This window comes from Thioclava kandeliae, assembly GCF_040297545.1.
Lineage (GTDB): Bacteria > Pseudomonadota > Alphaproteobacteria > Rhodobacterales > Rhodobacteraceae > Thioclava > Thioclava kandeliae.
The window spans coordinates 57672-172015 of sequence record NZ_JAYWLC010000004.1; the positions used below are offsets into that span (position 1 = coordinate 57672).

Consider the following 114344-nt stretch of genomic DNA (forward strand, 5'->3'; position numbering starts at 1 on the left):
TACCGCCTCCATCGAGGTCACCATGGCCTGTTCCAGATCATGGCTGCCGGTCTTGGCCTGAGCAAGCCTGCGGCAGGTCGCCTCGATCATGTCATCCTTCAACCGCGTCAGCTCGTCGATCGGCACCCGTTGCTCGTCAAGCGCATGGCCCGTGCGCAGCAGGAGCGACCCCATATCGAGGAAATGCGATTCGATCTGTCGCTGGATCTGCTGGACCACCGGCCATGAGACATCGGAACCAGGCAGCGTGGCGGCGCGGGCAATAGACATCACACACCTGCCCTTTCCTGCGCCGCGGCCCATCTGATGATCTGTTCGGCCACCTGCGACAGAGGAACCGCCTTTTCGGCCGCCCCCGTCTCCATCGCGGCACGGGGCATACCATAAACCGCACAGCTCGCCTCGTCCTGCGCCAAGGTCCGCGCGCCGCCCGCCCGCATCTCGGCCATTCCGGCGGCACCATCGTCCCCCATCCCCGTCAGGATAATCCCCAGCGCCGATCCACCTACCACCTGCGAGACCGAGCGGAACAGAACGTCCACCGACGGCCGGTGGCGCGCCACCGCAGGCCCGTTATTCAACTGCACCCTGTAGCCGGTCCCGTGGCGACCCAGCAGCAGATGCCGGTCGCCCTGCGCAAGCACCGCCTGCCCCCGACCGAGCGTGCGACCTTCTGAGGCCTCGAACACCTCGAGCGCGCTATAGCGGTCCAGCCGTTCGGCGAAGGCCGCGGTAAAGGCGCGCGGCATATGCTGGACAATGGCAATCGGCGGCAATGTGGGCGGCAATGTCTCCAGCACCGCTTTCAAGGCCTCTGTCCCGCCCGTGCTGGCCCCGATGGCGATCAGCGGCGGCCCTGCCACCCGCGGCGGATGGGAGAGTTTGGGCAGGATGATATCTGCGGTATGCCGTTCGCCCACGGGCTTGATCGGCGTCGCGGGACGGCGCTTTGTACGGCGCGATTGCGCGGCAGCACGGATCACATCGGAGATGCGGATCACCATTTCCTGTCGTTCATCCGGTGTGCGCGGGCGGGGCTTCTCGAGCACCTCGACCGCTCCATATTCCAGCGCTTTCATCATCGTCTCCGATCCTTCCTGCGCGAGCGATGAGATGACCACCACAGGGATCGGGCGCTGCGACATGATCTTGCGCAGGAACGTCAAACCGTCCATCCGTGGCATATGCAGATCGAGCAGGATCACATCCGGAAGAACACTGCGCATCTGCTCGACCGCGACAAACGGATCCTCGGCCTGCGCGAACAGCTCCATATCGGCCTCATCGGCGATCAGCGATGCAAACATCCGCCGCACGGAGGGGCTGTCATCGACAATCATGACTTTGATCGGATCGGATTGCATCGTGAATTATCCAATTTTCCGGAAGATTGCGGGGGCGGTCTGTTCGAGCTGCGGGTCGCGCATCATCATGGATTCCGAATGCCCAAGATATAGATAACCGCCCAGAGAAATATGGCGCGTTACAGAGCGTATCACCCGTGTCTGATCCGCAGGCGAGAAGTAGATCAACACATTGCGCAAAAAGGCCACATCGACGTCGCGATCGAGCGGCAGGCTGTCATCGAGCAGGTTCATCTGGTGGAAGCGCACATGTCGGCGCAATGAGGGAATAACGCGTGACTGCCCCTCCAGCCGCCCCGTCCCGCGCATCAGGAACGCCTCGCGCATATTCTGCGGCACAGGCTCCAGTAGAGCATCGCGATAGATCGCCATGCGCGCGAGATCAAGCACCTCCCGATTGATATCGGTCCCCACGATCGACCAGCGGAACTCCCGATGGGTCGCAGCCCAGGTCGCGGCACAAAAGGCGATGGTCCAGGCTTCGGCACCGCTCGAGGCGGCGGCCGACCAGAGCTTCACGCTCTGTCCCTCCAACCGTTTGCGCTCCACGGCCTCGGGAAGTGCCACATTCATCAGATGGTTGAAATGCGCGGGTTCGCGGAAGAAATCCGTCTTGTTGGTCGTCACCGCATCGAAAATCGCAGCGCGTTCTTCGGCCAGAGCATTTTCCTCGAAAAGATAATGCAGATAGCTGTCCAGAGTTGCATGCCCCAACTGGGCCATCCTGTGACGCAGGCGACTTTCGACCATGGTGCGTTTGCTCTCGCCCAACTGCACGCCGATCTCGTCCTGCACGAAGCTGGTGAACTGATGATAGAGGTGTTTGGCGCTTTGCACGGAATTGAGATTCATGAGGGATAAACTGGTTTGGGGGTAAGCAAATGCTGTCTGTCAGGCCGCACTGATACGGGGCGCCTGTGGAACCGATCCGCCAAAGACCTGTTGCAAACGGTCGATATCGAGCACCGACACAAACTCGCCTGCGCGCCGACCGAGGCCCGCTATCGTGCGATGGTCCCAGTGAAGAAGCTCTGCCTCCGGCACAGGATCGAGCCGGTCATTATCCAGCTCGCGGACCTCGATCACCCGATCCGCCCGCATGGCGATCCGTGCCTTGCGTCCGCCCTCCTCGATCCAGAGGACGAGGATGCGCGTGCTGTCATCCTCGGCTTTTGGCGCGAGTCCGAGAATGGAGCGCAGATCGATCACCGAGACCCCTGCACCACGCACATCGATCACGCCCAATACATGCGGCGGTGCATCGGGCAACCGTGCAATCTGACGGCGGTCGAGGATTTCCTGAATGCGGCTCACAGGAATGGCGAAGAGATCCTCCGCCACACCTAGTATCACGACCTGCCCCAGCCCGGCTCCCTCACCGCTCATGCGACGCGGTCCTTGCGGGAATGTTGTGTGAATTCCGCGTCAAGCGCATCCTCGGCAGACCCCAGATCGAAATCGAACCCGACATTCTGCCGTTTCGCCTTGGTCGGAGCTTTGCGCATCTTGGGTTTGACTTGGTTGCCCGAAGAGGCCGCGACGCGGAAGAACTCGATGGCGGATTGTAGCTGCTCTGCCTGACTGGTCAGCTCCTCTGCGGTGGCCGACAGTTCCTCGGAGGCCGAGGTGTTTTCCTGCGTGACCTTGTCGAGCTGCTGGATCGCGAGATTGACCTGCGACGCGCCCGTGGCCTGTTCCTGCGTCGAGCGCGAGATCATCGCGACCAGTTCGGAGGTCTTTTCGATATCGGGCACGAGACCCGCGAGCATCTGGCCCGCCTCCTGCGCAGCCTTTACCGTGTTGCCAGACAGGCTCGAGATCTCGCCCGCAGCGGTCTGGCTGCGTTCGGCCAGTTTGCGGACCTCGGAGGCCACCACGGCAAAGCCGCGTCCATGTTCGCCTGCACGGGCCGCCTCGACGGCAGCATTGAGCGCCAGCAGATCGGTCTGGCGGGCGATCTCCTGCACCACCAGAATCCGCTCGGCAATGGTCTGCATCGCTTCGACAGCCCGCGCGACCGCTTCACCGCTCTCGCGCGCATCAAGGGCCGATTTCTTGGCCATCGCTTCGGTCTCGCTCGCATTATCTGCATTTTGCTGGATATTGGCCGCCATCTGCTCCATCGACGCCGATGCCTGTTCGGTCGAGCTGGCCTGTTCGGTTGCGCCCTGGCTCATCTCTTCGGAGGTCGAAGCCATCTGGTCGGCACCCGCGGCCACGTTACGCACCGCACCGGTCACTTCGGACACGGTCTCGCGTAGCTGTTCGACCATCGAATTAAGCGCCCGCATCAGATCGGTCACTTCGTCATTGCCACGCAGATAGGCCGTCTCGGTAAGATTGCCCTTGGACACTTCTCGCGCCAGATCGATTGCGCGTTGCAGCCCGCGGGAGATCGAGGTGACAAGCCAGATGGCAGAGATAAGTCCGACGATTACCGCGACAGAGAGCATCGTGAACAGCAATATGCGCGCATCGGCATAGATCTCGTCGGTGCGGGCCGACGCCTCGCTCATCCGGCTCATGTTTTCCTGCAGGATGACGGCGAGGGAGGACTGCATCTCGGACCAGAGCCTCTCCGCATCGACGGTGAGGATGCGTGTGGCAGCTGCCAGATTGCCGCTATCGCTCAGAGCGATCGCGCGGTCATTCGTCGCTTTGATCTCCTGCGCGACGCGCTCGTATTCGGCCAGTTGGGTCTTGCCTTCCTCGGTCGCGATCGCCTCGAGCCGTTCCCGATAGCTGAGCGCTATTGCACGGCCTTGCGTCATCCGCTCCATGATCCGCTCCTTGCCTGATTGATCGCTGGTCAGCAGATAGTCACGCACATCGCGCTGCACCTTGAGCTGTTCGGAAATCAGCTCCTCGGTCAGACGGACGCGCAGGGCATCCTCGTCGACGACGGTATTGAGGCTCTGGTTCAGATTCCCGAGATCACGGATCGCGATCATCTGGGCCACGCCCACCATCACGATGATGGCAGCGAAGGCAAGCGCAAGCTTCACTTTAATGGTCAAACGCATTTGGCCGGTTCCTGTTCGTTTTGGGAATGAGCCGCACTCCCCGGCACGGCAATGGCAAAGATCCGTTCGAGATCGGGTATGATAACGAATTTTTCGTCCATAAGGGCGATGCCCTTCACAAAATCTGGCGGCCATCGCATACCGACCTCGGGGATCGGGTCGATGGCGCCATCGTCGATATCGGTGACATCCAGCACACGGTCGGCAAGCACGGCCACCGTCGTCACCTCGCCCGCAAGCGGTATATCGAGCACCAACATGCGGGTGTTTTCGTCCGGCTCGCGCGTTTTCATATTCAGCGCGATCCGCAAATCGGCCAAGGGTACGACCCCGCCGCGCACATTGATCAGACCGGTTGCAAAGCGCCCCGCCTGCGGCACCCGCGTAACGGGGACCGGCTCGAGGATCTCGCGCAACGCCGAGGTCGGGATCGCCAATGTTTCGGTGCCAAGGATGAGTGTGACGACCTTCATCATGCGACCCTCTCGCGCGTACGGAGCGCCTCTTCCATTGACCGGCCCGCCGCGACGAGATTTGCGACATCAAGGATCAGGGCAACGGTGCCATCGCCAAGGATGGTCGCACCCGAAAAGCTCTTGAGCCCCGCATGTAGCCGCGAGAGCTGCTTGATCACCGTCTGGTTATTGGTCACCAGCCGGTCCACCACGACGCCCACGCGCCCACCGAGCGCCGTCACGATCACCACTTTTTGGAAATCGGAGCGCGGGCCCGGAACATCGAAGAGATCAGCGAGCCGGATAAAGGGCACCATGCCCCCACGGACATTGAGGAAATTCGAGCTGGTATCGCTCTGCGCCAATTCGGGCGGCAGCTCGACACATTCCTCGACCGCCGCAACAGGGATCGTATAGCGCTCCTGTCCGACCTCGATCAGCAGGCCGTCGATAATAGCGAGTGTCAGCGGCAGACGCAGGGTGATCTCCGTCCCATAGCCGGGCTCGGAGGACACCTCGATCTGCCCCCGCAGGCCTTCGATGACAGAGCGCACCACATCCATACCCACGCCACGCCCCGAAAGATCGGTGACGGTTTCCGCGGTCGAGAAACCCGGCGCGAAGATCATCATCCGCAGGTCCTGCTGCGTGACGATCTGGTCCTCGGTAATCAGGCCGCGCTCGAGGCCACGGGCACGGATACGCGCCAGATCGAGGCCCCGCCCGTCATCGCGGATACGCACCAGCACCTCGGCACCGGCATGGGTGGCCGACAGCTCGATCCGGCCATTGCCGGATTTCCCCTGCGCCGCGCGCGTGGCGCTATCCTCGAGACCATGGTCGATGGAGTTGCGCAGCAGGTGGACCAGCGGATCGGCCAGCGTCTCGATCACCGTCTTGTCCAATTCGGTCTCGCCCCCGAGCGTCACGAAGTCGATGGGCTTGCCAAGGCGGTCGGAGAGATCATGGATCAGGCGACGGAACCGCCCGAACAGCGTGCCGATCGGCACCATGCGGATCGACATGGTGGTGTCGCGCATACCCGATGTCAGCCGTCGGATATCCTCGGCCACCGACATCAGCGATGGCAGGCGCATCTCCTGGCTCAGGTCATGCAGGCGGGCCTCGGCAATGACCAGCTCGCCCACACGGTCCATCAGCTCATCCAGTCTCTCGGTCGCGACCCGCATGGTCGATAGCGCCGCTTCCCGCCCCGTTGGCGGGGCATCGCCCCCACCCGTCTCGCCGGCCTCCGGCTGGGGGGAACCCGTCGCCACGGTCAGCTCGGGAGAACCATCTTCCTGCCGGATGTCGAGAACGAGATCATCCGCGGAAAACACGAAAACCCCATCGATCTGGTCGCGCGTCACCCCCGATGGCAGCCTGATCGACCAGCGGATCGGTGGCACCAGCGGGTTCAGCGCCTCGAGCGGGGGAACCTCGGAGAGATCTGCGCGCAGTGTGACCTCCGGATCCAGTTCGCGCAGTTCCTGCAGGAGCGCGGGGATCGAAATCCCCAGCCCCAATGCCGCGGGACCCGCTGCAAGTGTCACCCGCCAACCGGGCCCTCCTGAAGCTGCCGGCACAGCCAGCGGCGCCTTCTGGGACAGCGCATCCGCCAGCGCCTGCAGGAGAGCGGGACTGGCCGGTGCTGCCAGTTCGGGCGTATCGAGCAGCGCGAGGAACTGATCGCAGGCTGCAAGCGCCACCTTGATCAGCGCATCGGTCGCGCAGGCACCGGGCTGGCGCAGGGTCTCGAAAGCAGTCTCGAATTCATGCACGAAGGCCGACAGCGCTGAATGCCCGAACATCGCGCTCGACCCTTTGAGCGTATGCAATTCCCGAAAAAGGGAATCGATCAGCTCCCGATCCGCAGGACGCGATTTCAGATCCAGCAGGTTTGCCTCGATCGAGGCCTGCAACTCCAGCGCCTCGGCAAGAAAGATCTGGGCAGCGTCGTCATCCATCGACATCAGCCCGCGACCTTCTTGACCACATTCAGAAGCTGCTGCTGGTCGAAGGGTTTTACCATCCAGCCCATCGCCCCTGCCGCCTTCGCCTGCTGTTTCAGATCGTCGCGCGTTTCGGTCGAGATGAAGACGATCGGCACGCCAAGCGCCTCGGGGCGCGCACGATAGGTGCGGATGAAGGTCAGACCGTCCATCTTGGGCATGTTCTGGTCGGTCAGGATCGCATTGGGTCGCTCGCCCTGCAGCTTGGCCAGTGCATCCTCACCATCAGCGGCCTCGATCACCCGATAGCCCGCGCGGGTCAGCGTTGCACTGACCATCTGGCGGACGGAGGGAGAATCATCGATGGTGACAATCGTTTTGGTCATGAAGTGCGGCCTTGGATTGGGGCCCTGCGACAGATGCGCCGTCACGGATCAGGTGCGGTGCCGCGGGACGGGAAACTAACAGGGAATGATATCGACCCAGACACCATCCGGATCGCGTTTGAGCTGGTCATCGGTGAGCGCGGACTGCGCAAGTATCGCGGGCACAGGAGAGGTATCCTCCAGCGTGACCTGAAGCCGCGCCTTGCGGAGCTGCGCCGTGCGGAAGGCCGCGATCAGCACCGACATTCCGGCCATGTCGCAGGCCGTCCATCGGGCGGTCTCCAGGCGGATGGACGCACCAGCGACAAGTGCCTTGTCGAGCTGGCTGGCGACGGCCTTGGCATTGGCAATCGTGATCTCGCTGACCATCATGTGAGAAATTACTCTTCTGGGTTGCATCATCTAGCAAGAGATCGCCCCAAAGAATTAACGGAGAGCTAAATACGCCACAAAACCTGACGGCTTAATTAAAAAGCTATGAAAATTTAGGGCTGGTGTCGCGGCCGGAAGGGCCGGTGGACAGGTCCCGGAATGCATCAATCACAGTGGCTGCGGATCGCTGCGCCAAGCCCAGATACGGCATAATGAAATCTTCATGCCAGAAAGCTGCTCGTCATCAATCTATTTCTTAGATGTATCTGATATCCTTATCAGAAATCCCATCGCATGTCTATTGCCCGTTGTGCATATCTACCGCGCGCAAACGTGAGTTGTGCGCCAGCACCAAGCCCGTATAACCGACGCAACCTTCGACGTTGTAGAAGGCGTAACGAGTGACCTTTTCTTGCTGTTCGCGCACCACTCCCTGGCCGCGCGCGCCCCGATGTATTATCGGGATTTTCTCAACAGATAGATATCCATGATCCAGCCATGGCGGCTACGGGCCTCGGCCCGCGTGGTCAGGATTCGCTCCGAGACCTCGGCAAGCGGGCCCGACAACCGCAACTCTTCCGCCATACCGGCATAGGCGGACCACCAGATCTCCACCTCCTCCGGATCGATCGCGGTGAAGGCCCCACCCTCGTCGAGCATGACCACGACACTCTCGGCGCCCTCGGGCCAGCCGTTATGGCGCAGATTGCGCCCCGTAGTGATGGTCACCGGCCCGCCGACCGTATTGAGCGGGATGGCATGGCCCGCCGTCATCGCCTGAATGGCTGTAATTCCGGGAATGACGCGAAGCTCGAGCGGCATACGCGCGGCCACCCGTTCGGCCAGCCGGAGCGTGCTGTCATAGAGCGATGGATCCCCCCAGACGAGAAAGCCCGCGCGCCCGCCCTGCGGGAGAGCGGCGCGCAACTCCTCTTCCCAGATCCGCGCGATGGCGTCATGCCAATCCGCCACGCGGCGCTGGTAATCGGGTTCGGACGCATCGCGCACCGGAAGGGTGAACTCGCGCAGCGCAGGCCCGCTATCGGGCAATACACGCGCGCAAATCGCGCGTCGTGCCTGTGCCAGATCATCCTTTGCTGCGCCCTTGAGCGGGATCAGGATCACCTCGCAGGCTTTCATCTCTTCGATGGCCTGAAGCGTCAGATGGTCGGGGTTACCGGCCCCGATCCCGATCAGAGAGATTGCCCACATTACCGCCCCCAGACGTTTCGCAGAAAAAGAACCGCAAAAGAAAACCGCAGCCCGTGACAGGCTGCGGTCGGATCCTTAGCAGGTGCGCCAGGGCTGTGCCAGCACTCAGGCGGAATAGACGCGTGCGAGGACGAAGCGGTTGCGCCCCAGCGCCTTGGCACCGGCCAGCACGGCCAGATCGACGAGCGGCTCGACCAGCACGACCGACATATAGGCGATGCCGAAGGTGCCGACATTGGCCAGCGTTGCAACCGACACACCCTCACCGTAAAGCACCCAGAACGCGACCCATGCGATTACCCCGCCCTGATAGGCCGTCGAAAGCGCAAGCGCCTGTTTATAGGTGATATCGGCATAGGCGGTATCGGGGGCGATCAGGCGTTGGGCCAGCGCCTGAAGCGCGAAGAGCGGCACCAGAAGCGTGGTGACATTCATCGCATATTGCGGCAGATCCTGCGGCTCGAAGAACAGCCCCTGCGTCAGAAGCCCCAGCGCCAGGCCAATGGCCGCCGGCACGAAGCCCAGCATCAGAAACAGCGTGGAACCGAGGATCAGATGGACCTCAGACACGCCCGCCGGATGATGCGGCAGGATCTGGAACGAGACGAAAACCGCAGCGGTTGCGGCCGCGGCACGGGCCGCCATCATCGGCAGCTCTCGGGTTTTGAGCGTCCTGACCCCCTCATGGGCGACATAAGTGGCGGCACCTGCGGCGGTGGCGTAGCTCAGAAGAAGTTTGGCACCATGCACGATGCCCGGTTCGATATGCATATACGTTCTCCCTGCCGTCGACCCCGACGGCATTTATGGTGACTGACGACGGGCCAGCGGCCCATATCCACGGCAGGTCTCCTGACTCGCGACTCGTCACCTGCATGCCGCCTTCCCCCTTGCGGAGTGGCATTCCGGAGCAGGCTCACCGCTTACAGTTGCGGGGGCAGTTCCGGATTTGGCGCCTGATGGCTACACCGCACCGGATTCCCTTTTCATCCGGCAGCACCTCTCGGCCACCGGAAACCGTGGGATCACTCTTGGCGAACGCGGTCGTTAGGTCAAGCCGCGCGAAGCGGAAGCGCAGAAATTGGCACAGCCGGACAAGAATTGGCCCGTTCAGGCCAGCGCGCCATAGAAGATCAGCGCGGGCTTGACTGGAATCGCGCCACTCGCGGCCTGTTCGGTGATCTGGGCCGCCAGCTCGCGCATTGTCCCACGCCAGATCACCTCGTCGGGATGAGAAATCGATTCCGCCATCATGGCCGACGTTTCGAGGCTCAGCCCCGCAGCCTCCAGCCGCTGCGCCAGCGCCACAAAGGTGCGCCGCGCCATATAGACGGCCGTGACCGCCTGCGCATCGGCCAGTGCCGCCATGTTTAACTCCTCGGGCAGCGCACCCGTGACGTCATGGCCGGTCACGAATTGCAGTCTGCGCGCGGTCAGCCGTCGCGTGAGCGGGATCTGTGCCGCCGCCGCTGCCGCCGAGGCCGCCGTCACCCCCGGGATGATCTCGAACCCGATCCCCGCCGCACGACAGGCGCTCAGCTCTTCTTCGAGCCGCCCGAAAATGCCGCCATCGCCCGATTTCAGCCGCACGACCCTGCCGCCCGCGCGGGCATGATCGACCAGAAGCTGGCTGACATGGTCCTGTTTTGGCGACGGACGTCCGGCCCGTTTGCCCACGCCGATCAGATCGCATTCGGGCCGCGCCAGATCGAGGATCGGACCGGCAGAGAGATCGTCGAAGAGGATCGCATCGGCCTGCCGGATACGCTCGGCCCCGCGCAGGGTCAGAAGTTCGGGATCCCCCGGACCGGAAGAGACGAAACTGACGAACCCGCTCATATATCCTCCGCAATCAGATGGAAGAAGGTGCCCGTGACATAGCCCCTGCGCGATCCGGTTTCCACCACCGAAAGACCGGCCGCATCGGTCACGCGGGCCAGAGGCGCGTCGGGCTGCGACAGGATGGTCGAGAAATGGAACTCGTGCCCGCGCAGCGCAGCCCCTTCGGCCTGCCCCGGAATGGGCGCCAGAAGCCGCGCGTGACGATAGCCCAGATGCATCTTACGTTTGGCATAGGAGGTCTCTAGCCCCAGAAGCCCCGCCATCGCGTGGCGTGCTCCGTCCTTGTCGACCAACCCCTGCCCCAGCACCATATAGCCGCCGCATTCGCCATGCACGGGACGGGTCTGCGCGAAGTCGCGAAGCCCCTTCAGGAAGCTCGCCTTTCCGGCAAGCCGCCCCGCATGGAGTTCGGGATAGCCGCCCGGCAGCCAGACACAATCGGCCGTCGGGTCGGGTGACTGGTCCTCGAGCGGCGAGAAGAAACCGATCTCCGCACCGGCCTGCCGCCAGCCGTCCAGAAGATGAGGATAGAGGAAGGAAAAGGCCTGATCGCGGGCGATGGCAATGCGCTGGCCGGGGGGCGTGAGCGGAGCCGCAGCACCCGCAAGCGCGCGTGTGGGCGCGGCTTGCGCGCGTAGCGCCGCAAGGTCGAGATGCCCTGCCACCAGATCGGCCATCGCCTCGATCTGCGCGTCAAGCTCGGGCCGCTCGGAGGCCTGCACGAGCCCCAGATGGCGCGAGGGCATTTCGAGATCCTTCAGGCGCGGCAGGCATCCGAGGCAGGCAATGCCAGCCTCGGCAAGCCCCTCGCGGACCATCATCTCGTGGCGCGGGCTGGCCACGCGATTGACCACGGCCCCTGCGATCTTGACCTCGGGACGCAGCCGCGCGAACCCCAAGGCGACCGCGCCCACCGATTGCGCCTGCCCGCCCGCATCGATCACCAGCACCACCGGCCAGCCTGTCAGCACCGATAGATCCGCGGCACTGCCACGCGCGGTGGCCCCGTTTTGCGCGACCCCGTCAAAGAGCCCCATCGCCCCTTCGGCAATCACCAGATCCGCCCCTTCGGCGCCCGCAATGATCCGCGCCATCACCCCCTCGGGCATCGCCCAGCTGTCGAGATTGGCCGAAGGCAGGCCGGACGCCACCAGATGGAAGCCCGGATCGATATAATCCGGCCCCGCCTTGAAGGAACGGACCCCGACACCCGCACGGTGATAGGCGCGCAGCAGGCCCAGAGTGAGCGTGGTCTTACCGGTGCCTGACCCAGTGGCCGAGATGATGAGCCCGTTCATTCAGTTCCCTCCGGAAAACGCGGATCGGTCCCTACGGGGCGGTAGCGGCGGTCGTAATCGCCGGCATAGAGACGGCTCTCGTCAAACCCCTCTTGCGCCAGCGCCCGTCCCACCAGAATAAGCGCGGTGCGCCCCCGCATGCCCTCCGATGCCGCAAGCACTGTGCCGAGCGTGGCGCGCACAATCTTCTGGTCGGGCCAGCTCGCGCGCCAGACGACGGCCAGCGGACAGTCCGCGCCATAAAGCGGCAAGAGCCGCGCGACGACTTCCTCGAGCACATGCACCGAGAGATGGATCGCGAGCGTCGCGCCGGTTGCCGCGAAATTCTCGAGCGTCTCGGTGTCGGGCATGGGGGAGGCCCGCCCCGAGGTCCGCGTGAGCACCAGCGATTGCGCGACGCCGGGCAGGGTCAGCTCGGTGCCGAGCGCGGCAGAAGCCGCCGCAAAACTGGGGACACCGGGGCAAATCTCGTAGGGAATGCCCTCGGCCCGCAGACGACGCAGTTGCTCGCCCATTGCCGAATAGACCGACAGATCCCCCGAATGGAGCCGCGCCACATCCTGCCCCGCCTGATGGGCGTGGCGGATCTCGGTCATGATCTCGTCAAGCGACAGAGGGGCGGTGTTTATGATGCGCGCCCCTGACGGGCAATGCACCAACAGCGCCTCGGGCACCAGCGATCCGGCATAGAGACAGACAGGCGCCCGCGCGATCAGATCGCGCCCGCGCAGGGTGATCAGATCGGCCGCACCGGGGCCTGCGCCGATGAAATGGACGGTCATGGGTGATCCTCTTCGAGTGGTCCGGTGTCGTATTGTCCGGCAAGCGCCGTCGTGATCGTGCCGCAGGGCGAGACCTTGCGGGGGGACAGGATCCGCGCGCCCTCGCCCGCAGCCACGAGCGCCAGCGCCTCGGCCACCGAGCCCGTGCCGAAAATATCCATGATACGAGGCGAGATGGTGGGGGTCTGCACCCCGCACAGGGCCGCGCGCGGCAGCAGCTGCAGCGCGATGCCCTGCGCGGTGAGCGCCGGGTGCGCGCCTTTATCCTCCAACACCGCCAGCAGATCGACCCGCCCCGCATCGGAAATCGCCTGCGCTAGCGCATCGGCGGTTGCATCCGCGCGTAGCCCCATGCCCAGCACGCGTCTCATCGCGCAACACTCCACTGCAGGATCGGTCGGGCACGCTCCCAGCCGCGCATGCGCCCCAAGGGCGCGTCCTCCGCCAGCTCGATCCGCAAGAGGGTCCCGCCGAGTGTAGCCTGAAGCTCCAGATAAAGCGCCTCGCTTTCCAGCGTCACCGCGTTACCGGTGACCCGTGTGCCTTGCGGGAGCCGCTCCCAGAGCGCGGCAAACCCCTCGCGCGTAAGCCCGCCGCCGATGAACACCGCATCGGGACGCACTTCAGGCAGCGTTTCGGGCCAGTGGCCCTGAAGCACATCGATCCGGTGATCGATCCCGAATTTCATCGCGTTCTCGGTAATCTGGCCGAGCCTGTCGGCGCGCGGCTCGAGAGCTGCGGCCCGCCCGCCCGCCAGCGCCCATTCGACAGATATCGAGCCAGAACCCGCGCCGAGATCCCACAGATATTCGCCCTGACGAGGCGAAAGCGCCGATAGCGTCAATGCCCTGACGGGGCGTTTGGTGATCTGGCCATGATGGGTGAAGAGGCTATCGTCGAGCCCGAAGCCACGCGGCAGACCGGGCCCGCCCTGCGCCGAAATCGCCACCAGAACAGATTGCCCGAACTCTCCGGTGACCGCATCCGCTGGCAGATCGCGGCGGATCTCGCGCGGACCGCCGATGGCCTCGAAGACATGGAGTATCGAGGCACCAAAGCCCAGAGTGTCGAGATAGGCCCCGAGTTCGGCCACCTGTGCCCCGCCCCGCAACGTCACGATCAGGCGGCTGCCCTGTGCGAGAGAGGGACGCAGGCGCGAAAGAGGTGCGGCATGCAGGCCCAGCGTCTCGACCTCCTCGAGCCGCCACCCCAGCCGCGCGGCCGCCCATGCGATCGAGGACACCGCTGGATGACAGATCCACTCCTCGGGGGCCAGCGCGGCCGCAAGCGACCCGCCCGCCCCATGCCAGAACGGATCGCCCGATGCCAGCACCACAACCCGTTGCCCGCGCAGCGCCAGAACCGGGGCCAGATCGAAGGGCACAGGCCATGCCCGCCCTCGCGCGCCCGCGCCCACCAGATCCAGATGGCGCGGCCCGCCAAAGATGACCGAAGCCTGAGAGAGGATTTCGCGGCTTGCATCCGACAGCCCCGCCGGTCCATCTTCGCCAAGACCGATAATATGGAGCCAGGGCCTATCCATGCCGCGTATCCTTTTGCTCGGAGGCACATCCGAAGCCGCCGAAATGGCCCGCATTCTGGCGCGCGCAGGGCTCTGGGCGGTCTATTCCTATGCGGGGCGCACGCAATCGCCAGTGGCCCAGCCGCTTCCCCTGCGGGTCGGGGGCTTTGGCGGGGTTGACGGGCTGCGGGCCTATATGGCGCGCGAGGCAATCACCCATGTGATCGATGCGACCCATCCCTTTGCCGCGCAGATGAGCCGCAACGCGATTGCGGCCTGTCGCGCGCAAGGCGTGGCGCTGTGCGGGTTCGAGCGGCTGCCATGGGTTGCGCAAACCGGTGACCGCTGGACCTCTGTGCCCGATATGGAGGCCGCCGCCAGTGCCCTGCCCATCGAGGCAAAACGCGTGTTTCTTGCCATCGGTCGCCAGCATATCGGGCTTTTCGGCGCCGTCCCGCAGCACCATTACCTGCTCCGGCTGGTCGATCCCCCAACCCTGCCGCTGCCTGTGCCCGATTGCCGCGTGGTGCTGGCGCGGGGACCGTTTCTCGAGGATGAGGATCTGGCGCTGCTGCAGGAGCACCGGATCGATCTGGTGGTGGCCAAGAATGCCGGAGGCACGGGCGCGCGCGCCAAGATCGATGCCGCGCGGCGCCTCGGCCTGCCCGTCCTCATGATCGAGCGCCCCGAAACGGGGGCACGGCTGGTCTTCCACGCGGCAGAGGATGTGATGGGCTGGCTCGGACACGGGCTCTAACGCTCCTGTGCCAGCGAGCGCGGGGTATAGTAGAACCGCCCGACCTGACGGGTCTCGGCGGTGCCCACGATTACCACGGTGCGCATATCCGCCATCTCGGCTTGCGCCTGCCCCAATGGCACCGTCACGATCCGTTCGTCGGGACGCGAGACATTGCGTGCGAATGAAACCGGCACGGAGGCCGGCAGTTCCTCGCGCAAGATCGCCAAAGCCTGCCCGAACTGGTGCGGGCGCGAGGCCGAGCGCGGATTATAGAACCCCATCGAGAACCCCGCCCGCGCGGCCAGCCTCAGCCGCGTCTCGATGACCGTCCAGGGTTTGAGATTGTCCGACAGATTGATGGCGCAGAAATCATGGCCCATCGGCGCACCGATCCGGGCGGAGGCTGCCAGCATCGCGGTGATCCCCGGCAGGATGCGGATATCGAGATCACGCCAGCCAACCGGCCCTGCCTCCAGCGCCTCGAAGAGCGCCGAGGCCATCGCAAACACCCCCGGATCCCCCGAGGAGACGACCACCACCCGCGCACCCCGTGCCGCAAGCGAGAGCGCATGGGTCGCGCGCTCCAGCTCGACGCGGTTATCGCTTTCATGCTTGGTCAGGCCCGCGCGGTCCGGCACGCGGCGGACATAAGGGATATAACCGATGATATCGGTGGCCTCGGCCAAGGCGGCCTGCACCTGCGGCGTCACCAGAGCCTCGTCACCGGGGCCGAGCCCTGCTACCTGCACCCAGCCAGAGGGACGCCCGCTCATGGCCTGCGCCCCTGACCATGCACGACCACGATCGAGAAATAAGGCACCTCGCCGCTGATCTCGGAGAGTTTCTGCACGGTCTGGTTTGCCATCGTGCCATGGGTCACAAGCCACGCATCGTCATATTTTCCGGCGGCCTGCAAGGCGCGGGCCAGCTTGGGCAGGTTGCGCCCGATCTTCATGACGACCAGCGCATCGGTCTGACCGATCCGCGCGGTCAGGTCCTCTTCGGGGAGTGTCGCCATAGCAACCGTCAGCACATCATCGCCCCATGTCACAGGCAGTCCCGTGGCCGTCCAGCAGCCCGACATGCCGGTAATCCCCGGCACCACCTCGACCGCAATCCGGTCCTTGAGGCGGGTATAAAGATGCATGAAGGAGCCGTAGAAGAAGGGGTCACCCTCGCAGAGCACGATCACATCTTGCATGACACAAAGCGCAGCAAGCCGCTCCGCCCAACCGTCATAGAAGGCCGAAAGAAGACGGTTATATTCGGGATCGGTGAAGGGAATCTCGGTGGTGACAGGATAATCCATCGGATATTCGACGGCCTCCGGCAAGAGCATCCCATCGACGATACGGCGTGCCTGCCCCATCCGGCCCTTCTTGCGGAAGAAGGCCACATGACGCGCGCCCGACACCAGCCGATGCGCCTTTACCGACATCAGATCGGGATCACCGGGGCCGAGCCCCACACAGATGAGCCGTCCCATCTTATTCCTTCCGGCTGGCAAGCGCGTTTACGGCGGCCACCGTGATCGCCGAGCCGCCCAGACGACCGCGCACGATGAGAGAGGGCACAGGCTGGTCCTCCATCAGCGCGGCTTTCGACTCGGCCGCGCCCACAAAACCCACCGGACAGCCGATAATTGCCGCAGGACGCGGGCAATCGGGGTCTTCAAGCATGTTCAGCAGATGGAAGAGCGCGGTCGGCGCATTACCGATGGCCACAACAGCCCCCTCCAGATACGGACGCCACAGCTCGAGGGCTGCCGCCGAGCGGGTATTGCCCATCGCTTTCGCGCGCTCGACGATATCGGGCGCATGCAGCGTGCAGATCACCTCGTTCTGTGCCGGAAGCCGCGCGCGGGTGATCCCTTCGGAGACCATCCGCGCATCACACAGGACAGGCGCGCCCGCCTGCAGCGCAGCACGCGCCGCCTTCGCCATTCCGGTGGAAAATTCCACATCGCGTTCGAGCCCCACCAGACCGGCGGCATGGATCATCCGCACCACGACCGGTTCTTCCTCCGCATCGAACCGCGCCAGATCTGCCTCGGCACGGATCGTGGCGAAACTCTCGGCATAGATCTTCGCGCCGTCGGTTTCATAGCTATGTGGCATGTCGTCCCCCGTGCCCGTCCTCGTGCCAGTTCACTTCTGGCCCGTCTTGATTTTTTCTCTCAGCGCGCGCTCGTCGAGCGTGCCTTGCGTAAGGTCGCGGGCACGCTGGTCGCGCCCAAATGCCCAGCCTTCCTTTGACGCCACCGCTACCAGATCGCAAGCCCCGGCATGCGCACATCCCTTGGCACAGCCCGAGATATGAAGCGCCTGCCCCTCCGGCAGTCCCTGACGGGCGATCCGGCGCGCCAGCGCACGGGTCGGCTGCGCCCCTTGCGGACAACCGGGCGCGCCCGTGCAGACCGAAATCCGCAGCCGCGGATCATCGGGGACGGTGACCGCCCCTGCAACTTCGGGAAAGACCCGCGCGCCCTCGATCAGGATCATCCGCCATGGGGTCAGGCGAAGCTTGCCCATACTGGCGATCTCGGCCAGTTCCTCGGCATGGATCTGCCCGAAGCCCACACCAAACAGCGCTCCCTCGTCATAGATCCCGGGCGCCGGCGGAGGCAGGCCTCTGTGCATGGCATGGGTGCGCCATGCCGCAGGCAGCGTGGCCCCCGCCTCCAGATGGCGCGCCATACGTCCACGCCCATCTGTAATGCCGCCAGTGTCCTGAAACCATTGTGCCATCTCGAGTGCCGCCGCAACCGCATCTTCGGGCCTGACTGCGCGCCCACGCTCGGCGCCATCAGCGCGGATGATCAGCGCATCCTGCGTCCGTTCGATGCGGATATCGGCAGAGCTTCCCTGCAGAAGCGGCACGGGGCCACAATCCACCGCAAAGCCGAATTTGGCAGGCAGCTCCGGCCCGTCCTCTCGCGAGAGGACCGCGCTCAGATCATCGCCCAGCCGTTGGGTCAGATCGCCCATCTGCCAGAACGGCTGCGTAATCACATTACGCCGCGTCTCTCCGGCGACGGAGGCATCGAGCAGACCGAGCGTGGCCAGCGCCATCAGCAGCGCGTCATGATCTTCGCGTCGAATGCCGCGAAGCTGCAGATTGCCGCGTGAGGAGAGGTCGATCAACCCGTTGCCGAACTGCGCGGAAATCCCCGCCAGCGCGCCTGCCTGTCCCTTGGTCAGACGCCCATACCACGGGCGCACCCGCACAACCAGACCATCGCCCGACATCATCGGACGGCGCGCGCCCGGGCACCAGCCACGGATCTGCGGATCGGCCTGTGAGATCTTTGCCTTGCTGCGATACCAGGCGGTGCTTACTGCCATTCCTGCATTCCCGAAAAAACCTCTCCGGAATTCGAACCGGCCAGAGCATTCTGTATGGAATTGCGCCGGCTCGTCCAGAGCCCCGCCGCGGCAAGGGCCTTGAAACGGTCCCAGAGCGCCCTTAAAGCCTGCGGATTCTCGCGGCCGAGAAATTCGACCAGATCCGCGCGGCCAAGCGTGGCTTCGAAATAGAGGTCGAACAGATGGTCGGGTACCGCGCGCGACAGATGGGCAAAAGCCGCGAGATGGTCAAGCGTCGCCGCGATCTCCGCCCCGCCACGAAAGCCGTGACGCATCATGCTGTCGGCCCAGTCGGGATTGGCTGCGCGGGCGCGCACAACACGCGCGATCTCCTCGGTCAGTGCCCGTGCACGCGGCTGGTCGGGGCGCGTTGCATCCAGATGATAGGATTTAGGCGCAGGCCGCCCCAGACGCGCCAGCGCCGCAGCAAATCCGGCCTCATGGGCGGCATAATCGGAGGCCACCAGAAGATCGGTTTCTGGCAGGTCCTGCAGATGAACGAAGCTGTCTGCCCCCGCCAGACGTTGCTCCAGCGCCGCGCGTGCGGGCGTGACATTGCCCTGCGCATCGATCGCATGCGATGAGGCATCGAGCCATGCCTCACCCGCCAAAGCGCGGCCTTCTTCGGTGTAATCCTCGAGCGCACCGCCCATATTCAGCCCGTAAAGACCGGGCTTCGGACCAAAGACGCGGGGAGACCTTGCCAGATAGGGATTGTCCTCGGGCGTTTCGTCGCGCTGGGCTAAAGCCTCGCAGGCCAGTTCGAACATCTGCGCAAGCCCCGGGAAGACGTCGCGGAAAAGCCCCGAAACCCGCAGTGTCAGATCGATCCGGGGACGGTTCAACAACGCCAGCGGCAGGATCTCGACCCCCGAAACCCGCTCGGAACCCGCATCCCAAACCGGTTTGACACCTGCCAGATGCAGCGCCATGGCGAATTCCTCGCCCGCTGTGCGCATCGTGGCCGATCCCCAGAGATCGACCACCAGACCTTTCGGCCAATCGCCATGATCCTGAAGATGGCGCCGCACCAGCTCCTCGGCCAGTTTCACGCCCTGGGCATAGGCCGCGCGCGAGGGCACAGAGCGCGGATCGGTGGTAAAGAGGTTGCGCCCTGTTGGCAGCACATCCGAGCGCCCCCGATGCGGGCTGCCCGACGGGCCGGGAGCCACGAACTGCCCCGCAAGCGCGCGGATCACACCTTGCGTTTCATCCGCGCCGTATCTGCCGGTGCCAAAGACATGAAGCCCTTCGGCATATTGGCTCTCCTTGATATCGCAGACAAAAGCATCCAGCCGCGTGATCGCCTCGGCGGGCGAGGCCGCAGCCTCGATCCCCAGGTCCTCCTCGACGCCCCGTCCCTGCGCCTCGGCGCGGATATCGGCGATCAGCCGGTCACGCCGCGCGGGATCGAGCCCGTCAGCGGTGGAATACTCATCCATCAATGCCTCGAGGCGGATAAGAGTGTCGGGCATCCGCCCTTGGGCCAAGGGCGGGGGCACATGGCCGATGGTCTGCGCTGCAATCCTGCGCTTGGCCTGCGCGGCCTCGCCCGGATCATTGACGATAAACGGATAGATCACCGGCAGGGAACCGGTCAGCACTTCGGGCCAGCAGGTTTCCGACAAAGCGACCGATTTCCCCGGTAGCCATTCCATTGTGCCATGCGCCCCCATATGGATCAGCGCATCCGCCTGACGCTGGAGCCAGAGGTAGAAGGCCACATAGCCATGGCGCGGCACGCGCGAGAGGTCATGGTAATCGGCATCGCGGCGTGCACGATCCGCCCGCTCCGGCTGTAGCGCAACAAGACCCGAACCGCTTTGGATGGCGGGAAACCGGAAGACCCCATCGCGATAGAGCGGATCCTCCTCGGGCGCACCCCAAGCCTCGTGAAGGTCATCACGCAACCTATCGGGCAGATCGGCCAGAGCCAAGCGGTAGTCGTCAATGGGCCAGTCAAGCGTTGCATGCTGCAGCACCGCGCCAAGGTCGCTGACCTTGGTCAGGGGATACCCTTCGGCCTGCAGCGCCGCGACAAGCCCCTCCACCGAGGCCAGCGCATCAAGCCCCACTGCATGGGCGATCTGGTAACTCTTGCCCGGATAGGTCGAGAGCACGAAGGCCAATCGTTTCTCTGCCGCAGGGCGCGCCAAGCGGCACAGCGCCATGACCCGATCGGCCACCTGCGCCACGCGGCCCGGATCGGGCCGATGAATGAAGCGCGAATATTGCAAATCGGGGTCGCGTTGCGAGGGAGATTTGAACGAGATCACACCACCAAAGATCCGGCCATCGACTTCCGGTAATACGACATGCATCGCCAGATCGGAGGGCGCAAGCCCGCGCTCGGAACCTGCCCAATCGCGCCTGCGCGCAGTCGTGAGTGCAACCTGCACCACCGGCACACCTGCCGCATCCAAGGGCGAGCCACCCTCGGCGCCTTGCGCCGAGAACGCGGTGGCATTGACCACTGTAACCGGTTTGAGCCGCGCAATCTCGCGCCGCAGCCAATCCGGCACGCCCTGTGCCTTCAGAGAGGGAGCAAACACGCCATAGGCGTTCAGACCACGCGCCCGCAACGCCTCGATCATCGCATCCACGGGCGCGGTATCGGCCGCGGTCAGATAGGAGCGGTAGAAGGTGACCAGAGCGATATCCTCTCCCGCCTCCGGCGCCGCCACGATCCCTGTCTGTGGCAGGTAGAACCCGCAATCGGGCACCGATTTCACCCCAGAAACCGGCCCCGCATAGAGCCCCGCTGCAAGCGAGAGCTGTGCAAGTGCGGCTTGGGCTGCCACCGCGCCCCCCGCATCACATAGCGCCTGAAGGCGCCGCAACGTGGAGACCGGCAGCGTGGAGAGCGCATCGAGGCGGGCATCCTCGCGCCCGTCGGCGGGCAGCACGGCCAGAGCGATACCCTGTCGCCGCGCCAGATCCTGTAGCGAGGCCAGCCCATAGGGCCAGTAGCTCTCGCCACCGATGATCCGCACCAGAATTCCCTTGGCATGGCGCAGGGTCTGGTCGAGATAGGTATCGACCGAGAGCGGATGTTTCAGCGCCACCAGATTGGCAAGGCGCAGGCTCGGCAGCGTCCCTGCCCGTTTCCAGCCCGCCGCGAACGCACCGAGGTCGCTGTCACTGAAGGACAGCACAACAAGATCGGCAGGGCTCTGTCCCAGATCCTGCGGCTGGTCCGACTGGTCCAGCCCATGCGTTTCGCGAAAGACCACATGCATCGGTCAGGCCACCGCCAGACCCAGCGCCGCCTCGATGGAGGCGCGGTCGATATGGTCATGCTCGGCAATCACCACCAGCTGTGAGGCGCGCGGGCGTGCCCCCCAAGGCTGGTCGAACTGGCCGCGCAGGCGCGTGCCCACGGCCTGCACCAGATAGCGCATCGGCTTGCCCTTGACCGCCAGATAGCCCTTCATCCGCAGGATATTGAAATCGCCCGCCATGGCGACCATCCGCGCCTCGAGCGCGGCAACATCCTCGATCTCGCCCAAGTCCACGACGATCGTATCGAAATCGTCATGCTCGTGGTCGAAATGGCCATCATGATGGGAGGGGCGCGCCTCGAGATCATCCTCGGCGGCCGCATTGAGCCCCAGGATCACCTGCGGATCGATGACGCCTTCGGACATCGGCAGGATCGGCAGCTTGCGCGGCGCCTCGGCCTCGATCACGGCGCGGGCGCGGGCCAGACCCTCCTCGCCCGCAAGATCGGCCTTCGACAGAAGCACGATATCGGCGCAGGCGATCTGGTCCTCGAAGACCTCGGAGAGCGGCGTCTCGTGCTCAAGCGAGGGGTCGGCGGTGCGTTGTGCATCGACCGCCGCGAGATCGGGGGCAAACTGACCCGAAGCCACAGCCTCGGCATCGGCCAGCGCCACCACACCATCGACGGTGATCCGCGAGCGGATCGCGGGCCATTCGAATGCCTTCAGAAGCGGTTTGGGCAGCGCCAGACCCGAGGTCTCGATCAGGATGTGATCGGGCATCTCGGGCAGCGCCAGAAGACGCTCGATGGTCGGGATGAACTCATCGGCCACAGTGCAGCAGATGCAGCCATTGGCCAGTTCCAGAATATTGTCCTCGGGGCAGTTCTCGTCGGCGCAGGATTTGAGGATATCGCCATCCACACCCGCGGTCCCGAACTCATTGACCAGAACGGCCAGACGCTTGCCCTGCGGGTTTTGCATCAGGTGACGGATCAGCGTGGTCTTGCCCGCCCCCAGAAACCCTGTGACGATGGTCACCGGCACTTTTGCGAGATTGCTCATGGATCACTCCTGCGGATCGTTTTGCGGCGGTATACGCGCGATGGATTGTTTACGGAAGACAACGGGACGCGCGCGCCACGGCACCAGACCATCGGCGGTCTCGCCATAGGCGCGGATGCCCGCCAGAATGTCATCGAGATGGGTGGCGGGGTCGAGATCGCCATAGATATAGCTCCAGCGGTCCGGCCCGCCCGACAGCACCATCGAGCAGGAGCGCGAACAGGCGGAGAGGCATTCGACCCCCCTGACCTTCACACCGTCAATGCAGGCTTGCGCCACCGCATCGCGCAGCCGCGCACCCGGACGCGGGCTCGTGTCATCGCCCGTGCGGCGGCAGGTGGTGCAGATCGTGACCGTTACATTGCTCATATGCTCTCCCTCTTCGGGCTGCGCATAGCAAAGGTCGAACGCCGGAACCACAAGGTTCTGACCCTCTTCCCGCTGCGACACACCCCGATCGCCCGTCCTTGTCTTTCGCCACAGGCAGGTCTCCCGGCTTGCGAAGTCAGGCGGGCTGTAGGGCCTTGCCTGCCGATGACGCCTTCCCGGAGGGATCCGGTGGTCCGGATCTGTCCAGTGGCCTGCCACCTCTTCGGTCACGGTCGCGGGGGCGGCTGCGCTTGAGGATCCCGTCCCCTATCGCATTCCCTTTTCACCTGTCATAAACAGGAACCTGTGTGCGCGCTTAAAAGACGCGCAAGCCCGCGCTTTGTCAAGGAAGGAGATCCCCCATGAGCGAGACCGCCCCCGAAGGAATGCCGGATCAGGACGCCGCCACCGAGGACCGCCACGCGATGAAGATGGCCAAGAAAAAGGCCGCGCGCGACAAGATCATGGCGACGAAAGAGGGCGAGAAGGGCCTGATCATCGTCAATACCGGCGCTGGCAAGGGGAAATCCTCGGCAGGGTTCGGGATGATCCTGCGTTGTATCGCCCATGAGATGCCCTGTGCGGTGGTTCAGTTCATCAAGGGCGCGTGGGATACCGGCGAGCGGCGTCTGATCGAGGAGCACTTCTCCGGTCTGTGCCAGTTCCATGCGATGGGCGAAGGCTTTACCTGGGAGACACAGGACCGCGCGCGGGATGTGGCGATGGCCAAGCGTGGCTGGGAAAAGGCCAAGGAGCTGATCCGCGACCCCGAGATCCGCTTCGTGCTGCTTGACGAGATCAATATCGCTCTGCGCTATGACTATCTCGATATCGACGAGGTGGTGGCGTTCCTGCGCGACGAGAAGCCCGCCATGACCCATGTGGCGCTGACGGGGCGCAATGCCAAGGAGCCGCTGATCGAGCTGGCCGATCTGGTGACCGAGATGACGCTGGTGAAACACCCGTTCCGCGCAGGCATCAAGGGCCAGAGGGGCGTCGAGTTCTGAAAAGGGGGCTCTGCCCCCTCTTGCGCCTTCGGGCGCAATTCACCCCCGGGATATTTTCGGACAATGGAAAACAAGGCAAAATTAACGATGTTGCGCGATAAAGGTGCTGCCTCACTCGGCAGGGTCCCGATGGTGGCAGAAGGTGGGCGCACCGCATCTCCCGCAGCCAGCTGCCAATGGCACGGTCGAGATGCGGTGCCTCGGCCCTTCCCCATGGACTGTATGGCATCATGAAGGCGCTGATGATCCAGGGCGCGGGCTCGAATGTGGGAAAATCCATGCTGGTTGCGGGCTTGTGTCGGGCGGCGCGGCTGCGCGGGCTGAGCGTTGCGCCCTTCAAGCCGCAGAACATGTCCAACAATGCCGCCGTTACCGTGGATGGTGGCGAGATCGGGCGGGCGCAGGCCTTGCAGGCGATGGCCTGCGGAGTGGAGCCTGTGGTCGATATGAACCCGATCCTGCTCAAGCCCGAGAGCGAGACCGGATCGCAGGTGATCGTGCAGGGCAAGCGGCGGGCGACCGTGAAGGCGCGCGATTATGCCGCGTTAAAACCGTCCCTGATGGCGCCGGTTCTAGAGAGTTTCGCGCGCCTTAAGGCCGCGCATGATCTGGTCATCGTCGAGGGGGCGGGTAGTCCTGCCGAGGTAAACCTGCGCAAGAATGACATTGCCAATATGGGCTTTGCCTGCGCGGCCGATGTGCCGGTGGTGCTGGCCGGAGATATCGATCGTGGCGGGGTGATCGCACAGATCGTGGGGACGCAGGCCGTGCTCGGCGCGGGCGACCGCGCGCGGATCGCAGGATTTCTCATCAACAAGTTCCGTGGCGATCCGCGGCTGTTTGACGAGGGTTACCGAATGATCGAGACGCGCACGGGCTGGCGCGGTTTTGGCGTTTTGCCGTGGTTTGCGGAGGCTGGCCGTCTGCCGGCCGAGGATGCGCTGGATTTGCCGAATGCCTCGGGTGGCTCGGGGCTCAGGGTGGCCTGTCTGGGGCTTTCGCGGATTGCCAATTTCGACGATCTCGATCCGCTGATGCAGGAGCCGCATGTGTCGCTGAGCATTTTGCGGGCGGGCCAGCCCCTGCCCGGTGATACCGATCTAGTGATCATTCCCGGTTCCAAATCCACCCGTGGCGATCTGGCCTTTTTGCGCGCGCAGGGCTGGGAAGTGGACTTGCAGGCGCATGTGCGGCGTGGCGGGCGGATCCTCGGGATCTGCGGTGGCTACCAGATGCTGGGGCGTGTCGTGCATGATCCGCACGGGCTTGAAGGGCCTGCGGGCAGCGATCCCGGTCTGGGGTTTCTCGATATCGAAACGGTGATGGTAGAGGACAAGCGCCTGACACGGGTGGAGGCCCTCCATGCACCGACGGGATGCGGATTCTCGGGCTACGAGATCCATATCGGGCGTAGTGACGGGCCTGATCGTGCAAGGCCCTTTGCGATGATCGCGGGCGTGCCCGAAGGGGCAATCTCGCCCGATGGCCGGATCATGGGCAGCTATCTGCACGGGATGTTCGGTGAGGACGGGTTCCGTGCGGCATGGCTGGGCACGCTCGGAGCGCGGTCGGGCAATATTGCGCATGGAGCCCTGGTGGAAGCCACGCTCGACGCCTTGGCCGCCCATCTGGAGGCGCATCTGGATGTGGACGGCTTACTCGGCCTTGCCCGTTAGTGCATGCGCAAGGCGCGCCCATTCTGTCTCGTTGCCGGGAAGGCCGAGGCGGATCCAGCGCGGATGCCAAGGGAAGATGCGGCTCCAGATATGGGCGCGGGCCAGTCGAGACTGCGCCCGAACCGCATCGGGGGTCGCGTAAAGCCGGAAAAGCTCTGTCCCGCCCATAAGGTCCCAGCCTGCCTGCGCGGCCAGCGCGTCCATACGGCCCATGTCCTGAACCAGCCGCGCGATTGTGGTGCTCTGCCAGTCGCGATCTGCCAGCGCTCTGGTGCCGATGGCAAGCCCCGCACCGCAGACAGGCCAAGGGCCTGCCATCTCGCGCAGCCGCGCGATCCGGGCTTCGGCCCCCAGTGCAAAGCCAAGCCGTAGCCCCGCCAGCCCGTAGAACTTGCCGAACGAGCGCAGCACGAAGAGATCCTCCTCTCCAACCTGCCCCGCAAGCGACAGATCGGGACGCGGATCGGCGAAGCTTTCATCGACCACCAGCGTGCCGACCCTACCGCGCAAGGCCATCAGTACCTCGGGGCTGTGGCATTGCCCGTCGGGATTGTTGGGATTGACCACCACGGCCAGCCGCGCGCCCTCCAGATCGTGAAGGTGACGGACCTCCTCGACCTGCCAGCCCGCCTGACGCAGGCACGCGGCATGCTCGTTATAGGTGGGTGAGAGGACGCGGGCCTTGCGCGGGCCGTCCAGCAGCATCGGCAGCATCTGGATGGCCGCCTGTGCACCGGCCAGCGCGGCAATCCCCCCACCGGTCATGCCGTAGCTCTGGCGCGCCACGGCCAGCAGCGCCGCCATGGACGCGCCGGTGGGCAGGTCGGTATAGGCCGCGGGCGGGAGCGTACCCACGGGATAGGGCACGCGGTTGATCCCTGTGGAGAGGTCGACCCACTCGCCCTGCCCGCCCGTCCGGCCATATTCGGCCATGGCCCAATCGAGATTTCCGCCGTGATCACGCATATCGGGGCCTTTTCAGAGACAGGACAGAAGGGCAAGACACAGGGCCGCAAGCCCCATCGCCCTGAGATAGAGGGAGAGCCCGCGCGCCAGATCCTGCGGGCGCGGATCGGGGGCGCCTTCGTTGACATAGGGTTCATGCGCCACATGGTCACCATAGACCCGCGGCCCCGACAGGCGCACGCTCAAACCCGCCGCCAAGGCCGCCTCGGGCCAGCCGGCATTGGGCGAGCGGTGTTTGCCCGCATCCTGCGCCATCACCTTGAGCGCCCGCACAGGCGCGGAGACCAGCGCAAAGATCAGCCCAGTCAGGCGCGCGGGGATCAGGTTCACCCCATCATCCAGACGGGCCGCGAATTTGCCGAACCATTCATAGCGGTCATTGCGATGGCCGATCATGGAATCGAGCGTGTTGATGGCCTTGTAAGCCGCAATCCCCGGCAGCCCCAGAAGCGCCCCCCAGAAGAGCGGCGCGATGATCCCGTCCGAACTGTTCTCGGCAAGGCTTTCGAGCGCCGCACGCGCCACCCCGGCCTCATCCAGCCGGGCCGGATCGCGCCCGACGATCATCGACACCGCCACGCGGGCCTGCGGCACATCGCCCGCAGCAAGCGGGCGGGCAACGGCGGCCACGTGGCTATACATCGAGCGCGCGGCAATCAGCGGCCAAGCACAAAGCGACAGGATCAGCGTCCCGAGCCAGTTCGCGGGCGCAAGCCATGTGATGGTGATGGCGAGCATCACGGGCAAGAAAATCGCGCAGAGCGTGGTCGCAACCCCGCCCCATAACCGCCCGTTATTGGACCAATGCGCGCGATTGAGGCGCCCCTCCAGCGCATGGATCAAGGCCCCCAGCCATGTCACCGGATGGCCGATGCGCCGGAATACGGCTGCGGGCCATCCAAGGACCGCATCGATCCCGAAACCGATCAGCATGATGAGTGCTCCGGTCATGATCCCCTCCGCTGGCCGAGCGTGAATTCCACCACCCGCCCATAGCCTGCCGCGCGCAGCCTGTCACGGATTGCATCGCACTGTTGGCGCGACGCCGAAAGTGGCAGGACCAGCGCCCGTGCCGATCCCGTATGGGCGCGCAGATAGCCCAAGGCCCCCACCTCGCATGCGAGCCCTGATGTGGGATCGGCCGCGGGCCCCCGCAGAGCGGTCGTGCGCGCGGCGCTCTGGGCCGCCAGTGCAGCCACCTGTGCCAGATCGCCGCGCAGGCAGGCCGCCCGCCAGGCTGGCAGAAGATCCGAAATATCGGCAAAGTGCTGATCTTGCGGACGGGTGGGTTCGGGCGCACCCCAGAGCCCGCCGATCAGGCGCATTGGCGGCGGCGCGGGCAGGACGCCGAGGCTTTCTCCCTGACGCGAGGCCCAGAGATGGCAGTCCGGATAGGCATGGGCCAGCGGATCGCTTGCGCCCTCGATCTTCCAGCAGAGCCGCATGATCTGCGACGCGGGCAGCGCGGGCGCCATATGGCGGATCAGCGCCGTCAGCGCGGCGGTCGAGGCGCCACAACCCGCCCCCGCCACCATTGAGGCGCCGAGCCGGACCGCTCCGCGCAAGGGGCGCCGCAGCATCCGCTGGATCTGCGCCAGTGCTCCCGCAGGCAGAAGGCGTTGCGGGTCATGCACATAGCCTGTGGGTGCGGCTTTGACATCGAGCGTGACGCCCAGCACCGGACAGGGCACCGAGACCAGCGCAACCGGCCCCGTGCTGCCGATCCGTCCCTGCAGGAACTCGCCGAAATGTCCGGCCACCCGCAGGCGCGTGCTACGGGTCAGACGCATCGGTTGACCTCGTGGATCACCGCGCCCCCGGACAGGAAACTCACCCGCGTGAGCGATAGCGGCGCGATCTCGAAGCGCAGCCCCGCAGCGGGCACCTCCAGGGCCAGCCCCAGCACGGCGCGGATGGTTCCGGCATGGGCGAGCACCGTCACCCGCCCCGACAGCGGCGCAAGACCACGCGGCACCCGTGCGCAGAGATCGAGAAAACTCTCGCCCCCGGGTGGTCGGTGCGCGGCCAGCACCTCGAGCGGTAGCGGCCCCAGATCGGGCAGTTCGGCATAGGGACGGCCCTCCCATTCCCCGAGATCCTGTTCCCAGAAATCCGGCTCGGTCCCGATCGGCAGATCGGGCCAGAGCGCGCGCGCGGTCTGGACACAGCGCAGCGCGGGACTTGCCACGATGCGCGCAGGCTCTGGCACCGCCTCCGCCACCCGCGCCAAGGCCGTCCGGTCCGCGAGATCTGCGCCGAGATCGCGGCGTCCATAGACACACCCATCGCCTATAACGGGGGCATGGCGGATCAGCACCAGCTCGCATTGCGGACCGTCCTCGGGCGGCGGGAGCGCTGACGGCTGCGTGATCGACATAAACTACCTCTTTGCTTTCCAGCCCGTTTCTGCTTTCTCATCGCCCGATGAGCAAGATCATTCTAATGACCGGCGGCGCGCGTTCAGGCAAGTCTCGCCTCGCGGAGAACCAGGCCCTGAGCCTCGGCTCTCCCGCGATCTATATTGCCACGGCACGGATTTGGGATGCCGAGACACAGGCGCGGGTCGAGGAACACCGCGCCCGTCGTCTTACGGGCTGGCGCGATATCGAGGCGCCGCTCGATCTCGTCGGCGCTCTTAGGGATACCGACGGGGGCGCGCCGCGTCTTGTCGACTGCCTGACGATGTGGCTGACCAACCTGATGATGGAGAACCGCGATATCGAGGCGGAGGCAGAGGCCCTTATCGGCTGTTTGCCACAGCTCGACGCGCCGGTTATTTTCGTCACCAACGAGGTCGGAATGGGAATCGTTCCTGAAAACGCTCTTGCGCGCCGCTTCCGCGACGCGCAAGGACAGCTTAACCAGAAAATAGCCGCCGTGGCGGATGAGGTCCATCTCGTCACCTGCGGCTATGCACTAAAGGTCAAACCACAATGAGCCTCTTTCCGCTTTCCACCCTGTCCCAGCTCGACGGTCTCGCCGACAGACTGCCCGCGTTCGACAACGAGGCCGCCGAGGCGGCGCGCACGCGGCAGGGCCAGCTCACCAAGCCGCCGGGATCCTTGGGGCGGCTGGAGGATCTGGCGGTCTTCATGGCAGGCTGGCGGGTCACCGACAGGCCCCGCATCGGCAAGGCACAGGCGATTGTGTTTGCAGGAAACCACGGGATCTGCGCGCAAGGGGTAAACCCGTTCCCGCAATCGGTCACCGCGCAGATGGTGGCCAATTACGAACATGGCGGCGCTGCGATCAACCAGCTCTGCCGCGCGAACGGGGCCGAGTTGTCGGCCGTCGCCATCGATCTCGACCGCCCCACGCGTGATTTCACGCAAGGCCCCGCGATGGACGAGGCCGAGACGCTCGAGGCGCTCAATCGCGGTGCGGCATCCGTGAACCCAAAGGCGGATGTGCTGATATTGGGCGAGATGGGTATTGGCAATTCCACCATTGCGGCGGCACTGGCTTCGGCGCTCTTCGGGGGCGATGTGGCTGATTGGGTCGGGCGTGGCACGGGGTCGGACGATGCGGGGGTCGCGCGCAAGATCTCGGCTATCGAACGTGGCCTCGAACGCCATCAGGGCCTGAGCGCGGCGCAAACGCTTGCCGCCCTTGGCGGGCGCGAGCAGGCTGCGATCTGCGGCGCGGTGCTGGCCGCACGGCTCTACCGGATTCCGGTGCTCCTTGACGGATTCATCTGCACGGCCTCGGCCGCCCCCCTCTTCGGGGTCGATGCGCGGCTTCTGGAGCACTGCCTCGTCGGCCATGTCAGCGCCGAGCCCGGCCATCGGAAGATCCTTGGCCACCTTGGAAAGGATCCGATCCTCGGTTTCGACATGCGATTGGGCGAAGGCACCGGCGCGGCCCTTGCACTCGGCATCCTGCGCTCGGCGCTCGAATGCCATAACGGCATGGCGACCTTCTCGGAGGCAGGTGTCGATGAAGCGCACGAGGATGACACGACCATGGATGCCGCCCAATGATCCGCGCCCGTCTGGCCGAATTGCAGCTTGCCGTCATCCTGCTCTCGCGCCTGCCTGCAGGCCGGTTGCCGGAGGATAAGATCAATCTCGGCCAGACGGTCTGGGCCTATCCGATCGCGGGTCTGCTGATCGGCACGGGAGGAGCGCTGGCGCTGGGGCTCTCGGCCCTTCTGGGGCTGCCGCCCTTTGCGGCGGCCCTCCTGTGCCTTGTCACGCTGACCTTCCTGACGGGCGCGCTCCATGAGGACGGGCTGGCCGATCTGGCGGACGGGTTCGGCGGTGGTCGCGAGCGTGAGAAAAAGCTCGATATCATGCGCGACAGCCGGATCGGCAGCTACGGGGTAACCGCGCTGATCCTGGCCTATGGCCTGCGCGCCTGCGGTATCGCGACGCTTTATGCCCAAGGCGCCCATCTGGCGGCAGCGGCGCTGATCGCGCTGGCCATGGCCTCGCGCGCGCAGATCGCCATCTGGCAAAGCCTGATGCCGGTGGCCCGCCCCGACGGGATGGGCCATGCCGCCACCGGGGTTCCGAAAAACGCCCTGATCCTCGCGCTTGTCTATGGCGCGCTGGGGCTGACGCTGACGGGCATCTATGCGCCGCTCATCGGGCTGGCCGTGGTGCTGGGCGGGGCGGCCATGGCCTATCTCGCCAAGCGCCAGATCGGCGGGCAGACCGGCGATGTGCTGGGCGCAAGCCAGCAGGCCTCCGAGATCCTCGGCTGGATCGCCCTCATGTCGCTATTGTAGAGTGCGTAAATTTTAAGCGTATCCGGCGATAATTTGGCCGGAATGTCGAAAACACTGGCCCTTGATCCCAGCACTTGCCTAGTTTGGCATAACCTGTTTCCAAGGACTGCGTGCTATGGCGATTTACGCATCGATTCATCACCTTACCCATTACAAATATGACCGCGACGTCATGCTTGGCCCGCAGATCATCCGTTTGCGACCGGCGCCGCACTCGCGCACCAAGGTGATCTCGCATGCGCTGAAAGTCACACCGGCCGAGCATTTCGTGAACCTCCAGCAGGATCCCTATGGCAACTGGCTGGCGCGGTTTGTCTTCCCCGAGCCGGTGCGCGAGTTCAAGATCGAGGTCGATCTGGTGGCCGATATGACGGTCTATAACCCGTTCGATTTCTTCGTCGAGGAATGTGCCGAATACTGGCCCTTCGACTATCCGTCGGATTATGCCGCAGATCTTGCCGTCTACCGCAAACCCGAGGAAGGCTCGGAGGCGCTCGACGAATTCGTTGCGACCATCCCGCGCAAGAAGGAGCGCACGGTCGATTTCCTCGTGGGCCTCAATATGCAGGTCTCGAACCTCGTCGATTACACGATCCGGCTGGAACCGGGCGTGCAGACGCCCGAGGAGACGCTGACGCTTAAATCGGGTTCCTGCCGTGACAGCAGCTGGCTTCTGGTGCAGGTGCTGCGGCGCCTGGGCTTTGCGGCGCGGTTTGTCTCGGGCTATCTGATCCAGCTCAAACCCGATGTGAAGGCGCTCGATGGCCCCTCGGGGACCGAGCATGACTTCACCGATCTGCATGCATGGGTCGAGGTCTATCTGCCCGGTGCGGGCTGGATCGGGCTTGATCCGACCTCCGGCCTGATGACCGGCGAGAGCCATATCCCGCTGGCCGCCACGCCGCATTACCGCACCGCCGCCCCTATCGCCGGTGGCTTTACCGCCGATGGCACCCCCGAGGTCGAATTCGATTTCGACATGGAGGTGACCCGCGTGGCCGAGCACCCGCGCATTACCAAGCCGTTTTCGGACGAGGCATGGGAGGCGCTCAACGATCTGGGTAAACAGGTCGACCGCGATCTGGCCTCGGGCGATGTCCGCCTGACGATGGGCGGCGAGCCGACATTCGTGTCCATCGATGATTTCCAGTCCGAGGAATGGAACACCGCCGCCGTGGGGCCACAGAAACGCGACCGTGCCGATGTGCTGATCCGCAAGCTGCAGGACCGTTTCGCACCGGGTGGCTTCCTGCATTACGGTCAGGGCAAATGGTATCCGGGCGAGACGCTGCCGCGCTGGACCTTCTCGCTCTACTGGCGCCATGACGGGCAGCCGGTCTGGTCGAACACTGACCTGATCGCCCCCGAGGGCACATCGCAAGATGCCACGCCGCTGCAGGCGCAGGAGCTGATGCGGGAAATCGCGAGCCAGCTGAATGTGGACGAGAATTACGTCATTCCCGCCTATGAGGACCCTGCCGAGTGGCTGGTGCGCGAGGCGCAGCTCCCCGAGAACGTCACGCCGGCCAATTCCAAGCTGGAGGATGCCGAGGCGCGCCACCGCATCGCGCGGGTCTTCGACCGTGGCCTGACCACGCCCACTGCCTTCGTGCTGCCGGTCCAGCGCTGGCAGGCCAAGGCGGGCGGCGCGGGCTGGCGTTCGGAGCGTTGGCGATTGCGGCGCGGCGCGATGCTTCTGGCTCCCGGTGACAGCCCTGCGGGCTACCGTCTGCCGCTGGCCTCGCTGCCGCATCTGAGTGCGGCGCAATACCCCTATCACAACCCCGCCGACCCGACGATCCCGCGCCCGCCCCTGCCCAAGCGCGATCCGGTGAAACCGGCCGAGCGGCTGAGCCAGCCGATGGCCTCTTTCATACCTTCCGAACCGATGGGGGAAGGCTTCACACCGCAGGGCTCGCCCGAGATCGACGGCTTCGTGCGCACCGCGCTTTCGGTGGAGCCGCGCGACGGGCGGCTATGTGTGTTCATGCCGCCTGTGGTCTGGCTCGAGGATTATCTCGACCTGCTGCGTGCCGCCGAGGCGGCTGCGGCCAATCTGGGGCTCAAGGTCCATATCGAGGGCTATGCCCCCCCGAATGATCCTCGTCTCAACGTCATCCGCGTGGCCCCCGATCCGGGCGTGATCGAGGTCAATATCCACCCTGCCCATTCCTGGGAGGATTGCGTGGCCACCACCGAGGCGATCTACGAAGAGGCGCGCCTCTCGCGGCTCGGGGCCGACAAGTTCATGATCGATGGACGCCATACCGGCACGGGCGGCGGCAATCATGTGGTGGTGGGCGGCGAGACGCCCAATGACAGCCCCTTCCTGCGCCGCCCCGACCTTCTGAAATCGCTGATCCTGACATGGCAGCGCCATCCCTCGCTCAGCTATCTCTTCTCGGGCATGTTCATCGGCCCGACCTCGCAGGCGCCCCGCATCGACGAGGCCCGCCATGACAGCCTCTACGAGCTCGAGATCGCGCTGAACCAGATCCAGCCGGGCATGGCCGTGCCGCCATGGCTGACCGACCGCCTGCTGCGCAATATCCTGATCGACGTGACGGGCAATACCCACCGCGCCGAGATCTGTATCGACAAGCTCTACTCGCCCGATGGCCCGACAGGCCGTCTGGGCCTCGTGGAGTTCCGCGGCTTCGAGATGCCGCCGCATCCGCGCATGTCGCTGGCCCAGCAGCTCCTGATCCGCGCGATCATCGCGCGGGCCTGGAAAGCGCCCGTCGAAGGGCGTCCGGTGCGCTGGGGCACGGTGCTCCATGACCGCTTCATGTTGCCGCATTTCATCTGGGAGGATTTCCTGAGCCTTCTGGCCGAGCTGAAAGAGCATGGCTATGCGTTCGATCCGGCATGGTTCGTGGCGCAGGAGGAGTTCCGCTTCCCCTTCTGCGGACAGATCACCGTCGAGGGCGTGCATCTGGAGCTGAAACAGGCGCTCGAGCCGTGGCATGTGCTGGGCGAGACCGGCGCGATCGGTGGCACTGTGCGCTATACCGACAGCTCGGTCGAGCGGATGCAGGTCAAGATGACCTCGCTCCATCAGGACCGCTACAAGGTCACCTGCAACGGGCGCTTCCTGCCGATGACGCCCACGGGCACCTCGGGGACCTCAGTCGCAGGCGTGCGCTACAAGGCGTGGAAGCCGCCGGAATCGCTGCATCCGACCCTGCCTACCAATGCGCCTTTGGTGTTCGACATCTATGACACATGGTCAAACCGCGCGATCGGAGGCTGTACCTATAACGTGGCCCATCCGGGCGGGCGCAACTACGACACCTTCCCTGTCAATGCCAATGAGGCGGAGGCGCGGCGTCTGGCGCGGTTCCAGCCGTTCGGGCATACCCCGGGGGCCTATGTGCCGCCGATGGAACATCCGCATCCCGAATTCCCCTTGACGCTTGACCTTCGACGTCCCATCGGGCTGATCTGAGCCCGGAAGTTATCAAGGCAGACCAATGGCCGAGAAAAAGCAGCATCCTGCCAGCGCCCTGCTGGCAGGCTATCGCCCTGTAAAGGGGGTCGCGGACGAGCTCTTCGACGCACAGGGCCGCATGCGCCCTGTCTGGCGGCGTTTCATCGACCGCTTTGTGCGGCTGAGCCCCGAGGAAATCGAGGCGCGGTTCGAGCGGGCCGATCTCTATCTGCGCGATGCGGGGGTGTTCTACCGGCAATATTCCAACGATCCGCTGACCGAGCGCAGCTGGCCGCTCAGCCATATCCCGGTGATCCTGCATGATAGCGAGTGGGACCATATCTGCGAGGGGCTCACCCAGCGCGCCGAGCTGCTGGAACATGTGATGGCCGATCTTTACGGCTCCGCCGATCTGGTGGCGCAAGGTCATCTGCCGGCCGAGCTGATCGCGGGGTCGAAACAGTTCCTGCGCCCGATGGTGGGGGTCAAACCCAAGGGCGGGCATTATCTGCATTTTCTGGCCTTCGAGATCGGGCGCTCGCCTGATGGATCGTGGTTCGTGCTGGGGGACCGGACGCAGGCCACGTCGGGGGCGGGCTTTGCGCTCGAGAACCGGATGGCCACGGGGCGTGCCTTCCCCGAGCGGTTCCCGCGGGCCTATATCCACCGGCTTGCAGGGTTCTTCGGAGCATTTCTGGGTGCCTCCGAGCGGCTGGCCGAGGATCGGGACCAGCGTCAGGCGATCCCCGCGATCCTCACCCCCGGCCCCTCCAACGAGGCCTATTACGAACATACCTATATCGCGCGCTATCTTGGGGTGCCGCTTCTGGAGGGCGAGGATATCGTCGTCGAGGATGGCCGTGCCAAGGTGCGCACGATCTCGGGGCCGCAACCGCTCGGATCGCTGTGGCGAAGAATCGATTCAGATTTTGCCGATCCGATCGAACTCGACGAGACCAGCCGGATCGGCACACCCGGTCTGATGGACGCCGTGCGGCGCGGACATCTGGGCATGGCCAATGCGCTCGGCTCGGGGATCATGGAAATGCGCGCGATGCTGGCCTTCCTGCCGCGTATCAGCGAGGTGATGCTGGGCGAGCCGCTCAAACTCCCCAATATCGCCACATGGTGGTGCGGTGCACCCGAGGCGCGCTCCTATGTCGAAGCCAATGTCAAACGGATGATGATCGGATCGGCCTATGCGGTGGATCTGCCCTTCGACCTGAACGCCACAACCGCGCTCGGCGGGGAGTTTCGTGGCCGCGCCAAAGGCTCTGTCAGCCAGTGGCTCGAGGAGGAAGGCCGCGCATTGGTGGGTCAGGAAGCCGTCACGCTCTCGACCACACCCGCATGGTCGCGCCAGGGAGACGGTCAGGCAAGGATCACCCCGCGCCCGATGACGGTGCGGGTCTTTGCCGCACGCACCGAAGACGGCTGGCGCTTCCTGCATGGCGGCTACGCCCGTATCGGCCAGTCCGAGGATCCGACAGCACTCGCGATGCAGCGCGGCGGATCGGTGGCCGATGTCTGGGTGGTGTCTGACCGACCCGTGCCGCAAGAGAGCCTTGCCGCAGAGACCACAGGACGGTTCCAGCGCAGCGATCAGGGCATCCTGCCCGCGCGCGCGGCCGATAACCTCTATTGGCTCGGACGCTATATCGAGCGCACGGAGGATGCGATCCGGCTCCTGCGGGCCTATCACCTGCGCCTTGCCGCCACCGGCAATGCCGCCGATCCGCGGCTCAGGCTGATGCGCGTCTACCTGTCCTCGGTGGGCTATACATTCGAGAAGGCGATCCCCGATACGCTTCTGGGGCGGTTCGAGATGGCGCGCAGCTGTGCCGCCAAGGTGCGGGACCGGTTCTCGACCGATGGCTGGAATGCGTTGAGCGATCTTCTGGAGACCGCCCGCCGACTGCAGGGCAAGACCAAGAACGGCGATGACGCGGCGCGCGCGATGTCGGTGTTCCTGCGCAAGATCACCGGCTTCTCGGGGCTGGTGCACGAGAATATGTATCGCTTCTCCGCATGGCATTTTCTGTCCTTCGGGCGGGCGCTTGAACGTGCCGATGCAACCGCGACGCTTCTCGAGCTTTACGCCGCCCCTGACGCGCCCGAGGGCGGGCTCGATCTGGCGGTCGAGGTCTGTGACAGCGTGATCACCCATCAGCGGCGCTTCCGCGTGGAAACCAGCCGTGACACGGTGCTGGACCTGCTCGCACTCGATGGTGACAATCCGCGTGCGCTCGCCTTCCTGATCTGCCGGATGGAGAACATCGCGCGCAGGATGCCCAACGCTATGGATCATGCCCGTCCGGGGCCCTTGATGCGCCGTCTGATGCAGCTCTCGACCGAGTTCAGCTGTGCCGAGCCGCGTGACATGACCCCCGAGCGTCTTGCACGGCTGCGACGCGAACTGGGCGAGCTGTCCGATCTCCTGACCACAGCCTATCTGAGATGATGACCCATGTTCTATGATCTGAAACTCGTCATCGCCTATCACTATGATTATCCAACGGATCGCGCCCGCAATATGCTGCGGCTGATGCCCCGCTCCCTGGCGGGGGTGCAAGCGGTCCATGAAGCGACCCTCCACATCGATCCTGTCCCTGACGAACAGCATGATCTGACCGATTATTTCGGCACCTGCATGTCCCAGGTGGCATGGGCGCGGCCCGTGTCCTCGCTGCGGTTCGAGGTGCGGGCCAAGGTCGAGCGCAAGGAAGACCCTCGCAAGATGGATTTCTCGGCGCGCCTGACTGCCCTGCCGCGTGAGCTGGCGGCGTCGATGTCACTCAAACCCGATGCGCCCCACCATTTCACCCATCCCTCGCCGCGCATTCCGCGGGTGCCGGCCATCACGGCTTTCGGCGCGGATTGTGTGAGCCCCGCCATGAGCACCTATGAGGCGATTGCGGCAATCGGGCATGCCATCCATCGCGAGATGGAATTCGACGCCTCTGCCACAACGGCCGAGACGCCTGCGCATGAGGCCTTCGAGGCACGGCGCGGCGTCTGTCAGGATTTCGCGCATATCATGATCACCGCTTTGCGCGGGATCGGTATTCCGGCAGGCTATGTCTCGGGCTTTTTGCGCACCAATCCCCCCGAAGGGCAGGAGCGGCTGGAGGGCGCGGATGCGATGCACGCATGGGTGCGTGCCTGGGCCGGTGCCGAGATGGGCTGGGTCGAGTTCGACCCGACCAACGACCAGTTCGCGGGCACCGATTACATCACCGTGGGTTATGGTCGCGATTACGCGGATGTGGCCCCCGTGCGCGGGGCGCTGCGCGGTGTGGGCGGCGCCAAGACAACACAGGCCGTGGATGTGATCCCGCGCCCGCATCTTGACGCGGTGTGATGCCAACGGCAGGCCGTTGTCCCGAATCTAGCGGCCCATGAATTCCAGCACGGAGCGGGCGGCCCGCAGACCCGGGGCCTCGCCGCCCTCGCCCAGACGCTGCATCGTCAGTTCCATCGCCGCCACCTGACCGGCCCGCGTCTCGGGATCGTCGAGGATCTGCGAAAGCTTCTCCGAAATCAGTCGGGGCTGGCAGTTGGGCCCCAGAAACTCGGGGATCTCGCGGGTATCCGATACCAGATTGACCAGCGTGACCGTATCGATCTTCATCATGTTCCAAACGATATGCCATGTGATGCGCGAGGCATCATAGGCAATGACCATCGGTGTGCGGTTGGCCGCCAGTTCGAGCGAGACCGTGCCCGAGGCCGCAAGCGCCAGATCGGCTGCGGCAAAAGCCGCACGTTTGTCCTCGGTGGCTTCGACCACGATCGGGGCCACCGGCCAGCGCGCCGTCATCTGCCGCACGAATTTCGACACCCCCCGCACGGTGGGCACCACGACCCTCAGGCCCGGCTCCCGGTCGCGCAGCTGCATCAGCGCCTCATCGAACCGCGGCCCCAGACGCGAGACCTCGGATTTGCGCGATCCGGGCAGGCACAGGACGAGCGGCTGGTCCGCCCCGATCATATGGGTCTCGCGGAAGGCGCTCGCCTCCTCGCGGCTGGCCAACGGCTCGGTCACGACCGGATGGCCCACGAAATCACAGCTCATTCCGGCTGCTTCCATATAGGGCGGTTCGAAAGGCAGCAGGGCCAACACATGATCGACCGTCTTGGCCATCTTGGCCGCGCGCCCTGCCCGCCACGCCCAGACAGATGGAGCGACGTAATGCACGACCTTCTGCGACGGATGGCTCTGTTTTACGATCTTATGGACACGCAGGCAGAAATCGGGGCTGTCAATGGAGATCACCACATCGGGTCTCTCCGCGATGACCGCCTCGGCAGTCTCTCGGATGCGGCGTTTCAGCTCGCGGTATTTCGGCAGGATCTCGGCAATGCCCATGACCGAGAGTTCTTCCATCGGGAAGCGCGAGGGCAGCCCCTCTTCTTCCATGTGCTGGCCACCGATCCCGGTGAACTCGACCTCCGGCACCATTGCCTTAAGACCCGCCATCAACGCGCCACCGAGCTTGTCGCCCGAGGGTTCACCCGCGATGATGAAGACCCGCATCAGGGACGCACCCAGAGGAAGAGACCGGCTTCTGTCGCAGCCGCAGCGGTGGCCGCCTGATCGAGCACCATCACGCCGCCGGCTTCGATCACGATGCCCTTGAGCCCCGCTCTGGCCACCTGCGCAACCGTCTGCGGCCCGATCACCGGCAGATCGATCCGTCGGTCCTGGGTGGGCTTGGGGGCCTTGAAGAACACGCCGCCGCCCGGGTTGAGCGCCTTGTGCTGTGCCACGAACTCGAGCATGGCATCGGTGCCGGGCTGGGTTTCGACGGCCAGACATAGCCCGTTCGAGACCACACATCCCTGCCCCACATCTGCCTCGCCCATCGCGGCATGGATGGCCGCGGCGCGTTCGGCATCTTTCTCGTCGCGCTCGCTGATCGTGCCCAGACGGAATCCCGCAGGCGGCAGAAGCTGCGGCAGGATCTCGTGGATCCCCAGCGTCTCGATCTCCCATTCGGAAAACAGCTCGATCACCGCGCGCAGCGTCGCATCATCGCCCTGTTGCATGGCGCCCACCAATCGCGGGACAAGCTGCGCGGTCTTGAGATCGAACATCTCGGGTTCGATCTTGGGACGCGACAGCGATCCCGCAAAGACCACATGCGTGACCCCGCGCGAGACCAGCTCGTCGAGGAACGGCACCAGACGCTCGAAACGGAAGCGCAGGACCTCGCCCTCCACCTCGCAAGGGAACCCGTCCATCTCGCAGACGGTCAGCCCCGGCACGGCTTGCGCCAGCATTTTGGGCGCCGCCCCTTGGCCTGCGATCAATGCGATGGTGTTGGGGTTCATCTGTCCGTCCATTATGCTGGCCTTACTTATGATGGGGCGTCAGGAAAGAACGATCCGACGGGCCCAGAATGAAATCAAGAACTTCGCGCACCAGCTCGCTGTCGGAGCCTGCCTCGTTCTGTTCACGGGCAACTTCGCGGAAATTGCCTTCGCCAAGGGCTTTGTAGAGATCGCGCAGCGCGGTGATCTCGGCGCGGTCGGTGCCACGGCGCCGCAACCCCACGAGGTTCATCCCCTCGACATGGGCGCGCGGGCCCGCGACCAACGCATTCGGCATGACATCGGCCGTCACCATCGACAAGGCGCCGATCATCGCGCCGCGTCCGATGCGCACCCATTGGTGCACGCCCGAAAGCCCGCCCACGATCGCATCGTCGCCGATATGGCAATGCCCCGCGACCGCCACGGAATTCACCAGAATCACGCGGTCGCCAATGATGCAGTCATGCCCTACATGACACGAAGACATATATAGCCCGTCATCGCCCACGCGCGTCACACCGCCACCGCCTGCAGTGCCGGTATTCATGGTGACATATTCGCGGATACGGTTGCGTTTGCCGATGACCAGACGGGTCTTCTCACCGCGGAATTTCAGGTCCTGCGGGATCTGGCCCAGCGAGGCGAAGGGATAGACCTCCGTCCCCTCGCCGATCTCGGTCGCACCGGTCACCACCACATGCGAATGCAGCGTGACATCCGCCCCGAGAGAAACCTCGGGGCCGATAAGACAGAAGGGACCGATCTTGCAGCCCGCGCCGATGGTGGCGCCCTCTTCGATGATAGAAGAGGCGTGGATCTCGGCAGTGGGATCGATCGCCATGCCCGTCTCCTTACTTGCCGGTCGCCATCATGGCGGTCAGCTCTGCCTCGCAGGCCAGCTCGCCATCGACCAGCGCACGGCCCTCGAATTTCCAGACCTTGCCGCCGCCGCGCAGCAGCTTCACTTCCATGCGCAGAACATCGCCCGGCACCACTTTGCGGCGGAATTTCACCTTATCCATCGACATGAAGTAGACCGACATATCCTTGTCGATCAGGTTCTTGGAGATACCGGTGATCACCGCGGCCGTCTGCGCCATCGCTTCCACGATCAGCACGCCCGGCATGACGGGCTCCTGCGGGAAATGGCCCTCGAAATGCGGCTCGTTCGAGGTGACGCATTTGATGCCTACACCGCTTTCCATGGGCACGATGTCCGTGACCTTGTCTACCAGAAGGAAGGGGTAACGATGCGGCAGCATACGTTTAATGAGCGCCAGATCGGCTTCGGTATAGGGGGCGGCTTCGGTCATTCTTCTGTCCCTTGTATATCTTTTTGCCGACGACGGATCGCCGATCGGGCCGGAGCCATGAAATACCAACCCCCGCAAGACATTGCAAGGTAACCACGCGGGCCACACATCGTAAAACGATACGGGCGTGGTAGAGGTTACGGCGCGGTCGAAAGCGGCGGCATCTCGCCCTGCTCCAGAAGATCGGCACCGTCCTTGGGCGCTGTGGCCTCGGAGGCCGCACCGGAGGCCGGATCGGGCGCCGTGCCGCCGAGCTCCTCGGGCACGGGCTGCGGAATGCCGGATCCGAGTTTGGCATCAACAATATCGCGCATGTCATCGGTCACATCGATCTGAGACAGCCCGCGGATGATCACCCGCCGGTCAATCACGATCTGGGCCCCTTTCTCGCGCAGAAGATCATCCAGAAGCGGCAGCGCCGCTTTCAGAAAAGCCTGCTGCTCGGCCTCGACCTGATGCGCGAGCGCCTCGGCCTTGGCTTTCTGGGCCGCGCGGATACCGGTGGCTTTCTTATCGAATTCAGCGGCCGCCTTCTGGAAGGCCTGCGGGGTCATGCTCGCCCGGCGCTGGGTCAGCGATTTTTCCTCGCTGACCAGGTCATCGGCAATGCGCTTGTTCTCGCTGCCGAGCGAGGCCGTCTCGCGGGCCAACTGCTGCTTGACCCTGCGGGCCCATTCCGAACTCTGGTAAAGCTCGTCCCAATCCAGCGTGAGGATCGGCATATTGGCGGAAACGGCCCCGTCGCGCGTGGCGGAAGGGCCGTTCTGCGCAGCCGTCTGAGCAAGGGCGGGCACCGAGACAAGCGCGGTCAACCCCGCCAGCCCGATCAGCCCGACCCTATGCCGCAGCGACATCATGGATCAGAACTTCGTCGAAACGGTCAGATCGAAGTTCTGCTCTTCGTCGTAATCTTCCTTCACGATGGCTTTCGAGAAGTTCAGACGCAGCGGACCGATGAAGCTGTCCCACAGGACCGAGACACCAATTGCCGACCGCAGGTGGAAGCCGTCATCGACATTTTCCACACCATCGGTATCGTCAAGCCCCCAGACAGAGCCCGCATCGAGGAAGACCGCACCACCGAGTTTGTATTCCTCGGGCAGACCCAGCGGGAACTGTGCCTCCAGACGTGCGACGGCGAAATACTTCCCGCCAAGCGCGTCCTCGTTGGGCGCAGCCGTATCGCGCGGACCGATGCCGTTCGATTCGAAGCCACGGATCTTGTTATTGCCGGTGAAGCGGTCGAGGATCGTGGTGTCGCCCGAGGCCGCGATGATCCCGCCGCCTTCCAGCTCGGCCCGCAGCGTGACCTCGTCGTTCCAGACCTTACGCTGTGCGCGGCCAAGAGCGGTGGTCGTCACCGCCTGCACATCCCCGCCAAGACCCGCGAATTCCTGATCGAAGCGGAACAGGTAGCTGTAACGCGGATCGATATTATTTTCGCTGGTATCATAGGTATAGGTATAACCGACTGCGGATTTCCAGCGCGTGCCTTCCTCGCGGCTAAGGATCGGCGAGGAGCCCGTATCCTCGTCGGCATCATAGTCATCGACACCCGAGAGGCGTTCGCTCGTGAGGTTGTAGCGCAGCTTCAGACGCGCATTCTCGGAGACCGGGAACTCGATCGACGGCTCGATGCCGGCGCGTTCGGTGTCGTAATCCGAGTTGTCATCGCTGGTCGTCGTGTAGAAGACCTTGCCCGTTGCCGCCAGATCGCGACCGAAGAGATAGGGTTCGGTGAAGCTGATGACCGAGCTCTGGTTGTCCGAGGTCGTTCCGATCGACACGGCCAGATGCTGGCCACGGCCGAGGAAGTTGCGCTCGTTGAGGGCCGCCGTAATCCCGAACCCTGCCGAGGCGCCATAGCTTGCGCCGAAGGTCAGCGAGCCGGTGGGCTGTTCGGTCACGTTCACGTCCACGATCACCTGATCGGGATTGGTGCCGGGCTTGGTGTTCACATCGGCATTCGAGAAATAGCCGAGCGCGCGGATACGTTCTGCCGAGCGCTTGATCTCGCGCGGATTGTAGGGGTCGCCTTCGACCGTGTGGAACTCGCGACGGATCACGCGATCCAGCGTTGCGGTATTCCCTTCGATATCGATCCGCTCGACAAAGATCTTCGGCCCTTTCACCAGCGCGAACTGGATATCCAGCGTGCCAGTGCGCGGGTTGCGGGTGATCCGCGGATCGACGCGCACGAAGTTCAGCCCTTCCTGACGGGCTTTCTCTTCCATCCGCGTGACGGCCAGATCGATGGCATTGGGCGAGTAGATCGCGCCGGTGCGGATCTTCGACAGCGGCGCATATTCCGACACGTCGAGACCGTTCACTTCGGAGACCGTCGTGATCTTGCCGAATTTGAACATCTGACCTTCGGAGATGTTATAGGTCATGAAGAACCCGTCACGGTCGCGGGTCATCTCGGAGGAGACGCCATTGACCTGCACATCGGGATAGCCACGCGAGCGGTAGAAATCGGTCAGCAGTTGGCGATCCAGATTGACGCGGTCGGCCACGAAGGTGTCACGCTGGATGAACTGGTGCAGGATACCGGCCTGTTTGGTCTGCAGAACCTGACGCAGGCGGCGGTCAGAAAACGCCTTGTTGCCGGTGAAGGTGATGCGCTGGATCTCGGTGACCGCGCCTTCCTTGATCTCGAAGGCGATATCTACGCGGTTATTCGAGCGGCGGATGACTTTGGGCGTCACACGCGCATTCACACGGCCGCCTTCGGCATAGGCATCGGCGATGAGCTGGGCATCGGCCTCGACGGTTGCCGGATTATAGACGCGACGGCTCTCGGATTTGACGATCTTCGCAAGCGCCTCGTCTTTCAGGCGCTTGTTCCCCTCGAAGGCGATCACGTTGATCGTGGGGTATTCCTGCACATTGATTTTCAGAGTCGAGCCTTGCGGCACCAGCTCGACCGTCTCGAAGAGACCGGAGGATTGCAGCTTCTGATAGGCGGCGTTCAGCTCGCCCGCGCTCATGCTCTCGCCCGCTTTGATACCTGCCGTGCCCAGCACCGTCGCGTTATCGACGCGCTGGTTACCGGTGATCGAAACGCTGGAGAAGCTGTAGCTCTGCGCCCAGACCGTTTCGGGGAGTGCCACGCTGGTAAGAGCCACGGCAAGCGACAGAGCCGCCGGCACGAGAATACCGGAAAATTGTCCAAGACCTTGCCGGCCAGTTTGCCTGTTTGTCATCGCCCTCTCCAGCCTTTCGGCAGCATTATTCGTTAATTGTCGATACCGAGTCTATGCGGGCTTGTCAAAGCGAAGAGCCCCCATTTGATCAATTCGGAAGACAGTGCCCTGATGTCACTGCCTCCCGCCTGCATTCTGCCTCAGGGACAGAGAATATCATTGGACAGACCGAAAAGCATCAGCCCGAAAACAAGCGCCACGCCGATCGACATCAGCACGTTCATGATGCGGTCGGAAGGCGGCTTTCCAGCGATCGCCTCATAGCAATAGAACATCAGGTGCCCGCCATCGAGAACGGGGATCGGAAAGAGATTCAAGAAGCCCACGGCGGTCGACAGGAGCGCGATGAACCAGATGAAATTTTCGAGCCCCGATTTGGCCGCCGCAGCCGAGCCCTGCGCGATCCCGATCGCCCCTTGCAGGTTGCACGAGGAAATATTGCCGAGGATCATGTTGCTCAGCCCCGAGACCGATTGGGTGACAATGCCCCATGTCTGGGACACGGCCCCCGTCAGCGCCTCGCCCAACCCCGTCGGGCGGGTCAGCGGCTCGAAGATGAAGCCCCCCGTCGCCCCGATCATCCAGCGCGTCTCGAAGCCGCCGTCAACGCTGGGCACATCGGTGCGCTTGGGCGTGAGCACCATCTGGGACGTTGTCCGGGTGGCCGCATGCCAGACCGTCAGATCGAGCGGTTTACCCTTGGAGGACGAGACCGCCTGACGCAGATCCTCGAAGGTCCAGATCGGATTGCCATCCACCGCGGTGATCACATCACCTTCCACTAGCCCCGCCGCATAGGAAGCCGATTTGGGGGCGACCCCCGTCAGACGCGGCGGAAAGAGTTGCGGGCCCTCGATCTCCAGCACCTGCCCGTCGCGCGCCACTTGCAGCGGCAGCTGTGCCCCCTCGGGAGCATCGGCCAGCGCCTCGTTGAAGCTAGGGTAATCCGGCGTGGATTTGCCCGCCACGGCCAGGATCTCGTCACCGGTCTGCAGCTGGCCAGTGCCATCGGGCAAGGCGTAAAGCACGCCGACCACGGGCTTGTCGGTCGGCGTGCCAGTATAGAGCATCAACCCCGCAATCACCGCGATCGACAGGATGAAGTTGAAGACAGGCCCCGCCACAACGGTTGCGGCCCGCGCCCAGAGCGGCGCGCCATGCATGGTCTGGCGCAATTCCTCGGGCGTGAGTGCGGCGAGTTCGGCCTCGTCGCCCTTGGCCGAGGCCGCATTGGCATCGCCCCTGAATTTCACATAGCCGCCGAAGGGAAGTGCCGCGATCTGCCAGCGGGTGCCATGTCTATCGACCCGCGAGACCAGCGTGGGGCCGAATCCCAGCGAGAATACATCCGCCTTGATCCCCGACCAGCGCCCGATGATGTAATGGCCATATTCATGCACCGTGACGATAATCGACAGCGCGATCACGAAACTCACAATCGTGTAGAGAAAATTCCCGAGATCCGGCAGCAATTCCACGCGATCAATCCTTGGCTGGGGTCACTGGGTGACTTTGGTCAGAAAACGTCGGGCCAAATCGCGGGCCTCCGCATCGGTATGGGCAATGTTATCCAGACTTATCGCCGTATTGCAAAGGCCTTGACGCGCTGACATCTCCGTCAGCACCTCCTCGACCACACGGGCCATATCGAGAAACCCGATCCGGCCATCGATAAACCCATCGAGCGCGATTTCCTTGGCGGCGTTAAAGGCCGCTCCCGCTGTGCCGCCGATCTCCATCACCTCATAGGCCAGACGCAGCGCGGGATAGCGCGCGGCGTCGGGGGCGCGGAAGGTCAGGCTACCGAGTTTTGCCAGATCGAGGCGCTCGACCGGCAGCTCCGCCCTATCGGGCCAGTTGAGCGCATAGCCGATGGCATGGCGCATATCGGGCGCGCCCATATGCGCCATCAGCGCCCCGTCGCGGAAGCCCACAAGCGCATGGACCATGCTCTCGGGATGGACCAGAACCTCGATCTTCGAGGGCTCCACACCGAAGAACTCGCGCGTCTCGATGATCTCGAGCGCCTTGTTGAACATCGACGCCGAGTCGATGGTGATCCGTTGGCCCATATCCCAGTTCGGGTGGCTCGACGCCTGCGCCACGGTGGCGCCTGCCAGTTTCTCCATCGGCCAGTCGCGGAAGGCGCCGCCCGAGGCGGTGATGATGATCCGCTCGACCGCGTCGATATCCTCGCCCACCAGCGCCTGGAAGATGGCCGAATGCTCGCTATCGACGGGCAGGATGCGGGCGCCGTGTTTCTCGGCCTCGGCCAGCAGAAGCGGGCCTGCGGTCACGAGGCTTTCCTTGTTGGCCAGCGCCAGTGTCGCGCCCTGCCGGAGCGCGCGGAACCCCGGCGCAAGGCCCGCGGCCCCCACGATCGCCGACATCACCCAATCGGTCGGACGCTCTGCCGCCTCGATCAGGGCCTGCGTGCCGGCCGCTGTCTCGATGCCGGTTCCCGAAAGCGCCTCGCGCAGCGCGGGCAGGCAGTCGTCATAGGCGGTTACCGCCAGTTCGGCCTTCAGGGCAATCGCCTGCTCGGCCAGACGCCTGATATTGCGCCCGCCGGTCAGCGCCACGACCTGATGATCGGATCGCTGCAAGAGATCGAAGGTGCTTTCGCCGATAGACCCCGTCGACCCGAAAACTGTAACGCGCATTGATTTAACCGGCTGCCGTCAGCGGCAGCTCTCCGAATTGTGCAAGAATGAGAAGCACCAGCACCACGCCGATCAGAGCATCGAACCGGTCCAGCACGCCGCCATGGCCGGGGATCAGCGAGGAGCTGTCCTTTACCGCCGAGCGCCGCTTCAGCCAGCTCTCGAAAATATCACCCAGCTGTCCGGCAAAGGCCAGAAGCGGCGACATCCAGATCAGCGCCGTGCCGCCGCCGATACGGGTGAAGACAAAGCCCAGGATAAGCGCGCCGATCCAGCCCGCCACCGTGCCCGACCATGTTTTCTTGGGGCTGATCTTGGGCCAGAATTTCGGCCCGCCGACCATGCGGCCCACGAAATAGCCCAGCACATCCGACACCACGACCACACAAATAATCCATGTGATCGCGCCCACGCCCTGCCCCTCGCGCAGCGCCACAAGTCCGTAGCCCGTCAGCATGATCGCCAAAGCATAGAGGGTGAAGAAGCGCCGGTCGCGGCGCGGACGCCAGAGACCGGCGATGGGCGGCAGGATCAGAAGCGGCAGATAGAAGGGCGAATGCATGATCAGGATCAGCGCGAGCGTGCCCGCCGCAATGAGCCCCAGCAGGATCGCCCGCGTGGAGCGGTCGGGCGCGGTCATCGCCGACAGCTCCCAGATCATCAACCCCGTCACAATACAGGCCAGCGCCTTGAAGGCGAGCCCGCCCCATCCGATCGCCACGGCACCGATCACCGCCATTACAATGGCCGATGCGACCCGCTTGCGCAGGTCTCCCCAGCGTCCGGTTGCTGCTGTCATGTTTTCACTCCGCCAAACCGCCGCTCACGATTGCCGAACCGTGCCAGAATATCTTCCAGCTCGTCAGGGCTGAAATCAGGCCAGAGGGTTTTGGTAAATTCGTATTCCGCATAGGCGGCCTGCCATGGCAGGAAGTTCGAGGTCCGTGTCTCGCCCGAAGTGCGGATCACCAGATCCGGATCAGGGAGCCCTGCGGTATCGAGCCGCGCCTCGAGCGCCGCCTCTGCCTCCGCATTCAGCTCGTCCTCGGTGATAAGACCGGCGGCAAAATCGCGCGCCATCTGGGCCGCGGCACGACCCAGCTCATGACGGCCACCATAATTGATGGCCACGGTCATCGTCAGCCGCTCGTTATGCTTGGTGCGCTCCTCGATACTCGCCATCAACTTGGCCAGCTTGCCATCGAGCCGCCCGCGCGCGCCGATAAAGCGCATCCGCACACCGAGCGCGGACAGGCTGTCGGCCTCTTTCTCGATATAGCGCGAGAAAATGGCCATCAGCCCCAGAACCTCTTCGGTCGATCGTTTCCAGTTCTCGGTCGAGAACGCATAGACGGTCAGGTAGCGCACGCCGAGCGTCGGGCAGATCTTGGTGATTTCCTTGATCCGCTCCGCGCCTCTGCGATGACCGGCCAGACGCGGCCAGCCACGGTTCTTGGCCCAACGCCCGTTCCCGTCCATGATGATGGCGATATGGCGCACACCATAATCGACATCGCCTTCCTGCACCGGATCGGACGGCTTGGACCCCGAGAGAGCCTTGCCCTGTTTTCGCCTGTTCAGCGCCATTTGGGCCGCCTTTCGCACGGCACTCTCGTCGAGTGCTTAGACTTGCATAATCTCGGCTTGCTTGGTCTCAAGCGCCTTGTCGACCATGGCGGTGTATTTGTTGGTGAGATCCTGAACCTCGCCTTCCCAGAGCTTCACATCGTCTTCCGACATGCCATTGCTCTTGGCTTTCTTGATCTGGTCCATGCCATCGCGGCGCACGTTACGCACGGCCACGCGCGCGGATTCGGCGTAGGAGGCGGCAACCTTGGTCAGCTCGCGGCGGCGTTCCTCGTTCAGCTCGGGGATCGGCAGCATGATGATGGTGCCGTTGAGCTGCGGGTTGATCCCCAGACCGGACTCGCGGATGGCCTTCTCGACCTTGCCGACCATGCCCTTGTCCCACACATTGATGGTGACCATACGCGGCTCGGGCACGTTGACGGTGCCCAGCTGGTTGATCGGCGTTGCCTGACCATAGGCATCCACCGTGATCGGATCGAGCATGGAACCTGCCGCACGGCCGGTGCGCAGCGAGGCAAATTCGGTTTTCAGCGCACCCATTGCGCCTTCCATGCGGCGCTCCAGATCATCGGTGTCGATTTCGAAATCGTCAGACATGTCGTCTCCGTCTGCTTCTTTATCTTGCTTGAACAGTATCTAGCGCGCAAAGCGCCGCTTGTATAGGCCAAGCGGCCCGTCGCTTTTCAAGACTGATGTCTCAGCCCTGAACGCGCGTATAGGTGCCCTGACCTGCCAGAATTCCTTTGAACCCGCCCGGTTCGTCGAGCGGGAAGACGATGATCGGCAGGTTATTGTCGCGTGCAAGCGCGATGGCCGAGGCATCCATCACCTTGAGGTTCTTCTGCAGCACCTCGTCATAAGTCACATGATCATAGCGCTTGGCATCATCGAATTTCTTCGGATCCTTGTCATAGACCCCGTCGACGCCGTTCTTGCCCATGAAGATCGCTTCGCAATTCATCTCGTTGGCGCGCAGGGTCGCGGCCGTATCGGTGGTGAAATACGGGTTGCCGGTGCCTGCCGCGAAGATACAGATGCGCTTCTTCTCGAGATGGCGAACGGCACGACGGCGGATATAGGGCTCGCAGACCTCGTCCATCGGGATGGCGGAAATCACGCGGGTATGGATGCCGAGCGCCTCGAGCTGTGCCTGCATGCCGAGCGCGTTCATCACGGTAGCGAGCATGCCCATATAGTCGGCCGTGGTCCGTTCCATGCCCTGCGCGCTGCCGGCCAGACCGCGGAAGATGTTGCCGCCACCGATTACCATGCAGATCTCGACGCCCAGATCATGGACGGATTTCACTTCGCTGGCGATGCGGGCAACGGTTGGCGGGTGCAGGCCGTAGCCCTGGTCGCCCATCAGGGCCTCACCCGAGATTTTCAAGAGGACACGTTTATACTTCGCTGCCGGGTGTTGGTCCGCAGACATCTCGGGTTCCTCATTTGTCAGTTGTCATCGGTGCGCAAAATGTCGCAAATGCGCGTCGGGTTCAACTCGGGAAATGATCTTTCGGCGATATTTGGTCGATGGGGTTGGCGAAGCTAGAGACGGAAGGCAGCAGATGCGCGATATCCTGGAAAATCTCGACCCATCGCGGCCCGTCGTGATCGGCGGCGCGACGGCGAGCGGCAAATCGGCGCTTGCGCTCCAGATCGCGCAGGCGCAGGGCGGAGTGGTGGTCAATGCGGATGCTCTCCAGATCTGGGACTGCTGGCGGGTACTGTCCGCGCGCCCCTCGCCCGAGGAAGTGGCACAGGCCCCGCATCTGCTTTACGGCCATAAACACTGTGGCGAGAGCTATTCGGTAGGCCACTGGTTGCGCGAGGTCGGGGATATTCTGGCCGCCCATCAGGCGGGCGGGCCGCGTCCGATCATCGTGGGCGGCACGGGGCTCTATCTGAGTGCGCTGACCGAGGGGCTGGCCGAGATTCCTCCCACGCCCGAGGCGATCCGAGCCGAGGCCAACCGGCGGCGCGAGACCGAGGGACATGCCGCGCTCCTTGCCGAACTGGATGCCGCCAGCGCCGCGCGCGTGGACAGGTTGAACCCCGTGCGGGTGCAGCGCGCCTGGGAGGTGCTACGGGCCACGGGGCGCGGGCTGGCCGCATGGCAGGACGAGACGCCGCCGGCCCTTCTGCCGCGCGATCAGGCAAGTTGTTTCGTGATCGATGCCGAGCGCGACTGGCTGGCCGAGCGGATCGACCGCCGCTTCGATCTGATGCTGGAACAGGGCGCGCTCGAGGAAACGCGGGCGGTGCTACCTGTCTGGGACCGTGACGCGCTCTGGGCAAAGGCGATCGGTGCGCCGGAACTGGTCGACTATCTGCTGAGTCGCGCCACTCTGGCGGAAGCGCGCGCGCGCGCGCAAGCGGCCTCGCGCCAATATGCCAAACGGCAGCGCACATGGTTTCGTGCCCGCATGAAGGACTGGCACAAGATAAAGCGGCCCTGAACCCGCGCTCGCTGCATTCGCAAAAAACACTTGGTCAAAGCCCGCACCCGCCTTACGCTCCGGCATGTGGGGTATATCCGAGTGCTCGGAGTTTTCGAATGGCCGTCTTTTCCTCTAAGTTGTTGCTGACTTCCGCACCGTTTTCCCAACGAGGTGCCCCCGACACCCTGCCCCCACAGACAGGCCCTGCCCATCGGCTGGACACGATCCAGCATATGGCCCAGGGCGGGCGCTGGCGGATGGAGGCGATGCGGGCCCTGTCCGAGCCCTGTCTCTACTGGATCACCCGCGGTCAGGGCCGCGTCACGGTGGGCGGCGTGCAACGGGGTTACGGGGTCCATAATGCGATCTTCCTGCCAGCAGGCGTGATGCACGGCCTCGAACTCGGGGCCAACACCCAAGGGCTCGTGCTGTTCTTCGGGCGCGATCATGACCCGACCCTGCCGGCCAATCCGCAGCATCTGCGGGTCAGGGAGGCCACCGCACAAAGCGAGCTGACCGCCCTTCTTGAGGCACTCAACCGCGAGAGCAGCCAACCAAGGATCGGCTCGGACAGGGCAGCGGAGTTCCAGATGGGGCTGATCTCGGTCTGGCTGGAACGCCAAATAGCCGTTGCACCGCAAGACAGCCTGCCCCCCAAAAACGCGCGCAAGCTAGTGAACCGCTTCACCGCGCTGGTGGAACGTGATTTCCGCTCGAGCCAAACCGTTTCGGATTATGCCCGCCAATTGCGGGTCACGCCCACCCATCTGTCGCGTGTCTGCCGAGATGCCTGCGGGCGGCCAGCCTCCGATCTGCTGCAGGAACGCCGCCTCTACGAGGCACGAAGGCTATTGCTGGATACCCAGATGCCGATCAAGGAGATTGCCGCGCGGCTCGGCTTTCGCAGCCAGACCTACTTCTCGCGCAACTTTCTCGCGCAGACCGGCTCGACCCCCAGTAAATTCCGCCAATCGGGTCATTGAGGCTGGGCACCCGTCCTTGGGTAAACGACACGGCTGCAGTTTGAAAAGCTCGGGGAGAGTTCATCACATAGGAGCCTGTCCCGATCCTTCGCAGGCGGAGCCCATATGCGCCCATGGCCTTTGGTGCAAGATCAAGATCCACTCTTGCGGGAATGCCGCTCAGTAACCGTTGGCAGCCTTGATACGATCCAGCTCGGCGGTGATACGGCTACGCATCGGCCGGACCTGTGCATCGGTCTGTAGAATACGGGACTTATGTGTATCGATAAATTTCATCGCGCGACCATGATCACTCACCGATTGCGGCACATAATCACAGCAGGATGTTTCCAAACCAGTTCTCGCCCGGGCCAGCACATCTGACCCCAAACCCGGCGCAACAATACGGGACTGGTACATTCACTTCCTCCCATCTGCATAGGCAGCTTCCTACCGCCCATGCTTACGAGATTACATGAAAGAGTTAACAGTAATTTAACAAAATACACCCCAGTCCTGATTTATAACAGGGCACTTCCCGCCAAGCGTGCAATTTGGGCAGGAACTGCCTAGCTCTCGGGCAGGTCGCAAATCTCCGAGCGTGTCAGGAAGCGCAAAGGCCGCCCGTTATCGAGCGAGAACTGGCCGCCCCCCAGCCCCGGGATCGCGTCGATGGTGATGTCGGTATGTTTCCAGACCTCATACTGCGCGCCCGAGATATAGACAGGCATGCCGCCGATCTCGCCGAGTTTCACGTCATTCTCGCCGATCCGGAACTCGCCCTGCGGATAGCACATGGGCGCCGAGCCATCACAGCACCCGCCCGATTGATGGAACAGAACCGGCCCGTGATCGGCCACGATCTCTTCGAGAAATGCCAGAGCCACCTCGGTGGCTGTAACCTTTGTCATCGCTTCCTCCTCTCATGCCCCCTGACGAAAATCGCCCGCCCCTCGCGGGTCGGGCGATCCCCACTCGTTACATCCTAACTCGTTAGAAGAAGCCCAACTTGTTGGGGTTATAGCTGACCAGCATGTTCTTGGTCTGCTGGTAGTGATCGAGCATCATCTTATGGGTCTCGCGCCCGATACCCGATTGCTTATAGCCCCCGAAGGCCGCATGGGCCGGATAGGCATGATAGTTATTGACCCAGACACGGCCGGCCTGAATTTTGCGACCGAAGCGGTAGCAGGTATTGGCATCGCGCGACCACACGCCCGCACCGAGCCCGTAGAGCGTGTCATTGGCGATCTCGAGCGCATCATCGGCATCCTTGAAGGTCGTCACCGACACAACCGGCCCGAAGATCTCCTCCTGGAAGACCCGCATCTTGTTATGGCCGCGCAGGATGGTGGGCTGGATGTAGTAGCCGTTTGCCAGCTCACCCGACATCTGTGCCGCCCCGCCGCCGGTCAGCACCTCGGCGCCCTCCTTGCGGCCGATCTCCATATAGGACAGGATCTTCTCTTTCTGCTCGGCCGAGGCCTGTGCCCCGATCATGGTGGCGGCATCGCGCGGGTCGCCCTGAATGATGGCCTGCGTGCGCTTGATGGCACGTTCCATGAACTCCTCGTAGATATCCTCCTGGATGAGCGCCCGCGAGGGGCAGGTGCAGACCTCACCCTGATTGAGTGCGAACAGCACGAAGCCCTCGATCGCCTTGTCGAAGAACGCATCATCCTCGCGGCAGACATCGGAGAAGAAGATATTGGGCGACTTGCCCCCCAGTTCCAGCGTGACCGGAATCAGGTTTTCCGAGGCATATTGCATGATCAGCCGGCCCGTCGAGGTCTCGCCGGTGAAGGCGATTTTCGAGATGCGCTTGCTCGATGCCAGCGGCTTGCCCGCCTCAAGCCCGAAGCCGTTCACGATATTCAGCACGCCGGGCGGCAGGATATCGGCGATCAGTTCGGCAAAGACCATGATCGTGGCGGGCGTCTGCTCGGCGGGTTTCAGGACGATGCAATTGCCTGCCGCCAGCGCCGGCGCCATCTTCCATGCCGCCATCAGGAGCGGGAAGTTCCACGGGATGATCTGGCCCACAACACCTAACGGCTCGTGGAAGTGATAGGCGACCGTATCGGCATCGATCTCCGACATGGTGCCTTCCTGCGAGCGCAGCACACCGGCGAAATAGCGGAAATGGTCGATGGCGAGCGGCACATCGGCCGCACGGGTCTCGCGGATCGGCTTGCCGTTATCCCAGCATTCCGCCGTGGCCAGCAATTCGAGGTTCTCTTCCATGCGGTCGGCGATCGCCAGAAGCACCTGTGCGCGCTGTGCGGGCGAGGTTTTGTGGCCCCAGCTCTCTTTTGCGGCATGAGCGGCATCGAGCGCATCATTGACATCGGAGGCATCCGAGCGGGCGATCTCGCCAATCACGCCACCGGTTAGCGGGGTGATATTATCGAAATAGCGGCCCGCATTGGGGGCCTTGAAGGTGCCACCGATGAAGTTGTCATAGCGGCTGCGGAACGGCGAGACCATCACGCCCTTGAAGTCTGCTGTTAGATCGTTGGCCATTGTCTTTCTCCTCCCAAAGAAATCCGGTCGGCCCGTTTGGTGGTCGACCATCCTGCCCCCACTCTAACACATATTCCTCTACCGCATAGGTGCCATGCGTTTGGCGATGAGGTGAACTGTCTCAGCACCGAGACAGTTCACCTCCAGAAAGTCTGCTCTCAGACCTCCAGCCCCAAGGCCTTGGCCTTGCGATAGAAGGTTGCCCGTCCGATCCCGAGTGCACGGGCGGCAGCTGTCACATTGCCTCCTGTCCGCGCAAGGGCCCGCGCCATCTCGGCGCGCTGCGCATCGGCCAGCCCCAGACGGGGTGCGCCATCCAGAAGGTCCGAGGCGGGCAGCGACCCCATTTGGGCCTCCTCCAGATCGAGCCGCCTGCGCGCCGCACGATTGGCCCCGATCACCAGATCGTCGCGGTCGAGCGCCAGAAGCGCGATCTCCTGCGCACCGGTGCCCTCCTCGGCCAGCGACACGATCCGCGCGCCCTCATAGGCCTGCCGGAACAGCGAGGCCTCGATCCGGCGCGCGGTTTCCTGCACGCTCGAGGCCAAGAGCCGCGCATAGGCCGCATCGAGCGTCTGGCGGGCGGAACTGACATCAATCACTCCCGCCAGAGCGCCCGATGCCCCGAAGATCGGCGCACCGCTACAGCACAGCGCCGTATTGCTCTCGCGGAAATGGTCGTCGCGCCAGATGGTCACGGGGCGTTCCTCGGCGGCACAGGTGCCGATACCGTTGGTGCCCTCGGCCTGTTCCGACCAGTCGGTGCCCGCCACCAGATTGCAGGACTGGAACCCGCCCATATCGGCGGCGCGGATGCGTTCGGCCAGCACCACGCCGCGCGCATCCGACAGGAATACGCTGCACCCTGCATCGGCCACATTGGCGGCAAGCCGGTCCAGATGTGCCTCGGCCAGCCGGATCATCGGCCCCGCCTCTTCCTGCAGAAGCCGCAATTCGCGCGCGCTCAGCCGTTCGCCTCCGGGTCGGACCGAGGGATCGAGTTTGTAATGGATGAAAGACCGTCGCCAACTTGCGGCCACGCCCGGACGGCTGGCGGCGGAGCTGGATGCGATCACCGACTGGATGCGCTCGCTATGGCGCTCCCCGGCATGATGTCTGTCGATACGCAAAATGAAAAGCCTCCCCTCTCTTCCTTGCTGGCACCAAGGATAGGACGGAAGCGCTTTTCATTGCAAACATTGTCTCAACACGGATCGCGCGGAAGGACCGGTGATACGCGCCTGCCAATCACTCCTCGTCGTCGTCGGCCTCGCCCTCGTGGCGCTTACCACGGAAGCCTTGGGCCACCACGAATTTCTCGGAACTGTCGGATCGAGACGCCGGAGGTTTCACATTGGCGACTTTGGTGAAGTTCTTCTTGAGGATGGTGAGAAGCTCGTTCTCGGCCCCGCCCGCCAGAACTTTGGCCACGAAAGTGCCGCCCTCCTCGAGCACATCGAAGGCGAAATAGGCCGCGGCCTCGCACAGCGTGATGATGCGCAGGTGGTCGGTGTTCTGATGGCCCGAGGAGGCCGCCGCCATATCCGACATCACCACATGCGCAGTGCCGCCCAGCCATTCCTTTACCTTGTCATCGGCACCCTCTTCGAGGAAGTCCAGCTGGTGCAGCTCGGCGCCCGCGATGGCATCGATCTCCTGCAGGTCCACCCCCAGCACGGTGCCCACCTTCTTGCCCGATTTCTCGCCAAGCGCGTTCACGCGTTTGACGGCCACCTGACACCAGCCGCCCGGCGCACAGCCCAGATCGACGACCCGCGCGCCCGGTACGAGGAAGCGGTATTTGTCGTCCAGCTCGAGGATCTTGTAGGCCGCGCGCCCGCGATAGCCTTCCTTGCGCGCCCGCACGACATAGGGGTCGTTCAGCTGGCGTTCCAGCCAGAGCGTGGAGCTCAACTTGCGGCCCTTCGCGGTCTTGACCCGCACCCGCAGGTCCCGTTGGCCGCGACCCGAGGTATTCTTGCCCGTAGGTGTCTTGACCATGTCTTACTCCAGTTCTTCAAGGACGCCATCGGCGGCCATCTGTGCATATAATAGGCCCTCGCGCAGGCCACGATCGGCCACGGAAAGCTGGTTGGTGGGCCAGACCCGCATCAGCGCCTGCAAGATCGCAGCCCCCGACATGATCAGCGAATGACGGTCGCGCCCGATCCGCGGGTCGAGCCTGCGGCCGTCCGGTCCGAGTTTCAGGAAGGACCGGATCACCCCGTCAATCTCGGTGGTGTTCATCATCAGCCCGTCAACCCGATTGCGGTCATAGCGACGCAGGCCGAGATGGCAAGCCGCAACCGTGGTTACTGTCCCCGAAGTGCCGATAATCTGGAACCCTTCCTGCGGGCTGCCCGAGGCATAGGGGGTGAAATCGGCCAGCTTCTCCTCGAAAAACCAGCTCATCAGAGCAAAGCGGGCGGCATCATCCTCGACATCGCCATACTGGTCCTTGAGCGTGGCGACGCCCAGCGGCACCGAGATCCAGTCAACGACCCGCGCCGCCGGTCCGGGGAGGTTACTCTGGTCGAAGCCCTGCGCCAGTCGCATGATCGCGCGGGCGCGGTCACCGGGCGGCACATCCTCGAGATCGATCCAGACCAGCTCCGTGGACCCACCGCCGATATCGACCACCAGCACCTGCTCGGTATTGGGGCGCACCAGCGAGCCGCAGGAGATTACCGCAAGGCGCGCCTCCTCTTCCGCCGGAATAATCTCCAGCGGCAATCCGGTTTCGCGCCGGACATAGCGGATGAAATCGCGCGCGTTCCGGGCCCGCCTGCAGGCCTCGGTGGCGACGAGCCGCATCCGCTTCACATGATGTTTGTCGATCTTGCGTCGGCATATCTGCAATGCCTGCACGGTTCGCGCCATGGCAGACCGAGACAACCGGCCGGAGGCTTCGAGCCCCTGACCGAGTTGGACAGCCTTCGAGAAGCTGTCCACCACATGGAACTGAGAGCCCTTCGGACGGGCGATCAGCATGCGGCAGCTATTAGTGCCCAGATCCAGCGCAGCATAAAGCTCGCCGGAATCGGCACTGGGGCGCACGGGGTGCTCTACCGATAGTGTCGGGAACGCGCCCGCAGCCCTGGGACGCTTGGGCGCCATGATTACGCCCTCCGATTTCAAGTTATCTCTAACCTAAACTTTGCACTATGAAGGTGCAAGGGATCGCGGGCGATTTCGCGCAACTCGGGGAGCGGTGCTGCGGCAGGCACGCTCACGCAGGTTTTGACCGAACACGCTTGACCTGTTCACGCGCCTCGGGCAGGTGCGCAGCGACCCGAAACAGAACCGCCGGAAAAGGAGTATCGCATGAGCGAGTCTATCTATAGCCATCTGACCCAGCTGGGGGGCGAGACGAAGCTGCCGACCTCCCCCGATAAGGCGGTGCTGGAGCGCGTGCCCAATCCGCATAAGGGCACCGGATATACGGTGCGCTTCGTGGCGCCCGAATTCACCTCGCTCTGCCCGATGACCGGACAGCCCGATTTCGCACATCTGGTGATCGATTATGTGCCTCGCGACTGGCTAGTGGAATCGAAATCGCTGAAACTCTTCCTCGGTTCGTTCCGCAATCACGGCGATTTCCACGAGGCCTGCACCGTGGGCATCGGCAAACGTCTGGCCGAGACGCTCGATCCCGAATGGCTGCGCATCGGCGGCTACTGGTATCCGCGCGGCGGCATCCCGATCGACGTCTTCTTCCAGACAGGCCCGCAGCCCGAAGGCATTTGGATCCCCGATCAGGGTGTTCCGCCCTATCGCGGTCGCGGCTGAGCAAGATATCGCAAGCTAGAAACCATGGCGCGTCCTGATCGGGGTGCGCCATTTGCGTTCTGCCAATGTGCCTTCGGATACTAGAATTCAACAGTTTGCCAAGTTGACTAAACCTTGAATTGAAAATCGGGGCTACATTATCGACTTATGATAAGCATATTTACAATACCGTAACCTAGCTGATCGACACTCTCCCTAGTCAAGCGCCTGACGGTGGCATTCACCCCACACCTCCGCCATCAGCGCGCAACCATCACCGCCCGGAACCTGTGGCAGCGGGTCCCGGGCGGGGATGCCAACCAGTGATTCTGCCCTCTCCTGAGAACAGGAGAGGAACATGAGAGCCTGCTTATGATAAATTAAGGATATTAATCGCCGCACTGCCGAAAAAGACTGCGGCAGATACAAACAAATTATATGAAATTTAAGAAACAAACCGTTGATTTGCCCAAATTTCGCCCCTCGAAACGGGGGAAATGTGGCAGCAATCTGGCAGCTTTCCCGCAAAACCCCGCGCCCATCGGAGATCGTGTTCAAACCACGGCAAAACCGAGATAAATGCGGCAGGTTTCCTTCCAATTTGCCTTAATATTTATGCAATCGTAAACGAAACGTTTACGCAGAAAGATGCACGTTTTAGCGTGTAGTGGGGTAAAACAACGGGGGAACGCACTGCCATGCGGTTCCAATATCTGCGTAAAGCAGTCGAGCACGAGGGGTCGTGTTCACTGCGCTCAAAAACTGTGCCTTATGGCACGAGAACCAAACGCGTTTTTGCAGGATTGACTGCGGGAACCGCCTTCGCGATTCTGGCTGGTTGTACGGTCGAGCCGGCAAAGGTCAAGCCGTCGGTACGCGCCTCCAGCGCGGCCTTTGCGGCATCACATGACGACATATCGTCGAAAGTGATCCAGCGGGCACCTACAACCGGTATGGCGGGTAACAGCCAGCTGGCAACCGATTTTCTGGAGCTTGGCTTCCAGCTGGAATCGGGTCGCCCACTGGCACAGTTCACGCGCTTCGAGGGACCGATCTCGGTAACGCTCAAGGGCAATGTTCCGCCACGCGCACCGAGCGAATTGGGCACATTGATCTCCCGGTTACAAAGCGAGGCCGGTATTCCGGTGACCGCGAAGCCCGGAAATGCCAACCGGATCAATGTCGAATTCGTTCCGCGCCGCGAAATGAAGGGCCTCGTTCCGGCTGTTGCCTGCTTCGTGACGCCCAATGCGGCCAGCTGGGAAGACTACCGCAAGACACGGCGCACGGCCCTCTCGGACTGGACCCGTGTGACGCAGCGCCGTCAGGCATCGGTCTTCATTCCGGCAGATGTCAGCGCTCAGGAGCTGCATGATTGCCTGAACGAGGAAATCAGTCAGGCCCTCGGACCGCTCAACGATCTCTACCGTATTCCGGATTCAGTCTGGAATGACGATAATTTCGTCTCGACGCTGACACGCCACGACATGACGATCCTGCGCGCTTGGTATGATCCGGCGCTCCACTCGGGCATGAGCCAGCCCGAGGTCATGTCGGCGCTGACCTCGGTTCTGTCGCGCATCAATCCGGCCGGTGGCCAGTTCAGCCGCGTGCTGTCCGATCCGACGCCGCGCAGCTACGAGAATGCTGTCAATCGGGCGATGGGTGCAGGTGGGGCACGGGGCCGTCAGGCCGCTGCCAAACAGGCGATCGAGATTGCCGCAGCTCAGGGCTGGACCGATACGCGTATGGGCTTTGCGTGGTATCTTCTGGGCCGGCTGTCGCTTAACAATCCCGATCAGGCCCTGCAGGCCTATCTACAGGCTTCCGAATATTTCGCCATCACGCCACGCGCCTATATGCAGACCGCCCATACGGATATGCAGCTTGCCGCCTATGCGCTCGGTTCGGGCCGTGCGCAACAGGCCATGCAACTCAGCACCCGTGGCCTGCTAAATGCCAGCCAGTCCGGCAATGGTGAACTCTCGGCCCAGCTGATGACCATCCGCGCCAAGGCGCAGAAGACAGTCGGTTCCAGCCAGATTTTGGCTTTCGCGGACTGAAGGCTATCCTTGCTCCTGACACCGCCGCCATGAAAATGGCGGCGGTGTCATTACGGGTAGCTTTTCGGACCGGATCTGCCAGACTAAGGCACCGGCAGAAGGACCGATCCAGAATGTTCCACCCCTTCCTCGCACAGTTACGTCGCCATCAGGTGCCTGTGTCCCTGCGGGAATACCTGACCTTTCTTGACGGGTTAACGACGGGGCTATGCCTTTATGATCTGGAGGCATTCTATTTCTTCGCGCGAACCTCCCTGGTCAAGAACGAGGCGCATATAGACCGTTTCGATCAGGCGTTTTCCACAAGTTTCCAAGGCGTTGAGGAACTGTCTTTAGAAGATGTCGTAACAGCCCTTGATCTGCCGCAGGACTGGCTGACAAAACTGGCCGAGACCACGCTCACTGATACCGAGAAAGCGGAGATCGCGGGAACGGGCAGTTTCGAGCAGTTGATGGAGACCTTGCGCCAGCGTCTGGAGGAGCAGAAATCCCGCCATCAAGGGGGCAATAAATGGGTGGGCACTGCGGGGCGCTCGCCTTTTGGCGCCTATGGATACAACCCTGAAGGGGTGCGGATCGGGCAGGATAGATCCCGCGAAAAACGGGCTGTAAAAGTCTGGGACCGAAGGGAATTCCGGAATTTCGATGACAGTCTCGAACTGGGGACGCGCAATATCAAGGTCGCGCTGCGCAGGCTCCGGCAATGGGTCCGCGAGGGGGCTGAGGCCGAACTTGACCTCGACCACACGATCCGCGCCTCGGCGGATGCGGGCTATATCGATGTGAAAACCCGCCCCGAACGACGCAACGGCGTGAAACTTCTTCTGTTTCTGGATGTCGGCGGATCGATGGATGCGCATGTGGCGATGGTGGACGAACTGTTCTCGGCCCTGAAGACCGAATTTCGTCAGTTCCGGCATTTCTACTTCCATAACTGCCTCTATGAGGAGGTCTGGACCGAAAACCGCCGCCGCTTCACCGACAAGATCCCGACCTGGGACATCCTCAACCAGTATGGTTCCGATTATCGCTGTATCTTTGTAGGCGATGCCGCCATGTCTCCCTATGAGATCGCCATCAAAGGCGGCGCGAACGAACACTGGAACGAGGAAACCGGCGAGGTCTGGCTACGCCGCGCCCGCAGCCAATGGCCGCGCCATATCTGGCTCAACCCCGCGCCCGATCGCTACTGGGAACATACCCGATCCACTGCCATGATCTCCGATATCTTTGATAACCGTATGTTTCCTCTCACATTGGAGGGAATAACCCGAGCCACGAAGGCCCTCTCATGAAAACCCGTTTGCGCCGCTGCCAACGGATCTGGTGCCGCCATAGGCTTCTGTCGATCGTCTTCCTGCTGGCGGTCGTCCTCACGGCCAATTTCGCATGGCATACGATCGACCGTGCAATCTACTGGGCCGATCCCGACCATCACGAGCGCAGCCCCGAAAGCTGGATGACGCCACGCTATATCGCGCGCTCATGGGATCTCCCACAATCACAGGTCGAGGCGCTTTTGCAGCTGTCGGGCGCCACATCTCCCCAGCGCAAACAACGCCTGCGGGATCTGGCGCGTGCCGAGGGGATCCCTGTCGACGAGCTGATCGCCCGCCTGCAATCGGGCTTGGCCAGATCGGCGCAGGATACACGCCCATGACGCAGGAGCTGACCGACGAGCTTCTTTTGCTACTGCCGGTCTGGGGACCGTGGCTGGTGGCACTTGTCACCTTCTGCAGCTGCCTCGCGCTGCCGGTGCCTGCCTCGCTCGTGATGCTGGCCGGTGGCGCCTTCGTGGCCTCGGGCGATCTGCATCTGTGGAGCCTCGCCCCTGCCGCTCTGGGCGGTGCGCTGGCCGGAGACCGCAGCGGCTATGCGATCGGGCGGCTTCTGGCGCGCCGTCTGCCCGAACCGGAGAGCAAGCGCGCCCGCCTGATGGCCAAAGCCATCACCCGTCTCGACCGCAATGGCGGCTGGGCGATCTTCCTGTCTCGCTGGTTGTTCTCGCCCTTGGGGCCCTATGTCAATTTCGCCGCAGGCACCGCGCGTTATCCGCGCCACAGGTTCTGGGTGGCGTCCATTGCCGGTGAGACGGTCTGGGTGACGCTCTATCTCGGGCTCGGTATGCTCTTCGGCGCCAATCTGTCTGCGGCCGCCGATCTGGCTGGCAGCATGATCGGCACGATTGCCGCGGCCACCGTAGCCGTTTTGCTGGGCCGCTGGCTCTGGCACTCTGTCCGGCGTAAGGTGGATGAAACCGGCGCGGAGGCCCCCGCGTCCCAACCGATCGGATCACTTCGCGAATGACCCGCCTTCTGGTTCTGCTCCTGCCCGTTATCGTAGCGGTTGTGATGTGGAAATATTCCGCATGGTCGGGGGCGCGTAGCCTCGACCGCAACTCGACGCGCCTGCGTGATCCTGCGCTACTGGCACTGGTGGACAGGCTGGCCGCTGCGATGGAGCTGGACCATATCCCTGTCCATATCCACGAGACGCCGGTGGTCAACGGGCTGGCCGCGCCCGACGGACGGGTGTTCCTGACGCGCGGATTCCTGCGCCGCTATGAGGCGGGCGAGGTCACGGGCGAGGAGCTGATCTCGGTGGTGGCGCACGAGCTGGGGCATGTAGCGCTCGGTCATTCAAAACGGCGGATGATCGACTTTTCGGGCCAGAACCTGATCCGGATGCTGCTTACGACCGTTCTGGGGCGCCTGATTCCCGTGATCGGGCCGCTGATTGCCAATATGGCGACCAAGGCGCTGGCCGCGCGGCTCAACCAGCAGGATGAATACGAGGCCGACGAGTTTGCCACAGCCCTTCTGATCAAGGCAGGCTTCAGCGCCGATCCGCAGATCAGCCTTTTCGAGAAACTCGATGCTTTGACCCAGCAAGGCCCACGGATGACACCCGCCTGGCTGCTGACCCATCCCGAGACCCACCGGCGGATCGAGATGATCCGCACGAATGTGGCAAAATGGACCGGACCACGCCTCTCGAAGCCGTGAAATTTGTTACATTTTCAGGAATCAGACGGTAGTCTGGGCGTGAGGAAAGCGGACAGGCCCATGGATCACCAAGACACTCCCTTGCGCCCGCTAGGAAAACGGCGGGTCTTTTATATTCCCGGCTATGACCCGTTCCCGCCGCGCCGCTACCGCGAACTGTACCGGCGCGAAAGCACCGCTCAGGCGCGGATCTCGGGCTACGAGATCCACCAGAAAGCCAGTCGCGAGGGGGGCAAATACGGCTGGCAGGTCCACTCGACGCAAGACGGCCATTCTGTCGAGGCGCTGGTCGAGGTGCTGCTATGGTCCGATATTGTGCGCGGCTCGATGGGCTCGTCGATCCTTGCAACCTACATGCAGCTGCTGCGCACTGCCTTTCTCTATATCGGCTCGGGGGCGCTCTTCCGGCTGATGCGGCTACGCAACGGGCCGGTTCTGGCCGCGCTCTATCCGGTAGTGGCTCTTTTGGTGCAGCTCATCGCTGTGATGGCGGCGGCGGGAGCGCTCTATTGGGGGCTTGCCACTCTGGCCCGCATGATCGCGCCCGCCTGGCCGCTGCACGGGCTGGCGCTGGTGCCCGCAATCGGCGTGGTGATTTTCGGGCTACGCTGGTTCCGTGCGCATGATAACCGCTTCTATGCCTATTACCTGATGCATGATTATGCCTTCACGGCACGCTGGAACGGGGCCTACCCGCCTGCCCTCGAGGACCGGATCGAGGTCTTTGCCGACCGCATCGCACAGGCACTGGAGGAGGATTGGGACGAGGTTCTGGTGGTGGGCCATAGTTCGGGCGCGCATGTGGCGATCTCTGTTCTGGCCGCGCTCGACCGGCGCGCTGTGTCGGGCGCAGCCCTCTCGCTCCTGACGCTGGGCCATGTGGTGCCGATGGTCAGTTTCCTGCCCCGTGCGCAGCGGCTCCGGCGCGACCTGCATGATCTCAGCGCCACGAGCCGCCTCACATGGGTCGATGTCACCGCGATGGGCGATGGCTGCACCTTCGCGCTGGTCGATCCCGCAGGGGTGACAGGCGTCGCACCCGAGAAGCAGACCGGACCGCTGGTCTTCTCCGCAGCCTTCTCGCAATCGCTGAGCCCCGAACGCTGGAAGGCCGACAGACGACGCTATTTCCAGCTCCATTTCCAGTATCTCTGCGCCTTTGATCGCGTGCAGGATTACGATTACTTCCGCATCACGGCCGGCCCGCTGACGCTGGCGCAACGCTATGGTGCCCGAGCGCATTCCCCAAGCCGCCTATCCGCGTCGGTCAACCGCTACCGGTCTATGTCATGAGCCCGCCCAAACCAGCCCCACGTCCCGACCGCGTATCTTTGTGGCGCTATTTCCAGCTCTTCCGGCAGGACATCCTCTCGGCGCAGCCCGCACGGCTTTACCGTGCCAAGATGGCCGAATTCCGCACGCCCTTCTTCCGCTCCTATTTCTGCAACACGCCCGAACTGGTGGATCTGGTGCTGCGCCAGCGTCCGCGCGATTTTCCGAAATCGGACCGCATCCGCGAGGGGCTGGCCCCTTTGCTGCGCAATTCGGTCTTTGTGACCAATGGCGAGACATGGGCCCGCCAGCGCCGTATCATCGATCCGGCCTTCGAGGGCGGCAAGCTTCATCACAGCTTCCCCGATATGTGGCAGGCAGGGCGTAACTGCGTGAACCGCCTTGCAAAGAACACCTCGGAAAGTCTTGATATAGAACCGGAAACATCCCATGTCGCGGCGGATGTGATCTTCCGCACGCTGTTCTCCATCCCGATCGAGGACAAGACGGCGGCCCGCGTCTTCGAGAGCTTCCGAGCGCATCAGAATTCGGCTCCGGTGGTCAATCTGGCGGCCCTTCTGCCGCTGCCGCGCTGGCTGCCGCGCCCGCATTCGCGCAAGACATTGCAGACCGCCAGAGTGATCCGCCAGCTGATCGAGACCCTCACCCGAAGACGCGCCGAGGCGATCCGTGCAGGCACAGCCCCCGATGATCTGGCCACCAAGATCATGACGATGGAAGACCCGCAGACAGGCACGCGGCTGAGCACCGGCGAGATGGTCGATCAGGTGGCGATCTTCTTTCTGGCGGGGCATGAGACGTCGGCCTCGGCACTGGCCTGGGCGCTCTATCTGCTGGCGACCCATCCCGAGTGGCAGGAACGTGTGGCCATTGAGGCCGCCACCCTGCCCGACACCGGGGCCGCGCCGCCGATGGGAGTGCTCAAACAGCTCAAGATCTCGCGCGCCGTCTTCCGCGAGGCGATGCGGCTCTATCCGCCCGTGCCGATGTTTGTGCGTGAGGCCACCTGCCCCGAGACCTTCCGCGAGCGTGAGGTAAAACCCGGCTCGCAGATTGTCATCTCGCCCTGGCATCTGCACCGGCATGAAGGGCTGTGGGAGAACCCCGACGGGTTCGATCCTGCCCGCTGGGAAACCGAGAACGGCAAAACATGCGCACGTTCTGCCTATATCCCGTTCTCCGCCGGTGCGCGGGTCTGCCCCGGCGCGGGATTTGCCATGGCCGAGGGCGTGCTGATCCTGTCGATGATCTTGCAAAGGTTCCGGCTCGAGGCCCATTGCGACCGCATCCCCGAGCCTGCGGCCCAGCTGACGGTGCGCAGCCGCAACGGCATCTGGCTGACGCTGAGCCCGCGCCAGTAAAAAGCCGCCCCGAGGGGCGGCTTTCCCTTATTCTCCGGCAACACGCTCGGCCTGTCGCGCCCTGCCCGAAGGTTTCCCCTCGACCATGTCCTCAAGGCTCATCCCGCGCGTTTCAGTCACCATCTTCCAGACGATGAAGAAGGAGATCAGTGCGAAACCCGCATAGAGGCTATAAGCCAGATCGAGCCCGATGGCCGAAAGCACGGGGAAAGTCGTGGAGACCACGAAATTCGCAAGCCAGTTGGCTGCACCGCCCACACCCAGCGCCATACCGCGGATCTTGTTGGGGAACATCTCGCCCAACAGCACCCACATGACAGGGCCCCAGCTGGCACCGAAGCCGATGATGAAGACATTGGCCATGACCAACGCCACAGGCCCCCACGGATCGGGCAGCGACACGGCGCCGTCGGTCACATTAGCGTGACTGAAGGCCAGCGCCATCACCCCGAGCGACACAGTCATCAGCGCCGAGCCCCATAGAAGCAGCGTCTTGCGGCCCACACGGTCGATCAGCAGGATGGCGATGATGGTGGCCACGATATTCACGATCGAGGAAAAGACCGAGATCATGAAGCTATCGCTCTCCTGGAAGCCCACCGACTGCCAGAGCGTGGTCGAATAGTAGAAGATAACGTTTATCCCAACGAGCTGCTGGAAGACCGCGATCAGGATACCTACCCAGACAATCGGGCGGAACAGGAAGGCGCCGCCCGTCAGATCGGCAAAGCTCTTGCTATCCTCGCGTTGCAGGGTCTCACGGATCTTGGAGATCTTGCTGTCGAGACGCTCGCGGCGGACACCGACGATGGTTTCCAGAATGCCGCGCGCTTCCTCGGTGCGGTCCTTCTCGACCAGATAGCGCGGGCTTTCCGGCAGGCGCAGCGCCAGCACCCCATAGAGGATCGCAGGGATCAGTTCGGAGAGGAACATCCAGCGCCAAGCTTCCATACCGAACCAGAGCGTGCCCGCGGCACTCCCTGCAACGCGCGCCACCACCGCGCTGACCAGAAGTGCCACGAAGATGCCCGAGACGATGGCCATCTGCTGCATCGTGCCCAACCGGCCCCGCTCATCCTTGGGCGCTACTTCGGCAATATAGGCAGGCGCGATCACCGAGGCAAAGCCCACGCCGATGCCGCCCACAAAGCGCCACAGGATCAAATCCCATTGCCCGAATGCGATCCCCGATCCAAGCGCCGAGATCGACAGGAGCGCCGAGGCGATCATCATCGTCTTCACGCGCCCGAATTTATCGGAGCAGACCCCCGCATACCACGCGCCCGCCATCGCGCCGAGAAGCGCACAAGACACGGTAAAGCCAATGGCCGCTGCCGAGAGATCGAAGCCATTGCGCACGGCGTCGACTGCGCCATTGATGATCGAGCTGTCATAGCCAAACAGGAAACCGCCAAGCGCTGCGGTGCAGGCAATCATCAATAGCTTACCGGACATTACTCCGTCGTCCGAATTATCGTTCATAATACTCCTCCTCCACCTCAAATACGTGCCCGAGACAGTCACCACGGGCGTTCACGGTGTTTGGAGCATCAATTGATGTGCTAGCTCAAAAGGTCAAGGCGAGTGCCCGGTCAGAGAGGCCTCAAGTGATAAAAACGCTGTCAACACCGCCAGTTATCGGGCGATGTTGTTACATTTTCTTACAAATCCCGCTCCTGCCGGATCAGAGATCGTAGATCGCGCTGAACTTCTCTTCGAGATAATCCAGAAGCGGTGTCTCGTCAGGGGTAAATCCGCAGGCGGTGCGGATCGTCTCGACCGGCTCGCGTAGCCCCCCATGGCGCTGCAGATTCTCGCGCAGCCAGTCGGTTGCCGGCGCGGCATGCCCCTCGGCCAGCGATGTATCGAGATCAGGCACGGACCCGCGGAGCGATTTCATCAGACAGCCCGCATAGAGATTGCCCAGAGCATAGGTCGGGAAATAGCCAAACAGCCCCACCGGCCAATGCACATCCTGCAAGAACCCGTTCGAGGGCTTATCGACCACCAGCCCGAAATCGGCCTTGAAACGGGTGTTCCATGCCTCTTCCAGATCCATGACATCCAGCTTGCCCGAGATCAGGTCCCGCTCAAGATCGAATCGCATCATGATATGCAGATTGTAGTGCAGCTCGTCGGCCTCGGTGCGGATATAGCCGGGCGCCACACGGTTGGCGGTGGCGAAGAACGCGTCTGCATCCGCAACACCGAAATCGCCGAACATCTCGGTCATGCGCTGATAGAGCCAGCCGGTAAAGGCGCGCGAGCGGCCCAGCTGGTTCTCGTAGATCCGGCTCTGGCTCTCGTGGACCCCCATCGACACACCCGCGCCGAGCGGCGTGAAATTATAGGCCTGATCGATGGCCTGTTCGTAGCAGGCATGGCCCGTCTCGTGGATTGTCGAGTAGATATTATTGAACGGGTCGCGCTCGACCACACGGGTGGTGATGCGCACATCATTGCCCGAGCCGGTCGAGAACGGATGCACTGCCAGATCCATCCGGCCCCGCGTCCAGTCATAGCCGAAGGCAGAGGCGCAGATCCGCGAGAGCCGCATCTGCGCCTGTTCGGGGAAGACATGATCGAGGGCGGCAGGCTTGACCGAAGACCCCGCCACCCGCTCGCACAGATCCACCAGACGCGGGCGCATCCGGTCGAACACGCGGCCGATTTCCTTGGCGGAGGTGCCGGGCTCGTAGGCTTCGAGGAGCGCGTCATAAGGGTCACGCCCGTCTGACAGCGCCTGCGCCTCCTCGCGTTTGAGCCGCACGACCTCTTCAAACATCGGCAGGAAGGCCGAAGGATCCTCTGCCGCGCGCGCATCGGCCCAGATCCCTTGGGAGAGCGAGGTCAGGCGGGCCAGCTCGGAGGCCAGCCGCGCCGGAATACGCATCGCACGGTTATAGTCGCGCGAGGCCATATCCAGCACACGCGCTTCCACCTCGTTGCGGGCCTCGGCGCGGGCCAGCCAGTCGGATATACGCGGATCGGTGCGCCGCGCATGCAAGATCGCCTCCAGGGCCCCCGTCTCTTCCGCCCGGTCATCGGCGGCACCGCGCGGCATCACCGTTTCCTGATCCCAAGACAGCCGCTGGGCGATCTTCTCGAAGGCTGCGGTTTCACGCAGATGCGACAGCAGGTCTTGATAGGCAGTCATACGGGTCAGGCTCCTCTGACGGATTGCACCACCGGATAGCGCGCATGGAAGCGTGCACGGATGATCAGCACCCACAAGATCACAGCCCCGAACTGGTGCGCAAGGCCCAGCGGCATCGGCGCGGCATGCATCACCGTGACGATCCCGAGGATGACTTGCAGAACCAGCATCGCGCCCATCGCCATGAAGGCCCCGCGCGTGTTGGGATGCGCCGATTTACGCGCTTTCAGCACGGTAACCAGCCCGAAGACGAACAGCAGATAGGCCACCATCCGGTGCACGAATTGCACCATGCCGGGATTCTCGAAGAAGTTCTTCCAGAGCGGATGGTAATTGAGCGCGTCCGAGGGGAAGAACTGTCCGTTCATCCACGGCCAGTCGATATAGCCACGCCCTGCATCGATACCCGCAACCAATGCACCCAGCAGGATCTGCAGAAAGGCTAGATGCATCACGCCGGTGCCCATGCCGAACAGCTTGCGCTCGCCCATCCGCCGGGCCTGCAACAGTTCGCCCTCGCGGCGCGAGAGCTGCAGGCAGAACCATGCGATGGTGCCAAGGATGATGAAGGCAATGCCCAGATGCGTCGCCAAACGGTAGGAGGCCACGGCAACCATTTGCCCCGACAGGCCCGAATGGACCATCCACCAGCCGATTGCCCCCTGCAGCCCGCCAAGCGCGCCCAGCCCCAGAAGTTTCGGCACCCATCCCTTGGGAATACGCCCCGCGACAAGGAAGCCGAAGAAGCCAAGCGCCCAGACCATACCGATCAAACGGCCAAGGTTGCGATGCGCCCATTCCCACCAGAAGATGCCCTTGAAGCCTTCCAGCGTCATATTCGGGTTCACCAGCTCGTATTGCGGGATCTGTTTGTAATTGTCGAATTCGGCCTGCCACTGGGTCTCGTTCATCGGCGGCAGTGCCCCCGAGATCGGTTTCCACTCGGTGATCGACAGCCCGCTATCGGTCAGACGTGTCGCGCCCCCGAGCGCGATCATGCACACCACAAGCGCGAAGATCACGATCAGCCAGGCGCGGATCCATTTGCGCGCGCCTTTGGGCTGGCGGTCGATCATCCCGCCCTTCGGCTCGGCACGGGTCTGGGTGGCATCGGCCACGTCCTCGAAAATGCTGCGTTTCTGGCTCATCAAGGCTCTCCTTCAGTCGCCGCGCAAACTAGGCGGGTGGCGGGCCGCATTCAAGCACCATTCCGCCGATCACCGGCCGCTATCGTAGCTGTGAGCCCCTGCGCTCAGAGAACCTGATGCAGGAGCGCTACCGCCGTGCAGCCACCAAAGAGCACGATCAGCTTTCCGGCCGTCTGCATCCCCAGATGCAGGGCTTTCGACTGCCAGCGCGAGAGATCGTCAAACATTTCCTGCAGCCGCCCCTGACGGCCCAGCCGGAACATCCACAGATGAAGCCCCGCATCCAGCACGATCATCGCCACACAGAGCACCGCCCAAAAGGCGGGATGCAGCAGGATCGGAACTATCTGTGCCATCACCGGTCTCCCTCCAGTGCCGGCCCAGACCGGACCGGTTTACCCCTTGCCGCGCAGAAGCTGCTTGAGCGCCCCGTGCAGCGTCTGGACCTCGGACCGCGTCATCGCGAACCGTGTCCACATATTGCGCATATTGCGCTTCATCATCGGCGCCTTCTCCGGCGGGTAGAAAAACCCTGCCTCCTCCAGTCGGCCCTCGATGTGATCTCCCCATGCCTCGACATCGCCCGCGCTGGCCGGATCATGGCCCGCCAGCCCCGGAGCAATCTCCTCCGCCTCCAGAATATGTCGCGAATACTCGTAGGAGGTCAACAGCACAGCTTGCCCGAGGTTCAGGGAAAAGAATTCGGGATTGGTGGGAATGGTGATGATGGCATTCGCACGGATGATATCGTCATTCTCCAGACCCGTGCGTTCGGGGCCGAAAAGCACGGCCACTTTCTGCCCTGCCTGAATGCGGCGATGCGCCTCGACCATTGCAGTCTCGGGCGTGTAGATGGGCTTGGGCAGTTCGCGCCCGCGCGCCGTGGTCGCAAAGACGAAATCGCAATCGGCCACAGCGTCTGCCACGCTGTCGAACACGCCCGCATGATCCAGCACACGCCCCGCCGCGCCAGAGGCCATCGCCACTGCTTTCGGGTTCGGCCAGCCATCGCGCGGCTCGACGATGCGCATCTTGTTGAGCGTGAAGTTCAGCATGGCCCGGGCGGCCGCACCGATATTCTCCCCCATCTGCGGACGCACCAGAACCATATGCGGCTGGTTGGGCTTCGGGGCATTTTTCGTATCGGCGGCTTGATCGATCATCACGGGCTCCTTTTACAACGCCTCCCATAAGCCCATCGCAAAGCTCTTTCAAGCAAGCGGCTCCTGCGCTATGAGGGCACAAACCATTTTCCGGCCCGGGATGAGGGCCGATGCAGTCAAGGACATACCATGGCAGACGAAGATCGCCCGCAAATCTACCTGCTGACGCCCACGAGCTTCGAGCCGGAGACGTTCCTGCCCAAACTCAAGGCGGTGCTCGACGCGCATGACATCGCCTGTATCCGCCTTTGCCATGCCTCCAAGGACGAGGCCGAACTAGGCCGGATCGCCGATGCCATGCGCGAGATCGCCCATGCCAAGGATGTGGCATTGGTGATCGACAGCCATATCCATCTGGTCGAGCGCCATGGCCTTGACGGCGTGCATCTGACCGATGGCGCGCGCACCGTGCGCCATGCCCGCAAGGAGCTGGGCGAGGATGCGATCGTGGGGGCCTATTGCGGCACCCAGCGGCATGACGGCATGAATGCGGGCGAGGCCGGCGCCGATTACATCTGCTTCGGTCCGATCGGCGAGAGCGCGCTCGGCACCGGCGCACGCGCCGAATTCGACCTGTTCCAGTGGTGGTCCGAGGTGATCGAGGTGCCGGTGGTGGCCGAAGGCGCGCTGACCATCGAACTCGTCCAGCAATTCGCGCCCGTCTCCGACTGGTTCGCCTTCGGCGACGAGATCTGGAAGACCGAGGATCCGGTGGCCACCCTCGGCACGTTCATCGCGGCAATGGGCTGAACCATGGTCACGCGCACCGAAGACACCACGATCCAGCGCGACGGTCCGATGGGCGACTGGGGCGCGTTCATGCATTCGGAACTGCGCGTGGACCGCGCCGATCTGGCGAGCCATATCCGCCAGCTCGAGGGCGAGCGTCTGGTGATCGCCGTGGCGGGCGCGCCGGGCTCGGGAAAATCGCGCCTCGCAAAAGAGATCTGCGACGCGCTCAACGCCAAAGCCCCCGCCTCTGCCGCCATCCTGCCGATGGACGGGTTCCACCGCTCCAATGACTGGCTCGATGCGCATGGCCTGCGCCCGCGCAAGGGCGCACCCGAAACCTTCGATACGACAGGTTTTGCCGCACTCCTGCAAAAGGCGCGCTTGGCCGGCCAGCCGCTGAGCGTGCCGACCTTCGACCGGGATACAGATGCGGTGATTCCCGCAGGCTGCGAGATCGGAGCACAGACGCGCATCATCATCACCGAGGGCAATTACCTGCTCCTCAACCGCGACGGCTGGCGCGATCTCTTCCCGCTTTTCGATCTGACGATCCGGCTGCATGTGCCCGAAGACGAACTCCGCGACCGCCTCACCCGCCGCTGGAAGAAATACGGCTTGCCCGCTGATGAAATCACGCGCCGCGTCGAAGAGAACGACCTGCCCAATGGCCGTATCCTGCTGACCGAAGGCCGCGCCGCCGATCTGCGCGTTCTCGATTACATCTGATTTCCAGCGTCCCCAAATATCCTCGGGGGTTGAATGCCGGCTCCCGCAGGGAGAATGGAAGAAGGGGGCGCGAGCGCCCCCTTTTTATTCCATCCCCGAACACATGCCGCTCAGATCGGCTCGATATCGCCCTCGGCACGATTGGCGTGGAAATCGGCGACAAACGCCTTGAATGTCCCCGCCTCGATCGCATCGCGCATCCCCTGCATAAGATCCTGATAATAATGCAGGTTGTGCCATGTCAGCAGCATCCCCGAGATCATCTCGTTCGAGCGGAAGACATGGTGCAGATAGGCGCGCGAGTAATTGCGGCAGGCAGGGCAGCCGCAGTTTTCATCCAGCGGGCGCGGGTCATCGCGGTGACGCGCGTTCTTGATGTTGATCTGCCCGTGGCGGGTCCAGGCCTGGCCCGTGCGCCCCGAGCGCGAGGGCAGCACGCAATCCATCATATCGACGCCGCGCTCGACCGCGCCCACGATATCGTCGGGCTTGCCCACACCCATCAGATAGCGCGGCTTGTCGGTCGGCAGGAAATCGGTGGCATAGTCCAGCACGCCAAACATCGCCTCCTGCCCCTCGCCCACGGCCAGACCGCCAATGGCATAGCCGTCAAAACCGATACCGGTCAGCGCTTTGGCCGACTCCTCGCGCAGCTCGGGCGTCACACCGCCCTGCATGATACCAAACAGCGCATGGCCCGGACGGTCACCGAAGGCGTCTTTGGACCGCTGCGCCCATCGCATGGACAGCTGCATCGCGCGGGCCACTTCCTTATCGGTTGCCGGTAGCGCGGGGCATTCGTCGAAACACATCACAATGTCAGACCCCAGAAGCTTCTGGATCTCCATCGAGCGTTCGGGGCTCAGCATATGTTTGGAGCCGTCAACATGGCTCGAGAAGGTTACGCCCTCTTCGGTCAGCTTGCGCAGCCCTGCCAGAGACATGACCTGGAACCCGCCCGAATCCGTCAGGATCGGTTTTTGCCAGTTCATGAATTTGTGCAAGCCCCCGAGCGCGGCCACACGTTCGGCAGTGGGACGCAGCATCAGGTGATAGGTATTGCCCAGCAGGATATCGGCACCGGTTGCGGCCACGGATTCGGGCATCATGCCCTTCACGGTCGCTGCCGTCCCTACCGGCATGAAGGCAGGTGTGCGGATCTCACCGCGCGGGGTATGGATCACCCCCTTACGGGCCGCACCATCCGTCGACTGAAGCTCGAAGCTGAATTTTTCTGTCATCACCTGTCTCCTTGCGCAGCCCCCATAGGCCGAATGCGGGCATTTGAAAAGCATCTCCTGCAGGGCAATATGAAAACGGGGCCAAAGCGGCCCCGTTTCGCGCATTTCCGGCAGGTTTCAGGCGATGTTCTGGCTCATGGCCTTCACCGCACGCGGCGCGGTCAGACCGGCAATCGCCAACAGCACGACCGCGGGCACAAGCGCGAAGGTCCAGCCAAAGGCGCCATGACCCAGCCCGCCTGCGATCCCGCCCAGCACGAAGGCCGCAACAAGTTGCACGAAGAGCATCAGCCGCGCGCGGTCGAACCCGTCCTCGCAGCTCTCGCGACCGCGCCCGTATAGCCCGCGCCCGATCTCGATTCCCATATCGGTCAGCAGACCTGTGGCATGGGTGGTGCGGATCCGCGCGCCCGAGATACGGGTGATGGTGGCATTCTGCAGCCCCATAATAAAGGCCAGAAGACCCAACCCCACATGCCCCTCCCAGGGCTGTGGCAGGATCTCGGCGCTGGACAGAACCGCCATCAGCAGCGCCTGCAGCGCAAGCGGCGCATAATAGGTGAGCCGCGAGTGACGGGTAAAGCCGCGCGCGATCATGGCCGAAGCCAGCGCCGCCCCCGAAACAAACAGGACCAGCACACAGAAGCTGAGCAGCACAAGCCGCATATTATGGGCTACCAGACTGCCCGCCATCTGCGACAGATGGCCCGTCATATGCGAGGCATACTGGCTCATCATAAGAAATGCGCCCGCATTGAGCGAGCCGGAGATCAGCGCAAGAACGATCCCGAGCCAGCGATCGGCTTCGGGGGCACGGCGATGGGCGGTGAACAGGCGCATCGCTTTCAGGGAGGCGTTTCTATGAGGCATGGGCAAACCCTCGATGAAGTTGCGGGGAGGTTGGAGGACCATTCCCATCATGTCGGGAGTATTTTCGCGCGGGCAAGAGTGTCCCTGCGTCGGATATGCGGCGGTGCAGCAAATTCCCGCCAAAGGTGTAAGATTGAGGCATCAATATGCCGGTATCAAAAAACCTTATCCAGTATTTCCATGAACTTATCGTGATGATAACGCAACCAGAGGTTATCTGCTCTCGGTTTTCATCTGCCAGCGCCCGCTTTCCTCGGACCAGTATTGCGCCTTGGCACCGGCCTGCGTGAACTCTTTCCACTGGGCGCGTGCGGTTGCGAGCGCCTCGTGGTCATGGCCGTCGAACAGGATCCAGACACGCTCGTGGCGGTCCAGCTCCTCGGGGGTCACGGCAGCCCCGTCGACACTGAGCACTGCCTGACGTCCCTCGCCCATGGGCGAGGTCGACAGCAGGACCGGTTGCAGCGCGTCATATGCGCCCCCCGACAGCCCGTGCGGCAGGAAGCCTTCCGGCCCGCCCATCTCCCACAAGCTGCGGTCATACCATTGCATCCGTTCGGGATGCGTGCCGCGCAACTCTATCTTCCATCCCTGATCGAGCGCGCGGGTCGCCAGATTGACCACCACTTCCGGCACCGAGGACTGGGTGACATGATAGAACAGCGCAGCCCCCATCGATCAGCCCTCGAACTTCTCGGCAATCAGCCGGTTGAGCGTCATCACGCCCCAGCCGGTCGGGCCTTTCGGTGCGAGCTCCGTCTCGGAGGGCGGCAGCGCCACGCCTGCGATATCGATATGGCACCACGGTACATCCGCCTCGACAAAGCGCTTGAGGAAGGCCGCCGCCGTGATCGAACCGGCCGCGCGACCGCCGGTGTTCTTGATATCTGCCAGACGCGATTTGATCAGCTTGTCATAGGCGGGCTGCAAGGGCAGCGGCCATGCGCCCTCGCCCTCGAGTTTTGCCGCCTTGAGCACGGCCTCGGAGAAGCTCTCGTTATTGGTGAACACGCCCGCATTCTCGTGCCCGAGCCCCACGATCACGGCCCCCGTCAACGTTGCCAGATCGATCATCGCCGAGGGCGCGAAATGCTCCTGCGCATACCAGAGCACATCGGCCAGCACGAGGCGGCCTTCGGCATCGGTATTGATCACCTCGATGGTCACGCCCTTGGCCGAGGTCACGATATCGCCCGGACGCTGGGCCTTCCCGTCGGGCATGTTCTCGACGAGGCCGACCAGACCCACCACATTGGCCCGCGCCTTGCGCAGCGCGAGCGTGCGCATGACGCCCGCCACCGTGCCCGCGCCGCCCATATCCATGGTCATCTCTTCCATACCCGCGCCCGGCTTGAGGGAAATCCCGCCGGTATCGAACACCACGCCCTTACCGATCAGCGCCAGCGGCGGCTCGTCCCCTCCGCCATTCCATTTCATGACTACAACCTTGGAAGGGCTTTCCGAGCCCTGCCCCACAGCCAGAAGCGCGCGCATCCCGAGCGCCTCCAGATCGGCCTCCTCGAGGATCTCGACATCGAGCCCCAGCTCCTGCATCGCCGCCAGACGGGCGGCAAAATCGGAGGTGGTCAGGATATTGGCGGGCTCGTTCACCAGATCGCGGGTAAAGAACACCCCTTCGGCCAAGGCGGCCATCGGCGCGCTTTCCTGCGCCAGCTTCTCGGGGTTCGTCGCCATGAAGCGCACAGCCCCATAGGCGGGTGTCTCGGTGCTGTGGTAATCGAAGCGGTAGGCCCGCAATGCCAGCCCGAAGGAAATCTCCGCCGCGCGCACCTGACCTTCGACGAGCACGGTCGCGCCCTTCTCCCCCAGAGCTCTGGCGATTGTGGCGCCCGCCTTGCGGGCAACCGCCACATCGGCGCGGCGCGGCAATTGCACCAGAAGCACCAGCTCGGCCTCCATCCCCGAGGGCCATTCGAGCCGAAGCGCGGCCCCTGCCTCCAGCTTGGCAAACGCCTCCGAGTCCGCCGCGCGCTTGAGCGCCCCGCGCGTCAGCCGGTTCACCCGCCGCCCCGCGAGCCCCAGATTGCGTCCGGCCTCGGCAAAGACGACCACCAGACCGGGCGCGGTCTCGAGCGCGTCCAGATCTGTTTCGGTGAAGCTGATGGCAACGGGGTCGGTCATGGTGGTCTCCCTTTTGGTCCACGGTTGGCCCGACCCTACAAAGCTTCGGAGGGATTGAAAAGCGGATGCGGCAAAGCGGTGGAGCGCAGGAGAGCGGCGGATTTCTGCACGGTTTCACAGGTTTGGTGCGCCTAAATTCCGCATGCGGGCTTTTCCCGCGCGCGCCAAGGCGGTAGAGACGGGACAAAGACTGCCGCGCAAGCGCCGCGATTTGGAGAGAAACGCCCCCGTGACCCGTCTGGACCGATATCTTCTATCGCAATTCATGGCGATATTCGGGTTTTTCGCCCTTGTTCTGGTATCGATCTACTGGGTCAACCGGGCGGTAAGCCTGTTCGAGCAACTGATCTCGGACGGCCAGACCGCGCTCGTGGTGCTGGAATTCACGGCCCTCACCCTGCCCTATGTGATCCGGGTCGTGCTGCCGCTGGCGGCCTTTGCCGCGACGGTCTATGCGATCAACCGGCTATCGAGCGAATCCGAGCTGGTGGCGATGCAGGCCGCAGGGGCCTCGCCGTGGCGGATCGCGCGCTCGGTCCTGTTCTTCGGAGTGCTTGTCGGGCTGATGATGGCGGTGCTGACCCATTTTCTGGTGCCGCAATCGCGCGCGCAACTGGCCGTACGTCAGGCGCAGCTGGCCGAGAATGTTACCGCCAGCCTGCTGACACCGGGACGGTTCCAGCATCCGGTGAACGGGGTCTCGATCTACATTCGCAAGATCTCGGATAATGGCGAGCTGGAGGATTTCTACCTCTGGGATAACCGCAAGCCCGGGAACCGGATGAGCTATCTGGCCAAGAAGGCGGTCATCATGCGCACAGAGACCGGTCCTAAACTCGTGCTGTTCAACGGGATCGCACAAAGCCTGCGCGCGGAGGGACGCAATCTCTCGGTCACGCGGTTCTCGAGCTTTACCTATGATCTGGGCAGCCTGATCAAGGGCTCGACGGAGGTGAACCGCAAACTCGAACAGCTGACCACATGGGAACTCGTGCGCCATCCCGCGCAATCGGCGCAGGAGACAGGCAGTAGCGCCGGCCAGATCGGGCTCGAACTGAAGATGCGTCTGGCCCAGCCGCTGCTGGCGCCGGTGGCCGCCCTTGTGGGCTTTGCCGCGCTGATGGTGGGCAGTTTCTCGCGCTTCGGGATCTGGCGTCAGATCGTGCTTGCGGTGGTCATTCTGGTGCTGGTGCAGGTGCTGACCAATGTCGGCGAAAGCCTCGCCAAATCGCAGCCCGACCTTTGGCCCGTGCTCTTCGCGCCAGCGGTCATCGGGGCGATTTTCAGTATCGGGCTACTGGCTCTTTCAGCGCGGCGCAAGCGCGTGAGACGTAAGGCAGGTGCGGTATGATCCTCGCTTGGTATACCGCGCGCAAATTCCTGCGCAGCTTCGGTCTGGTGCTGGGCAGTTTCTGGGGCATCCTGTTCCTGATCGGTCTGGTCGAGGAAGTGCGCAAGCTTGACGAGGATGCGACCTTCACCCGTGCCGTCGTGCTGTCGCTTCTGAATATTCCCGAGACGCTCTATACGATCATGCCGCTGGTGATGCTGCTCGGGGCGGTGGTGCTGTTTCTCAATCTCGCGCGCAGCTCGGAACTGGTGGTGATGCGCGCCTCGGGACGCTCGGCTCTGGGCATCCTGATCAGCCCTCTATTGACCGCGCTCGTGCTGGGCGGGCTGCTGATCAGCGTCGGCAACCCGATGGTTTCGGCCACGCAGAACCGCTATGACGAACTGAGCCAGACCGATGGCACGCGCGATGTGGTCTCGGTCGGGCGCAATGGCGTCTGGATGCGCCAGAGCGCCGTCTACAAGGACAGCGCAGGCGTCCAGCGCAGCGGTCAGGCGGTCATCTCGGCGGCCCGCGCCAATGGCGATGCGACCTCGCTCTATGATGTCAGCTTCCTCGTGCTTGATGGCGACAACCTCGCCGTGCGCCGCATAGTGGCCGACCGTGCCGTTCTGGAAAAAGGCCATTGGCGGCTCTTCAATGCCAAGGACTGGCCCTTGGGCCGCTCGACCAATCCCGAGCGCGATGCCTCGACCTCCTCGCAGCTGACGGTGGCCACGAGCCTTACCGCAAGCTCGATCCGTGACAGCTTTGGCGCGCCCTCCTCGATTCCGCTCTGGCAGTTGCCCGCCTTCATCGACACACTCGATGCCGCAGGGTTCTCGGCCCTCAAGCATCGGGTCTGGTTCCAGATGGAGCTTGCACAACCGCTTATGATGATGGCAATGGTGCTACTGGCGGCAGGGTTCACCATGCGCCCGACCCGTTTTGGCGGGATCGGCAAACGGGTTCTTCTGGCGCTGATCGCTGGGTTGGGGGTCTTCTTCCTGCGCAACGTGGCGCAGGTTCTGGGCGATAGCGGCCAGATCCCGATCCTTCTGGCGGCATGGGCACCGCCGGGAATTGCGGTGATGTTTTCGATTGCCCTGCTTTTGCATCTGGAGGATGGCTGAGCCATGACCTTGCCCGTGACCCTGCCCGCAACCCGTCCTTCGACCCGTTCCGGCACTTTCCACGGCCAACCGGCGGCAAGGTTGATGGCGGCGCTGTGCCTTGGCACGGTGCTCGGCACCGCCGCTCTGGGCACACCCGTCTTCGCGCAGGACCGCGAGGGCACGCAAAGCGAGATGTCCGATGTGCCTGCCAGCCTGATTGCCGACCGGATCTCGATTGCCGGCAAGACCACGCTGGTCGCCGATGGCTCGGTCGAGATCTATTACGAGGGAAACCGCGTCACTGCACGGCGTGTGACCTATGACCGCGATGCCAACACCATCAAGATGGAAGGCCCGATCCGGCTGACCGAACCCAAGGAAGCCGGTGCGGTCATTCTGGCCGATCAGGCCGAGCTGTCGCGCGATCTCCAGCACGGGATCCTTCTGGGCGCACGGATGGTTCTGGCACGCGAATTGCAACTCGCCGCCGCCAAGATCGAGCGCGAGGACGAGAACACCACCAGGATGACCAATGTCGTGGCCTCGTCCTGCCAGATCTGCGTGGTTGGCGAACGCCCACTCTGGGAGATCCGCGCGCGGCAGATCTCGCATGACAAGGCCGCCCGCCAGCTAACTTTCGACGATGCACAGTTCCGCGTCGGGGGTGTGCCGCTGCTATGGGTGCCGCATCTGCGTCTGCCCGACCCGACGGTGACCCGCATGTCGGGCTTTCTGGCGCCGAGCTACCGCAGCACCTCGAGCCTCGGCACGGGCGTCAAGATCCCCTATTTCTTCGCCATCGATCCCACGCAGGATCTCCTGGTCGAACCCTATATCTCGAGCGGCTGGACCCGCACCCTTGGCCTACGCTACCGCCGTGTATTCAATGACGGTAATATCGATATCTCGGGCGCCTTCTCCAATGACGGGATCATCAAGGGGGCAAATCGGGGCTATCTCTTCGCCAATGGCTCCTTCACCCTGCCCGACGAGTTCAAGCTGGGGCTGCAGCTGCAGCTCGTCTCCGATGATGCCTATCTGCTGAATTACGATATCGACGATGCGGACCGGCTGTGGTCGGGGCTGAAGCTCGAGCGGGTGCGCCCCGACGAGCTGGTCTGGGCCCGTGCCGGTCGCACCCATACGCTGCGCGATGACGAGAGCAACGAGACCGACCCCATGCTTGCGGGCGATGCCGAATGGACCAAGGTCTTCCATCCCTCCACGATCGGCGGCGAGCTGACCGCGAGCTGGGATTTCGAGACCTATCGCCGTAGCTCGAACGCCACCACCGATGGCCCCGATTGGGACAATATCTCCGACGGGCGCGACATGACCCGCAGCTCGTTGACCGCGAACTGGCGGCGGAACTGGCTTCTGGGCTATGGCATTCTCGCCAGCACGCAGGCGCAGCTGGCCGCCGATGCCTTTGCCATCAATAATGACGACAGCTTCGACAGCACGATCCTGCGCGCCCAGCCGCAGCTCGCAACCGAGATCCGCTGGCCTTGGACCAAATCCACGGGTCGCGCCGCCCATGTGATCGAACCCATCGCGCAGGTCGTCTGGGCGCCCAACAATCTCACCCGCGCGCCAAACGAGGACAGCACGCTGCGCGAGTTCGACGAAGGCAATCTCTTCAGCCTCTCGCGCTACCCCGGCCTTGATGCGCGCGAGCGTGGCCTGCGCGCCAATCTGGGCGTCAGCTATACGCGCTATGATGCCACCGGCTGGTCGCTGGGCAGCACGGTGGGCCGCGTCTTCTATGCCGAGGATCTGGACCAGTTCTCCTCCACCAGCGCGCTGTCGGGCAACCGCTCGGACTGGCTGCTGGCAAGCAATTTGCAGACATCGAACGGGCTGACGCTCTCGAACCGCGCCCAGTTCGATGACGAGTTCGATGCCACACGCGAAGAGCTGCGTCTGGCCTTCTCGGGCGAGAAATACGATCTGGCGGCAGGCTATCTGTGGATGGACAAGGATATCCTGGCCGGCACGAGCGAGGATATTTCCGAGCTTCAACTCGATAGCGAATGGAAATGGGCACGCGGCTGGTCGGGCACCTTCGATGCGCGCTACGATCTGGTGGCCGAGCGCGCAGCCAAAGCTAAACTCGGCGTGACATGGGTAAATGATTGCGTGAGCGTCGATCTTTCCCTCTCGCGCCGCTTCACGTCCTCGACTAATGTGGACCCCGAAACAAGCGTCGGACTTTCTGTTGCTCTGGCCGGATTTGGCGGTGCCAATGACGGAACCTCGGCCAGCAAGGTCTGTGTAAGATAAGGCAGTTGCCCCTCTGTCGCGGCAGGCGGGCCAATGACGAAAAAGCAGGTATATTCATGACGGCGATCACAGGCATGGCGACAAGCAAGAGCTTTAAAGCATTGCGTGGGACGGTGGCGCGACTTGGCTGCGTTTCGGTTCTGGCACTGGCCCTTCTGGCCCCCGCAGGCACGGTGAGCGCGCAGGGCATGTTTGCCCCCGAGCTGACCGTGAACGGCCTCGGGATCACCAGCTACGAGATCAGCCAGCGAGAGCGGATGCTCGAAGTGCTTGGCACGACAGAGAAAAACCCGCGCCAGGCCGCAATCGATGCGCTGATCTCCGACCGGCTTCAGGTCTGGGAAGCCAAGCGTATGGGGCTGAGCGTGACGGATGAGGAAATCCAGCAAGGGATGGAAGAATTCGCCTCGCGCGCCAATCTCGATGCGAAGAAATTCCTTGCAGCCATCGGTCAGGAAGGTGTCGACGCACAGACATTCCGCGATTTCACCAAAGCAGGCCTGTTGTGGCGCAAGGTGGTGCGGGCGCAATTCGGCGGCCGGATCGCGATTTCCGAACTGCAGGTCCAGCGCGCGCTGAGCCCGACCTCGCAGCGCGGCCAGACAACCCGCGTGCTGATGTCCGAGTTGATCATCCCCACCGAGGGCCATGAACAGGAAGCCATGCAACTGGCCCAGCAGGCCAGCAGCGCAAGCGCCGCCCAGTTTGCCGACATCGCCAGCCATGTCTCCGCCTCGCGCTCGCGCGAGAACGGGGGGGCGCTCGACTGGATGCCGGTCTCGAACCTGCCCGGACCGCTGCGTGCCCGTATCCTTGCGCTGAAACCGGGCCAGACCACCGGTCCGATCGAGATCCCGAATGCGGTGGCCGTGTTCCGCCTGCGCGCGATCGACGAGAACGGCCCCGCGCAATCGGGCAGCCAGAAGGTCGATTACGCGCTCTATACGCTGGGCGCCAAAGGCAGCGAGGAAGCGGCCCGCCGTCTGGCGCAGGTCCGTGCGGCCCATCATACCTGCGATGCGCTCTACCCGCTGGCGCAGGATCTGCCCGCAAGCCGGCTGGTGCGCGAGAGCGGCAGCCCGTCGAGCTTCCCGCAGGATATCTCGGTCGCGCTGAGCACGCTTGATCCGGGCGAGACCGAGCTTCTGTCGCAGGGTGGCAACACGGCGCTACTGATGCTGTGCTCGCGCGAGATGGCACGCCAGGGCGAGGATGGCCAGATCGAGACGCCTACGGTGAAATCCGCACAATCGGGTCTCGAGAACCGTCAGATCCAGATCCAGGCGGACGGGCTATTGGCCGATCTGCGGGATGCGGCGGTGATCACCCGTCCCTGAGCGGCGGCTTCGGGCTTGATTGCGGAAGGAACAGACCTAGCTGTTCCTTTCAACTAATTGTAAACAAGGGATAAGTCCCATGGCTCAACCACCTGTCATCCTTACCTGCGGAGAGCCTTCGGGTATCGGTCCGGAACTGGCCGTGAAGGCATGGGAAGCCCTGGGCGCGCGGCTTCCCTTCGTGTGGCTAGGCGATCCGGCCCATCTGCCGCGTGGCAGCAAGATCCGCGAGATCGGCCATCCGTCCGAGGCCGTCAGCCATGCCGGAAGCGCCATGCCGGTGCTGGTGCATGAATTCCCCAAGGCCGCCATTCCCGGAGAGCCCGATCTCGATAATGCCCGCGCCGTGGTCGATGTGATCGCGCGCGGCGTCGATCTGGTGATGCGCGGCGAGGGCTCGGCGCTCTGCACGGCCCCGATCAACAAGAAGGTGCTCAAGGACGGCGCCAGCTTCGCCTTTCCCGGCCATACTGAATATCTCGCCCATCTGGCAGGCGGCGCCGATGTGGTGATGATGCTGGCCTGTGACGAGCTGCGCGTTGTGCCCGCCACGATCCATATCGCTTTGAGCGAGGTTCCAACCGCTTTCAATGCGGAAGTTCTGCGCAAAGCGGTGCGGATCACCCATAACGGGCTGAGCCGGGATTTCGGGCTGGAGAATCCGCAGATCGCGATTGCAGGCCTCAATCCCCATGCAGGCGAAGGCGGTGCGATGGGCTCCGAGGAGCAGGACTGGATGATCCGCGAGATCGCCAATCTGCGCGCGGAGGGCTATGCAGTCAGCGGTCCGCTTCCCGCCGATACCATGTTCCACAAGGCCGCCCGCGCACAATATGACGCCGCCATCTGCGCCTATCACGATCAGGCGCTGATCCCGATCAAGACGCTGGCCTTCGACTCGGGGGTAAATGTCACGCTGGGCCTGCCCTTCGTGCGCACCTCGCCCGATCATGGCACCGCCTTCAACATTGCGGGCACCGGTCAAGCCAGCCCCGCAAGCCTTATTGCCGCGCTCGAGATGGCCGATACGATGGGTCGTGCCCGCCGCTAAGGCCCTTGCCTAAGGCGCGAGGCTCCCCTATCCCCATGCAGGTCCGGAAGCCCGTGCTTTCGGGCCTTTTGCATGAGAACAGACAGGATAGAGCCATGGCAGCGATCGACGGGCTTCCGCCTCTGCGGGACGTAATCCGCGACCACGAGCTGGTTGCGAAGAAACAGCTTGGCCAGAACTTCCTGCTGGATCTGAACCTGACGGCCAAGATCGCCCGTTCCGCCGGTGCGCTGGAAGGCCACGACGTGCTGGAAGTCGGCCCCGGTCCGGGAGGGCTGACCCGTGGCCTTTTGGCCGAGGGCGCACGCAAGGTGCTGGCGATCGAGAAGGATCCGCGCTGTATGCCGGTGCTGGCCGAGATCGCAGCGCACTATCCCGGACGGCTCGAGGTGATCAATGGCGATGCGCTGGAGGTGGATGTCAGCACCCATCTGCGCACGCCCTACAAGATCGCCGCCAACCTGCCCTATAATGTGGGCACCGAGCTTCTGGTGCGCTGGCTTACCCCCAAGGAATGGCCTCCGCAATGGGATAGCCTGACCCTGATGTTCCAGCGCGAGGTGGCCGAACGGATCGTCGCGCAGCCGGGGGATAACCATTACGGACGGCTGGCAATTCTGGCGCAGTGGCGCACGACAGCACGTATCGTGATGTCGCTGCCGCCCGAGGCCTTCACGCCTGCGCCCAAGGTGCATTCGGCAGTCGTCCATCTCAAGGCCCTGCCCGAGCCACGCTATCCGGCCGATGCCAAGACCCTCTCGCGCGTCGTGGCGGCTGGCTTCAACCAGCGGCGCAAGATGCTGCGTGCCTCGCTCAAATCGGTCGCTCCCGATATCGAGGCCAAGCTGGATGCCGCCGGTATTCCGCCGACCCAGCGCGCCGAGCGGGTCACCATCGAGGAATGGTGCCGCCTGTCCCGCATTATCGATGCCCGCTGAACACTAAAAAGCCGCCCGTGGTGACCACGGGCGGCTTTTCAATAGGGAACGGAAGATCAGCTCGCTGCTTTGGATGTATCTTCGGCAGGTTTCGCGCCGTCCGCTGCATCCCCCTCAGCCGCTTTGGGCTTCCGACGATTGCGCGTGGTCTTGGGCTTCTCGCCCTCGGCCGTATCGGCTTTCTTCGCACGCGGCTTGCGCGGGCGTTTGGGCTTTTCCTCGGCCGCAGGGGCCTCTGCAGGAGCGTCCTCGGGTTGCGAGGATTTCGGCGCCTCCAGCGGAAGATCGGCGGCATCGGAGACGACCGTCTCGACCGAACGCGGCGCGCGGCGGTTCCCGCGTGGCTCCGAACGGCTCTCGGGGGTCTCTACCAGATTGGAATCATCGGCCTCGACGGCATCGCTCTCGCCTGCACTCTCGTGCTTGCGCCAGCTCCGGGATTCGCTCTGGGTGTCTGTCTCTGCATCCGACGTTTCGGGCTGCCGTTGATCGGCATTGCCGTTCGAGTGCATATTGGGCTGACCGTTCGATTGGCCATTCCCGTCCTGCCCGTCATTGCCGTTGCTCTGGCTTCCATTGCTCTGGTTGCCATTGCCCTGATTGTTGTTCTGGCGTTGCGCCATCTCGCGCTGTGCTTCATGCAGAAGACGCGTGTAATGCTCGGCATGCTGCAGGAAGTTCTGCTCTGCAACGCGGTCGTTGGAGAGCTGTGCATCCCGTGCAAGTCCAAGATATTTCTCGATGATCTGCTGCGGCGTCCCGCGAACCTTGCCCTCCGGCCCCGAGCTTTCGAAAACCCGGTTGATGATGTTACCGATGGAACGCTGCCGGTTCGATTTGGAACGCGAACGTGATTTGGATGATCTCATCTGCTTTCGTTCGATTTATCCGCCTATATATTCTAGCGGTTTTGACAAGGTCTGGGTCGGATCAGAAAGTGATCAGACCGCGCCGAGCGGGACAGTCTGGTTGTGCGAAGCGTCTAGCGCCCTCCAACCAAGCCCGCAGTGTGAAGCTGAGCCATGCCGGGAAACTCGGTTTCTCCGTGCACATCCCCTGATAAGCATGTCACGGCGGTTCCTGCAAGCTGGATTTGCCTCTCTCACCGCTTTTTTCGCTCATTGTCGCCGAAATAGCGTGACATTTTCGTAAAGCGAAGCCCGCTCCGCCCGCAATGATGTGCGCGCGCCGCCTCAGGCGGGGCGTCGTGCCGCGACCACGCGGTCTCTTCCATCAAGATCGGGCCAAATACGGCACTCTTCAAGCCCCTGATGCTCCAAGAAGTCACAGACGGCCTTGCCCTGAGTCGGACCGATCTCGAAAAGCACGCGCCCCGCAGGGGCCAGATACCGCGCCAACCCTTCGGCAATCCGCTGGTAAGGCGAGAGACCGTCCCCTCCGGGGGTCAGCGCCAGATGGGGCTCCCAGTCGCGCACATCGCGCGACAGCCCCGCCATCTCGTCTTCAGCGATATAGGGCGGGTTCGAGACGATCAGATCGAACTGTCCGCTCACCGAGGAAAACCAGTCCGAGAGACAGAATTCCGCACGTTGCTGGAGCCCGAGATCTAGGGCATTGGTCTGCGCGACGGCCAGAGCCGCGCTGGACACATCCACCCCCAGCCCCTGCGCGGATTGCATTTCGGCAAGCAGGGTCAACAGGATACAGCCCGTTCCGGTGCCCAGATCCAGCACTCTCTCAAACGGCGCCGCGAGCGCATGTTCGATCAGAACCTCCGTTTCGGGGCGCGGATCGAGCGTATCGGATGTCACACGGAATGGCCGCCCCCAGAACAGCCGCTCGCCGGTGATCTGCGCCACCGGCCGGAACTGGCTGCGCGCCGCGATATAGGTCCGGAAACGCGCCTGTGCCGCCTCGTCCACCGGGTCATGCAACGCCAGCGTCAACCGGTCCGGCGCGATCTTCAGCGCATGGGCCAGAAGCCTGCGCGCATCGCCCGCGGCACTCTCCACCCCCGCCTCGCGCAAAAGCACCACGCCCTCGCGCAACAAGACCCCGCCCTGCAGTATGACCGGCATCCTCACGACTGCCCTTCCATCTCGGCCAGAAGCCGCGCCTGATCGTCGGCGATCAGCGCGTCGATGATCTCGTCCAGCTCGCCCGCCATCACCTGTGTCAGCGCATAGAGCGTGAGGTTGATCCGGTGATCGGTCAATCGTCCTTGCGGGAAATTATAGGTGCGGATGCGCTCGGAGCGGTCGCCAGAGCCGACCTGCCCCCTGCGCGCGGCAGAACGCTCGGCATCCATCCGCGCGCGCTCCATATCATAGAGCCTTGCGCGCAGCACCGCCATGGCATTGGCGCGGTTCTGGTGCTGTGATTTCTCCGAGGAGGTCACCACGAGCCCCGTGGGCAGGTGCGTGATCCGCACGGCAGAATCGGTTGTATTGACGTGCTGGCCGCCCGCGCCCGACGCCCGCATCGTATCGATACGGATATCGCTGGCAGGAATGTCGATATCAACCTCCTCGGCCTCGGGCAGCACGGCCACAGTGGCCGCAGAGGTATGGATACGCCCGCCCGCTTCGGTCGCGGGCACGCGCTGGACCCGATGCACTCCCGATTCGAACTTGAGCCGCGCGAACACGCCCTCGCCTTCGATCCGCAGCATGACTTCCTTGATCCCGCCGAGCTCGGTCTCGGCATATTCCAGCATTTCGACGCGCCAGCCACGCTGGTCGGCATAGCGCTGATACATCCGCAAAAGATCGCCCGCAAAAAGCGCGGCCTCATCGCCCCCCGTTCCGGGACGGATCTCGAGAATTGCGGGCCGCGCATCGGCGGCATCCTTGGGCAGAAGTGCCAGACGCAGCGCCTGTTCGAGTTGCGGCAGGCGCGCGCGGATCAACGGCAGCTCCTCCTCGGCCAGATCCCTCATTTCGGGATCTGCCAGCCAGCCCTCGGCCTCGGCCATATCGTTTTGCGCCTGCAACCAGTTCTCGATCTGCTCGACCACCGGCTTGAGCTCGGCATATTCGCGCGAGATACGCGCAATGGCGGCAGGGTCCGGCCCGCTCGAAAGCTGGGCTTCGAGAAAACCGTAACGGTCGCGGATCTGATGCAGGCGGTCAGTGGGTATCATGCGTTTCGCTGTTGCCGTTTTCCACCCGCCGGTCAAGAGGCTCGCGCCGGATTACGCGACCCAACACCAGTATTGGATAAACTTTCTTACCAATTACTGATTTTTTGGATGACTGGGCCGGATCCACGCCCTATCCTTGATCCCGATCCAGTCTGTAACCCTTCACCCGAGGATGAGCCCCATGGCCGAGACGCCCCTGATTGCCGAATTGAAATCTATCGTGGGTGCGCGCCATGTTCTCACCGATCCGCGGGCCACCGAACGCTTCCGGCATGGTTACCGATCGGGGAGCGGCGAGGCGCTGGCGGTCGTGCGCCCCGGCTCTCTCGTGGAACAGTGGAAGGTGCTGCAGGCCTGCGTGAAGGCGGACACAATCATCATCATGCAATCGGCCAATACCGGTCTCACCGAGGGCTCGACCCCCAAGGGCAGCTATGACCGTGATGTGGTGATCCTCTCCACGCTGCGCATCGACGCGATCCACCTTCTCGATGGGGGCCGGCAGGTCGTGGCGCTTCCGGGAGCCACATTATTCGGACTGGAAAAGGCGCTCGACCCGCTCGGACGTGATCCGCATTCGGTGATCGGATCGAGCTGTATCGGCTCGTCTGTCATCGGCGGTGTCTGTAACAATTCGGGCGGTGCCCTGATCGAGCGCGGCCCTTCCTATACCGAGATGGCGCTTTTCGCCCAGCTCGACGCCGATGGAAATCTGCATCTTGTCAATCACTTGGGAATCGATCTTGGATCATCACCCGAAGAGATCTTGCGCCGCGTCGAGCACGGGGACTGGGGGGCTATCGACACGGGCGGTAACCGCAATGCCTCCGATCAGGGCTATGCGGCGCGGGTGCGCGATATCGAGGCCGCGACGCCTGCGCGTTTCAACGCCGATCCGGGACGGCTTTACGAGGCTTCGGGCTGTGCCGGAAAGCTCGCGGTCTTTGCCGTGCGTCTCGACACTTTCGCGCGGCCCGACCGTTCCAAGACCTTCTATATCGGCACCAATTCGACCGAGATCCTCACGCGCTTGCGCCGGACGATCCTCAAGGATTTCCCCGTCCTGCCGATCTCCGGCGAATACATGCATCGCGACGCCTTCGACATCACCGAGAAATACGGCAAGGACACCGTGCTGGCCATCGACAAGCTCGGCACAGACCGGCTGCCCGCCTTCTTCGCGCTCAAGGGCGCGATCGACGGACGTCTGAACCGGTTCGGCCCGACCCGCCACCTGACCGACAAGGCCCTGCAACTCTTTGCCACTCTCTGGCCCTCGATCCTGCCCAAACGGCTGACCGCCTTCCGCGACCGGTTCGAGCATCATCTGATCCTGAAGATGCGAGATGAGGGGATCGAGGCTGCCGAACAGACGCTCGAAACGCTTTGTAACGGCGAGGAGGCAGATTTCTTCGCCTGCGATGCGCGGGAGACCAAGATCGCAGGGCTACACCGCTTTGCCGCCGCAGGGGCTGCGGTGCGCTATATGGCGCTGCACGAGAAGGATGTGGCCGATATCGTCGCCCTCGATATCGCGCTGCGCCGCAATGACGAGGACTGGTTCGAGACCCTGCCCGCAGCGCTCGACGCCCAGATTGCGCACAAGCTCTATTACGGGCATTTCTTCTGCCATGTGCTGCATCAGGATTATGTCGTGAAGAAAAGCGCCGATCCCAAGGTGCTCAAACACGCGATGCTCGAGATCCTCGACCAGCGCGGGGCCGAATATCCGGCCGAGCATAATGTGGGCCATCTCTACGAGGCCAAGCCAGAACTGGCCGCCCATTATTGCGCCTGCGATCCGACAAACAGTTTCAATCCGGGGCTTGGCAAACAGTCCCGCAAGAAGCACTACTATTGAAAAAGCCCCCCTCGGGGGCCTTTTCCATTTGCCTCAGCGGCCATCTCCTCCGGGATCTTCCATCCCCTCACCGGGTTGTGGTGTTCCGAGCGGGCGCGGCTTTTCGGCCTGTGCCAGATCGCCTGCCTTGCGGCGATGCCCTTCGTCATCGGTATCGCGCCAACGCGCAGGACGGTCCTCGTAGCGCCCCGAAAGCGCCTCGGGGTTCCGCAGCCAGATATCGCGCTGTGCAAATGGAATCTCGATCCCCTCGCGTGCGAAGCGCGCCGCGATCTGGTGGTTGATCTCCGACATGACCCGCAGCTTGAAGTTCACATCCGACAGGATCACCCGGATCTCGAAATTCAGACTATCGGCACCAAAGCCCATGAAGACAACATTGGGCGCCGGATCCATCATGACCGTCGGCTGGTCTTCGGCAATCTCCAGCAGGATCTTCTCGATCTTGCGGGTATCGGTGCCATAGGCCACGCCCAGCGGCACGATAAGCCGCCCCGTCATATTGCCGCGCGTCCAGTTGGTGACCTGCCCCGAGATCAGATCGGCATTGGGCACGATGACCTCGGTGCGGTCGAAGGTCTCGATCCGCGTAGAGCGCACCGAGATCGCCTTCACCACCCCCATCTGGGTGCCCACCTCGATCCAGTCGCCCTCGGAAATCGGACGCTCGATCAGAAGGATGATGCCGGAGACAAAGTTCTGCACGATGGTCTGGAGACCGAAGCCCACGCCCACCGACAGCGCCCCTGCCACGATGGCAAGCGAACTGAGATCGATCCCCGCCGAGGAGATCGCCACCAGAGCGGCAAGGAAAATCCCCAGATAGCCGATCCCTGACAGGATCGCGTTCTGCCCGCCCTTGTCGATCTTGGTTTTGGGAAGGATCGTGGAGCGCAGGGCTGCCTGAACACCGCGTGTAATCACATAGCCGATGCTGAAAACGATCGCCAGGACCATAAAGATGCTGGGCGAAATCCGCACGCCTCCCATGTCGAACCCGTTGCGGAAGGTCGTCCACAGCTCCATCAGGTCCTCGACCCGCGCGCCCCAGTTGAGCGCCAGAACCGGCAGGGCCGCCAACACCAGCAAGAAGCCCGCGAGAATCGGCACGAGGCTGTCGCGCCCGTCATCCTCACGCTTGGTCACCACCACATAAAGCTCTGCAAAGAAGCGCTGCAGCACGAGCACAAGCCCCGCGAGGAAGAGCGATTTGATCATCGGCCAGATCAGCTGGTTGGCGGCGTTGATATAGCCGATCGCGCCCAGCACGGGCCCCATAACGGCCACCAGAATGACCGCATTGCCGACGAGCTTGACGATTCCGTCTCCAAAGGCACGGTCTGCCGATTGCCGGTCATCGTTGCGCACATGACGGCGCAGGATCGCGCCTGTGCGGAACAGCGCCAGCCCCGCAAGGATCTGAAGCGGCAAGGTCAAAGAGGCCAGCGCCCCATCCATTTGGGTAGCCGCCGAACTTGCCGCATCAGCAGTGGCCGAACTGATCTCCGCCCGCGTCAGCACCATAGACTGATCAACGACCCAGCGCCCGAATGGGTCCCACATAGCCTGCAGGAAGCCCATGGACACAACGAGGAGCCGTCCCTCGGCGCGGCGCTCGCTGAGCAGGTTGAACGGGCTTGCCTGACGGTCATTCCACGGGAAAAGCCGCCCCGCCAGCCATGCCGAGAACAGCGTGACCGTTGCCACCCCTGCCAGCACACGCAGGAACTGTTGCCAGGTCGCGCCGAACAGCCCTGAATATTGCAGCGCCAGAAGCAGCAGAACGATCCCGCCCAGCGGCACGAGGATCTGCCCGATCGAGACGATCATCTCGATCAGCATCCGCGCCCGCATCGAGGATCTGTCCAGAAGCCATTGCGAAAGGTCCTCCATCCAGCGTCGCCCACGCCCCAAGAGCACCAGCGCCACCAAGACAAGCCCGCCTATGACGGGGCCGTTCTCGCGCAGCTGCTCGAAACGCGTCGTGCTTTCGAGCTGGGTGACGCTCTCGTCATAGAGCGCACCGGTCAGAGTGCCCGCAAGCGAAAGCGCAGAGCCCCAGTTGACGGGGTTCAGAGGCGATGGAGAGAGCCGCAGCAGCTTGTCGGTGGAGCGGGTGCGCAATTCGCTATCGATAGAGCGGATCAACCCGTCGGCGCGCGTCGCGGCCTCGGTCGCGGTAATCGAGGGAGCCTGCAATTTCGACAGCTGATCATTGAGGTCACTACGCCGTTTGGCAATCGCCTCGTCTTCGGTCTCGCCTTCGGCAGGCGCTGGACCCAACGCATCAATCTGATCGCGTATCGTCTTGATCTGACCGGAATTCGTGTCACGCGCAGCGGTGAATTTGTCGCGCCATGTCACAAGGCTCGCGCGTAGGTCCTCGAGTTCCCTATCGCCGACCTGCGCCTGCTCCTTGTCGAGCAAAGCCTGTGCGGAGGCGGCCTGCTTTTCCCATGATTTATAATCGGGGGTAGTCTGGTCCTGCGCGCAGGCCATGCCCGCAACCATAAGGAAGAAGACGGTGGCGACTGCGCGCAGAAGGCTTGAGATCATCCCTCGAAGACCTCGGGCATCGCTTTGGGCGCACGGTCCAGCCATTCGGGAACCGGCAGCGATTTCTCTTTGAGGAACTCGGGATTGAAGAGCTTGGACTGGTAGCGGTTGCCATAGTCGCACAGGATCGTCACGATCTTGTGGCCCGGCCCCATTTCCTGCGCCATCCTGATCGCACCGGCGATATTGATGCCCGACGAGCCACCCAGAACAAGCCCTTCGTCCTGCAGCAGATCGAACACGATCGGCAGCGCTTCGGCATCATGCACGTTGTAGGAGAAGTCCGGTTTGAACCCGTCGAGATTGGCGGTGATCCGACCCTGACCGATGCCTTCAGTGATGGAAGACCCTTCGGCTTTCAGCTCGCCGGTCGTGTAATAGCTGTGCAACGCCGCACCATCGGGATCGGCAAGGCCGATCTTCACGCCTTTGGGCTGCAACGCCATACCGGTGCCGGCGAAGGTGCCGCCCGAGCCCACCGAGCAGATGAAACCATCCACTTTGCCGTCTGTCTGTTCCCAGATTTCCGGGCCCGTAGTCTGGATATGGGCCTCGCGGTTGGCGGTATTGTCGAACTGGTTGGCCCAGATCACGCCATTGGGGTCGGTCTTGGCCAGTTCCTCGGCGAGACGGCGCGAGTAATGGACATAGTTATTGGGGTTCTTGTAGGGCGCCGCCGGCACCTGCACCAGTTCGGCGCCTGCCAGACGGATCATGTCCTTTTTCTCCTGAGACTGGGTCTCGGGGATGACGATCACGGTCTTGAAGCCCATCGAGGCGCCAACCAGCGCCAGACCGATGCCGGTATTGCCCGCAGTCCCCTCGACGATCGTCCCGCCAGGCTTCAGCTGCCCGCGCGCGATGGCGTCACGGATGATGAACAATGCCGCGCGGTCTTTCACAGACTGGCCCGGATTAAGGAACTCCGCCTTACCGTAGATGTCGCAACCGGTCAGCTCGGAGGCTTTCTTAAGCTTGATCAGCGGCGTATTACCAACCGCCTGTGCCAGATCCTCGCATGTTCTCATGGTCTTCCTCCATCGCTTGCCGCGCGTCACGGCCGTTTTCTTGGCACCAGACTTAGGACGCCACCAGAGCGGCCTCAAGTCATATTCTTATCAGGATGGGACGGCACTGCGCGATATCGGCGAACAAACGTATATCGAAACAGCAATGCGCGAAACATACGTTCCATGTATAGGACAGGAACGGGCCGTGATCGGATCAAAGCTCCGACAAACGTGCCAATGTCCTTAGTTTATCCTGCACCCCGCAAGGTGGTCAGGCCGCACCGAACTGCGCACGCAGCGCCTCGCGCTTGCGGATCAGGGCCTGTGCACAGATGACGACCATGGAGTTGTTCAGCTCGCCGCTATCGAGCAGCTCGACCATGCGCTCGAAACTGATCATATGCGGGCGGATATCCTCGCCCTCCTCGTCCAGACCACCGGGTGCGGCCGCCTGATCATCCAGATCCGCAATCCCGATATAGGAATAGATATATTCGGTCTTGGCTCCCGGCGAGGAGTAATATTGCGCCACCGGCACCAGCTCGTTGAGCGCCAGATGCGCCTCTTCCTCGGCTTCGCGCAGAGCGGTTTGTTCGGGGCTTTCCAGCGCATCTACGCGCCCCGCGATCGCCTCGAGAAGCCACGGATTGCCATCGCCCCGCGCCATAGGTCCGACGCGGAACTGCTCGATCAGTAGCACCCTGTCGCGCAGCGGGTCATAGGGCAGCACAACCGCCGCATCGCAAGATACGAACACCGCCCGCTCCATCGGTGCGGAAAACGCACCGTTGAACTTGCGGAACTGCAGATCATAATCCTCGACCGCGAAGAATTTGGCATAGGGCGAACGGCGTTCGCGCACCACCACATCCGTCAAAGCGGCCTGCCGGCGCAAGGATGCAGGGCTCGTCTCGCGCGCCCGCACACGGGCGGCGGCACGCACCAGCATCTGCTCGCGGCGGTCATAAATCTCGTCGAAACTCAGATCGGCGAGGCTCGCCATAGTGTCTTCGACCGCCTCCGTGGCCAGCTCGCCCCATGTCTCTGCCCATTCGGCAATATCCCACGGCTCGCCAACCTCCCATGCACCCTCGTCGGGCATAAAGACCTGTGCGGGTGTCGTGCCGCCGGTGCCATCCGCCACCACCTCGACCGCATGCAGACGATAGCCGCCCTCGTAATCGGCAAGTCTGGTCTCTTCCGCCTCGGTCTCCGTGTCGATCAGGATACCGGGCACGCCCAGATCGGAGGGCACGAGGATCGGAAAGGGCTGGTCCTCGCCATTGCGGCGCGCGATGCGCGGCTCGAAGCCATCCAGAAAAGCGGGGCGCATATTGGGCATCCGCCCCAGAACGCGCTCCAGAAGCGGCGGGTAACTGAGTGTTCCGTAAAAGAAATAGGTTTTGGTCACGCAATCACCCGATCAGGACTTGGAGGTCATACAAGAACGGTCCACCCTCAGGGCAGACGCCGCTGTGTAAGCCATGTCAAGATAGCAGCCATAACGCAACCCGCAACAACCATACCGGCAATCTCAACAGAAAGTAATTTTTCGGCCGCCCTGATCCCGAAGCCTACACCATCAAGCAATGTGCCCAGAACATTGGTGCTTTTCACCATCTGCGCATGGCGGAACATCTCGGAGCCGCCCAGATAGATTACGGTCATCGCCCCCAGATAGAGGGCCATCCGCAAACCGCCAAGGATCGCGCGGTAGAGCGAGTTTAGCCCTTCGCGCCCGAGCCCGTACCAGCCACACAAAAGCCCCGTAGCTGCCATGACGATACTATAGCCACTATAGATGGCGGCCCCTGGCAATGCCCTCAGCGCAAGCACCGCCCCGCCACCCGCCACTGCCGCCAGTAGCACTGCCGCAACCGCGCGCGAGGCCGTGGGCATTCGCGCCCGCGGATTGCCATAGCCGATCTTCTGCATATCCTGCCCCATGCCGCCTCAGATAAGAGGCTTGATGCCATAGGAATATGTCGAAAATTGGAAATACTGGCGCAATTCGACGCCCGCTTACCCGTTACGATGGCGCTCATAGGCCGCCAACGCTTTTTCGCGCCCCGCCTTGAGGTCCACCAGCGGATCGGGATAGCGGTCATCGGGCGTCATCTCCCATGATTTCGGGATCGCCTCGAAATAATGCAGCGCGGTCTGCGGTGGGTTTTTCGCCCCTTCCGCGATCCATTTGCGACGATAGCTGCCCTTGGGGTCGAATTTCTCGGCCTGTGTGGCAGGATTGAAAATGCGGAAATAGGGTGAGGCATCGGGGCCGCACCCTGCCACCCATTGCCAGCCCATCGCGTTGGAGGCCGGATCCCAATCGGTCAGACAGTCCTCGAACCAGCGCAGCCCCACCCGCCAATCGGTCAGCAGATGTTTCGTCAGATAGGAGGCCACAATCATCCGCGCGCGATTATGCATCTGGCCTGTTACGAACATCTCGCGCATGGCGGCATCGACGAAGGGCTCGCCGGTGCGTCCGCGCCGCCAGTCCTCGGCCTCGTTATTATCGCGCCGCCACTCGAACCCGTTCCACTCCTCGCGCCAGTTCGCATGGTCGAGCTTGGGGAAATGATAGAGCAGATGCCACGCGAATTCGCGCCACACCAGTTCCTTGAGGAAGGTCTCGGCCCCTGCACTGCCCGCCTCCATGCGCGACCAACCGGCATGCCAGAGGCTGCGCGGGCTGATCTCGCCATAGGTCAGGTTCTCCGACAGGTTGGAGGTGCCGTTCTGATCGACCTGATCGCGAGCGGTTTTGTATCCATCGATCTTCTGACCAAGAAAGGCGGCCATCCGCCCCTGCGCGGAGGCCTCGCCGATACAGGCATATTGTGCCAGAACCGCCGCACCGCACCGCATTGCAGCCCCCATCTGCCAGTCGTCAAGCGTCTCGCTCTCGGGCCATGTCTGGGGCGGCTCGAGGGCGCTGACCGTGTCGCAGGGCGGCTCGACCCCGCGCCCCTTCACCGCGTTCCAATAGGGTGTGTAGACCTTATAGGGCTCGCCCTTTCCGGTGGTTACATCCCACGGCTCGAACATCAGATGCCCCTTATGGCTCTGTGCCTCGATCCCCTCTTCTTTCAGGGCCGTCTTGACCGCCTTGTCCCGCGCGGTCGAGGCCGGATCATAGGCGCGCGACCAGTGCACCGCCTCGGCACCGGTTTCCTTGACGAGCGCCTGCAAGACCTCGAGCGCCTCGCCACGGCGTAGGATCAGACGGCTGCCGATTTCCTCGAGGCGGGCAGCGAAACTGGCGATCGCCTCGCCCCAGCGCCACTTTGCCGCAGCCCCTGTTTGCGCCACGATCTCGTCATGGATGAACACACAGATCACGGGTGCGCCATCTTTTGCGGCCGCGACCATGGCGGGATGGTCATGCAGCCGCAAATCGCGCCGGAGCCATAGAATTACCGGTTTTCTTGCCATGACGGCCTCCCGCATCCAAGCGTCAAACTGTTGATACCGCTAGGTAGCTGGCAAAGGCCCCGCGTCCAGCCCGATCACAATATCACATGCAGGCACGGTGGCGTGAAAATCCCCCTTGCCGGTGAAAGCGGGCCGAATTAGCGTCGTGGGCAGATTAGAAAAAAACAGGGGTTTTCCATGAAACGCATCTCCTCCTTGCTCGCAGGCGCGGCCTGTCTCTTCGGCCTGCAGGCACAGGCCGAAAGCCCCGACCTGCTGGTCTTCGACTGGTCCGGCTTCGAGATTCCGGGGATCTTCGCGCAATATGCAGAGAAATACGGCGCAGGTCCGCAATATACCTTCTACGGCGATGATGACGAAGCCTACCAGAAGCTCGCCTCCGGCTTCAAAGCCGATGTCGCCCATCCCTGCTCGCAGATGGTGTCGAAATACCGTGATGCCGGCCTGATCGAGCCGTGGGATGTCTCGCGCATTCCCGCCTTCAAGGATATCGACCCGAAATTCCTCGATTCCAAGATCTTCAAGGATGATGAAGGCGTCTGGTATATCCCCACCGACTGGGGTGCGACCGCCATCGCCTATAACCCCGACGAAGTGCCTGCCGAAGATGTGGCCTCGCTCGATGTGTTCCTGAACCCCAAATATGAAGGCCGCATCTCGCTGCCCGACAGCTCGGACGATGTCTGGGCACTGGCCTATCTTGCCACCGGCGTCTCCGACTGGACCAATGTCACCGAAGACCAGTTCCAGGCCGCCGCCGACTGGCTGCGCAAGGCGCATAAGAACGTGCAATCCTACTGGACCGACCCTTCCGAACAGGCCCAGACCATGGCCTCGGGCGAACTGCTGATCTCGTGGTCGTGGAATGACGGCGTGACCTATCTCAAAGCCGACGGCTATCCGGTGGCCTTCCAGCGCGCGGCCAAGGAAGGCTCCTCGACCTTCTTCTGCGGCTATGTGAACCTGAAGGACGGCCCCGGTTCGGAAGATCAGGCCTATGATTTCATCAACTCGTGGCTGCGCCCCGAAGCCGCCCCCGCGCTCATGGACGAGATCGGCTATGGCCATTCGAACGTGAAGGCGATGGAACAGTTCTCGAAAGAGGATCTGGATGAAGCGGGCCTTGGCCATGTCGACGCACCGATCCTCGCCCAGACGCCGAACGATCCGCAGATGCGCGAACGCCAGCTGGCAGAGTTCGAGAAAATCAAAGCCGGCTTCTAAGGCACCAGCCCCTCTCTGCACCATCAAAGCCACCCCTCGGGGTGGCTTTTTGCGTTCCGAATGCGACGTGGAAACGACATATGACGAATAGATTGCAGTTTGGTGATACGACCCTACAGCAAGATCCAGGATGTTAAGAATTGATTAACCATCACGCGCAACAGTTGTTTCATTAGCGAGTTGGCTCCACCGCATGAGGCAGTCGTCTCAGAACAGAAGCAGGCAGTCAGGTGACATACAGATTTGAGATCCCCCATGTCGCACCGCGGCCGGATAGTCTCGTCGGCGGCATCGATCAACCCGGTTTCGGGCAACGCACGCGCCTTGACAGGCTACGCAGCTCCGAGATCCAGACCCGCTCTGTCAGCGCCGTAATCCATGCGGAAACCATCCGTGCCAAAGTGATGCGCGACACTGTCGCCGTGCAAGAGCGCGCCGTCTCCATGTGGAGCAACCATCTCTCCCGCCTGCAGCTGCGCCGCGATCATACAAGGAGCCCCCATATCTGCCCGATCCTCGAGCGCGAGATCCAGACCATCTCCGCCCGTCTGGAAAAAGCCATCATGCGACTGGAACTGGCACGCTCGGCCATTGACGCGCATGGCCCAGACATTGCCGCGCGGATCTCGCATTGGCAGGCCCTCCGGACACGCGACTGACAAAAAGGGCTTTCCATCGGCGCCGGAGCGGCGCAGATAGAGCCTATGATACTCGACATTTCCATTCTCGCTCTTGCCCTCATTATGGGCGCCGTCATGTTTTTGCCGAGCTTGCGCGCGCGTGCCGGGTGGCGAGCCATGATCACCCCTCTCGCCTCGATCATCGGATCGGGGTTTCTGGTGCTCGGGCCAATCCTTCAGGTCCGCTATGGCTGGCTTGCACCTGCGGTTATGGCCGTGCTCTGCCTGACGGCATGGGCCTTTGGCAGCGCGATCCGCTTCAACATCGCCCGGATCGAGACCGAGACCACCCCTCCGCGCCGCATCCGCGGGCTGGAGACGCTCTCCTCGGTGGCACTCGGCCTCGCTTATGTGATCTCAGTTGCCTATTATCTCAATCTTTTCGGTGCCTTCGCGGTCTCTCTTACACCATGGGATAATGGCGCCACCGCCAAGATCGCGACCACCGCCGTCTTTATCATCATTGGCGCCGCGGGCCTGTCTGGCGGGTTCAAACGGCTCGAGAAGATGGAATATGCCAGCGTCTCCCTGAAACTGGCGATCATTGCGGGGCTTCTATTTGGCTTGGCGGTCTATTTCGTCTCCGAAACCTCCAAGGGCACGCTCTATATCCTGCCGCCCGATCTGGGGCCAGTGGAGGCCCTGCGTCTGGGCTTCGGTCTGATCGTCACTGTCCAAGGCTTTGAAACAGCGCGCTATATGAGCCGCGACTATGATGCCGCGACCCGCATTCGCGCGATGAAATGGGCACAATGGCTCTCGGCGGCAATCTATATGGTCTATATTCTGCTGCTGGCTTATGTCTTTCCACCCGGCGAGATGAAGTTGACCGAAACGGCCATTATCGAGATGATGCGTGTGGTTGCGCCGATCCTGCCGGTAATGCTGGTGGCGGCCGCTCTGGCCGCACAATTCTCGGCGGCTGTCGCCGATACGGGTGGTGCCGGCGGGCTGGCGGCGGAACTCAGCCATAACCGTCTGCGTCCCGCACTGGCCTATATTATATTGGTGGGGCTGGGTATCGCGTTGACATGGACCACCGATCTGTTCGCGATCATCTCCTATGCCTCGCGTGCCTTTGCCGCCTATTATGCCATCCAGTCAGGACTTGCCGCGCTGCGCGCCACCGGCGGACGGCGTCTGCGCTACTGCGGGCTTGCGGCGCTTGGCGCGGCAATCGCCATTTTCGGGATCTCTGCCGAAGGATAAGGCCACATTCGCGTGAGACTGCCCGTGCAGGGGCTGTTTTAGGCCCCGCATCATCCATATGTCGCAAAAAGGCGTTATGCTGCAAGTGCGAGCCGATTTAGGGATGGGACCATGAAGAGATACAGGCTGCCCCATAGCCTGCGCGAACATGTGGCCGATGGTGTGATGCATGTGTTGGGGCTGATCATTGTCATTGCGGGGATCAGCGGGCTGATGGTCTGGGCAGCGATCACCCGACCGCTCGCGCATCTTTGGCCGCTGGGCATCTATGCGGGCGGGCTGGTGGCAAGCTTCGGGTTCTCGGCCGCCTATAACCTGACGCTGCATGAGCCGACCCGTGCGGTTCTGCGCCGTTTCGACCATGCCGCGATCTATCTACTGATCGCTGGCACCTATACGCCGATGGCGCTTCTGGGGATGGGGGGCGCCGCGGGCTGGGCACTGGCCATCAGCGCATGGGTCATCGCCGCCATCGGCATGGTGATGAAACTCGGATTTTTCGACCGCTGGCAACGGCTGGGCTTTGTCATGTATCTGGCGCTCGGCTGGATCGGGCTGATCGCAAGCTACCCCATCGTGACTTCCCTGCCCTTGGCTGCCGTCATCCTGATCCTTGCGGGCGGCCTGATCTATAGCGCGGGCACCATCTTCCATGTCATCGAACGCATCCCCTTCTCGCGCGCGATCTGGCACGGGGCGGTGCTGGCGGGGGCCGTGACGCATTTTATTGCCATTGTGCTGGTGGCAGCCCGCGCCTGAGCGTAAATCCCCGTTGACGTTGCCCGAAGGTTTCGGCATGGCTCGGTCATGTTGAAAATTTCAGATATCACCTATGCCATCGAAGGCCGCCCTCTGTTCGAAGGCGCCTCCGCGACCATTCCCGACGGCCATAAAGTGGGGCTTGTTGGCCCCAATGGCGCCGGCAAGACCACACTGTTCCGCCTGATCCGTGGGCAGGCGGTGCTGGAAAAGGGTGATATCTCGCTGCCCTCGCGCGCCAAGATCGGTGGCGTGGCGCAGGAAGTGCCCTCCTCCTCGACGAGCCTTCTGGACACGGTGCTGGCCGCCGATACCGAACGCGCGAGCCTGATGGCCGAGGCAGAGACCGCCACCGACCCCACGCGGATTGCCGAGATCCAGACCCGTCTGGTGGATATCGATGCGTGGTCGGCCGAGGGACGCGCCTCCTCGATCCTGAAGGGCTTGGGCTTTGATGCCGAGCAACAGCTCATGCCCTGTTCCGATTTCTCGGGCGGCTGGCGGATGCGTGTCGCGCTGGCGGGGGTGCTTTTCGCACAGCCCGATCTTCTGCTCCTCGACGAACCGACCAACTATCTCGACCTCGAGGGGGCTTTGTGGCTGGAACAGTATCTGGCCAAATACCCGCATACGGTCATCATCATCAGCCACGATCGTGGGCTTCTCAACCGTGCGGTCGGCTCTATCCTGCATCTGGAGAACAAACAGCTTACGCTCTATACTGGCGGCTATGACAGTTTCGTCCGCCAGCGTGCTGCCAACCGCGAGCAGCAGGCCGCCGCCGCCAAGAAACAGGACGAACGCCGCGCCCATCTGCAGAGCTTCGTCGACCGTTTCAAGGCCAAGGCCAGCAAAGCGAAACAGGCACAGGCCCGCGTGAAGATGCTCGAGAAGATGGAGACGATCACCGCGCCCGAGGATCGCGCCAAGACGGTGTTCACCTTCCCCGAACCCGAGCAGCTTTCGCCGCCGATCGTGGCGATCGAGGGCGGCTCGGTGGGCTATGACGGCAAGGCGATCCTTCAGCGGCTGAACCTGCGCATCGATCAGGATGACCGGATCGCGCTTCTGGGCCGCAATGGCGAGGGCAAATCGACCTTCTCGAAACTTCTGGCCGACAAGCTTCCGGCGCTGACCGGATCGATGGTGAAATCCTCGAAACTGCGGGTGGGCTATTTCGCACAGCATCAGGTGGACGAGCTGGATCTGGGCGCCACGCCGCTCCTGCATCTGCAGCGCCTGCGCCCCGACGAGGGTCAATCGAAGCTGCGTGCGCGGCTGGCGGGGTTCGGTCTTGGCGCCGATCAGGCCGAGACGGAGGTCGGGCGGCTTTCGGGCGGGCAGAAAGCGCGGCTGTCTCTGCTGCTGTCGACCATCGATGCGCCGCATATGCTGATCCTCGACGAACCGACCAACCACCTCGATATCGAGAGCCGCGAGGCGCTGACCGAGGCGCTCAACGCCTATACCGGCGCCGTGATCCTCGTGAGCCACGACATGCACCTGCTGTCGATGGTCGCGGACCGGCTGTGGCTGGTAAAAGAGGGTCGTGTCGCACCCTATGAGGCCGATCTCGACAGCTACCGGCAGGAGCTGCTGACGCCGCCCAAGAAGGAAGCGCCACCCGAGGCCCCCAAACCCAAGCCCAAACGTGCGCCCCGCGAGCAGATCCTTACGCTGCGCTCCGAGGCGCGCAAATGCGAGGAGCGGGTCCAGAAGCTCGAGGAAATGGCCAAAAAGCTTTCCAAGAAACTCGCCGATCCCGCGCTTTACGAGGATGGCAAAGCGGGCGAGCTGGCGACGTGGAATGCCAAATATGCCGAGCTGCGTGAGGCGATGGATAGGGCGGAGACGCTCTGGATGGCAGCTCTCGAGAAGCTGGAAAGCGCCGAAGCCGGGTAATTATCCCGGCCGGAAATCGCGGGCCCGATCCTGCGCTTCCCATGCCGCGATCACCTCTGGCCCGCCAAGGCGGCTCACAAATGGCGCAAGCTGGCGCTCGAACTTGCGCCATTTCTCGAGCCCCTTGGTATTCACACCCTGCCGGACCTGATGGACAGAGGCCGTGCGCACTGCGCGTAGCGTCTCCGGATCAGCCTCTGTCTGCATCCGCTCGGGCGCAAGCCCTGCAAAGGCCAGACAATGCGCAAGCTGGTTCTCCTGATCCTCGACCATTGCGCGATAGGATTGCACCCGCATATCCGCACCCAGAAGACCGGCATTGATATCGCGGACCTGCCATGTGGCGCGTGTCACATCGGCAATCCCGTCGAGAGTCGTATGATAGCCGCGTAAGGTGCCGAAATTGGTGCTGAAATTGGAGAGCGCCACATCCAGCGGATGTCGCTCTATATGCAGCACCTTCAGCTCGGGGATGATCAGCCGTGCCGCCCAGATGCTGAACGCATCGGCAGGCGTCTTGGTGATCAGCACCTTGCCGCGCGGGGCGTTCCGGGGCAGCTGGCTCAGGAATACCGCACGGATCTGGGCGATCTGGGCGGCATCGATGGAGTGCAGATGCGCAATCCAGTCGCGGCGCAGCCCCGAGAACGCGGGCAGTTTCAACGCCTGCACCGCGATCTGCAGCGTCGGCAGCTCGCCCATCGGGTGGGCATCGGGATGTTTGGCAAGCTCGGTCTCGGTGATCGTGGTGCCCGAGCGCGGCATACCGGTGATGAAGAGGAAGCGCGGCATCGCGGCGTCGGTTGCGGCGCGCGGCATCGCGGGCGCAAGGCGACCGATCTCCTTGACCATCTGCAACAGCCCCTCGGTGTCATAATCGAGCTTTCGTAACGCGTTCATCTGCGTCCAGTAATGGAACGCCTTGACCGCACTGCCAGAGCGCGCCTCGGCATTGGCCAGTGCGATCAGGATCTCGATCTTTACCGGATCGGCGATATCGTCTTCCAGATATTTTCGCAGCACCCGTGCCTGCTGGCTGTTGGGGCTGAACGGCTCGTGTTTGGCAAGCTCGGTCCGCGCTGCGATCGATTCCGGCTTCAGTTCCAAAGCTTTTCTGAAACAGGCGACCGCCTGCTCCGTCTCGCCATAGCTGCCCATGCGCAACCCCAACTGCAGCCAGCCGCGATAGTAGTCGGGGAAGCGGGTGACCAGGATATGCAACAGATCAAGCACCTGTTTCTCGTCGCCCATATACCACATCGCCTCGGCGAGATCGGCAATATAGACCGGATCATCCCCATGCATCGGCGCCATCTCCTGCAGCATGGCGAAGGCCTCGTGATACTTGCCGCGCTGCATCAACTGGAGATGGTCGTCACGATGGTCTTGATAACGGATGGCGCGCATGGGGTCTCTCTTTCGCAAACTCGCCTGCAGGTTCGGCGAAATTGGCAAACAAACCCTTTACCATCTCGGAAAAATCACCCCGAAAATGAAAACAGCCCCCTCGCGGGGGGCTGTCTAAGATCGGCTATGGGCAGGCTTACATCGCGCCCAGCGTGAACACGCGCGTCACATCGAAGGACATGCTCCACTGCTCGTCCGATCCGGCCTGCGTGATCGGGCTGTCTTCGGCATCGTTCATCAGCTTGTCGTAGCGCACCGCGCCCTCGACACCCCAACCGCCGTCGAAGCGGTAATTCGCGCCCAGCTCGACACCAGCCGACAGGAAACCGCCATCGGGGTCATAGGCGGCAAGCGATCCACCGGACGCCGCCGATTCCGCCGCCGTCACACCATAGTAGGTGTCAGCATAACGCTCGGTGCCCCAGAAGGCGCGCGGCCCGAAGGTGACGGTCAGACGCTCCGTCGGGTGCATCTTGAGGTCGGCACCGACCTCACCAACCCAGGTGTTATGACCGATAACGCCGTAACGCACGGTGCTGAAGACCTCATAGACAGGGGTGTCATAGGCAAAGCCGAGACCCAGCTCGAGAGAATCCTCCACATCGTCAAGACCACGCAGCTCGGAATAGTCGCTGGCATCACGCTCGCCGATATAGCGGAACGACCCCGCAACCGAGAAGCCCGATTTCTCGGCATAGGGGTCGGGATTGCCATAGGTCATCCCGCCATATTGCAGAGCGTGGAAGCGCACGACCATATCGGGACCGACGGTGAAATCATCCGAGCCGGGATATTCGGGAGTGACCGCAACGCCTGCCCCCAGCGTGAATTTCACCCCTGCGCCCGATGACTGGGTGGAGACGCGCGGCGTATCGAAGTGATAGCCTTCGGACTGGCTATCCTGGGCAAAGGCGGCACCGGCCACAAGCGGCATCAGGGCAACAGAAGCGGCGGCGATTTTCGCAGTGATCTGGGTCACGGTATGATTCCCTCGTTCTTGAGCGCGGCCCCTGCAGTGATGCAGCACCGCGCCTGTCAATCATTTGCGGTTATCTTAGCGCAGATCACAAAACTTGCTACCTTCCCGCTCAATTTCGCGCGAAACTGTTGCAAGGATATGTCACGCCCCTGCGAAACCCGTCGATATGCCGATAAAAAAGATCAGGTATTGACCGGTTTTCACGGAATTGGCATATCGGTTGCGTCCAAATAGGAGGTTTCCATGCGTCTGTTTCCGCTTCTCGCGCCAGCTCTCGCGGCCCTGCCCCTGCCTGCGATGGCCGATGTGAACATCTATTCGCACCGTCAGCCCGAGCTTGTTCAGCCGCTGCTGGATGCTTTCACCAAGGAAACCGGTATCAAGGTCAATGTCGCCTATATCGCGCAGGGTATGGTCGAGCGCCTGCAGGCCGAGGGCCGCCGCTCTCCCGCCGATCTGGTGATGACGGTCGATATCGCGCGGCTGACGCAAGTTGTGGATGGCGGCGTCACGCAAGCGGTCGAGGATCCGGCCCTTGATACCGCGATCCCGGCGGCCTTCCGTGACCCTGCCCATCAGTGGTTCGGACTGACCACACGGGCGCGGATCGTCTATGCCTCCAAGGAGCGCGTGGCCGAGGGCGAGATCACCACCTATGAGGATCTGGCCGACCCCAAATGGAAGGGCCGTATCTGCACCCGCCCCTTCACCTCCGATTACAACGTCGCGCTGACCGCCGCCTATCTGATCCATCACGGCGAGGAGGCCACGCGTGACTGGCTGACAGGGCTCAAGGCCAATCTGGCGCTGAAGCCTTCGGGCAATGACAGCAGTCAGGTGAAATCCATCTGGGCGGGTCAATGCGATATCAGCCTTGGTAACACCTATTATATGGGCCAGATGCTGGCCAATGACGAGAGCGCCGAATGGGCCAATAGCGTGTCGATCCGCTTCCCCGTCTTCGAGGGCGGTGGCACACATATGAACATATCGGGCGTCGCGATGACCAAATCCGCCCCCAACAAGGACGAGGCGCTGAGACTGATGGAGTTCCTCGTCTCCGATGAGGCGCAGCATATCTATGCCGAGACCAATCACGAGTTTCCGGTGAAAGAGGGCGTAGATCCTTCGGATCTGGTCAAAAGCTGGGGCGCCTTCACCCCCGACGGGCTCGATCTTGTGGAGATCGCCAGGATGCGTCCCGAGGCCCTCAAGCTGATCGAGGCGGTGAACTTCGACGGTTGACCCACGCGTCCGGCGGGCATGACGCCCGCTGGACAAATCCCGCGCCTGCGCTCAACCTGCCCCTCCAAAGGAGAGCAGACATGACGCGCAAAATCATCATCGATACCGATCCCGGCCAGGACGATGCCGTGGCCATTCTGCTGGCGCTGGCCAGCCCCGAGCTGGAGCTGCTGGGCATCACCTGTGTCGCAGGCAATGTGCCGCTGGATCTGACGGTAAGCAATGCGCGCAAGATCTGCGAACTGGCAGGACGCCGCGATGTAAGGATCTTTGCGGGCTGCGACAGACCTATGTCACGCGCATTGGTGACGGCCGAGCATGTCCACGGCAAGACCGGCCTTGACGGGATCGTTCTGCCCGAGCCCACAATGCCCGTGCAGGAGCAACATGCGGTGGATTTCATCATCGAAACGTTGCGGGCCGCCGGGGACCGCTCGATCACTCTGGTCCCGATCGGTCCGCTGACCAATATCGCGACCGTGTTGCACCGCGCCCCCGAACTGGCTGCGAAGATCGAGGAGATCGTGCTGATGGGCGGGGCCTATTTCGAGGTCGGCAACATCACTCCCACCGCCGAGTTCAACATCTATGTCGACCCGGAAGCGGCCAAGATCGTGCTGGACGCGGGGGTGAAGGTGACGATGATGCCGCTCGATGTGACGCATAAGGCCATGACCTCCGCCGCGTGGGTGCAGCAGATGCGCGATCTGGGCACGCCTCTCGGCGAGGCGGTGGCGTCCTGGACCGATTTCTTCGAGCGCTTCGATATGGAGAAATACGGCTCGGGCGGCGCGCCACTGCACGACCCTTGCACTATCGGCTACCTGATCGATCCGACGCTGTTTTCCGGCCGTCTCATCAATGTCGAGATCGAGGTGGACTCGCCCTTGACCCTTGGCATGACGGTGGCGGACTGGTGGCGCGTCAGCAAGCGCGCGCCCAATGCCACCTTCATGGGCGAGGTCGATCGCGACCGTTTCTTCGCGCTGATCAGCGACCGCCTCGCCACGCTCTAACCCTCGAGAAGCGCCAGAAGGCGGGTCTCTGCCACGGTCAGCCCGCGCAGCTTCACGGGCGTGATCTCGGGCAGGCCCTCTTCGGCCAGCGCGATGACCTTGGGGTGGATATAGCTGTTGCGGGCGACGGTGGGCGTGTTGTTCAGCCGCTTGGCTGCAGCCGTGGAGAGCGCCTTGATGGTCTCGCCCCCCGCCTCTGCCGCCTCGAATGCCGCCAGCGACCCCGACCATGTGCGGAAGGTCTTGGCAGTAAAATCTCCCTGACCTAGGTCAGACAGATAGGCATTGAGCTGATCGGAGGCCAACGCATGCGGTGCGCCCGCATCATCGAGCCATGTGATCAGCTCGGCCCCCGGCAGATCGCGCGCCTGGTCGAGCACTTTCAACAGCTTGCGGTCTGTGAGCAGGCGCCGCACCTTCTTGCCGCCCTTGGCCGTGTAGCTCAGTCGCAGCCCCTGATCGCAAAGTCGCATCTGGCGGCGGCGGAGCGTCAGCGCCCCGTAGCTGCCATTGGCCTCGGTATAGGCAGCATTGCCGACCCGCATCGCCAGACGGTCGATCAAGAGCACGGCAGCAGCCAGCGCAAACCCCATCTCGCCCGGCCCCTCGGCCAGATCCCGCGTCACGCCGCGCCGGATCCGTGGCAGCGCATGGCCAAAGGCGGCAAGTGTGCCGAATTTTTCGGCGGCCCGCGCCTCGGACCAGAGTGTGTGATAGCGATATTGCTTGCGCGTGCGCGCATCGAACCCCGTGGCCTGCAGATGCCCGTTCTCGCGCGGAGAAATCCAGACATTCTCATAAGCGGGCGGAATGCCCAGAGCCTCGACGCGGGTCCGCTCGGGGCCACGGGCAAGTGTGGTGCCATCGGGCATCATGTAGCTGAAGCCCCGCCCACAGCGCCTGCGCGCGATCCCCGGACGGCTATCGGGATAGAAGCACAGGCCTTTCGGCAGATCCGCCAGACGCGCGCCGTCCATCACCCCGCCTCCAACTCGGAACCGAGCTTGAGCACACGCGCCCCGTCCTCCTGATGGATCTCGTAGGCGGGGTTCTCGGCGCTGCCATTGCGGGTGATTTTGGAGCCGTCGATCTGGCGCTCGACACGCTCCTCATGGCGCGCGGCGATCTTGCCTCTGGCCTCGCCCTGCCCCCAGTTCCATGTGACCCATTGTCCGGTCCGGTAAGAATTCCCCATAGCCGCCCCCTTCACGATTAGCTACCGCCCAAACGAATTCGGAGGGTCGGGGTTCCCGTCAGCGGCCATGGGGCCTATATCGGAACCAACAGGAGGCCTCTCATGACCGCACCCATCCGCTTCACCAACAGCTATGCCGCCTTGCCCGAGCGTTTCTTCGCGCCGCAAGCCCCCACACCCGTGGCAGCGCCGCAGCTGATCGCCGTCAATGATGCGCTGGCAGGCAATCTGGGCATCGATCCCGCCTTCCTGCGCAGTCCCGAGGGTGTGGCTATGCTCGCGGGCAACCATGTCCCCGAAGGCGCGGCCCCGATCGCACAGGCCTATGCCGGTCACCAGTTCGGCGGCTGGGTGCCGCAACTTGGCGATGGGCGCGCGGTGCTCCTGGGCGAGGTCACGACCCCCGAGGGCCGGTTCGACCTGCAGCTGAAGGGCTCCGGCCCCACGCCGTTTTCGCGCCGTGGCGACGGGCGGGCATGGGTCGGGCCGGTTATCCGCGAATATGTGGTGTCGGAGGCAATGTATGCGCTTGGCCTGCCCACCACACGCGCACTTGGAGCGGCCTTTACCGGCGAGACCATCCTGCGCGACATGAAACAGCGCCCCGGAGCGGTGCTGGCGCGGGTGGCACGCAGCCATGTGCGGGTCGGCACCTTCCAGTATTTCGCCGCGCGCGGCGATGTGGAGGGGCTGCGGACCCTGACCGATCATGTGATCGCGCGGCTCTATCCCGAATGCGAGAGCCCGCTCGACCTCCTCAAGGCGGTGACCGCGGCGCAGGCGACGCTGATCGCGGGCTGGATGAGCCTCGGCTTCATCCATGGCGTGATGAATACCGACAATATGGCGATCTCCGGCGAGACCATCGATTATGGCCCCTGTGCTTTCAGCGATATCTATCATCCCGAGATGGTGTTCAGCTCGATCGACCAATATGGCCGCTATGCCTATGGCGCGCAGCCGCAGATCGCCACGTGGAATCTGGCGCAATTCGCCACCTGCCTTATCCCGCTGATGGGCGAGCAGGAGAAGGCCATCGAGGACGCCACACTGACCATCAATGCGTTCGGTCCGCTCTACCAGAGCCAGTGGCTGAAGCGTTTCGGGCAGAAGATCGGAATTGCCGATGCAGGGATGGAGGAGCTGGACCTGATCCAGGGGCTCCTGACCGCGATGGCTCAGGGTCAGGCCGATTTCACGCGGGTCTTTGCGGCGATGCGCCGAGGAGAGGATGCGGGGGCGGAGTTCATGGACCCTGCCCTGTGGCAAGCCTGGGCGCCCGACTGGCGGGCACGTCTGGCGCGGGAGACCGATCCGCAGGCGGTGATGGCCGAAGCCAATCCGCTGCGCATCCCGCGCAACCATCGCGTAGAGGAGGCGATCAATGCCGCCGAGGCCGGTGATCTGGCCCCGTTCGAGCGCCTGATGCAGGCGCTGGCCGAGCCCTATGCGGAAGCACCGGGCTTTGCCGCCTACGAGAAGGCGCCCGATCTGGGTGAGCGCGTTATGCGCACCTTCTGCGGGACATAACCCCTAGCGTCGCCCGACCCGATTGCCGATCTTGCGGAAGAACCGGCGGTTGCGGGCGACGAAATCCTCGAAGAAAGCGCGGGTAAAACCGGGACCGCGACCATAGAGATAGGCCCAGCCCGCAAGCGCCCCCAAAGCGCCGCCGATCACATCCACGATCAGATCGCCCATCGTGTCCATCAGGCCGGATTTCTGCATATTGGTGCCGAAGATCTGGTCCATGCCGAACTCGAAGATCTCCCAGACCGCGCCAATGGTGACCGCCACCGAAAACGCCATTCGCGCCATCGCCCAGCGAGGCGCGGCATAGCGGTCGCCTTCAAACAGCATGAAGACGAACATGAAGCCTACAAGGCCGAAGCCGAGTGCCGATCCGCCATGCAGCGCGATGTCCCACCACCAGAAGCGGTTGTAGAAATCGAACGCCTCGCCGAGAAAGATCGTGGCGAAGATAAAGCCGGTGATCGCCACAACCAGCGCCGTGGGCATGGAAATTCCGATGCGCGAGCTAACATAGAGCGGCACGAGTGTCAGCCCGAAGGTAAACAGCGCCACCCCCGCAAGTGGCCATTGCCGTTCGACAAGGGCCAGACATAACTCGATGGCCAGAAGCGACCAGATCACGCGCACCGGCCAGGGCTGGCGCAAAAACGCCGCGAGGAGTAGGAAGTTTTTCATAGCTCTCATGATGGGGGCAAATCGCAGTGCGGGGAAGATGCTCACGCTCTGCTCACAAAAAATTCTCGGCGAATATATCGCAATATTGGAATTTTTCGCGACGGCAAGGTGACATCCCGCGCATTAGATCTATATCTCTGCGTGAAATTGACCATGCTGACGACCAATGACTCTCCGAATTGCTTCTTATAACATTCATAAATGCGTAGGGGTGGACCGCCGCCGAGATCCCAACCGGATTATCGAGGTGCTCAACACGCTGGATGCCGATATCGTTGCGCTGCAAGAAGTTGACCGCCGGCGCGGCGCGCGTCCGGCTGCGTTGACTGCGTCCCTTATCGAGGCCGAGACGGATTTCTGCACCATCGAGCAACCCCGCACCGGACCCGATAGTCTGGGCTGGCACGGTCAGGCATTTCTGGTGCGCAAGACCGTCGAGATGATCGATTGCAAGGGGATCGAATTGCCCGGCCTCGAGCCGCGCGGCGCGCTGCATCTACATATCAAGGCCGAGGGCGATCTGCCCTTTTCCATTTTTGCAGCCCATCTGGGGCTACGCCGGGCGGACCGGCGCGCGCAATGGACGCGGATAGCCAAGGAGATGCTGGCAGCCTCTCCCGCGCCCGCCCTCGCCATTGGTGACTTCAACGAATGGTCGGGGCGTTCCGGCTTCGAGGCGCTGAGCGGCTTCTCGGTCCATGCACCTGGCGCCACCTACCCCTCGGTCGCGCCGGTCGGCAAGCTGGATCGAATCGTGACCTGCAACCGTGCGAGCATCGCGAAAATGGCAGTGCTCGACACCCAGTTGACGCGGCGTGCCTCGGACCATCTGCCGATCTGGGCTGATGTGAAAGGTCTGCGGCGCCGGCGCTGATCTACCTGACTATGCGGATGTCATACGAACATTCCACAAATTTCATGAAGTTGTGTCGCTAACACTCGCGTTAGCGGTAACAACGCCCTTTTCACTGGGGCTTGGCGAAGTTATAGCTTTACGCGGCCCATTAAGCACAGCTGTGCAACGACAAGGGAAGAGAGTAATATGAGCACCATCATCGATATCCACGCGCGCGAGATCCTCGATAGCCGCGGCAATCCGACCGTCGAAGTCGACGTGATCCTCGAAGACGGCACCATGGGCCGCGCGGCTGTGCCCTCGGGGGCCTCGACCGGCGCGCATGAAGCGGTCGAGAAGCGTGATGGCGACAAGGCCCGCTATATGGGCAAAGGCGTGCTTGACGCGGTTGCCGCCGTGAATGGCGAGATCGCCGAAGCCCTCGTGGGCGCCGATGTCACCGAGCAGGTCGAAATCGACCGCACGATGATCGAGCTGGACGGCACCGAGAACAAAGGCCGCCTTGGCGCGAACGCGATCCTGGGCGTGTCGCTGGCCTGTGCGAAAGCCGCCGCCGATTACACCACCCAGCCGCTCTACCGCTATGTCGGCGGCACCTCCGCCCGCGTTCTGCCGGTTCCGATGATGAACATCATCAACGGCGGCGAACATGCCGATAACCCGATCGACATCCAAGAATTCATGATCATGCCCGTCTCGGCCGCGAATATCCGCGAAGCCGTTCGTATGGGCTCGGAAGTGTTCCACACGCTGAAAAAAGAGCTGACCGCGATGGGTCTGTCCACCGGTTTGGGCGATGAGGGTGGCTTTGCGCCGAACCTGTCCTCGACCAAGGAAGCGCTCGATGTGATCCTGAAATCCATCGAGAAAGCCGGCTACAAGCCGGGCGAAGATATCTATCTGGCGATGGATTGCGCCTCGACCGAATATTACAAGAGCGGCAAATACGAGATGAAGGGCGAAGGCCTCTCGCTCACCTCGGAAGAGAATGCCGAATATCTTGTGAAACTCTGCGAGCAATACCCGATCATCTCGATCGAAGACGGTATGGCGGAAGATGACTGGGCAGGCTGGAAGATCCTGACCGAGAAACTCGGCGACAAGATCCAGCTGGTGGGCGACGATCTGTTCGTGACCAACCCCAAGCGTCTGGCCGATGGCATCGAGCAAGGCGTGGCAAACTCCATGCTGGTGAAAGTGAACCAGATCGGTTCGCTGACCGAGACGCTCGAGGCCGTCGATATGGCCCACCGCGCACGCTACACCAATGTCATGTCGCACCGCTCGGGCGAGACCGAGGATGCGACCATCGCGGACCTCGCAGTTGCCACCAATTGCGGCCAGATCAAGACCGGCTCGCTGGCACGCTCGGACCGGTTGGCAAAATACAACCAGCTGATCCGTATCGAGGAAATGCTGGGCGAGACCGCGATCTATGCGGGCCGTTCGATCCTGAAAAAATAAGACTTCAGTGAATACTTCGGAGAAAGGCGCGGAGATTCTCCGCGCCTTTTTCAGTGGCGATACTTTCCGTATTTGGAAAGCGGTTACGCGTAGTTGAGGGAAGACGGAAAACGAAACCACGCGTAGTTTGCCCCTGCGCTACCGGTCGCGTGATCCCTATCCTGCCCCTGATGGGCCGGATCTCCTCCGAAGGATATCACATGCAAAGACCGCTTATTCTGGGTGTTGCCGCAACAGCTTTCTGGGCCAGCAATTTCGAGGCGACCCGCATCGCCCTTGGCAGCCTGCCGCCTCTAAGCGTGGCAAGCCTGCGCTTTCTCATCGCGACAATCGCGATCCTCGTGCTCCTTATCTGGCGTGAAGGGCTGGCCATGGCGCCTCTCAGGCGGAACCTGCTCGCCTATATCATTCTGGGCATTCTCGGGGTTGCCGGATTCAATGCGGCGCTCTGCATCGGGCTGCAAAGCACGACCCCGCAAACGGCGGCACTGATCATGGCCACCACCCCGATCACCTCTGCCATCTTCGACGCGATCCTGTCGCGTAAACGCCCAAGCTGGCGCGCATTATCCGGCATGGCACTCAGCTTTGCGGGCGTCGCACTGGTGCTCGCACAGGGGCACATTGACGATATCTCCCGAAGGCTCAACTCCGGCGATCTGGTCATTCTTGCCGGTTCACTGGCATGGGCGGCCTATGGGGTGGGTTGCACGCGCTTTATAC

Annotated in this window: 106 protein-coding genes and 2 riboswitches (2 of these 108 cut by a window edge); of the genes, 39 read left to right on the top strand and 67 right to left on the bottom strand. The window is 63.1% G+C overall.

Annotated features, from left to right (window positions below; translation table 11 throughout):
- The 16 genes from VSX56_RS06420 to cbiE all read right to left on the bottom strand — a co-directional run.
- On the bottom strand, positions 1-270 hold the beginning of the coding sequence (locus VSX56_RS06420) for a hypothetical protein (protein WP_350935723.1). Its footprint begins 1350 nt before the window's first position; the window shows 270 of its 1620 coding nt (coding positions 1-270); its start codon is at positions 268-270; the stop codon falls past the left edge of the window.
- Entirely contained in the window at positions 270-1364 is a 1095-nt protein-coding gene (locus VSX56_RS06425) for a protein-glutamate methylesterase/protein-glutamine glutaminase (protein ID WP_350935725.1), read from the bottom strand. The genes VSX56_RS06420 and VSX56_RS06425 overlap by 1 nt, the downstream gene beginning before the upstream one ends.
- A 6-nt stretch (positions 1365-1370) precedes the next feature.
- On the bottom strand, positions 1371-2216 hold the full coding sequence (locus VSX56_RS06430; protein WP_339112609.1) for a CheR family methyltransferase: 846 nt from the start codon (positions 2214-2216) through the stop codon (positions 1371-1373).
- A 39-nt stretch (positions 2217-2255) separates the two neighbouring features.
- Positions 2256-2750, bottom strand: coding sequence for a chemotaxis protein CheW (locus VSX56_RS06435; RefSeq protein ID WP_350935730.1), 495 nt, complete (start codon positions 2748-2750; stop codon positions 2256-2258).
- On the bottom strand, positions 2747-4387 hold the full coding sequence (locus tag VSX56_RS06440) for a methyl-accepting chemotaxis protein (RefSeq protein WP_350935732.1): 1641 nt from the start codon (positions 4385-4387) through the stop codon (positions 2747-2749). Before VSX56_RS06440 ends, VSX56_RS06435 begins: the two co-directional genes overlap by 4 nt.
- Positions 4378-4863 carry a chemotaxis protein CheW gene (locus tag VSX56_RS06445; RefSeq protein WP_339112612.1) on the bottom strand — a complete coding sequence of 162 codons (486 nt, stop codon included), beginning with the start codon at positions 4861-4863 and terminating at the stop codon, positions 4378-4380. The genes VSX56_RS06440 and VSX56_RS06445 overlap by 10 nt, the downstream gene beginning before the upstream one ends.
- The gene (locus VSX56_RS06450) at positions 4860-6815 is read right to left on the bottom strand and encodes a chemotaxis protein CheA (RefSeq protein WP_350935736.1); all 1956 of its coding nucleotides are present in this window, start codon (positions 6813-6815) and stop codon (positions 4860-4862) included. The genes VSX56_RS06445 and VSX56_RS06450 overlap by 4 nt, the downstream gene beginning before the upstream one ends.
- Positions 6815-7180: a response regulator gene (locus tag VSX56_RS06455; RefSeq protein ID WP_339112614.1), complete on the bottom strand. Its 366-nt coding sequence runs from the start codon at positions 7178-7180 to the stop codon at positions 6815-6817. Before VSX56_RS06455 ends, VSX56_RS06450 begins: the two co-directional genes overlap by 1 nt.
- A gap of 75 nt (positions 7181-7255) precedes the next feature.
- Positions 7256-7552 carry an STAS domain-containing protein gene (locus tag VSX56_RS06460; RefSeq protein WP_339112615.1) on the bottom strand — a complete coding sequence of 99 codons (297 nt, stop codon included), beginning with the start codon at positions 7550-7552 and terminating at the stop codon, positions 7256-7258.
- 456 nt (positions 7553-8008) lie between these two features.
- Positions 8009-8764 (bottom strand): precorrin-6A synthase (deacetylating), encoded by a 756-nt coding sequence (gene cobF, locus VSX56_RS06465; protein WP_350935738.1) that lies wholly within the window; start codon positions 8762-8764, stop codon positions 8009-8011.
- Positions 8765-8869: 105 nt separating this feature from the next.
- Complete coding sequence (locus VSX56_RS06470; protein ID WP_350935741.1) at positions 8870-9535, bottom strand: energy-coupling factor ABC transporter permease; 666 nt, start codon at positions 9533-9535, stop codon at positions 8870-8872.
- A 54-nt stretch (positions 9536-9589) separates the two neighbouring features.
- Positions 9590-9801: riboswitch (cobalamin riboswitch) on the bottom strand.
- A 73-nt stretch (positions 9802-9874) separates the two neighbouring features.
- Complete coding sequence (cobA, locus tag VSX56_RS06475) at positions 9875-10603, bottom strand: uroporphyrinogen-III C-methyltransferase (RefSeq protein ID WP_350935743.1); 729 nt, start codon at positions 10601-10603, stop codon at positions 9875-9877.
- Complete coding sequence (locus VSX56_RS06480) at positions 10600-11904, bottom strand: cobyrinic acid a,c-diamide synthase CobB (protein WP_350935745.1); 1305 nt, start codon at positions 11902-11904, stop codon at positions 10600-10602. Before VSX56_RS06480 ends, cobA begins: the two co-directional genes overlap by 4 nt.
- A complete protein-coding gene (cobM, locus tag VSX56_RS06485) occupies positions 11901-12686 on the bottom strand; it encodes a precorrin-4 C(11)-methyltransferase (protein ID WP_350935748.1) in 786 nt (261 codons plus the stop codon). The genes VSX56_RS06480 and cobM overlap by 4 nt, the downstream gene beginning before the upstream one ends.
- Positions 12683-13057: a cobalamin biosynthesis protein gene (locus VSX56_RS06490; protein WP_350935750.1), complete on the bottom strand. Its 375-nt coding sequence runs from the start codon at positions 13055-13057 to the stop codon at positions 12683-12685. Before VSX56_RS06490 ends, cobM begins: the two co-directional genes overlap by 4 nt.
- Positions 13054-14229, bottom strand: coding sequence for a precorrin-6y C5,15-methyltransferase (decarboxylating) subunit CbiE (cbiE, locus tag VSX56_RS06495; RefSeq protein WP_350935752.1), 1176 nt, complete (start codon positions 14227-14229; stop codon positions 13054-13056). The genes VSX56_RS06490 and cbiE overlap by 4 nt, the downstream gene beginning before the upstream one ends.
- Here cbiE and VSX56_RS06500 point away from each other — a divergent pair.
- A complete protein-coding gene (locus VSX56_RS06500) occupies positions 14228-14965 on the top strand; it encodes a cobalt-precorrin-6A reductase (RefSeq protein ID WP_350935754.1) in 738 nt (245 codons plus the stop codon). The two genes, cbiE and VSX56_RS06500, sit on opposite strands and share 2 nt — an antisense overlap.
- Here VSX56_RS06500 and cobJ read toward each other — a convergent pair.
- Genes cobJ through VSX56_RS06535 form a run of 7 tightly spaced genes read right to left on the bottom strand, consistent with a single transcriptional unit; the run spans position 14962 to position 23048 of the window.
- Positions 14962-15720 (bottom strand): precorrin-3B C(17)-methyltransferase, encoded by a 759-nt coding sequence (gene cobJ, locus VSX56_RS06505; RefSeq protein ID WP_350935756.1) that lies wholly within the window; start codon positions 15718-15720, stop codon positions 14962-14964. The genes VSX56_RS06500 and cobJ overlap by 4 nt on opposite strands.
- Entirely contained in the window at positions 15717-16433 is a 717-nt protein-coding gene (gene cobI, locus VSX56_RS06510) for a precorrin-2 C(20)-methyltransferase (protein ID WP_350935758.1), read from the bottom strand. The genes cobJ and cobI overlap by 4 nt, the downstream gene beginning before the upstream one ends.
- A 1-nt stretch (position 16434) precedes the next feature.
- Positions 16435-17064: a precorrin-8X methylmutase gene (locus tag VSX56_RS06515; RefSeq protein ID WP_350935761.1), complete on the bottom strand. Its 630-nt coding sequence runs from the start codon at positions 17062-17064 to the stop codon at positions 16435-16437.
- A gap of 30 nt (positions 17065-17094) precedes the next feature.
- Positions 17095-18291 carry a precorrin-3B synthase gene (cobG, locus tag VSX56_RS06520; RefSeq protein ID WP_350935763.1) on the bottom strand — a complete coding sequence of 399 codons (1197 nt, stop codon included), beginning with the start codon at positions 18289-18291 and terminating at the stop codon, positions 17095-17097.
- The gene (gene cobN / locus VSX56_RS06525; RefSeq protein WP_350935765.1) at positions 18282-21551 is read right to left on the bottom strand and encodes a cobaltochelatase subunit CobN; all 3270 of its coding nucleotides are present in this window, start codon (positions 21549-21551) and stop codon (positions 18282-18284) included. The genes cobG and cobN overlap by 10 nt, the downstream gene beginning before the upstream one ends.
- A 3-nt stretch (positions 21552-21554) precedes the next feature.
- Positions 21555-22598, bottom strand: a complete 1044-nt coding sequence (gene cobW, locus VSX56_RS06530; RefSeq protein WP_350935768.1) for a cobalamin biosynthesis protein CobW — start codon at positions 22596-22598, stop codon at positions 21555-21557.
- Positions 22599-22601: 3 nt separating this feature from the next.
- Positions 22602-23048, bottom strand: a complete 447-nt coding sequence (locus VSX56_RS06535) for a DUF1636 family protein (RefSeq protein WP_434096011.1) — start codon at positions 23046-23048, stop codon at positions 22602-22604.
- Positions 23049-23063: 15 nt separating this feature from the next.
- A riboswitch (cobalamin riboswitch) is annotated at positions 23064-23290 on the bottom strand.
- A 39-nt stretch (positions 23291-23329) separates the two neighbouring features.
- On the opposite strand from VSX56_RS06535, the gene cobO reads away from it, so the two are divergent.
- Together cobO and VSX56_RS06545 are read left to right on the top strand one after the other, a co-directional pair.
- Positions 23330-23974 (top strand): cob(I)yrinic acid a,c-diamide adenosyltransferase, encoded by a 645-nt coding sequence (gene cobO, locus VSX56_RS06540; protein WP_350935770.1) that lies wholly within the window; start codon positions 23330-23332, stop codon positions 23972-23974.
- Positions 23975-24204: 230 nt separating this feature from the next.
- The gene (locus VSX56_RS06545; RefSeq protein ID WP_350936161.1) at positions 24205-25650 is read left to right on the top strand and encodes a cobyric acid synthase; all 1446 of its coding nucleotides are present in this window, start codon (positions 24205-24207) and stop codon (positions 25648-25650) included.
- Here the strand turns inward: VSX56_RS06545 and cobD are convergent.
- The 4 genes from cobD to VSX56_RS06565 are packed head-to-tail and all read right to left on the bottom strand — an operon-like array spanning position 25630 to position 28993.
- Positions 25630-26616 (bottom strand): threonine-phosphate decarboxylase CobD, encoded by a 987-nt coding sequence (gene cobD, locus VSX56_RS06550; RefSeq protein WP_350935773.1) that lies wholly within the window; start codon positions 26614-26616, stop codon positions 25630-25632. The genes VSX56_RS06545 and cobD overlap by 21 nt on opposite strands.
- A 12-nt stretch (positions 26617-26628) precedes the next feature.
- Entirely contained in the window at positions 26629-27567 is a 939-nt protein-coding gene (gene cbiB, locus VSX56_RS06555; protein WP_350935775.1) for an adenosylcobinamide-phosphate synthase CbiB, read from the bottom strand.
- Positions 27564-28406, bottom strand: coding sequence for a propanediol utilization protein (locus VSX56_RS06560; protein WP_350935777.1), 843 nt, complete (start codon positions 28404-28406; stop codon positions 27564-27566). The genes cbiB and VSX56_RS06560 overlap by 4 nt, the downstream gene beginning before the upstream one ends.
- A complete protein-coding gene (locus VSX56_RS06565) occupies positions 28397-28993 on the bottom strand; it encodes a histidine phosphatase family protein (protein ID WP_350935779.1) in 597 nt (198 codons plus the stop codon). The genes VSX56_RS06560 and VSX56_RS06565 overlap by 10 nt, the downstream gene beginning before the upstream one ends.
- Positions 28994-29058: 65 nt before the next feature.
- Here VSX56_RS06565 and cobU point away from each other — a divergent pair, with 65 nt between their 5' ends.
- The 6 genes from cobU to VSX56_RS06595 all read left to right on the top strand — a co-directional run bounded on the left by cobU (position 29059) and on the right by VSX56_RS06595 (position 38136).
- Positions 29059-29553 carry a bifunctional adenosylcobinamide kinase/adenosylcobinamide-phosphate guanylyltransferase gene (gene cobU, locus VSX56_RS06570; RefSeq protein ID WP_434096012.1) on the top strand — a complete coding sequence of 165 codons (495 nt, stop codon included), beginning with the start codon at positions 29059-29061 and terminating at the stop codon, positions 29551-29553.
- Positions 29550-30596 carry a nicotinate-nucleotide--dimethylbenzimidazole phosphoribosyltransferase gene (cobT, locus tag VSX56_RS06575; RefSeq protein ID WP_350935782.1) on the top strand — a complete coding sequence of 349 codons (1047 nt, stop codon included), beginning with the start codon at positions 29550-29552 and terminating at the stop codon, positions 30594-30596. Before cobU ends, cobT begins: the two co-directional genes overlap by 4 nt.
- A complete protein-coding gene (locus tag VSX56_RS06580; RefSeq protein ID WP_350935784.1) occupies positions 30593-31345 on the top strand; it encodes an adenosylcobinamide-GDP ribazoletransferase in 753 nt (250 codons plus the stop codon). The genes cobT and VSX56_RS06580 overlap by 4 nt, the downstream gene beginning before the upstream one ends.
- A 115-nt stretch (positions 31346-31460) precedes the next feature.
- Entirely contained in the window at positions 31461-34793 is a 3333-nt protein-coding gene (locus tag VSX56_RS06585) for a transglutaminase family protein (RefSeq protein WP_350935786.1), read from the top strand.
- 25 nt (positions 34794-34818) lie between these two features.
- Entirely contained in the window at positions 34819-37236 is a 2418-nt protein-coding gene (locus VSX56_RS06590) for a circularly permuted type 2 ATP-grasp protein (protein ID WP_350935788.1), read from the top strand.
- 6 nt (positions 37237-37242) lie between these two features.
- Positions 37243-38136 (top strand): transglutaminase family protein, encoded by an 894-nt coding sequence (locus VSX56_RS06595; protein WP_350935790.1) that lies wholly within the window; start codon positions 37243-37245, stop codon positions 38134-38136.
- Between the two features lie 27 nt (positions 38137-38163).
- On the opposite strand, the gene lpxB is transcribed toward VSX56_RS06595, so the two are convergent.
- The 12 genes from lpxB to pyrH all read right to left on the bottom strand — a co-directional run bounded on the left by lpxB (position 38164) and on the right by pyrH (position 50295).
- On the bottom strand, positions 38164-39312 hold the full coding sequence (gene lpxB / locus VSX56_RS06600; protein ID WP_350935792.1) for a lipid-A-disaccharide synthase: 1149 nt from the start codon (positions 39310-39312) through the stop codon (positions 38164-38166).
- The gene (locus VSX56_RS06605) at positions 39312-40109 is read right to left on the bottom strand and encodes an LpxI family protein (protein WP_350935794.1); all 798 of its coding nucleotides are present in this window, start codon (positions 40107-40109) and stop codon (positions 39312-39314) included. Before VSX56_RS06605 ends, lpxB begins: the two co-directional genes overlap by 1 nt.
- Before the next feature lie 22 nt (positions 40110-40131).
- Positions 40132-40932 carry an acyl-ACP--UDP-N-acetylglucosamine O-acyltransferase gene (gene lpxA / locus VSX56_RS06610; RefSeq protein WP_339112644.1) on the bottom strand — a complete coding sequence of 267 codons (801 nt, stop codon included), beginning with the start codon at positions 40930-40932 and terminating at the stop codon, positions 40132-40134.
- Between the two features lie 10 nt (positions 40933-40942).
- Positions 40943-41404 carry a 3-hydroxyacyl-ACP dehydratase FabZ gene (gene fabZ, locus VSX56_RS06615; protein ID WP_339112645.1) on the bottom strand — a complete coding sequence of 154 codons (462 nt, stop codon included), beginning with the start codon at positions 41402-41404 and terminating at the stop codon, positions 40943-40945.
- Between the two features lie 137 nt (positions 41405-41541).
- A complete protein-coding gene (locus tag VSX56_RS06620) occupies positions 41542-42261 on the bottom strand; it encodes an OmpH/Skp family outer membrane protein (RefSeq protein WP_350935797.1) in 720 nt (239 codons plus the stop codon).
- Positions 42262-42264: 3 nt separating this feature from the next.
- Positions 42265-44610: an outer membrane protein assembly factor BamA gene (gene bamA / locus VSX56_RS06625; RefSeq protein WP_350935799.1), complete on the bottom strand. Its 2346-nt coding sequence runs from the start codon at positions 44608-44610 to the stop codon at positions 42265-42267.
- A gap of 140 nt (positions 44611-44750) precedes the next feature.
- On the bottom strand, positions 44751-46097 hold the full coding sequence (gene rseP / locus VSX56_RS06630) for an RIP metalloprotease RseP (RefSeq protein WP_350936163.1): 1347 nt from the start codon (positions 46095-46097) through the stop codon (positions 44751-44753).
- A 12-nt stretch (positions 46098-46109) separates the two neighbouring features.
- The gene (gene dxr / locus VSX56_RS06635) at positions 46110-47273 is read right to left on the bottom strand and encodes a 1-deoxy-D-xylulose-5-phosphate reductoisomerase (RefSeq protein WP_350935801.1); all 1164 of its coding nucleotides are present in this window, start codon (positions 47271-47273) and stop codon (positions 46110-46112) included.
- Positions 47274-47277: 4 nt separating this feature from the next.
- Entirely contained in the window at positions 47278-48072 is a 795-nt protein-coding gene (locus VSX56_RS06640; RefSeq protein ID WP_350935803.1) for a phosphatidate cytidylyltransferase, read from the bottom strand.
- Positions 48069-48860, bottom strand: coding sequence for a polyprenyl diphosphate synthase (uppS, locus tag VSX56_RS06645; RefSeq protein WP_350935805.1), 792 nt, complete (start codon positions 48858-48860; stop codon positions 48069-48071). The genes VSX56_RS06640 and uppS overlap by 4 nt, the downstream gene beginning before the upstream one ends.
- A 36-nt stretch (positions 48861-48896) precedes the next feature.
- Positions 48897-49460, bottom strand: coding sequence for a ribosome recycling factor (frr, locus tag VSX56_RS06650; RefSeq protein ID WP_339112650.1), 564 nt, complete (start codon positions 49458-49460; stop codon positions 48897-48899).
- A 100-nt stretch (positions 49461-49560) separates the two neighbouring features.
- Positions 49561-50295 carry a UMP kinase gene (pyrH, locus tag VSX56_RS06655; protein ID WP_339107381.1) on the bottom strand — a complete coding sequence of 245 codons (735 nt, stop codon included), beginning with the start codon at positions 50293-50295 and terminating at the stop codon, positions 49561-49563.
- Between the two features lie 133 nt (positions 50296-50428).
- On the opposite strand from pyrH, the gene miaA reads away from it, so the two are divergent.
- Positions 50429-51319, top strand: coding sequence for a tRNA (adenosine(37)-N6)-dimethylallyltransferase MiaA (gene miaA, locus VSX56_RS06660; protein ID WP_350935808.1), 891 nt, complete (start codon positions 50429-50431; stop codon positions 51317-51319).
- Positions 51320-51417: 98 nt separating this feature from the next.
- The gene (locus VSX56_RS06665) at positions 51418-52284 is read left to right on the top strand and encodes an AraC family transcriptional regulator (protein ID WP_350935810.1); all 867 of its coding nucleotides are present in this window, start codon (positions 51418-51420) and stop codon (positions 52282-52284) included.
- A 159-nt stretch (positions 52285-52443) separates the two neighbouring features.
- Here VSX56_RS06665 and VSX56_RS06670 read toward each other — a convergent pair whose 3' ends face one another.
- From VSX56_RS06670 to VSX56_RS06695, 6 genes are all read right to left on the bottom strand, one after another.
- Positions 52444-52683 (bottom strand): hypothetical protein, encoded by a 240-nt coding sequence (locus VSX56_RS06670; RefSeq protein WP_350935812.1) that lies wholly within the window; start codon positions 52681-52683, stop codon positions 52444-52446.
- A gap of 149 nt (positions 52684-52832) precedes the next feature.
- The gene (locus tag VSX56_RS06675) at positions 52833-53174 is read right to left on the bottom strand and encodes a DUF779 domain-containing protein (RefSeq protein WP_339112654.1); all 342 of its coding nucleotides are present in this window, start codon (positions 53172-53174) and stop codon (positions 52833-52835) included.
- An 82-nt stretch (positions 53175-53256) separates the two neighbouring features.
- Positions 53257-54786 carry an aldehyde dehydrogenase gene (adh, locus tag VSX56_RS06680; RefSeq protein WP_339112655.1) on the bottom strand — a complete coding sequence of 510 codons (1530 nt, stop codon included), beginning with the start codon at positions 54784-54786 and terminating at the stop codon, positions 53257-53259.
- A gap of 158 nt (positions 54787-54944) precedes the next feature.
- On the bottom strand, positions 54945-55916 hold the full coding sequence (locus tag VSX56_RS06685) for a helix-turn-helix domain-containing protein (protein ID WP_350935815.1): 972 nt from the start codon (positions 55914-55916) through the stop codon (positions 54945-54947).
- 118 nt (positions 55917-56034) lie between these two features.
- The gene (locus VSX56_RS06690) at positions 56035-56787 is read right to left on the bottom strand and encodes an RlmE family RNA methyltransferase (protein WP_339112657.1); all 753 of its coding nucleotides are present in this window, start codon (positions 56785-56787) and stop codon (positions 56035-56037) included.
- Positions 56788-56790: 3 nt separating this feature from the next.
- Complete coding sequence (locus VSX56_RS06695) at positions 56791-57903, bottom strand: Ppx/GppA phosphatase family protein (protein WP_339112658.1); 1113 nt, start codon at positions 57901-57903, stop codon at positions 56791-56793.
- 207 nt (positions 57904-58110) lie between these two features.
- On the opposite strand from VSX56_RS06695, the gene queF reads away from it, so the two are divergent.
- The 8 genes from queF to VSX56_RS06735 all read left to right on the top strand — a co-directional run bounded on the left by queF (position 58111) and on the right by VSX56_RS06735 (position 66276).
- Positions 58111-58575, top strand: coding sequence for a preQ(1) synthase (queF, locus tag VSX56_RS06700; protein WP_350935818.1), 465 nt, complete (start codon positions 58111-58113; stop codon positions 58573-58575).
- A gap of 782 nt (positions 58576-59357) precedes the next feature.
- Positions 59358-60617 carry a DUF2927 domain-containing protein gene (locus tag VSX56_RS06705; protein ID WP_350935820.1) on the top strand — a complete coding sequence of 420 codons (1260 nt, stop codon included), beginning with the start codon at positions 59358-59360 and terminating at the stop codon, positions 60615-60617.
- Between the two features lie 113 nt (positions 60618-60730).
- On the top strand, positions 60731-61912 hold the full coding sequence (locus tag VSX56_RS06710) for a vWA domain-containing protein (protein WP_350935822.1): 1182 nt from the start codon (positions 60731-60733) through the stop codon (positions 61910-61912).
- Positions 61909-62277 carry a hypothetical protein gene (locus VSX56_RS06715; protein WP_350935824.1) on the top strand — a complete coding sequence of 123 codons (369 nt, stop codon included), beginning with the start codon at positions 61909-61911 and terminating at the stop codon, positions 62275-62277. Before VSX56_RS06710 ends, VSX56_RS06715 begins: the two co-directional genes overlap by 4 nt.
- Complete coding sequence (locus VSX56_RS06720) at positions 62274-62924, top strand: DedA family protein (protein ID WP_350935827.1); 651 nt, start codon at positions 62274-62276, stop codon at positions 62922-62924. The genes VSX56_RS06715 and VSX56_RS06720 overlap by 4 nt, the downstream gene beginning before the upstream one ends.
- On the top strand, positions 62921-63622 hold the full coding sequence (locus tag VSX56_RS06725) for a M48 family metallopeptidase (protein WP_350935829.1): 702 nt from the start codon (positions 62921-62923) through the stop codon (positions 63620-63622). The genes VSX56_RS06720 and VSX56_RS06725 overlap by 4 nt, the downstream gene beginning before the upstream one ends.
- Before the next feature lie 60 nt (positions 63623-63682).
- Positions 63683-64915 (top strand): hypothetical protein, encoded by a 1233-nt coding sequence (locus tag VSX56_RS06730; RefSeq protein WP_350935831.1) that lies wholly within the window; start codon positions 63683-63685, stop codon positions 64913-64915.
- A complete protein-coding gene (locus VSX56_RS06735; RefSeq protein WP_350935834.1) occupies positions 64912-66276 on the top strand; it encodes a cytochrome P450 in 1365 nt (454 codons plus the stop codon). The genes VSX56_RS06730 and VSX56_RS06735 overlap by 4 nt, the downstream gene beginning before the upstream one ends.
- A 27-nt stretch (positions 66277-66303) precedes the next feature.
- Here VSX56_RS06735 and VSX56_RS06740 read toward each other — a convergent pair whose 3' ends face one another.
- From VSX56_RS06740 to VSX56_RS06760, 5 genes are all read right to left on the bottom strand, one after another.
- Positions 66304-67758 carry a sugar porter family MFS transporter gene (locus VSX56_RS06740; protein ID WP_339112667.1) on the bottom strand — a complete coding sequence of 485 codons (1455 nt, stop codon included), beginning with the start codon at positions 67756-67758 and terminating at the stop codon, positions 66304-66306.
- Between the two features lie 202 nt (positions 67759-67960).
- Positions 67961-69433 carry a carboxypeptidase M32 gene (locus VSX56_RS06745; RefSeq protein ID WP_350935837.1) on the bottom strand — a complete coding sequence of 491 codons (1473 nt, stop codon included), beginning with the start codon at positions 69431-69433 and terminating at the stop codon, positions 67961-67963.
- Positions 69434-69438: 5 nt separating this feature from the next.
- Complete coding sequence (gene ctaA, locus VSX56_RS06750) at positions 69439-70581, bottom strand: heme A synthase (protein WP_339112669.1); 1143 nt, start codon at positions 70579-70581, stop codon at positions 69439-69441.
- Between the two features lie 104 nt (positions 70582-70685).
- The gene (locus tag VSX56_RS06755) at positions 70686-70937 is read right to left on the bottom strand and encodes a hypothetical protein (protein ID WP_339112670.1); all 252 of its coding nucleotides are present in this window, start codon (positions 70935-70937) and stop codon (positions 70686-70688) included.
- Positions 70938-70976: 39 nt separating this feature from the next.
- The gene (locus VSX56_RS06760) at positions 70977-71744 is read right to left on the bottom strand and encodes an RNA methyltransferase (protein ID WP_339112671.1); all 768 of its coding nucleotides are present in this window, start codon (positions 71742-71744) and stop codon (positions 70977-70979) included.
- Between the two features lie 129 nt (positions 71745-71873).
- On the opposite strand from VSX56_RS06760, the gene VSX56_RS06765 reads away from it, so the two are divergent.
- Together VSX56_RS06765 and VSX56_RS06770 are read left to right on the top strand one after the other, a co-directional pair.
- A complete protein-coding gene (locus VSX56_RS06765; protein WP_350935841.1) occupies positions 71874-72494 on the top strand; it encodes a thiamine phosphate synthase in 621 nt (206 codons plus the stop codon).
- A gap of 3 nt (positions 72495-72497) precedes the next feature.
- Positions 72498-73202, top strand: coding sequence for a nucleoside/nucleotide kinase family protein (locus tag VSX56_RS06770; protein ID WP_350935843.1), 705 nt, complete (start codon positions 72498-72500; stop codon positions 73200-73202).
- 110 nt (positions 73203-73312) lie between these two features.
- Here VSX56_RS06770 and tgt read toward each other — a convergent pair whose 3' ends face one another.
- The 4 genes from tgt to VSX56_RS06790 all read right to left on the bottom strand — a co-directional run bounded on the left by tgt (position 73313) and on the right by VSX56_RS06790 (position 77455).
- The gene (gene tgt / locus VSX56_RS06775) at positions 73313-74443 is read right to left on the bottom strand and encodes a tRNA guanosine(34) transglycosylase Tgt (RefSeq protein ID WP_350935845.1); all 1131 of its coding nucleotides are present in this window, start codon (positions 74441-74443) and stop codon (positions 73313-73315) included.
- 117 nt (positions 74444-74560) lie between these two features.
- The gene (locus tag VSX56_RS06780) at positions 74561-75313 is read right to left on the bottom strand and encodes a YoaK family protein (RefSeq protein WP_339112675.1); all 753 of its coding nucleotides are present in this window, start codon (positions 75311-75313) and stop codon (positions 74561-74563) included.
- Between the two features lie 213 nt (positions 75314-75526).
- Entirely contained in the window at positions 75527-75988 is a 462-nt protein-coding gene (locus tag VSX56_RS06785) for a DNA polymerase III subunit chi (RefSeq protein WP_339112676.1), read from the bottom strand.
- A gap of 3 nt (positions 75989-75991) precedes the next feature.
- Positions 75992-77455, bottom strand: a complete 1464-nt coding sequence (locus VSX56_RS06790) for a leucyl aminopeptidase (protein WP_339112677.1) — start codon at positions 77453-77455, stop codon at positions 75992-75994.
- Between the two features lie 229 nt (positions 77456-77684).
- On the opposite strand from VSX56_RS06790, the gene lptF reads away from it, so the two are divergent.
- From lptF to rsmA, 6 genes are all read left to right on the top strand, one after another.
- Complete coding sequence (gene lptF, locus VSX56_RS06795; RefSeq protein ID WP_350935849.1) at positions 77685-78806, top strand: LPS export ABC transporter permease LptF; 1122 nt, start codon at positions 77685-77687, stop codon at positions 78804-78806.
- Positions 78803-79918, top strand: a complete 1116-nt coding sequence (gene lptG, locus VSX56_RS06800) for an LPS export ABC transporter permease LptG (RefSeq protein WP_350935851.1) — start codon at positions 78803-78805, stop codon at positions 79916-79918. Before lptF ends, lptG begins: the two co-directional genes overlap by 4 nt.
- A gap of 3 nt (positions 79919-79921) precedes the next feature.
- On the top strand, positions 79922-82183 hold the full coding sequence (locus VSX56_RS06805; RefSeq protein ID WP_339112680.1) for an LPS-assembly protein LptD: 2262 nt from the start codon (positions 79922-79924) through the stop codon (positions 82181-82183).
- A 56-nt stretch (positions 82184-82239) separates the two neighbouring features.
- Positions 82240-83520, top strand: a complete 1281-nt coding sequence (locus tag VSX56_RS06810; RefSeq protein WP_350935854.1) for a peptidylprolyl isomerase — start codon at positions 82240-82242, stop codon at positions 83518-83520.
- Between the two features lie 79 nt (positions 83521-83599).
- A complete protein-coding gene (gene pdxA, locus VSX56_RS06815) occupies positions 83600-84571 on the top strand; it encodes a 4-hydroxythreonine-4-phosphate dehydrogenase PdxA (protein WP_350935856.1) in 972 nt (323 codons plus the stop codon).
- Positions 84572-84666: 95 nt separating this feature from the next.
- Positions 84667-85509 (top strand): 16S rRNA (adenine(1518)-N(6)/adenine(1519)-N(6))-dimethyltransferase RsmA, encoded by an 843-nt coding sequence (rsmA, locus tag VSX56_RS06820; RefSeq protein WP_350935858.1) that lies wholly within the window; start codon positions 84667-84669, stop codon positions 85507-85509.
- Positions 85510-85565: 56 nt separating this feature from the next.
- Here the strand turns inward: rsmA and VSX56_RS06825 are convergent, their stop codons facing one another.
- The 3 genes from VSX56_RS06825 to prfA all read right to left on the bottom strand — a co-directional run bounded on the left by VSX56_RS06825 (position 85566) and on the right by prfA (position 88612).
- Positions 85566-86378, bottom strand: coding sequence for a DUF4167 domain-containing protein (locus VSX56_RS06825; protein ID WP_350935861.1), 813 nt, complete (start codon positions 86376-86378; stop codon positions 85566-85568).
- A 324-nt stretch (positions 86379-86702) separates the two neighbouring features.
- Positions 86703-87536 carry a peptide chain release factor N(5)-glutamine methyltransferase gene (gene prmC / locus VSX56_RS06830; RefSeq protein ID WP_434096017.1) on the bottom strand — a complete coding sequence of 278 codons (834 nt, stop codon included), beginning with the start codon at positions 87534-87536 and terminating at the stop codon, positions 86703-86705.
- A 14-nt stretch (positions 87537-87550) separates the two neighbouring features.
- Positions 87551-88612 (bottom strand): peptide chain release factor 1, encoded by a 1062-nt coding sequence (gene prfA, locus VSX56_RS06835; RefSeq protein WP_350935865.1) that lies wholly within the window; start codon positions 88610-88612, stop codon positions 87551-87553.
- A gap of 181 nt (positions 88613-88793) precedes the next feature.
- Between prfA and dld the strand changes: the two genes are divergently transcribed.
- Positions 88794-90473 carry a D-lactate dehydrogenase gene (gene dld / locus VSX56_RS06840; RefSeq protein ID WP_339112687.1) on the top strand — a complete coding sequence of 560 codons (1680 nt, stop codon included), beginning with the start codon at positions 88794-88796 and terminating at the stop codon, positions 90471-90473.
- 33 nt (positions 90474-90506) lie between these two features.
- Here dld and VSX56_RS06845 read toward each other — a convergent pair whose 3' ends face one another.
- The 5 genes from VSX56_RS06845 to VSX56_RS06865 form a co-directional block, all read right to left on the bottom strand.
- Complete coding sequence (locus VSX56_RS06845; protein WP_350935867.1) at positions 90507-93029, bottom strand: DUF3772 domain-containing protein; 2523 nt, start codon at positions 93027-93029, stop codon at positions 90507-90509.
- Positions 93026-94057 carry a cysteine synthase A gene (locus VSX56_RS06850; protein WP_350935869.1) on the bottom strand — a complete coding sequence of 344 codons (1032 nt, stop codon included), beginning with the start codon at positions 94055-94057 and terminating at the stop codon, positions 93026-93028. Before VSX56_RS06850 ends, VSX56_RS06845 begins: the two co-directional genes overlap by 4 nt.
- 253 nt (positions 94058-94310) lie before the next feature.
- Positions 94311-95450, bottom strand: coding sequence for an NUDIX domain-containing protein (locus VSX56_RS06855; RefSeq protein ID WP_350935871.1), 1140 nt, complete (start codon positions 95448-95450; stop codon positions 94311-94313).
- A 47-nt stretch (positions 95451-95497) separates the two neighbouring features.
- The gene (locus tag VSX56_RS06860) at positions 95498-95986 is read right to left on the bottom strand and encodes a TrgA family protein (RefSeq protein WP_350935873.1); all 489 of its coding nucleotides are present in this window, start codon (positions 95984-95986) and stop codon (positions 95498-95500) included.
- 75 nt (positions 95987-96061) lie between these two features.
- Positions 96062-97477, bottom strand: a complete 1416-nt coding sequence (locus VSX56_RS06865) for a cryptochrome/photolyase family protein (RefSeq protein WP_350935876.1) — start codon at positions 97475-97477, stop codon at positions 96062-96064.
- Positions 97478-97654: 177 nt separating this feature from the next.
- Between VSX56_RS06865 and VSX56_RS06870 the strand changes: the two genes are divergently transcribed.
- From VSX56_RS06870 to VSX56_RS06890, 5 genes are all read left to right on the top strand, one after another.
- A complete protein-coding gene (locus VSX56_RS06870; protein ID WP_350935878.1) occupies positions 97655-98701 on the top strand; it encodes an ABC transporter substrate-binding protein in 1047 nt (348 codons plus the stop codon).
- Positions 98702-98931: 230 nt separating this feature from the next.
- Entirely contained in the window at positions 98932-99360 is a 429-nt protein-coding gene (locus VSX56_RS06875) for a hypothetical protein (RefSeq protein ID WP_339112694.1), read from the top strand.
- Positions 99361-99456: 96 nt separating this feature from the next.
- On the top strand, positions 99457-100590 hold the full coding sequence (locus tag VSX56_RS06880; protein WP_491590210.1) for an amino acid permease: 1134 nt from the start codon (positions 99457-99459) through the stop codon (positions 100588-100590).
- A gap of 111 nt (positions 100591-100701) precedes the next feature.
- Complete coding sequence (trhA, locus tag VSX56_RS06885; RefSeq protein ID WP_339112696.1) at positions 100702-101349, top strand: PAQR family membrane homeostasis protein TrhA; 648 nt, start codon at positions 100702-100704, stop codon at positions 101347-101349.
- A gap of 48 nt (positions 101350-101397) precedes the next feature.
- Entirely contained in the window at positions 101398-103251 is a 1854-nt protein-coding gene (locus VSX56_RS06890; RefSeq protein ID WP_350935883.1) for an ABC-F family ATP-binding cassette domain-containing protein, read from the top strand.
- Here the strand turns inward: VSX56_RS06890 and VSX56_RS06895 are convergent, their stop codons facing one another.
- Together VSX56_RS06895 and VSX56_RS06900 are read right to left on the bottom strand one after the other, a co-directional pair.
- Positions 103252-104658 carry a tetratricopeptide repeat-containing sulfotransferase family protein gene (locus tag VSX56_RS06895; protein ID WP_350935886.1) on the bottom strand — a complete coding sequence of 469 codons (1407 nt, stop codon included), beginning with the start codon at positions 104656-104658 and terminating at the stop codon, positions 103252-103254.
- 136 nt (positions 104659-104794) lie between these two features.
- Positions 104795-105637, bottom strand: coding sequence for a MipA/OmpV family protein (locus tag VSX56_RS06900; RefSeq protein WP_339112699.1), 843 nt, complete (start codon positions 105635-105637; stop codon positions 104795-104797).
- 243 nt (positions 105638-105880) lie between these two features.
- On the opposite strand from VSX56_RS06900, the gene VSX56_RS06905 reads away from it, so the two are divergent.
- Both VSX56_RS06905 and VSX56_RS06910 read left to right on the top strand, forming a co-directional pair.
- Complete coding sequence (locus VSX56_RS06905) at positions 105881-106882, top strand: Fe(3+) ABC transporter substrate-binding protein (protein ID WP_350935888.1); 1002 nt, start codon at positions 105881-105883, stop codon at positions 106880-106882.
- An 80-nt stretch (positions 106883-106962) separates the two neighbouring features.
- On the top strand, positions 106963-107898 hold the full coding sequence (locus tag VSX56_RS06910; RefSeq protein ID WP_350935890.1) for a nucleoside hydrolase: 936 nt from the start codon (positions 106963-106965) through the stop codon (positions 107896-107898).
- Here the strand turns inward: VSX56_RS06910 and VSX56_RS06915 are convergent.
- Both VSX56_RS06915 and VSX56_RS06920 read right to left on the bottom strand, forming a co-directional pair.
- Positions 107895-108875, bottom strand: a complete 981-nt coding sequence (locus tag VSX56_RS06915; protein ID WP_350935892.1) for a DNA topoisomerase IB — start codon at positions 108873-108875, stop codon at positions 107895-107897. The genes VSX56_RS06910 and VSX56_RS06915 overlap by 4 nt on opposite strands.
- Positions 108875-109093: a hypervirulence associated TUDOR domain-containing protein gene (locus VSX56_RS06920; protein WP_339112703.1), complete on the bottom strand. Its 219-nt coding sequence runs from the start codon at positions 109091-109093 to the stop codon at positions 108875-108877. The genes VSX56_RS06915 and VSX56_RS06920 overlap by 1 nt, the downstream gene beginning before the upstream one ends.
- A gap of 102 nt (positions 109094-109195) precedes the next feature.
- Between VSX56_RS06920 and VSX56_RS06925 the strand changes: the two genes are divergently transcribed.
- The gene (locus tag VSX56_RS06925) at positions 109196-110623 is read left to right on the top strand and encodes a protein adenylyltransferase SelO (RefSeq protein WP_350935896.1); all 1428 of its coding nucleotides are present in this window, start codon (positions 109196-109198) and stop codon (positions 110621-110623) included.
- A gap of 3 nt (positions 110624-110626) precedes the next feature.
- On the opposite strand, the gene VSX56_RS06930 is transcribed toward VSX56_RS06925, so the two are convergent.
- The gene (locus VSX56_RS06930) at positions 110627-111301 is read right to left on the bottom strand and encodes a DUF2238 domain-containing protein (protein ID WP_350935898.1); all 675 of its coding nucleotides are present in this window, start codon (positions 111299-111301) and stop codon (positions 110627-110629) included.
- A 166-nt stretch (positions 111302-111467) separates the two neighbouring features.
- On the opposite strand from VSX56_RS06930, the gene VSX56_RS06935 reads away from it, so the two are divergent.
- The 3 genes from VSX56_RS06935 to VSX56_RS06945 form a co-directional block, all read left to right on the top strand.
- Positions 111468-112175: an endonuclease/exonuclease/phosphatase family protein gene (locus VSX56_RS06935; RefSeq protein ID WP_339112706.1), complete on the top strand. Its 708-nt coding sequence runs from the start codon at positions 111468-111470 to the stop codon at positions 112173-112175.
- Positions 112176-112343: 168 nt separating this feature from the next.
- Positions 112344-113621 (top strand): phosphopyruvate hydratase, encoded by a 1278-nt coding sequence (gene eno / locus VSX56_RS06940; protein WP_350935900.1) that lies wholly within the window; start codon positions 112344-112346, stop codon positions 113619-113621.
- A gap of 200 nt (positions 113622-113821) precedes the next feature.
- A protein-coding gene (locus VSX56_RS06945) for a DMT family transporter (protein ID WP_350935903.1) crosses the window boundary here: on the top strand, positions 113822-114344 show its 5' portion. 392 nt of this gene lie beyond the right edge of the window; the window shows 523 of its 915 coding nt (coding positions 1-523); the start codon lies at positions 113822-113824; its stop codon lies beyond the right edge, outside the window.

Excerpts from the sequence above, each read along its gene's own strand:
- VSX56_RS06790 (WP_339112677.1), bottom strand. The coding sequence starts at position 77,455 with ATGACCGACCCCGTTGCCATCAGCTTCACCGAAACAGATCTGGACGCG.
- VSX56_RS06585 (WP_350935786.1), top strand. The coding sequence starts at position 31,461 with ATGGCGATTTACGCATCGATTCATCACCTTACCCATTACAAATATGAC.
- prfA (WP_350935865.1), bottom strand. The coding sequence starts at position 88,612 with ATGATACCCACTGACCGCCTGCATCAGATCCGCGACCGTTACGGTTTT.
- cobN (WP_350935765.1), bottom strand. The coding sequence starts at position 21,551 with ATGCATGTGGTCTTTCGCGAAACGCATGGGCTGGACCAGTCGGACCAG.
- VSX56_RS06925 (WP_350935896.1), top strand. The coding sequence starts at position 109,196 with ATGACCGCACCCATCCGCTTCACCAACAGCTATGCCGCCTTGCCCGAG.
- cobD (WP_350935773.1), bottom strand. The coding sequence starts at position 26,616 with ATGCGTGATCACGGCGGAAATCTCGATTGGGCCATGGCCGAATATGGC.
- VSX56_RS06905 (WP_350935888.1), top strand. The coding sequence starts at position 105,881 with ATGCGTCTGTTTCCGCTTCTCGCGCCAGCTCTCGCGGCCCTGCCCCTG.
- VSX56_RS06890 (WP_350935883.1), top strand. The coding sequence starts at position 101,398 with ATGTTGAAAATTTCAGATATCACCTATGCCATCGAAGGCCGCCCTCTG.
- VSX56_RS06425 (WP_350935725.1), bottom strand. The coding sequence starts at position 1,364 with ATGCAATCCGATCCGATCAAAGTCATGATTGTCGATGACAGCCCCTCC.
- VSX56_RS06595 (WP_350935790.1), top strand. The coding sequence starts at position 37,243 with ATGTTCTATGATCTGAAACTCGTCATCGCCTATCACTATGATTATCCA.
- VSX56_RS06910 (WP_350935890.1), top strand. The coding sequence starts at position 106,963 with ATGACGCGCAAAATCATCATCGATACCGATCCCGGCCAGGACGATGCC.
- cobJ (WP_350935756.1), bottom strand. The coding sequence starts at position 15,720 with ATGAGCGGGCGTCCCTCTGGCTGGGTGCAGGTAGCAGGGCTCGGCCCC.
- VSX56_RS06500 (WP_350935754.1), top strand. The coding sequence starts at position 14,228 with ATGCCGCGTATCCTTTTGCTCGGAGGCACATCCGAAGCCGCCGAAATG.
- VSX56_RS06865 (WP_350935876.1), bottom strand. The coding sequence starts at position 97,477 with ATGGCAAGAAAACCGGTAATTCTATGGCTCCGGCGCGATTTGCGGCTG.
- cbiE (WP_350935752.1), bottom strand. The coding sequence starts at position 14,229 with ATGGATAGGCCCTGGCTCCATATTATCGGTCTTGGCGAAGATGGACCG.
- VSX56_RS06730 (WP_350935831.1), top strand. The coding sequence starts at position 63,683 with ATGGATCACCAAGACACTCCCTTGCGCCCGCTAGGAAAACGGCGGGTC.
- VSX56_RS06715 (WP_350935824.1), top strand. The coding sequence starts at position 61,909 with ATGAAAACCCGTTTGCGCCGCTGCCAACGGATCTGGTGCCGCCATAGG.
- lpxA (WP_339112644.1), bottom strand. The coding sequence starts at position 40,932 with ATGGCGATCGATCCCACTGCCGAGATCCACGCCTCTTCTATCATCGAA.
- cobG (WP_350935763.1), bottom strand. The coding sequence starts at position 18,291 with ATGGCAGTAAGCACCGCCTGGTATCGCAGCAAGGCAAAGATCTCACAG.
- VSX56_RS06785 (WP_339112676.1), bottom strand. The coding sequence starts at position 75,988 with ATGGGGGCTGCGCTGTTCTATCATGTCACCCAGTCCTCGGTGCCGGAA.
- VSX56_RS06670 (WP_350935812.1), bottom strand. The coding sequence starts at position 52,683 with ATGTACCAGTCCCGTATTGTTGCGCCGGGTTTGGGGTCAGATGTGCTG.
- cobM (WP_350935748.1), bottom strand. The coding sequence starts at position 12,686 with ATGACCGTCCATTTCATCGGCGCAGGCCCCGGTGCGGCCGATCTGATC.
- VSX56_RS06920 (WP_339112703.1), bottom strand. The coding sequence starts at position 109,093 with ATGGGGAATTCTTACCGGACCGGACAATGGGTCACATGGAACTGGGGG.
- VSX56_RS06605 (WP_350935794.1), bottom strand. The coding sequence starts at position 40,109 with ATGAACCCCAACACCATCGCATTGATCGCAGGCCAAGGGGCGGCGCCC.
- VSX56_RS06810 (WP_350935854.1), top strand. The coding sequence starts at position 82,240 with ATGACGGCGATCACAGGCATGGCGACAAGCAAGAGCTTTAAAGCATTG.
- lptG (WP_350935851.1), top strand. The coding sequence starts at position 78,803 with ATGATCCTCGCTTGGTATACCGCGCGCAAATTCCTGCGCAGCTTCGGT.
- VSX56_RS06560 (WP_350935777.1), bottom strand. The coding sequence starts at position 28,406 with ATGCGTCTGACCCGTAGCACGCGCCTGCGGGTGGCCGGACATTTCGGC.
- cobA (WP_350935743.1), bottom strand. The coding sequence starts at position 10,603 with ATGAGCGGGTTCGTCAGTTTCGTCTCTTCCGGTCCGGGGGATCCCGAA.
- VSX56_RS06720 (WP_350935827.1), top strand. The coding sequence starts at position 62,274 with ATGACGCAGGAGCTGACCGACGAGCTTCTTTTGCTACTGCCGGTCTGG.
- uppS (WP_350935805.1), bottom strand. The coding sequence starts at position 48,860 with ATGGCGCTGAACAGGCGAAAACAGGGCAAGGCTCTCTCGGGGTCCAAG.
- VSX56_RS06735 (WP_350935834.1), top strand. The coding sequence starts at position 64,912 with ATGAGCCCGCCCAAACCAGCCCCACGTCCCGACCGCGTATCTTTGTGG.
- cobW (WP_350935768.1), bottom strand. The coding sequence starts at position 22,598 with ATGAGCAATCTCGCAAAAGTGCCGGTGACCATCGTCACAGGGTTTCTG.
- VSX56_RS06690 (WP_339112657.1), bottom strand. The coding sequence starts at position 56,787 with ATGGTCAAGACACCTACGGGCAAGAATACCTCGGGTCGCGGCCAACGG.
- cobO (WP_350935770.1), top strand. The coding sequence starts at position 23,330 with ATGAGCGAGACCGCCCCCGAAGGAATGCCGGATCAGGACGCCGCCACC.
- VSX56_RS06480 (WP_350935745.1), bottom strand. The coding sequence starts at position 11,904 with ATGAACGGGCTCATCATCTCGGCCACTGGGTCAGGCACCGGTAAGACC.
- VSX56_RS06880 (WP_491590210.1), top strand. The coding sequence starts at position 99,457 with ATGTTTTTGCCGAGCTTGCGCGCGCGTGCCGGGTGGCGAGCCATGATC.
- lpxB (WP_350935792.1), bottom strand. The coding sequence starts at position 39,312 with ATGCGGGTCTTCATCATCGCGGGTGAACCCTCGGGCGACAAGCTCGGT.
- VSX56_RS06870 (WP_350935878.1), top strand. The coding sequence starts at position 97,655 with ATGAAACGCATCTCCTCCTTGCTCGCAGGCGCGGCCTGTCTCTTCGGC.
- VSX56_RS06745 (WP_350935837.1), bottom strand. The coding sequence starts at position 69,433 with ATGACTGCCTATCAAGACCTGCTGTCGCATCTGCGTGAAACCGCAGCC.
- VSX56_RS06695 (WP_339112658.1), bottom strand. The coding sequence starts at position 57,903 with ATGGCGCCCAAGCGTCCCAGGGCTGCGGGCGCGTTCCCGACACTATCG.
- VSX56_RS06780 (WP_339112675.1), bottom strand. The coding sequence starts at position 75,313 with ATGCCTCATAGAAACGCCTCCCTGAAAGCGATGCGCCTGTTCACCGCC.
- VSX56_RS06490 (WP_350935750.1), bottom strand. The coding sequence starts at position 13,057 with ATGAGACGCGTGCTGGGCATGGGGCTACGCGCGGATGCAACCGCCGAT.
- eno (WP_350935900.1), top strand. The coding sequence starts at position 112,344 with ATGAGCACCATCATCGATATCCACGCGCGCGAGATCCTCGATAGCCGC.
- VSX56_RS06470 (WP_350935741.1), bottom strand. The coding sequence starts at position 9,535 with ATGCATATCGAACCGGGCATCGTGCATGGTGCCAAACTTCTTCTGAGC.
- VSX56_RS06760 (WP_339112671.1), bottom strand. The coding sequence starts at position 71,744 with ATGATCGATCAAGCCGCCGATACGAAAAATGCCCCGAAGCCCAACCAG.
- VSX56_RS06565 (WP_350935779.1), bottom strand. The coding sequence starts at position 28,993 with ATGTCGATCACGCAGCCGTCAGCGCTCCCGCCGCCCGAGGACGGTCCG.
- VSX56_RS06770 (WP_350935843.1), top strand. The coding sequence starts at position 72,498 with ATGGTCACGCGCACCGAAGACACCACGATCCAGCGCGACGGTCCGATG.
- VSX56_RS06915 (WP_350935892.1), bottom strand. The coding sequence starts at position 108,875 with ATGGACGGCGCGCGTCTGGCGGATCTGCCGAAAGGCCTGTGCTTCTAT.
- VSX56_RS06430 (WP_339112609.1), bottom strand. The coding sequence starts at position 2,216 with ATGAATCTCAATTCCGTGCAAAGCGCCAAACACCTCTATCATCAGTTC.
- VSX56_RS06850 (WP_350935869.1), bottom strand. The coding sequence starts at position 94,057 with ATGAGAACATGCGAGGATCTGGCACAGGCGGTTGGTAATACGCCGCTG.
- VSX56_RS06825 (WP_350935861.1), bottom strand. The coding sequence starts at position 86,378 with ATGAGATCATCCAAATCACGTTCGCGTTCCAAATCGAACCGGCAGCGT.
- VSX56_RS06935 (WP_339112706.1), top strand. The coding sequence starts at position 111,468 with ATGACTCTCCGAATTGCTTCTTATAACATTCATAAATGCGTAGGGGTG.
- fabZ (WP_339112645.1), bottom strand. The coding sequence starts at position 41,404 with ATGACCGAAGCCGCCCCCTATACCGAAGCCGATCTGGCGCTCATTAAA.
- VSX56_RS06445 (WP_339112612.1), bottom strand. The coding sequence starts at position 4,863 with ATGATGAAGGTCGTCACACTCATCCTTGGCACCGAAACATTGGCGATC.
- VSX56_RS06435 (WP_350935730.1), bottom strand. The coding sequence starts at position 2,750 with ATGAGCGGTGAGGGAGCCGGGCTGGGGCAGGTCGTGATACTAGGTGTG.
- VSX56_RS06620 (WP_350935797.1), bottom strand. The coding sequence starts at position 42,261 with ATGATGTCGCTGCGGCATAGGGTCGGGCTGATCGGGCTGGCGGGGTTG.
- ctaA (WP_339112669.1), bottom strand. The coding sequence starts at position 70,581 with ATGAGCCAGAAACGCAGCATTTTCGAGGACGTGGCCGATGCCACCCAG.
- frr (WP_339112650.1), bottom strand. The coding sequence starts at position 49,460 with ATGTCTGACGATTTCGAAATCGACACCGATGATCTGGAGCGCCGCATG.
- bamA (WP_350935799.1), bottom strand. The coding sequence starts at position 44,610 with ATGACAAACAGGCAAACTGGCCGGCAAGGTCTTGGACAATTTTCCGGT.
- dld (WP_339112687.1), top strand. The coding sequence starts at position 88,794 with ATGGCCGAGACGCCCCTGATTGCCGAATTGAAATCTATCGTGGGTGCG.
- VSX56_RS06805 (WP_339112680.1), top strand. The coding sequence starts at position 79,922 with ATGACCTTGCCCGTGACCCTGCCCGCAACCCGTCCTTCGACCCGTTCC.
- VSX56_RS06895 (WP_350935886.1), bottom strand. The coding sequence starts at position 104,658 with ATGCGCGCCATCCGTTATCAAGACCATCGTGACGACCATCTCCAGTTG.
- miaA (WP_350935808.1), top strand. The coding sequence starts at position 50,429 with ATGCGCGATATCCTGGAAAATCTCGACCCATCGCGGCCCGTCGTGATC.
- VSX56_RS06675 (WP_339112654.1), bottom strand. The coding sequence starts at position 53,174 with ATGACAAAGGTTACAGCCACCGAGGTGGCTCTGGCATTTCTCGAAGAG.
- VSX56_RS06455 (WP_339112614.1), bottom strand. The coding sequence starts at position 7,180 with ATGACCAAAACGATTGTCACCATCGATGATTCTCCCTCCGTCCGCCAG.
- adh (WP_339112655.1), bottom strand. The coding sequence starts at position 54,786 with ATGGCCAACGATCTAACAGCAGACTTCAAGGGCGTGATGGTCTCGCCG.
- VSX56_RS06450 (WP_350935736.1), bottom strand. The coding sequence starts at position 6,815 with ATGTCGATGGATGACGACGCTGCCCAGATCTTTCTTGCCGAGGCGCTG.
- dxr (WP_350935801.1), bottom strand. The coding sequence starts at position 47,273 with ATGCGCGTTACAGTTTTCGGGTCGACGGGGTCTATCGGCGAAAGCACC.
- queF (WP_350935818.1), top strand. The coding sequence starts at position 58,111 with ATGAGCGAGTCTATCTATAGCCATCTGACCCAGCTGGGGGGCGAGACG.
- VSX56_RS06845 (WP_350935867.1), bottom strand. The coding sequence starts at position 93,029 with ATGATCTCAAGCCTTCTGCGCGCAGTCGCCACCGTCTTCTTCCTTATG.
- trhA (WP_339112696.1), top strand. The coding sequence starts at position 100,702 with ATGAAGAGATACAGGCTGCCCCATAGCCTGCGCGAACATGTGGCCGAT.
- pyrH (WP_339107381.1), bottom strand. The coding sequence starts at position 50,295 with ATGTCTGCGGACCAACACCCGGCAGCGAAGTATAAACGTGTCCTCTTG.
- VSX56_RS06460 (WP_339112615.1), bottom strand. The coding sequence starts at position 7,552 with ATGATGGTCAGCGAGATCACGATTGCCAATGCCAAGGCCGTCGCCAGC.
- VSX56_RS06545 (WP_350936161.1), top strand. The coding sequence starts at position 24,205 with ATGAAGGCGCTGATGATCCAGGGCGCGGGCTCGAATGTGGGAAAATCC.
- cobT (WP_350935782.1), top strand. The coding sequence starts at position 29,550 with ATGAGCCTCTTTCCGCTTTCCACCCTGTCCCAGCTCGACGGTCTCGCC.
- VSX56_RS06765 (WP_350935841.1), top strand. The coding sequence starts at position 71,874 with ATGGCAGACGAAGATCGCCCGCAAATCTACCTGCTGACGCCCACGAGC.
- cobI (WP_350935758.1), bottom strand. The coding sequence starts at position 16,433 with ATGGGACGGCTCATCTGTGTGGGGCTCGGCCCCGGTGATCCCGATCTG.
- tgt (WP_350935845.1), bottom strand. The coding sequence starts at position 74,443 with ATGACAGAAAAATTCAGCTTCGAGCTTCAGTCGACGGATGGTGCGGCC.
- VSX56_RS06640 (WP_350935803.1), bottom strand. The coding sequence starts at position 48,072 with ATGACAGCAGCAACCGGACGCTGGGGAGACCTGCGCAAGCGGGTCGCA.
- cbiB (WP_350935775.1), bottom strand. The coding sequence starts at position 27,567 with ATGACCGGAGCACTCATCATGCTGATCGGTTTCGGGATCGATGCGGTC.
- VSX56_RS06515 (WP_350935761.1), bottom strand. The coding sequence starts at position 17,064 with ATGCCACATAGCTATGAAACCGACGGCGCGAAGATCTATGCCGAGAGT.
- VSX56_RS06590 (WP_350935788.1), top strand. The coding sequence starts at position 34,819 with ATGGCCGAGAAAAAGCAGCATCCTGCCAGCGCCCTGCTGGCAGGCTAT.
- cobF (WP_350935738.1), bottom strand. The coding sequence starts at position 8,764 with ATGTGGGCAATCTCTCTGATCGGGATCGGGGCCGGTAACCCCGACCAT.
- VSX56_RS06930 (WP_350935898.1), bottom strand. The coding sequence starts at position 111,301 with ATGAAAAACTTCCTACTCCTCGCGGCGTTTTTGCGCCAGCCCTGGCCG.
- VSX56_RS06665 (WP_350935810.1), top strand. The coding sequence starts at position 51,418 with ATGGCCGTCTTTTCCTCTAAGTTGTTGCTGACTTCCGCACCGTTTTCC.
- VSX56_RS06755 (WP_339112670.1), bottom strand. The coding sequence starts at position 70,937 with ATGGCACAGATAGTTCCGATCCTGCTGCATCCCGCCTTTTGGGCGGTG.
- VSX56_RS06580 (WP_350935784.1), top strand. The coding sequence starts at position 30,593 with ATGATCCGCGCCCGTCTGGCCGAATTGCAGCTTGCCGTCATCCTGCTC.
- VSX56_RS06725 (WP_350935829.1), top strand. The coding sequence starts at position 62,921 with ATGACCCGCCTTCTGGTTCTGCTCCTGCCCGTTATCGTAGCGGTTGTG.
- cobU (WP_434096012.1), top strand. The coding sequence starts at position 29,059 with ATGACCGGCGGCGCGCGTTCAGGCAAGTCTCGCCTCGCGGAGAACCAG.
- rsmA (WP_350935858.1), top strand. The coding sequence starts at position 84,667 with ATGGCAGCGATCGACGGGCTTCCGCCTCTGCGGGACGTAATCCGCGAC.
- VSX56_RS06710 (WP_350935822.1), top strand. The coding sequence starts at position 60,731 with ATGTTCCACCCCTTCCTCGCACAGTTACGTCGCCATCAGGTGCCTGTG.
- VSX56_RS06860 (WP_350935873.1), bottom strand. The coding sequence starts at position 95,986 with ATGGGGCAGGATATGCAGAAGATCGGCTATGGCAATCCGCGGGCGCGA.
- VSX56_RS06440 (WP_350935732.1), bottom strand. The coding sequence starts at position 4,387 with ATGCGTTTGACCATTAAAGTGAAGCTTGCGCTTGCCTTCGCTGCCATC.
- pdxA (WP_350935856.1), top strand. The coding sequence starts at position 83,600 with ATGGCTCAACCACCTGTCATCCTTACCTGCGGAGAGCCTTCGGGTATC.
- VSX56_RS06740 (WP_339112667.1), bottom strand. The coding sequence starts at position 67,758 with ATGAACGATAATTCGGACGACGGAGTAATGTCCGGTAAGCTATTGATG.